At 73.1% G+C, this 115,343-nt stretch carries 94 protein-coding genes (1 of these 94 only partly in view); 46 read left to right on the top strand and 48 right to left on the bottom strand.

Annotation, left to right across the window (positions count from 1 at the left end; genetic code table 11):
* A protein-coding gene (locus tag ABGB11_RS01180; RefSeq protein ID WP_347627815.1) for a glycosyltransferase family 39 protein crosses the window boundary here: on the top strand, positions 1-1,482 show its 3' portion. The gene continues 129 nt to the left of window position 1, outside the view; 1,482 of the gene's 1,611 nt are visible here — the last part of the coding sequence; its start codon lies beyond the left edge, outside the window; its stop codon occupies positions 1,480-1,482.
* A gap of 3 nt (positions 1,483-1,485) precedes the next feature.
* Here the strand turns inward: ABGB11_RS01180 and ABGB11_RS01175 are convergent, their stop codons facing one another.
* Both ABGB11_RS01175 and ABGB11_RS01170 read right to left on the bottom strand, forming a co-directional pair.
* The gene (locus tag ABGB11_RS01175) at positions 1,486-3,309 is read right to left on the bottom strand and encodes a hypothetical protein (RefSeq protein ID WP_347627813.1); all 1,824 of its coding nucleotides are present in this window, start codon (positions 3,307-3,309) and stop codon (positions 1,486-1,488) included.
* 124 nt (positions 3,310-3,433) lie between these two features.
* On the bottom strand, positions 3,434-4,774 hold the full coding sequence (locus ABGB11_RS01170; protein ID WP_347627811.1) for a glycosyltransferase family 2 protein: 1,341 nt from the start codon (positions 4,772-4,774) through the stop codon (positions 3,434-3,436).
* A 307-nt stretch (positions 4,775-5,081) separates the two neighbouring features.
* Between ABGB11_RS01170 and ABGB11_RS01165 the strand changes: the two genes are divergently transcribed.
* A complete protein-coding gene (locus ABGB11_RS01165; RefSeq protein WP_347627809.1) occupies positions 5,082-6,815 on the top strand; it encodes a hypothetical protein in 1,734 nt (577 codons plus the stop codon).
* Between the two features lie 6 nt (positions 6,816-6,821).
* Here ABGB11_RS01165 and ABGB11_RS01160 read toward each other — a convergent pair whose 3' ends face one another.
* Positions 6,822-7,124 (bottom strand): hypothetical protein, encoded by a 303-nt coding sequence (locus tag ABGB11_RS01160; RefSeq protein ID WP_347627807.1) that lies wholly within the window; start codon positions 7,122-7,124, stop codon positions 6,822-6,824.
* Between the two features lie 138 nt (positions 7,125-7,262).
* Positions 7,263-8,099: a 16S rRNA (cytidine(1402)-2'-O)-methyltransferase gene (gene rsmI / locus ABGB11_RS01155; protein ID WP_347627805.1), complete on the bottom strand. Its 837-nt coding sequence runs from the start codon at positions 8,097-8,099 to the stop codon at positions 7,263-7,265.
* 112 nt (positions 8,100-8,211) lie between these two features.
* Here rsmI and ABGB11_RS01150 point away from each other — a divergent pair, with 112 nt between their 5' ends.
* Complete coding sequence (locus tag ABGB11_RS01150) at positions 8,212-9,906, top strand: phospholipid carrier-dependent glycosyltransferase (RefSeq protein WP_347627803.1); 1,695 nt, start codon at positions 8,212-8,214, stop codon at positions 9,904-9,906.
* Between the two features lie 10 nt (positions 9,907-9,916).
* Here the strand turns inward: ABGB11_RS01150 and ABGB11_RS01145 are convergent, their stop codons facing one another.
* The gene (locus ABGB11_RS01145; RefSeq protein WP_347627801.1) at positions 9,917-11,119 is read right to left on the bottom strand and encodes an MFS transporter; all 1,203 of its coding nucleotides are present in this window, start codon (positions 11,117-11,119) and stop codon (positions 9,917-9,919) included.
* A 116-nt stretch (positions 11,120-11,235) separates the two neighbouring features.
* Between ABGB11_RS01145 and ABGB11_RS01140 the strand changes: the two genes are divergently transcribed.
* The 3 genes from ABGB11_RS01140 (at position 11,236) to bla (ending at position 14,375) form a co-directional block, all read left to right on the top strand.
* Positions 11,236-12,237 carry a LacI family DNA-binding transcriptional regulator gene (locus tag ABGB11_RS01140; RefSeq protein ID WP_347627799.1) on the top strand — a complete coding sequence of 334 codons (1,002 nt, stop codon included), beginning with the start codon at positions 11,236-11,238 and terminating at the stop codon, positions 12,235-12,237.
* A gap of 36 nt (positions 12,238-12,273) precedes the next feature.
* On the top strand, positions 12,274-13,308 hold the full coding sequence (locus ABGB11_RS01135; RefSeq protein WP_347627797.1) for a magnesium transporter CorA family protein: 1,035 nt from the start codon (positions 12,274-12,276) through the stop codon (positions 13,306-13,308).
* A 107-nt stretch (positions 13,309-13,415) separates the two neighbouring features.
* Positions 13,416-14,375 carry a class A beta-lactamase gene (gene bla, locus ABGB11_RS01130; protein WP_347627795.1) on the top strand — a complete coding sequence of 320 codons (960 nt, stop codon included), beginning with the start codon at positions 13,416-13,418 and terminating at the stop codon, positions 14,373-14,375.
* Between the two features lie 43 nt (positions 14,376-14,418).
* On the opposite strand, the gene ABGB11_RS01125 is transcribed toward bla, so the two are convergent.
* A complete protein-coding gene (locus ABGB11_RS01125; protein ID WP_347627793.1) occupies positions 14,419-16,068 on the bottom strand; it encodes a penicillin-binding transpeptidase domain-containing protein in 1,650 nt (549 codons plus the stop codon).
* A gap of 111 nt (positions 16,069-16,179) precedes the next feature.
* Between ABGB11_RS01125 and ABGB11_RS01120 the strand changes: the two genes are divergently transcribed.
* The 3 genes from ABGB11_RS01120 to ABGB11_RS01110 all read left to right on the top strand — a co-directional run bounded on the left by ABGB11_RS01120 (position 16,180) and on the right by ABGB11_RS01110 (position 20,915).
* Positions 16,180-17,142: a LysR family transcriptional regulator gene (locus ABGB11_RS01120; protein ID WP_347627791.1), complete on the top strand. Its 963-nt coding sequence runs from the start codon at positions 16,180-16,182 to the stop codon at positions 17,140-17,142.
* Positions 17,139-18,101, top strand: a complete 963-nt coding sequence (locus tag ABGB11_RS01115) for a serine hydrolase (protein ID WP_347627789.1) — start codon at positions 17,139-17,141, stop codon at positions 18,099-18,101. Before ABGB11_RS01120 ends, ABGB11_RS01115 begins: the two co-directional genes overlap by 4 nt.
* An 84-nt stretch (positions 18,102-18,185) precedes the next feature.
* A complete protein-coding gene (locus ABGB11_RS01110) occupies positions 18,186-20,915 on the top strand; it encodes an AAA family ATPase (RefSeq protein WP_347627787.1) in 2,730 nt (909 codons plus the stop codon).
* Between the two features lie 30 nt (positions 20,916-20,945).
* Here the strand turns inward: ABGB11_RS01110 and ABGB11_RS01105 are convergent, their stop codons facing one another.
* Entirely contained in the window at positions 20,946-22,235 is a 1,290-nt protein-coding gene (locus ABGB11_RS01105) for an amidase (protein ID WP_347627785.1), read from the bottom strand.
* Between the two features lie 506 nt (positions 22,236-22,741).
* Between ABGB11_RS01105 and ABGB11_RS01100 the strand changes: the two genes are divergently transcribed.
* From ABGB11_RS01100 to ABGB11_RS01090, 3 genes are read left to right on the top strand one after another with little or no spacing between them, the layout of a single operon-like run.
* Positions 22,742-25,102 (top strand): phosphoketolase family protein, encoded by a 2,361-nt coding sequence (locus ABGB11_RS01100; RefSeq protein ID WP_347627783.1) that lies wholly within the window; start codon positions 22,742-22,744, stop codon positions 25,100-25,102.
* Positions 25,102-26,199 (top strand): acetate/propionate family kinase, encoded by a 1,098-nt coding sequence (locus ABGB11_RS01095; protein ID WP_347628537.1) that lies wholly within the window; start codon positions 25,102-25,104, stop codon positions 26,197-26,199. The genes ABGB11_RS01100 and ABGB11_RS01095 overlap by 1 nt, the downstream gene beginning before the upstream one ends.
* A 47-nt stretch (positions 26,200-26,246) precedes the next feature.
* Positions 26,247-27,467 (top strand): GAF domain-containing SpoIIE family protein phosphatase, encoded by a 1,221-nt coding sequence (locus ABGB11_RS01090; protein WP_347627781.1) that lies wholly within the window; start codon positions 26,247-26,249, stop codon positions 27,465-27,467.
* A 15-nt stretch (positions 27,468-27,482) separates the two neighbouring features.
* Here the strand turns inward: ABGB11_RS01090 and ABGB11_RS01085 are convergent, their stop codons facing one another.
* Entirely contained in the window at positions 27,483-27,965 is a 483-nt protein-coding gene (locus tag ABGB11_RS01085; RefSeq protein ID WP_347627779.1) for an Lrp/AsnC family transcriptional regulator, read from the bottom strand.
* Between the two features lie 103 nt (positions 27,966-28,068).
* On the opposite strand from ABGB11_RS01085, the gene ABGB11_RS01080 reads away from it, so the two are divergent.
* The gene (locus ABGB11_RS01080; RefSeq protein WP_347627777.1) at positions 28,069-31,593 is read left to right on the top strand and encodes an indolepyruvate ferredoxin oxidoreductase family protein; all 3,525 of its coding nucleotides are present in this window, start codon (positions 28,069-28,071) and stop codon (positions 31,591-31,593) included.
* A gap of 3 nt (positions 31,594-31,596) precedes the next feature.
* On the opposite strand, the gene ABGB11_RS01075 is transcribed toward ABGB11_RS01080, so the two are convergent.
* Entirely contained in the window at positions 31,597-32,427 is an 831-nt protein-coding gene (locus tag ABGB11_RS01075; protein WP_347627775.1) for a DUF6338 family protein, read from the bottom strand.
* Between the two features lie 200 nt (positions 32,428-32,627).
* Between ABGB11_RS01075 and ABGB11_RS01070 the strand changes: the two genes are divergently transcribed.
* Both ABGB11_RS01070 and ABGB11_RS01065 read left to right on the top strand, forming a co-directional pair.
* The gene (locus ABGB11_RS01070) at positions 32,628-33,839 is read left to right on the top strand and encodes a hypothetical protein (RefSeq protein ID WP_347627773.1); all 1,212 of its coding nucleotides are present in this window, start codon (positions 32,628-32,630) and stop codon (positions 33,837-33,839) included.
* Positions 33,836-34,399 carry a hypothetical protein gene (locus ABGB11_RS01065; RefSeq protein ID WP_347627771.1) on the top strand — a complete coding sequence of 188 codons (564 nt, stop codon included), beginning with the start codon at positions 33,836-33,838 and terminating at the stop codon, positions 34,397-34,399. The genes ABGB11_RS01070 and ABGB11_RS01065 overlap by 4 nt, the downstream gene beginning before the upstream one ends.
* On the opposite strand, the gene ABGB11_RS01060 is transcribed toward ABGB11_RS01065, so the two are convergent.
* On the bottom strand, positions 34,396-35,208 hold the full coding sequence (locus tag ABGB11_RS01060) for a transporter substrate-binding domain-containing protein (RefSeq protein WP_347627769.1): 813 nt from the start codon (positions 35,206-35,208) through the stop codon (positions 34,396-34,398). The two genes, ABGB11_RS01065 and ABGB11_RS01060, sit on opposite strands and share 4 nt — an antisense overlap.
* Positions 35,209-35,289: 81 nt before the next feature.
* Here ABGB11_RS01060 and ABGB11_RS01055 point away from each other — a divergent pair, with 81 nt between their 5' ends.
* Positions 35,290-35,706, top strand: a complete 417-nt coding sequence (locus tag ABGB11_RS01055; RefSeq protein WP_347627767.1) for a MarR family transcriptional regulator — start codon at positions 35,290-35,292, stop codon at positions 35,704-35,706.
* Here the strand turns inward: ABGB11_RS01055 and ABGB11_RS01050 are convergent.
* A complete protein-coding gene (locus ABGB11_RS01050; protein ID WP_347627765.1) occupies positions 35,703-36,179 on the bottom strand; it encodes a hypothetical protein in 477 nt (158 codons plus the stop codon). The genes ABGB11_RS01055 and ABGB11_RS01050 overlap by 4 nt on opposite strands.
* 320 nt (positions 36,180-36,499) lie before the next feature.
* On the opposite strand from ABGB11_RS01050, the gene ABGB11_RS01045 reads away from it, so the two are divergent.
* Both ABGB11_RS01045 and ABGB11_RS01040 read left to right on the top strand, forming a co-directional pair.
* Positions 36,500-37,105 (top strand): DUF2975 domain-containing protein, encoded by a 606-nt coding sequence (locus ABGB11_RS01045; protein ID WP_347627763.1) that lies wholly within the window; start codon positions 36,500-36,502, stop codon positions 37,103-37,105.
* The gene (locus tag ABGB11_RS01040) at positions 37,105-37,329 is read left to right on the top strand and encodes a helix-turn-helix transcriptional regulator (RefSeq protein ID WP_347627761.1); all 225 of its coding nucleotides are present in this window, start codon (positions 37,105-37,107) and stop codon (positions 37,327-37,329) included. Before ABGB11_RS01045 ends, ABGB11_RS01040 begins: the two co-directional genes overlap by 1 nt.
* Positions 37,330-37,763: 434 nt before the next feature.
* Here the strand turns inward: ABGB11_RS01040 and ABGB11_RS01035 are convergent, their stop codons facing one another.
* Complete coding sequence (locus tag ABGB11_RS01035; protein WP_347627759.1) at positions 37,764-39,188, bottom strand: MFS transporter; 1,425 nt, start codon at positions 39,186-39,188, stop codon at positions 37,764-37,766.
* Positions 39,189-39,253: 65 nt separating this feature from the next.
* Between ABGB11_RS01035 and ABGB11_RS01030 the strand changes: the two genes are divergently transcribed.
* On the top strand, positions 39,254-39,766 hold the full coding sequence (locus ABGB11_RS01030) for a helix-turn-helix domain-containing protein (protein WP_347627757.1): 513 nt from the start codon (positions 39,254-39,256) through the stop codon (positions 39,764-39,766).
* Here the strand turns inward: ABGB11_RS01030 and ABGB11_RS01025 are convergent.
* The 14 genes from ABGB11_RS01025 to ABGB11_RS00960 all read right to left on the bottom strand — a co-directional run bounded on the left by ABGB11_RS01025 (position 39,763) and on the right by ABGB11_RS00960 (position 53,066).
* Positions 39,763-40,428, bottom strand: coding sequence for an ATP/GTP-binding protein (locus tag ABGB11_RS01025; RefSeq protein ID WP_347627755.1), 666 nt, complete (start codon positions 40,426-40,428; stop codon positions 39,763-39,765). The genes ABGB11_RS01030 and ABGB11_RS01025 overlap by 4 nt on opposite strands.
* Positions 40,409-40,849 (bottom strand): DUF742 domain-containing protein, encoded by a 441-nt coding sequence (locus ABGB11_RS01020; RefSeq protein WP_347627753.1) that lies wholly within the window; start codon positions 40,847-40,849, stop codon positions 40,409-40,411. Before ABGB11_RS01020 ends, ABGB11_RS01025 begins: the two co-directional genes overlap by 20 nt.
* 6 nt (positions 40,850-40,855) lie before the next feature.
* Positions 40,856-41,275: a roadblock/LC7 domain-containing protein gene (locus tag ABGB11_RS01015; protein ID WP_021593229.1), complete on the bottom strand. Its 420-nt coding sequence runs from the start codon at positions 41,273-41,275 to the stop codon at positions 40,856-40,858.
* The gene (locus ABGB11_RS01010; protein WP_347627751.1) at positions 41,272-43,923 is read right to left on the bottom strand and encodes a nitrate- and nitrite sensing domain-containing protein; all 2,652 of its coding nucleotides are present in this window, start codon (positions 43,921-43,923) and stop codon (positions 41,272-41,274) included. Before ABGB11_RS01010 ends, ABGB11_RS01015 begins: the two co-directional genes overlap by 4 nt.
* A gap of 40 nt (positions 43,924-43,963) precedes the next feature.
* A complete protein-coding gene (locus tag ABGB11_RS01005) occupies positions 43,964-44,329 on the bottom strand; it encodes a hypothetical protein (RefSeq protein ID WP_021593231.1) in 366 nt (121 codons plus the stop codon).
* Between the two features lie 44 nt (positions 44,330-44,373).
* Entirely contained in the window at positions 44,374-44,871 is a 498-nt protein-coding gene (locus ABGB11_RS01000; protein WP_347627748.1) for an ATP-binding protein, read from the bottom strand.
* 141 nt (positions 44,872-45,012) lie between these two features.
* Positions 45,013-45,594, bottom strand: coding sequence for a PadR family transcriptional regulator (locus ABGB11_RS00995; RefSeq protein ID WP_021593233.1), 582 nt, complete (start codon positions 45,592-45,594; stop codon positions 45,013-45,015).
* A 129-nt stretch (positions 45,595-45,723) separates the two neighbouring features.
* The gene (locus ABGB11_RS00990; protein WP_347627746.1) at positions 45,724-47,508 is read right to left on the bottom strand and encodes a fatty acyl-AMP ligase; all 1,785 of its coding nucleotides are present in this window, start codon (positions 47,506-47,508) and stop codon (positions 45,724-45,726) included.
* A 6-nt stretch (positions 47,509-47,514) separates the two neighbouring features.
* Positions 47,515-49,257: an acyl-CoA dehydrogenase gene (locus ABGB11_RS00985; protein WP_347627744.1), complete on the bottom strand. Its 1,743-nt coding sequence runs from the start codon at positions 49,255-49,257 to the stop codon at positions 47,515-47,517.
* A 90-nt stretch (positions 49,258-49,347) separates the two neighbouring features.
* Complete coding sequence (locus tag ABGB11_RS00980; protein WP_347627742.1) at positions 49,348-49,821, bottom strand: nuclear transport factor 2 family protein; 474 nt, start codon at positions 49,819-49,821, stop codon at positions 49,348-49,350.
* A 29-nt stretch (positions 49,822-49,850) separates the two neighbouring features.
* Positions 49,851-50,627, bottom strand: coding sequence for an SGNH/GDSL hydrolase family protein (locus ABGB11_RS00975; RefSeq protein ID WP_347627740.1), 777 nt, complete (start codon positions 50,625-50,627; stop codon positions 49,851-49,853).
* Between the two features lie 77 nt (positions 50,628-50,704).
* Positions 50,705-51,337, bottom strand: a complete 633-nt coding sequence (locus ABGB11_RS00970) for an SGNH/GDSL hydrolase family protein (RefSeq protein WP_347627738.1) — start codon at positions 51,335-51,337, stop codon at positions 50,705-50,707.
* Positions 51,337-51,594, bottom strand: coding sequence for an acyl carrier protein (locus tag ABGB11_RS00965; protein ID WP_347627737.1), 258 nt, complete (start codon positions 51,592-51,594; stop codon positions 51,337-51,339). The genes ABGB11_RS00970 and ABGB11_RS00965 overlap by 1 nt, the downstream gene beginning before the upstream one ends.
* Positions 51,595-52,061: 467 nt before the next feature.
* The gene (locus tag ABGB11_RS00960) at positions 52,062-53,066 is read right to left on the bottom strand and encodes a sulfotransferase (protein WP_347627735.1); all 1,005 of its coding nucleotides are present in this window, start codon (positions 53,064-53,066) and stop codon (positions 52,062-52,064) included.
* 474 nt (positions 53,067-53,540) lie between these two features.
* Here ABGB11_RS00960 and ABGB11_RS00955 point away from each other — a divergent pair, with 474 nt between their 5' ends.
* From ABGB11_RS00955 to ABGB11_RS00940, 4 genes are all read left to right on the top strand, one after another.
* Positions 53,541-54,200, top strand: coding sequence for a hypothetical protein (locus ABGB11_RS00955; RefSeq protein WP_347627733.1), 660 nt, complete (start codon positions 53,541-53,543; stop codon positions 54,198-54,200).
* 91 nt (positions 54,201-54,291) lie between these two features.
* Positions 54,292-56,310: a flotillin family protein gene (locus ABGB11_RS00950; protein WP_347627731.1), complete on the top strand. Its 2,019-nt coding sequence runs from the start codon at positions 54,292-54,294 to the stop codon at positions 56,308-56,310.
* A gap of 134 nt (positions 56,311-56,444) precedes the next feature.
* The gene (locus ABGB11_RS00945) at positions 56,445-61,343 is read left to right on the top strand and encodes a DNA repair ATPase (protein ID WP_347627729.1); all 4,899 of its coding nucleotides are present in this window, start codon (positions 56,445-56,447) and stop codon (positions 61,341-61,343) included.
* 149 nt (positions 61,344-61,492) lie between these two features.
* Positions 61,493-62,299, top strand: a complete 807-nt coding sequence (locus ABGB11_RS00940) for a hypothetical protein (RefSeq protein ID WP_347627727.1) — start codon at positions 61,493-61,495, stop codon at positions 62,297-62,299.
* Here the strand turns inward: ABGB11_RS00940 and ABGB11_RS00935 are convergent.
* Positions 62,289-63,209: an NADP-dependent oxidoreductase gene (locus ABGB11_RS00935; RefSeq protein WP_347627725.1), complete on the bottom strand. Its 921-nt coding sequence runs from the start codon at positions 63,207-63,209 to the stop codon at positions 62,289-62,291. The genes ABGB11_RS00940 and ABGB11_RS00935 overlap by 11 nt on opposite strands.
* 98 nt (positions 63,210-63,307) lie before the next feature.
* Between ABGB11_RS00935 and ABGB11_RS00930 the strand changes: the two genes are divergently transcribed.
* The 3 genes from ABGB11_RS00930 to ABGB11_RS00920 are packed head-to-tail and all read left to right on the top strand — an operon-like array spanning position 63,308 to position 64,238.
* Entirely contained in the window at positions 63,308-63,493 is a 186-nt protein-coding gene (locus tag ABGB11_RS00930; protein WP_347627723.1) for a VOC family protein, read from the top strand.
* Complete coding sequence (locus ABGB11_RS00925; RefSeq protein ID WP_347627721.1) at positions 63,490-63,801, top strand: metalloregulator ArsR/SmtB family transcription factor; 312 nt, start codon at positions 63,490-63,492, stop codon at positions 63,799-63,801. The genes ABGB11_RS00930 and ABGB11_RS00925 overlap by 4 nt, the downstream gene beginning before the upstream one ends.
* Positions 63,798-64,238 (top strand): SRPBCC domain-containing protein, encoded by a 441-nt coding sequence (locus tag ABGB11_RS00920; RefSeq protein WP_347627719.1) that lies wholly within the window; start codon positions 63,798-63,800, stop codon positions 64,236-64,238. The genes ABGB11_RS00925 and ABGB11_RS00920 overlap by 4 nt, the downstream gene beginning before the upstream one ends.
* Before the next feature lie 25 nt (positions 64,239-64,263).
* Here the strand turns inward: ABGB11_RS00920 and ABGB11_RS00915 are convergent, their stop codons facing one another.
* Positions 64,264-66,144, bottom strand: coding sequence for an ABC transporter ATP-binding protein (locus tag ABGB11_RS00915; RefSeq protein WP_347627717.1), 1,881 nt, complete (start codon positions 66,142-66,144; stop codon positions 64,264-64,266).
* A gap of 134 nt (positions 66,145-66,278) precedes the next feature.
* Between ABGB11_RS00915 and ABGB11_RS00910 the strand changes: the two genes are divergently transcribed.
* Positions 66,279-67,436 (top strand): aminotransferase class V-fold PLP-dependent enzyme, encoded by a 1,158-nt coding sequence (locus ABGB11_RS00910; protein WP_347627716.1) that lies wholly within the window; start codon positions 66,279-66,281, stop codon positions 67,434-67,436.
* Positions 67,437-67,441: 5 nt separating this feature from the next.
* On the opposite strand, the gene ABGB11_RS00905 is transcribed toward ABGB11_RS00910, so the two are convergent.
* Positions 67,442-67,861 carry a CBS domain-containing protein gene (locus ABGB11_RS00905; protein WP_347627714.1) on the bottom strand — a complete coding sequence of 140 codons (420 nt, stop codon included), beginning with the start codon at positions 67,859-67,861 and terminating at the stop codon, positions 67,442-67,444.
* Positions 67,862-69,493: 1,632 nt separating this feature from the next.
* Between ABGB11_RS00905 and ABGB11_RS00900 the strand changes: the two genes are divergently transcribed.
* On the top strand, positions 69,494-70,765 hold the full coding sequence (locus tag ABGB11_RS00900) for a D-alanyl-D-alanine carboxypeptidase (protein ID WP_347627712.1): 1,272 nt from the start codon (positions 69,494-69,496) through the stop codon (positions 70,763-70,765).
* 8 nt (positions 70,766-70,773) lie between these two features.
* Here the strand turns inward: ABGB11_RS00900 and ABGB11_RS00895 are convergent, their stop codons facing one another.
* The 7 genes from ABGB11_RS00895 to galE form a co-directional block, all read right to left on the bottom strand.
* Positions 70,774-72,210, bottom strand: coding sequence for an aspartate aminotransferase family protein (locus ABGB11_RS00895; protein ID WP_347627710.1), 1,437 nt, complete (start codon positions 72,208-72,210; stop codon positions 70,774-70,776).
* 36 nt (positions 72,211-72,246) lie between these two features.
* Positions 72,247-72,855, bottom strand: coding sequence for a TetR family transcriptional regulator (locus ABGB11_RS00890; protein ID WP_347627708.1), 609 nt, complete (start codon positions 72,853-72,855; stop codon positions 72,247-72,249).
* Positions 72,856-72,922: 67 nt separating this feature from the next.
* Entirely contained in the window at positions 72,923-73,552 is a 630-nt protein-coding gene (locus ABGB11_RS00885; protein WP_347627706.1) for a LysE family translocator, read from the bottom strand.
* A gap of 67 nt (positions 73,553-73,619) precedes the next feature.
* Entirely contained in the window at positions 73,620-74,228 is a 609-nt protein-coding gene (locus tag ABGB11_RS00880) for a TetR/AcrR family transcriptional regulator (protein WP_347627704.1), read from the bottom strand.
* A 263-nt stretch (positions 74,229-74,491) separates the two neighbouring features.
* The gene (locus ABGB11_RS00875; protein WP_347627702.1) at positions 74,492-75,454 is read right to left on the bottom strand and encodes a hypothetical protein; all 963 of its coding nucleotides are present in this window, start codon (positions 75,452-75,454) and stop codon (positions 74,492-74,494) included.
* A 151-nt stretch (positions 75,455-75,605) separates the two neighbouring features.
* Positions 75,606-76,322 (bottom strand): hypothetical protein, encoded by a 717-nt coding sequence (locus ABGB11_RS00870; protein WP_347627700.1) that lies wholly within the window; start codon positions 76,320-76,322, stop codon positions 75,606-75,608.
* A 691-nt stretch (positions 76,323-77,013) separates the two neighbouring features.
* Positions 77,014-78,018, bottom strand: a complete 1,005-nt coding sequence (gene galE, locus ABGB11_RS00865; protein WP_347627698.1) for a UDP-glucose 4-epimerase GalE — start codon at positions 78,016-78,018, stop codon at positions 77,014-77,016.
* 268 nt (positions 78,019-78,286) lie between these two features.
* On the opposite strand from galE, the gene ABGB11_RS00860 reads away from it, so the two are divergent.
* The 8 genes from ABGB11_RS00860 (at position 78,287) to ABGB11_RS00825 (ending at position 88,498) form a co-directional block, all read left to right on the top strand.
* A complete protein-coding gene (locus ABGB11_RS00860; RefSeq protein WP_347627696.1) occupies positions 78,287-78,949 on the top strand; it encodes a response regulator transcription factor in 663 nt (220 codons plus the stop codon).
* A gap of 108 nt (positions 78,950-79,057) precedes the next feature.
* Complete coding sequence (locus ABGB11_RS00855; protein WP_347627694.1) at positions 79,058-80,434, top strand: hypothetical protein; 1,377 nt, start codon at positions 79,058-79,060, stop codon at positions 80,432-80,434.
* A gap of 3 nt (positions 80,435-80,437) precedes the next feature.
* A complete protein-coding gene (locus tag ABGB11_RS00850) occupies positions 80,438-81,583 on the top strand; it encodes a DegT/DnrJ/EryC1/StrS aminotransferase family protein (protein WP_347627692.1) in 1,146 nt (381 codons plus the stop codon).
* Between the two features lie 2 nt (positions 81,584-81,585).
* Positions 81,586-82,761 (top strand): polysaccharide biosynthesis protein, encoded by a 1,176-nt coding sequence (locus ABGB11_RS00845; protein ID WP_347627690.1) that lies wholly within the window; start codon positions 81,586-81,588, stop codon positions 82,759-82,761.
* An 11-nt stretch (positions 82,762-82,772) separates the two neighbouring features.
* Entirely contained in the window at positions 82,773-83,993 is a 1,221-nt protein-coding gene (locus ABGB11_RS00840; protein ID WP_347627688.1) for a glycosyltransferase, read from the top strand.
* The gene (locus ABGB11_RS00835; RefSeq protein WP_347627686.1) at positions 83,990-86,809 is read left to right on the top strand and encodes an O-antigen ligase family protein; all 2,820 of its coding nucleotides are present in this window, start codon (positions 83,990-83,992) and stop codon (positions 86,807-86,809) included. The genes ABGB11_RS00840 and ABGB11_RS00835 overlap by 4 nt, the downstream gene beginning before the upstream one ends.
* Before the next feature lie 5 nt (positions 86,810-86,814).
* The gene (locus ABGB11_RS00830) at positions 86,815-87,549 is read left to right on the top strand and encodes a sugar transferase (protein ID WP_347627684.1); all 735 of its coding nucleotides are present in this window, start codon (positions 86,815-86,817) and stop codon (positions 87,547-87,549) included.
* Positions 87,550-87,574: 25 nt separating this feature from the next.
* Positions 87,575-88,498: a hypothetical protein gene (locus tag ABGB11_RS00825; RefSeq protein ID WP_347627682.1), complete on the top strand. Its 924-nt coding sequence runs from the start codon at positions 87,575-87,577 to the stop codon at positions 88,496-88,498.
* A gap of 10 nt (positions 88,499-88,508) precedes the next feature.
* On the opposite strand, the gene ABGB11_RS00820 is transcribed toward ABGB11_RS00825, so the two are convergent.
* Both ABGB11_RS00820 and ABGB11_RS00815 read right to left on the bottom strand, forming a co-directional pair.
* Positions 88,509-88,661, bottom strand: coding sequence for a hypothetical protein (locus ABGB11_RS00820; protein ID WP_347627680.1), 153 nt, complete (start codon positions 88,659-88,661; stop codon positions 88,509-88,511).
* 105 nt (positions 88,662-88,766) lie between these two features.
* Positions 88,767-89,915, bottom strand: a complete 1,149-nt coding sequence (locus ABGB11_RS00815) for a Rieske 2Fe-2S domain-containing protein (protein ID WP_347627678.1) — start codon at positions 89,913-89,915, stop codon at positions 88,767-88,769.
* Between the two features lie 672 nt (positions 89,916-90,587).
* Here ABGB11_RS00815 and ABGB11_RS00810 point away from each other — a divergent pair.
* The 6 genes from ABGB11_RS00810 (at position 90,588) to ABGB11_RS00785 (ending at position 95,814) form a co-directional block, all read left to right on the top strand.
* On the top strand, positions 90,588-91,379 hold the full coding sequence (locus ABGB11_RS00810) for an ATP-binding protein (protein ID WP_347627676.1): 792 nt from the start codon (positions 90,588-90,590) through the stop codon (positions 91,377-91,379).
* Positions 91,376-92,023: a response regulator transcription factor gene (locus tag ABGB11_RS00805; RefSeq protein ID WP_347627674.1), complete on the top strand. Its 648-nt coding sequence runs from the start codon at positions 91,376-91,378 to the stop codon at positions 92,021-92,023. Before ABGB11_RS00810 ends, ABGB11_RS00805 begins: the two co-directional genes overlap by 4 nt.
* Before the next feature lie 100 nt (positions 92,024-92,123).
* Complete coding sequence (locus tag ABGB11_RS00800) at positions 92,124-93,026, top strand: cytochrome P450 (RefSeq protein ID WP_347627672.1); 903 nt, start codon at positions 92,124-92,126, stop codon at positions 93,024-93,026.
* Positions 93,027-93,131: 105 nt separating this feature from the next.
* Positions 93,132-94,445, top strand: a complete 1,314-nt coding sequence (locus ABGB11_RS00795) for a sensor histidine kinase (protein WP_347627670.1) — start codon at positions 93,132-93,134, stop codon at positions 94,443-94,445.
* A complete protein-coding gene (locus ABGB11_RS00790) occupies positions 94,442-95,107 on the top strand; it encodes a response regulator transcription factor (protein ID WP_021597215.1) in 666 nt (221 codons plus the stop codon). Before ABGB11_RS00795 ends, ABGB11_RS00790 begins: the two co-directional genes overlap by 4 nt.
* Before the next feature lie 89 nt (positions 95,108-95,196).
* Positions 95,197-95,814, top strand: coding sequence for a response regulator (locus ABGB11_RS00785; protein WP_347627668.1), 618 nt, complete (start codon positions 95,197-95,199; stop codon positions 95,812-95,814).
* 61 nt (positions 95,815-95,875) lie between these two features.
* Here ABGB11_RS00785 and ABGB11_RS00780 read toward each other — a convergent pair whose 3' ends face one another.
* Genes ABGB11_RS00780 through ABGB11_RS00770 form a run of 3 tightly spaced genes read right to left on the bottom strand, consistent with a single transcriptional unit; the run spans position 95,876 to position 100,918 of the window.
* A complete protein-coding gene (locus ABGB11_RS00780; protein ID WP_347627666.1) occupies positions 95,876-97,369 on the bottom strand; it encodes a protein kinase in 1,494 nt (497 codons plus the stop codon).
* Between the two features lie 22 nt (positions 97,370-97,391).
* Positions 97,392-99,062 (bottom strand): serine/threonine-protein kinase, encoded by a 1,671-nt coding sequence (locus ABGB11_RS00775; protein WP_347627664.1) that lies wholly within the window; start codon positions 99,060-99,062, stop codon positions 97,392-97,394.
* A gap of 11 nt (positions 99,063-99,073) precedes the next feature.
* Positions 99,074-100,918 (bottom strand): protein kinase, encoded by a 1,845-nt coding sequence (locus ABGB11_RS00770; RefSeq protein ID WP_347627662.1) that lies wholly within the window; start codon positions 100,916-100,918, stop codon positions 99,074-99,076.
* A gap of 173 nt (positions 100,919-101,091) precedes the next feature.
* Between ABGB11_RS00770 and lysX the strand changes: the two genes are divergently transcribed.
* Positions 101,092-104,391 carry a bifunctional lysylphosphatidylglycerol synthetase/lysine--tRNA ligase LysX gene (lysX, locus tag ABGB11_RS00765; protein ID WP_347627660.1) on the top strand — a complete coding sequence of 1,100 codons (3,300 nt, stop codon included), beginning with the start codon at positions 101,092-101,094 and terminating at the stop codon, positions 104,389-104,391.
* Here the strand turns inward: lysX and ABGB11_RS00760 are convergent.
* Positions 104,388-104,909 carry a hypothetical protein gene (locus tag ABGB11_RS00760; protein ID WP_347627658.1) on the bottom strand — a complete coding sequence of 174 codons (522 nt, stop codon included), beginning with the start codon at positions 104,907-104,909 and terminating at the stop codon, positions 104,388-104,390. The two genes, lysX and ABGB11_RS00760, sit on opposite strands and share 4 nt — an antisense overlap.
* A 41-nt stretch (positions 104,910-104,950) precedes the next feature.
* Positions 104,951-105,331, bottom strand: coding sequence for a hypothetical protein (locus ABGB11_RS00755; RefSeq protein WP_347627656.1), 381 nt, complete (start codon positions 105,329-105,331; stop codon positions 104,951-104,953).
* Between the two features lie 116 nt (positions 105,332-105,447).
* On the opposite strand from ABGB11_RS00755, the gene ABGB11_RS00750 reads away from it, so the two are divergent.
* On the top strand, positions 105,448-106,905 hold the full coding sequence (locus ABGB11_RS00750) for an alpha/beta fold hydrolase (RefSeq protein WP_347627654.1): 1,458 nt from the start codon (positions 105,448-105,450) through the stop codon (positions 106,903-106,905).
* On the opposite strand, the gene ABGB11_RS00745 is transcribed toward ABGB11_RS00750, so the two are convergent.
* The 5 genes from ABGB11_RS00745 to ABGB11_RS00725 all read right to left on the bottom strand — a co-directional run bounded on the left by ABGB11_RS00745 (position 106,898) and on the right by ABGB11_RS00725 (position 113,058).
* Complete coding sequence (locus ABGB11_RS00745) at positions 106,898-107,071, bottom strand: hypothetical protein (RefSeq protein WP_347627652.1); 174 nt, start codon at positions 107,069-107,071, stop codon at positions 106,898-106,900. The genes ABGB11_RS00750 and ABGB11_RS00745 overlap by 8 nt on opposite strands.
* A 129-nt stretch (positions 107,072-107,200) precedes the next feature.
* Positions 107,201-111,295 carry a hypothetical protein gene (locus ABGB11_RS00740; RefSeq protein WP_347627650.1) on the bottom strand — a complete coding sequence of 1,365 codons (4,095 nt, stop codon included), beginning with the start codon at positions 111,293-111,295 and terminating at the stop codon, positions 107,201-107,203.
* An 89-nt stretch (positions 111,296-111,384) separates the two neighbouring features.
* A complete protein-coding gene (locus ABGB11_RS00735) occupies positions 111,385-111,588 on the bottom strand; it encodes a PspC domain-containing protein (RefSeq protein WP_347627648.1) in 204 nt (67 codons plus the stop codon).
* A gap of 145 nt (positions 111,589-111,733) precedes the next feature.
* Positions 111,734-112,411: an HAD family hydrolase gene (locus tag ABGB11_RS00730; RefSeq protein WP_347627646.1), complete on the bottom strand. Its 678-nt coding sequence runs from the start codon at positions 112,409-112,411 to the stop codon at positions 111,734-111,736.
* Positions 112,408-113,058 carry an MBL fold metallo-hydrolase gene (locus ABGB11_RS00725; protein ID WP_347627644.1) on the bottom strand — a complete coding sequence of 217 codons (651 nt, stop codon included), beginning with the start codon at positions 113,056-113,058 and terminating at the stop codon, positions 112,408-112,410. Before ABGB11_RS00725 ends, ABGB11_RS00730 begins: the two co-directional genes overlap by 4 nt.
* A gap of 118 nt (positions 113,059-113,176) precedes the next feature.
* Between ABGB11_RS00725 and ABGB11_RS00720 the strand changes: the two genes are divergently transcribed.
* Positions 113,177-114,244 carry a phosphotransferase family protein gene (locus ABGB11_RS00720; RefSeq protein WP_347627642.1) on the top strand — a complete coding sequence of 356 codons (1,068 nt, stop codon included), beginning with the start codon at positions 113,177-113,179 and terminating at the stop codon, positions 114,242-114,244.
* Complete coding sequence (locus ABGB11_RS00715; protein ID WP_347627640.1) at positions 114,241-115,341, top strand: hypothetical protein; 1,101 nt, start codon at positions 114,241-114,243, stop codon at positions 115,339-115,341. The genes ABGB11_RS00720 and ABGB11_RS00715 overlap by 4 nt, the downstream gene beginning before the upstream one ends.
* Positions 115,342-115,343 lie beyond the last annotated feature (2 nt).

Below are 115,343 nucleotides of genomic sequence, written 5' to 3'. Positions count from 1 at the left end.
CTGTCGCTGCTGGTCACGGCGGCGACGGTGCTCGCTCAGTGGACGGTCATGACGCCGCCCCTGTACTTCGACCCGTACTACGTGTGGCTCGCCGCCCGTGACTGGCCCGACATCCCGCTCACGCAGTGGCCGTTCGACGAGGTCCCCCACCAGGTCACCCGGATCGGGCTGGTGCTGCCCGCCCGGCTCGCCCAGGAGGTCCTCGGCGACGGCCAGGCCGCGTACTTCACCGTCGCCGCGCTCGGCGGCGTCGCGTTCTTCGTCGGGACGTACCTGGTCGTCCGCTCCCTGTTCGGCGACGTGGCGGGCGTCGCGTCCGCCGCGATCCTGCTCGTCCACCCGTTCTTCACGATGACCAACCCGTTCGGCCACGAGATCACCTGGTCGACCGGGGTGATGCTGCCGGACATGCCGGGCGCCGGGCTGTTCACGATCGGGATGGCCGGCCTCGTCGTCGCGAGCCGCAGGACCGGCCGGGCGCAGACCCGGATGCTGCTGGCCGCCGGGGTGCTCCTCGGCGCCTCGTTCCTCGTCCGGGAGTTCCTGGCGTTCCTGTTCCTCGCCATCCCCGCCTACCTGGCGCTGCTGCGGATCCCGTGGCGCCGCAACGTCACGGTCGGCGCTCCGATGCTCGCGATCCTCCTGCTGAACTTCCTCCACAACCAGATCGTCTGGGGCAGCCCGCTCGCCGGGCTCGTGTCGGCGGCCGAGCACGGCGGCCAGTCCCGCGACTACGTGACGCGCGCGCTCGCCGCCCGCTCCTTCCTGCGCGCGATGCACGACTGGAACCCGCTCGGCCTCGTCTTCACCGCCGCGCTGGCCCTCACGATCGTCGGCTGGGCCGTCACCCGCGACCGGCGGCTCGGGCTGTGCCTGGTGTGGTTCTTCACGCTCGCCGTCCCGCTGACGCTGTTCTCCGGCGTCCTCGACCCGAACAGCATCTCGCTGCGCGCGTGGCTCCAGCGGTACTGGTTCTCGGTCCTGCCCGCGCTGCTCGCCGGCGGGTCCGGCTCGCTCATCCTGATGTTCCGGATGCTGCCGCCCGGCCTCGTGTCCCGGCTGCGCCTGCGTACGGTCGCCGTGCCCGTCCTGGCGCTCGTGCTCGGCGGGACGTACGCGGTCGCCGCCGTCCGCGCCGTCCCCGACCTGCCGCGCGACAGGGCGTGGAACGAGCTGCGCGGCTACCTCGGCGACCACCGCGACATCACGCTGATCTGCGCCGACCGGCGGCTCGCGCAGACCCTCACCTTCTACACCCGCGACATGTGGGGGCGTCCCGTCTGGCGCGGCGAGATCCGCGACTTCCCGCACTACCTGGGGCAGGTCCCGCGCAACGCGACCGAGGGCCCGATGCTCTACACGCGCTGGCGCGGCATGGAGTCGCAGATCGGCGGCGGCTGGCGACCGTCCCCGGCCGAGGGCTGGACGCTGATGTGGCGATCGTCCGACGGGGTCTTGCAGCTCTGGAGGCCGCCCCTCTAAGGGCTAGCGGGTCCAGGCGACCCAGTCGCCCTCGACGGTGCGGCGGCTGTCGACGACCCTCCAGCCGGGCGGGGCGCCTTTCGGCCAGGACGCGGTGGCGGGCTTGTCCTTCGGCCACGCCAGGACGACCATGTCGACGTTCTGCGGCGGCGGGGTCCAGCGGGCGTCGAACACGCTGCCGTCGCTCCACCAGGCCCAGTAGTACTGCGACAGCCGGATCGTCCACCAGATGTTCCAGTCGACGGCGATGGAGCGCTGCTTCGTCAGGTCGACGCTGTCGCGGATGTCGGTGTGGGCGGTCTCGGCGCGCACGAGCGGCCGCGCGATCCGGTCGGTCGCGGTGGCGCACATGCCGACCGCGACCACGGCCAGCAGGCCGGCCAGCACCAGGGGCCCGTGGCGGCGCAGCCGGACGGCCGCCACCGACACGCCGAGCAGGACCAGGCCGGTCAGCGTGGCGTGCCAGAGCCTGAACGACGTCCAGTCCCAGGTCAGGAAGGCCGTCTCCGGGAAGTCGTACGCCGTGTAGGTGTACTGGGTGAGCAGGTCGCCCGCATACCACTGGACGACGCACGCCGCGACCACCGCGAGCAGGGCCGCCGCGCCCGCCGCCCACAGCGCCGTCCTGCGCGCGGCGGACATCAGGACGGCGACGCCGGCCATGAACAGCACCGGCGTGACGCAGGCGAGGTAGCGGCCGTACACGTAGTTGCCGATGCGGTACTCGACCGGCAGCGCCGCCGAGGTCGCGAACGCGATGCCGGCGACGAGCGCGAGGACGGCGAGCGCCAGCGCGCGCACCGGGCCGGGCCGGGCCGGGGCCGCGGCGGGCCGGACGGCGAGGAAGGCCACCGTGACGAGGCCGACGGCCGCGACGCCGCCGGTGGCGACGGCCTGGTACCAGACCTGGCCGGTGCCGAGCGACAGCATCCAGCCCCATCCGTCCAGGCTGGTGAGGCGCCGGACGACGTTGCCGCCGAGGTCGTTGTCGCCCTGCGGGTACATGTGCGGCAGCAGCGACCGGTTCAGCAGCATCCCGGCCGCCGTCGCGGCGGCGAGCGCGAGCGCGGCGCCGGACGAGGCGCGCCAGGACCGCCAGCGCAGGACCGGCGCGGCGCAGAGCAGGGCCGCGTGCACGACCAGCAGGATCGCGCCGCGGGTGTGGCAGGCGTAGGCGTACGCCACCAGCAGCGACGCGCCCGTCCCGGACAGCGCGAGCCGGAGCGACGCGCGGCGGCCCGCGGGCGGCGGGGCGTCCAGCCAGGAGTGGACGAGCAGCAGCCAGCCGACGAGGACGACCGGGAGGATCGCGTCCGTCAGGACGAACTCGGAGTAGAACAGCACGCACGGCAGCAGCGCGGTCACGTGCGCGAAGACGTACGACCAGCGCCGCCGCAGCCGGAACCGGCGCAGCAGCAGGTAGGCCAGCGGCAGCATCGCCGCGCTGACCAGCGCGTTGATGGCGAGCGCGGCGCGGTAGACGCCGATCGGGCCGGTCGCGAACCAGAACGCGGGCGTCAGCAGCAGCGGGTAGCCGCCCCGGTAGACGGTCCCGAACGACATGTCGGCGTCCGGGCCGCCGGTCATGACGCGGGCGGCGAACAGGTACCCGGACTCGTCCGGCGTCGCCACCGGCACCGTCTGCCCCGATCCGAGCCACAGCCGGATCGCGACCTGCGCGGCCCAGCCGAGCACGAACAGCCAGAACCAGCGGCGGCGGTCGGGCCGCGGCGGCGCGGTGCCGCGATCCGCCGGCGTGACCGGCGGCCGTGCGACGGCCGTGCCGCCGCCCCCGGTGGACGCGGCGTCCGGCGGGTGCGGGCTCATCGGCCCGCGGCGCGCCGGGCGCGGGCGGTCGGGTAACGGACATCCATCGACGGACAAGCCTGTCATAGTGCGTACGGGGCGCCGGGCCACGGCCTGGGAACGCTCGGCGACGGGGCGCGCCGGGTCAGCTCTCAGATGCGCGCTCGTCGCTCTCGGACGTCATGGCGGGGGCCTTGCCGTCCTCGCCGCCGCTGTCCGCCTTCCCGGTCTCCTCGGCCTTCTCCGCCTTCTCGGCCTTCTCGGCCTCGCCGCGGGCCACCTTGCGCACGGCGGCGTCCACGACGCCCGCGGCCTCCTCGGCCGCGTCGGTGAGCGGCGGGTGCTGGCGGCGGCGGATGCCGAGGATGCTGACGAACAGCGAGGCGAAGATGGCCTGGAAGCTCATCACGAGCGCGGTCGCGGCGGGGACGACGATGCGCAGGGAGTGCCGCGGGTCGAGCTCGCCGAAGCTGTTCACCCGCCAGTGCAGCAGCGACGCGACGAGGCCGGCGAGGCCGGCGACCGCGAGCAGGCCGCCGAGCAGCAGGCCGCGTTCCAGGCTCCACCAGTCGATGATCTTCTGGACCCGGCTGTCATGCGGCAGGAATCCCTCCTGCATCGCGTAGACCTTGGTGAGCAGCGCGAACAGCACCGCCTGGAAGCCGATCACCAGCGCGGCGGACGCGCCGACCAGCGTGTCGACGTCGAACGCGATCTCCCCGACGGTGACCGGGCCGGTGGACAGCGCGATCCCGGCGACCAGGCCGAGCGTCATGAAGACGAGGCCGGGGATGAGGAACAGCCAGCGCGGGCTGTAGAGCATGAGGAAGCGCAGGTGGCGCCAGCCGTCCCGCCAGGTGTTCAGGTGCGGGGCGCGGGTGCGGCCGTCCGGCGACAGGGTGGTCGGCACCTCGCGGATGTCGTAGCCCTGCAGGGTCGCCTTGACGACCATCTCGCTGGCGAACTCCATGCCGCCGGTCTGCAGGCCGAGCCGCAGGATGGCGTCCTTGTCGAAGGCGCGCAGCCCGCAGTGGAAGTCGCCGATCTTGCTGCCGAAGAACAGCCGCCCGACGAAGCTCAGCACCGGGTTGCCGAGGTAGCGGTGCAGCGGCGGCATGGCGCCGTCGGCGATACCGCCCTTGAACCGGTTGCCCATGACGAGGTCGGCGCCGTCGCGCAGCTCGTCCAGGAACGGGCCGAGGGTGGTGAAGTCGTAGGAGTCGTCGGCGTCGCCCATGGCGACGTACTTGCCGCGCGCGGCCCGGATGCCCCCCATCAGGGCGTTGCCGTAGCCCTTGTCGATCACCGGCACGACGCGTGCGCCCGCGTCCCTGGCCAGCTGCTGGCTGCCGTCGGTGCTGCCGTTGTCGGCGATGACCACCTCGCCGTCGATGCCCTTGTCCTCGAAGAAGCCGATGGTCTTGCGGACGCAGGTCTCGACCGTCTCGGCCTCGTTCAGACATGGCATCACTACGGAGAGTTCCACGCGATCTCCTTCGTTACCCCTGGTGACCGTCTGCGGTGTTGATTACTATCTCTGTTTTCCGCGGGGCGGCCCGTCGTCGTTCATGATGCCTGCCGAGGACGGGTAATGATGGCCGCTCTCGTCAAGAGCACCCGTATCGTGTTGCCCACTTGCAACCGAAAAACCCTCTCCGCCACGGTCGCGGGCGGCAGGCTAGGACGTCAAGCATACGGGCACAGCGGCCCGGAAGGGGTGGGCGGCTGTGACGCGTGCCGGAGAACGCAGTGCCACCGGACCGGGGGCCGGACACCGAAGGGGAGGTGCGGCAGTGGCGGGGGATACGCCGCGGGGCACCGCGCTCGACGATGCGGCACAGGGCGGCACGGCCCTGGCCACGGCGGGCGGAGCCGCCGCGAACGGGCCCGCTGCCGGGCCGACGATCGACACGCCCGGCGGGACGGCGACCGCGACGGATTCGGACACCGCCATTAAGGGCGGTCCGGAACCCGACTCTCCGACCGACCCGGAAACCGGGGACACGCCGGGCGGCGGGACCGCCGCCTCCGGCGGCCGGCGGCGCGCCCGCGGCCTCTGGACGCTCGCGCGCCGGCACCCGGCGTTCAGTGTGATCATTACCACAGCGGCACTGCTCCGGCTCGTGGCGATGCTCGGCTACCAGCCGGTGATGTTCTTCAACGACAGCTTCGACTACCTGAACGTCGCGATGGACCCGTACCCGCACCCGCTGCGGCCCGACGGGTACGCGTTCCTGCTCTTCCTGCTCAAGCCGTTCCACAGCTTCGCGCTCGTCGCCGCGCTGCAGCACCTCATGGGCCTCGGCATGGGCGTGATGATCTACGCGCTGCTGCGCCGCAGGTTCCGGCTGCCGGGCTGGGGCGCCGCGCTCGCGTCCGCGCCGGTCCTGCTGGACGCCTACCAGCTGCAGCTGGAGCACCTGGTGCTGTCGGACACGATGTTCACCTTCCTGGTGATGTGCGCGGTCACGCTGCTGCTGTGGGGCGACCGCCCCACCTGGAAGATCGCCGCGGCGGTCGGGCTGATCGTCGGGCTGGCGTGGCTGACCCGCTCGGTCGGGATGCCGGTGCTGCTCGGCGTGCTGGTGTACATGCTGATCCGGCGCAGCGGCTGGAAGCTGATGGCGGTGACGCTGGCGGCCTGCTCGCTGCCCGTGCTGGCCTACGCGGGCTGGTACAAGGCCGACAGCGACAAGTTCGCGATCACCGAGAGCAACGGGATCTTCCTGTACGCCCGGGTGTACAAGTTCGCCGACTGCCACCAGATGAAGGACCTGCCGGTCAGCGAGTACCCGCTGTGCACCGAGCCCGCGAACCGGCTGCCGAACTCGCAGGACGGCATCTGGAACCAGCGGTCCCCGTTCAACCGCTACACCGGCACGCGGTTCAGCCCGGAGAACAACAAGCTCGGCAACGACTTCGCGAAGCGGGCGATCATCTCGCAGCCCGTCGACTACCTGCAGGTGGTCGCGCACGACTTCTTCCGGGTGTTCCGGTGGGACCGGACGGTGTTCCCCGACGAGGCGACGTACTCCCAGTACGAGTTCCGCACGACGAGCAGGCCGCTGCCCGACTGGCACATGCCCCGCGGCGGGACGGCGTCCCAGGACGCGAAGGGCTACGAGCGCGGGGACGCGCGCACCCAGGTCGTGGAGCCGTTCGCCGGCGTCGCCCGCGGCTACCAGGACGTCTTCTACCTGCGCGGCACGATGATCGGCGCCATCCTGCTCGTCGGCCTGGCCGGGCTGGTCCCGCTGTGGCGCCGGTTCGGCGGGGCGGCGCTGCTGCCCTGGACGCTCGCGACCGGGCTGCTGCTGGCCCCGGCCGCGACCGCCGAGTTCGACTACCGGTACGTGCTGCCCGCCGTCCCGCTGGCGGCGCTGGCCGCGGGCATGGCGTTCACGCCCGAGGTCCGCGGCACGGTCGCCGGCTGGACGCGCCGCCTCCGCCGCCGTGGCGCCTCGACCCCGCAGGACGCGCAGGACGCGCAGACCACACAGGACGTGCAGACCGCACCGGCGTCCTAGGCGCTCCTACCAGGCGTGCATCCGGCGGAGGTGGAACACCATCGCCACATCGCTGCTGCTGCGGGCCTTCGGCACCTCGCCCTGCCTGCCGCGCACCGCGGACAGCGCCTTGATGTTCTCGCTCCCGCACTTGGGGCAGCACCGGCCCGTCCACGGCGTGGTGCAGGGCTGGCCGTCCCGCACGTAGATGACCGCCTCGTTGCCGTGCCCGTCACCGGAGTGCCGGACCTCGAACTCCTCGTTCCAGGTCGTCGCGCAGCTCAGGCACTCCAAGCTCCAGGCCTCGTGGCTCGTCCATGCATCCAGCACGGCATTCACCCCCTCGGCGGCCGCCTCACACGGTCCTGCCTCCATGGTGACCCCGTCGGCCCTGTTCCGCCACGCCCTCGGTCACCCGATGTGCTGTATGCCCTGAAAACACGCGGATGGACCGTTCCGATGTCGTGACTATTTCCTCGCCTGGACGACCGCGTCATAGACCGTTCGCTTCGGGATGCCGTTCTCCCGGGCGACCTCCGCGATCGCCTGCTTGCGGGGCGTTCCGGCCTCCTCGCGGGCGGCGACCGCCGCCGCCAGGTCGGCCGGGTCCGACAGCCCCGGCCGCTCCGGCGCGCCGCCGACGACCAGCGTGATCTCGCCGAGCACGCCGTCCCGCGCCCATTCGGCGAGGTCGCCGAACGTCCCCCGCCGGACCTCCTCGTAGGTCTTGGTCAGCTCGCGGCACACCGCCGCGGGGCGGTCGGCGCCGAACGCCTCCGCCATCGCGGCGAGGGTGGCCGGCAGCCGGCGCGGCGACTCGAAGAAGACCATCGTGCGGGGCTCGTCCGCCAGCGCGGCCAGGCGCCGGGCCCGCTCGCCCGGCTTGCGGGGCGGGAACCCCTCGAAGCAGAACCGGTCCGTCGGCAGGCCCGACACCGCCAGCGCGGTCGTGACGGCGGACGGCCCGGGCAGGACGGTGACCGGAACGCCCGCGGCGACCGCCGCGATGACGAGCCGGTACCCGGGGTCGGACACGCCCGGCATGCCCGCGTCGGTGATGACCAGGACGTCCCGTCCGGCCAGCAGGTCCTCCACCAGCCCGGCGGCCCGCGCACGCTCGTTCAGGTCGTTGTACGACACCACCCGGGCCGCGATGTCCACCCCGAGGTCGCCCGCGAGCCGCCGCAGCCGCCGCGTGTCCTCGGCCGCGATCACCGGCGCGTCCGCCAGCGCGGCCCGCAACCGCGCGGAGGCGTCCTCCGCCCGGCCGATGGGCGCCGCCGCCAGCAAGAGAGTCCCAGTCACACGGGTATCTTCCCAGCGGAGCGATCCCCGGGAACCCGGGCCTGCCCGGGATGCCGCCGCGGTCAGCACTTCGGCGCGCATCCCGGCGGCCGGGCGCCCGTACGATGGCGTGATGGCGACGACGGATCTGGCCTCGGCTCCCGCTTTCGCGTCGCGGCGGCGACCGCCCTCGCTCCGGGAGTGGCTCGCCCCCGCGATACCGGGGAGCCCGCTGCTGTCCTGGCTGGGCCCGCTGCTGGTCACGGCGATCGCCGGGTACCTGCGGTTCGACCGGCTGGGGTCGCCGAAGGCGGTCGTCTTCGACGAGACGTACTACGCCAAGGACGCGCTCGCCCTGCTGAAGTACGGCTGGGAGCACAACACCGTCGAGAACGCCGACAAGATGCTCATCGCCGACCCGGACGCGCACATCTGGGGAAGCGGGCCCGCGTTCGTCGCGCACCCGCCGTTCGGCAAGTGGATGATCGCGATCGGCGAGTGGATGTTCGGCGCGACGCCGTTCGGCTGGCGGTTCATGCCGGCGCTGATCGGGACGCTGTCGGTGCTGATCCTGTGCCGGGTCGCGCGCCGGATGACGGGGTCGACGCTGCTCGGCTGCGCGGCCGGGCTGCTGCTGGCGCTGGACGGCCTCGCCTTCGTGACGAGCCGGGCCGCGCTGCTGGACGTTTTCGTCATGTTCTGGGTGCTCGCCGGGTTCGCCTGCCTGGTGAACGACCGCGACCGGTCCCGCCGCGACCTCGCCGAGAAGATCGAGCGCGGGGACACCTCGGTGTACGGGCCGTTCCTCGCGCACGGCTGGCGCTGGGGCGCCGGGGTCTGCCTCGGCCTCGCCTGCGCGACCAAGTGGACGGGGATCTTCTACGTCGCCGCGTTCGGCCTGATGGTCGTGCTGTGGGACTACGGCGCCCGCCGGGCGGCCGGGGTGCGGGCGCCGTTCTCCGGGACGATGCTGCTGGAGGCCGTCCCGGCGTTCGTCCAGCTCGTCGTGGTGGGCCTGGTGACGTACCTGGCGACCTGGTGGGGATGGATCTTCAAGCCGGGCGGCTGGGGGCGCGGGAAGGCGTCCGACCACCTGCTGCTGCGCCCGTTCGAGGCCCTGCCGGACCTGTGGCGCTACCACTCGGAGATGCTCGGCTTCCACACCGGGCTGGACGCCAAGCACCCGTACCAGTCGTGGCCGTGGGACTGGCCGGTCCTGCGCCGTCCGGTCGCGTTCTTCTACACCGAGCCGAAGGGCGCGTGCGGCGGCGCGACCCGCTGCTCCCGCGAGATCCTCGGGATCGGGACGCCCGCGCTGTGGTGGGGCGCGCTGGTCGCGCTGGTCATCGTGGTGTTCATCTGGCTCATCCTGCGGGACTGGCGGGCCGGGGCGATCGTGCTCGGGTTCCTCGCGGGCTGGCTGTCCTGGTTCCCGTCGGCGTTCGCCGAGCGGACGATGTTCCTGTTCTACGCGACGCCGCTGATCCCGTTCATGGTGCTGGCGGTCGTCCTGGTGCTGGGGTACATGATCGGACCGGCCCCGGCGGGAATGGCGGGCGCGCACGCGACGCGTCCCGGCGAGAGCGGGTACGACGAGAGTTACGCCACCGCCGCCGACCTGCCCGAACGGGACGATGCGGGCGTGGGCCGCACGACGATGGCGCAGATACAGGGCGCCGGTCTGCGGCGGCTGGTCGGCGCCGCCGCCGCGGGCGCGTTCATGCTGGTGGTCCTGGCGAACTTCGCGTACTTCCACCCGATCCTGTCGGCGCAGACGCTCCCGTACGACGACTGGCACGAGCGGATCTGGTTCCAGTCCTGGGTCTAGGCGTCCCGGTCTAGGCGGTGGCGTTCGCGGTGACGGCCGCGGCCTTGACCGGACGCAGCGTCCGGCCGCCGAGCATGCACAGGAGCAGGGCGAGGACGCCGCCCGCGCCCGCGCCCACGAAGGCGCCGGGGACGCCCGCGAGGTCCTGCCCGATGCCGGAGACGAAGGAGCCCAGGGAGCTTCCCGCACCGACCGCCGCGGCGACCCATGCGAACGCCTCGGTGACGGTGCCGCTCGGCGCGAGCCGGTCGACGAGGCTGAAGCTGCACGCCAGGACGGGTGCGAGGAAGACGCCGGAGAGGAACGCCAGCGCCGACATGACGGGCAGGCCCGGCGCGAGGACGAGCGGTATGTAGCCGGCGGCGAGCGCGGCCAGCAGCCACGGCAGCCGGTGGTGCGGCTCGCCCGCCCACGAACGGGCGCCATAGACGATCCCGCCGGCGAGCGCGCCGCCCGCCATGCAAGCCAGTAGCAGCCCGGACGCGAGGTCGCGGCCCTGCTCCTCGGCGTAGGCGACGACGGCGACGGCGTAGACGCCGAGCGCGATGCCGGCGCAGGCGAGGGACAGCAGCAGGACGCGCAGCCCCGGGGAGCGCAGCGGGCCGGCCCAGTCGGAGGCGCGCGGCGCGCCCCGCCACCGGCGGGACGGCCCGGACAGCGCGACGACGAGCGTCCCGGCGATGCCGAGCGCGCCGGTGATCAGCAGTGCGGTCTCGGTGTTCACCACGGCGGCGGCGACGACGAGCAGCGGCCCGACGGTGAAGATGACCTCCTGGGCGGCGGCGTCCAGCGCGTAGGCGGCGTCGACCTCCGCGGGGCCGTCGAGGACGTCCGGCCAGAGGGCGCGCAGCCCGGCCTCCAGCGGCGGGGTGGCGAACCCCGCGGCGACCACGGCCGCGACCGACACCGGGAGCGGGTCGGCGCCCACGGCGGCGAGGAGGGCGAACCCGGCGGCGGCGGCGCAGGCGGACGACACCAGGACGCGCGGCTGCCCCACGTGGTCCATGACGCGGCCGAGGACGGGCTGCCCGGCGGCCGTCGCGAGCCCGAAGACGGCGGCGAGCGTCCCGGCGAGGGGGTAGCCGCCGTCGTCGGCCCGGATGTGCAGGACGACGGCGAGCATGCCCATGCCGTTCGGCAGCCGGCCGAGCAGGGTGCCGCCGAGCAGCCGGCCCGCGTAGGGCCGGCGGAGGAAGACGACGTAGCCGCGCATGTGTCCAGCCCCCGAGAATCCCCGTCATACGTATAACCCGTCCGGTCATACGTACCATTTCTCCCCCCTTCGGCTCTAGTCTGTTTTTGTCCTGATATCTGAGCAGGGAGGTGCGGGTGCCGGCCATCAGCCGTCCCACCAGCAAGGACGTGGCTCAGGAGGCCGGGGTCTCGCAGTCCACGGTCTCGCTCGTGCTGGGCGGCAAGTGGAGCGGCCGCGTCTCCCCCGCCACGGCCCGCAGCGTGCGCAGCGCCGCCGAGCGGCTCGGCTACCGGCCGAACCAGGCGGCCCGGAACCTGCGCCTGGGCACGACCCGGACGGTCCTGCTGATGGTCCCCACCCTGACCGCGCCGTTCTTCGGGCCCGTCTACACGGGCGCCGCGCGGGTCGCGGCCCGGCACGGCTTCGGGGTGGTGGTCTCCACCTGGCCGGACGGCGCGGCGGGGCCCGCCGACAGCCCGTTCGCGGCGCCGGACGAGGCGATCGACGGCATCCTCGCGTCCTCGATGGCCCCGGAGGCCCTCGCCGGGTTCCCCGGGACGCCCGCCGTGATGCTCGACAGCGGGCCCCTCGGCGACGTCCCCACCGTCGACTTCGGCGTCGCCGACGGGATGCGCGCGATCGCCGAGCACCTCGCCGGGCTCGGCCACCGCCGGATCGGGCACCTGGCCGCGGCCGTCGACCAGTGGACGTTCCACGCCCGCGCCGAGGCCCTCACCGCCGCCTTCGCGGACCTGCCCGGCGGTACGGTGACCCGCGCGGCCTGCGCGATCGACGTCGCCGCGGCGAAGGACGCCGCCGTCCGGCTGCTGGCGACCCCCGACCCGCCCACCGCGCTGGTGTGCGACGACGACCTGGTCGCGGCGGGCGCGTACAAGGCGGCGCGGGCGCTCGGCCTGGACGTGCCGTCCGAGCTGTCGGTCACCGGGTTCGACGACGTCCTGCTGGCGACGGCCCTGGAGCCCGAGCTGACGACCGTCCGGCTCCCGGCCGAGGAACTGGGCGCGGCGGGCATGACGGCGCTGCTGGAACTGCTCGCCGGACGCACTCCCGCCCCCCGCGTCCTGCCCGGCGACCTGGTCGTGCGGGGCTCGACGGCCTCCCCCCGCTACGACTGACCGGGCTTTCCCCAAAAAGCCGGGTATAAGGGGCGCATGGCATCCCATCCGTCCGAGACGGACATCGAGGGACGTCCGGAGAACCGGATCGGCGCCGCGCCCCCGAGGACCCGGGCCTGGCGCGGCGGCAAGATCGAGGCGGAGGGCTTTCCCGTCGCGGAGGTCAGCGACCACCTGGCCCGCCCGGACGCCGTCGTGTGGCTCGACCTGTGCGGCCCGGGGCACGACGACCTGCGCGTCATCAGCGACGAGCTGGGGCTCGACCCGGTCGCCGTCGAGGACGCGGTGTCCCGGCACGAGCGCGCGAAGCTCGACCGCTACGACGGCTACGGGTTCCTCAACGTGTACGTGCCGACGGTGCGCGGCGGCCGGCTGACCATGCACGAGGTGTCGGCGTTCGTCAGCGAGCGCGCGCTCGTCACGGTCCGGCAGGACACCGGGTTCGACGTGGACGAGCTGATCCGGCGCTGGGACGCGAGCCCGGACGCCGAAGGCGCCGACCGGACCGCCGCGTTCCTGCTCTACGGGGTGCTCGACATGGTCGTCGACCTGCAGATGGAGGCCGTGCAGGCGCTCGACGACGAGACCGACGAGGTCGAGGAGCTGGTCTTCGACGACGCGTTCCCGGTCAAGGAGATCCAGCGGCGCAGCTTCCTGCTGCGCAAGAACCTGGCCGCGCTGCGCCGGGTCGCGCTGCCGATGCGGGAGATCCTCAACACCCTGCTCCGCCGCGACCTGCGGCTCGTCCCGCCGCCGCTCGTGCCGTACTTCCAGGACGTCTACGACCACACGCTGCGCGTCGCGGAGTGGACGGACGGCCTGCGCGACCTCGTCGCCGACCTGCTCGACACCCGGCTGGCGCTCCAGGGCAACCGCATGAACGAGGTGATGAAGAAGGTCACCAGCTGGGCGGCGATCATCGCCGTGCCGACCGCGGTCACCGGGTTCTACGGGCAGAACATCCCGTATCCGGGGTTCTCGCAGCACTCCGGGTTCATCGTGAGCACGTCCATCATCGTCGTGTGCAGCGTCGGCCTCTACGTGATCTTCAAGCTCCGCGACTGGCTCTAGCCGCGGCGGCGTCCCAGTTCAGAGGCCAGGGATATCCGTCCGCATATCGATCATCTCCCGATATCCATATTGGACATGGCGTCGGCGGCTCTGGTCTCCTCTCCCGCATGACGAAACACGCCCCCCATATCCGGCGGCTCGGCACCGCCGCCCTCGCCCTGTCCACGCTGGCCGGAGTGGCCGGCTGCGGCGCCGGGTCCGGCACGTCCACCCGGAGCGCGGCGCCGCGGAGCAACACCTCGCAGGTGGCGGCGGCCCCCGACCCGGCGCAGGCCAAGGTCACCGAGCGGATCAGGCGGCTGGAGGCGATGCGGCACACGCGCATCGGCGCGTTCGCGATCGACAGCGGCACCGGGCGCACCGTCGGGCACCGGGCGGACGAGATCTTCCCGTTCGCCTCCACGTTCAAGGCGATGGCCTGCGGCGCGGTCCTGCGGAAGGCGCGCCAGAGCGCACCCGGCCTGCTCGACAAGGTCGTCCACTACACGAAGGACGACCTCGTCGAGTACTCCCCCGTCACCGAGAAGCACGTGGACACGGGCATGACGGTCGCCGACCTCTGCCACGCCGCCATCACCCAGAGCGACAACACCGCGGGGAACCTCGTGCTGAGGGAGATCGGCGGGCCCTCCGGCCTCACCGCGTTCCTGCGCACGCTCGGCGACCGCGTCAGCCGCAGCGACCGCTGGGAGACCGCGCTGAACGACTGGAGGCCGGGAGACAAGCGCGACACCACCGCGCCGCGCCCGTGGGCGAACGACCTGCGGGCGCTCACCGCCGGCGACGCGCTCGTCCCCGCCGACCGCCGCCGCCTCATCGGCTGGATGAAGGCCACGGTCACCGGGGACAAGCGGATCCGCGCCGGGCTGCCGAAGGGCTGGACGGTCGGCGACAAGACCGGCACCGCCGGCGTCTACGGCAACGCGAACGACATCGCGATCGCCTACCCGAAGACCGGCGCCCCGCTCGTCATCGTGATCACGACCACGCGGCCCGGCGCCGACGACGCGGCCGACGACGAATCGGTCGCCCGCACGGCCCGCATCCTCGCCGACGCGCTTCGCTGATCGCGTGGCCTCCCGACGCTGGGACGCCGGGAGGCCACGCGTGTCACAGCGCGCGGAGGAATGCGGCGGCGATGGGGGCGGCGGCCTCGGCGCCGGTGCCGCCGCCCTCGACGATGACGGCGAACGCGACGTCCTTGCGATAACCGATGAACCAGGCGTGCGTCGGCGGGTTCTCCCCCTCGCCGTACTCGGCGGTGCCGGTCTTGCCCGCCGTCCCGGACGGGAACCCGACCCCGGCCGCGGTCCCCTCGCTGACCACCGCCGGCATGAGCGCGTGCAGCGCGCTCTTCACGGCCGGCTCCAGCCTCTTCGGCTGCTCCGGCTTGCGGCCCCCGGCGTCGGCGGCCTGCGCGGCGAGCGAGGCGTCCACCAGGCGGGGCGAGCGCCAGGTGCCGTCCGCCGCGGCGGCGGCGACGCCCGCCATGTTCAGCGGGCTGGTCAGCACCCGGCCCTGGCCGAAGGACGCCGCCGCGAGCGCGGTGTCGTCCTTGGCGTCCGGAAACGCGGCGCGGACGGCGGGCAGGCCCGCGATGATCGGCGCGTTGAAGCCGAACTGGGACGCGACCTGGGCGAGCCGCTTCTCCCCCAGCTTGTCCACGGCGAGGCGCGCGAACGTCGTGTTGCAGGAATGCGCGAACGCCTCGCGGAGCGGGACCGTCCCGAAGTCCTCATGTTCGTAGTTGTGGAACGAGCGGCCGCCGATCGTCGTGGTGGCCGGGCAGCCGACCTTCGTGCCCGCGCCCATGCCGCCCGCGACGAGCGCCGCCGCCGTGACGACCTTGAACGTGGAGCCGGGCGGGTAGTGCCCCATCAGCGCGCGGTTGTAGCCGCCGGGCTTGTTGGCCACGGCGAGGATCTCCCCGGTGGACGGGCGCAGGGCCACCATGGACGCCGGCTTCTTCACGTCCGTGAGGGCCTTGCCCGCTGCGGCCTGCACCTTCGGGTCGATGGTCGTCTTCAGCGGCTTGCCCTCGGTGCCGCCGAACCGCTGCAGCGTCTTCACCGCCCTGCCCTGCGCGTCCACGATCTGGACGGCGAGGGCGGGCGTGCCGGCGAGGCGGCGCTCGTACTGCTTCTGCAGGCCGTCCGCGCCGGCCGGGTCGCCCGCGCGGTACGGGGCGCCGAGCTTCTGCGCCAGCTCGGCGGACGCGGGCCCGACCGGCCCGGCGATCTGCTGCGCGGACCCCGACGGCGACGCGCTCAGGTCGCTGCCGTCGGCGGCGAGGACGGCGGCGCGGTCCGGCCAGGCGCGGGCCGCGCGGAGCCGCTGCCCCTCCCGCAGGTCCGGGTGCATGATCTCCGGCGACCACCGGACGAGCCAGTCGCCGTCGCGCTCGACGAGCGGAAGCGCCCCCTGGAACCGCCACGTCCGGTCGCCGGCCAGTGTCAGCTCGGCGCTGTAGGCCCCGCCCGCCCTGCCGTCCTTCGTCCGGCCGACCGAGGCGACCGTGTAGCGCTGCCGGGTGACGCCGAGGTCGTCGCGCATGCGGGCGAGCCGCTGCTCGAAGTCGGCGGGCGGGCGGTCGGTCAGGGCCTTCATCGCGGCGGCGTCGCCGCCGCTCCAGGCCGCGAGGAACCGCCGCGCGGCGTCCTCCGGGTCGTCCCCGCGGCGCAGGAACCACACCGTCCCCGCCCCCACGATCACCACCGCCACCGCGATCGCGGCGGCGGCGAGCACACGGGATCGGCGCATCATCGGACTCCTTCCCCCTTCGATGGAGCCACAAGGACACCAGCCGTCGCCCGGAAAGTCCAAGATTGATATCGATTCAGACAGATATCCGAATTGCTATGATCGCTGGTCGTGAACCTGGTGGGGCATCTGCGATGCTTCGTCGTGGTCGCCGAAGAGCTGCACTTCGGCCGCGCGGCGGAGCGGCTCGGCATGGCCCAGCCGCCGCTGAGCCAGCGTATCCAGCGGCTGGAGAGGGAGCTCGGGGTGCGGCTGTTCGACCGGTCCAGCCGCCGGGTGCGGCTCACCGCGCCGGGCGGCCTGCTGCTGGAGGAGGCCCGTGACATCCTCGTCCGCGTGGACCGCGTCTACTCCGTCGCCGAGCGCGCCCGGCTCGGCGAGCTCGGCACCGTGCGCGCGGGCCTGCCGAGCGACCTCGCCGGCCCGATCGTCGCCGCGCTGATCGCCGCGTTCCGGGAGCGCCGCCCCGACCTGCGGCTCGACCTGCGCGAGACGGGAACGACGGAGCAGGTCCGGGCGCTGGCCGAGGGCGCGCTGGACGCCGGGGTGGTCCGGCACCCGTGCGACGCCCACGACCTGGAGCTCGGCCCGATGCTGGCGCAGCCCCTCGGCGTGCTGGTCCCGGCCGGGGGCGGCCTCGCCGCCGCCCCCGAGGTGCGCCTGGCCGACCTCGGCGGCCGGGCGCTCGTCGTGCCGCCGCGCGAGGAGGCTCCCGGCGCCCATGACGAGGTGCTCGCGGGGTGCCGCCGGCACGGCTACGCGCCCGCGTCCGTCCACGAGGCGCGGCATCCGGGGTTCGCGCTGGGGCTCGTCCTCGCCGGGACGGCGGTGGCGCTCGTCCCGCGCAGCGAGGACACGGCCGGGGTGGCGTGGCGGCCCCTCGCCGGCGAGCCGCTGGCGTGGCGGACGTCGTGCGTCTGGCGGCGGGCCCGCGATCCCGAGCACGCCCGCGCGATCGCCGACTTCACCGCCGTCGCGACCGCGGTGCTGCGCGACGAGGCCGGTATGACACCGCTGGACGGCGCGCCGGCGCGCCGAGTGGTGCCGCGTCCGTCGTCGGGGTTCCTCGCATGAGCGAAGCGAACCAGGGGGTGTGGGGGGCCGGCCCCCCACCGGCGGCCGGCATGAGGAAGATGGGCCGGGACGTGGCCGTGGACGTGGTGGGGCGGATCGAGGCGGAGTTCCGTGCCGCCGGGGTGACCGGGTTCCTGCACGTCGTGGACATGGACACCGGGCGGGAGGTCTCGGTCGGCGCCGACGAGCCGGTCGTGCTCGCGTCGGTGTTCAAGGTGCCGCTGCTCGTGGCGTTCCACCGGCAGGCCGCGCGGGGGCTCCTGGATCCGGCCGAGCAGGTCGTGCTGCGCCCGGACGACCGGACCGCCGGGCCGACCGGGGTGTCGGCGCTCCTGGACGAGGTGCGCATGTCGCTGCGCGACCTCACCTGCCTGATGATCACCGTCAGCGACAACGCCGCCGCCGACGTCATCATGGACCGGGTCGGCCGGGAGGCCGTCAACGCGACGGTCACCGAGCTCGGCCTGCGCGGGACCGTCATCGAGGTCGACGGCCGCGAGCTGCACGAGACGCTGCTCGCCGACGCCGGCGCGGGCAGCGTCGCGGAGGTGTGGGCGAGGCTCGACGATCCGGGCGTGCGGGGGCGGCTGCGCGCCCTCGACCCGCTGCGCACGAGCCGCAGCACCCCCCGCGACATGACGCGGATGCTGTCGATGGTCTGGCGGGACGAGGCCGCGCCTCCCGACGGCTGCGCGGCGATGCGGCGCCTGTTCGGCCTCCAGGTGTGGCCGCACCGCCTGTCGTCCGGGTTCCCCTACGACGACGTGGTGGTCAGCGGCAAGACCGGCACGCTGCCGACGCTCCGCAACGAGGTGGGCGCCGTCGAGTACCCCGACGGGGCGCGCTACGCGGTGGCGGTGTTCACCAGGTCGCTGCTCCCGATCGCCGTCCTCCCGGAGGCCGACGCCGTCATCGGCACCACGGCCCGCATCGCGGTGGAGTCGCTGCGCCGCCTGTGAACGCGGCGGGAGTGCGGACGACACAGCATGCGATCTGAAAACATAAGCTGTACCTCTCTTTTGGGCGTTCTTGGGGAGAGTTCGTTGCGGCTGCCGGAGCATCTGGATCTACTGCTCACCGACGAGCCGGTGCTCGACGTCTACTCGTACGGTCCGTGGCGCGTGCCGGACGGGCTGTTCGACGAGATCGCGACCCGGATCGACGGTCTGGCGGCCGACCCGCGGGCGGTGGAGCTGACCACCGACGAGCACAAGCTGCTGACGCTGCCGGCGTCGCTCGTCACCGCGGAGATCTTCGGGATGCTGGCGTTCCTGCCGGGCGGCGGCGCGATCAAGGCGGGCTCGTGGTCGCAGCTGCCCGAGCGGCTGCTGCACCGGCACCTGGTGAACCCGGGGCCGCTCAGCACCCGGATGACCCGCTGGGACGCGCCCGGCGGGCGGTGGCGCCCGCCGGTGGACTGGCTGATCGAGGCGCCCGACCGGGAGCTGGCGATCGAGCTGGCCCGCGACTGCCTGTCGGTGCTGGAGGGCATCGAGCCGCTGGAGGAGCGCCGCAAGGCGCTACTGCGGCTGTACGACGACCCGCCGGCGTGCGACGTGAACCTGCCCAAGATGGAGCTGCGCGAGCACTGGCACACGCACGCGGGCGACGACATCGTCACCGCGGTGCCCGAGCTGCTCGGGCCCGTCGGGTACCTGGAGTGGGTGTGCGCGGGCCTGCTCGCGTCGTACGAGCGGCTGTCGGAGGCGGCGCCGCGCGACGAGAGCATCGAGGTCCACCTGATCCAGCTGCTCCTGCAGGGGAGCATGGAGGAGGTCCCGGCGGAGCTGGCGGTCGCGCTGGGCGAGGACCGGTACCGCGAGCTCCAGCAGCGGTTCCCCGTGGAGCGCCGCGGGTTCAAGGCGGGCGCGTGGCAGGAGCGGACGCGGGCGTGGCTCGTCCGGGCGCTGGTCGCGGGAGCCGCCGACGCGTGCCGCGGCTGGCTGGACATGGCGATGCGGTTCATCGCGGTCGTCCAGGGCCTGCCGGGCGACCCGTGGTTCCCGAAGTCGGAGTGGATCCCGGTCGGCCAGTTCCAGACGGACCTGCGCCGCCTGTACGCGCCGCGCCGCCGCGTCGTCAACCCGCTCACCGAGACGCTGCGGAGCCTGCCCGCGGAGGCGGACGGCGCGGCCGCGGGCGCGGCGGGCGGGCGTCCGGAGATGGCCACGTCGCTGGTCGGGCAGCCGGAGGTGTCGGCGGCGCTGGACGAGCTGACCCGCGGCAGCGAGCCCGTCCGGCTGCTGCTCTGCGGGCCCGACGGCACCGGCAAGCGGGACGCCGCGCAGGAGCTGGGCAAGGCGCTGGCGCTCGGCCGCGACCCGCACTGGATCACCGAGAACCTGTTCGCCGGGCAGCGGCTGTCGGACGCCGTCGCCCGGCTGCACGCCGACGCCCGCGACTGCGCCGGCGAGCGGCTGCTCATCATCGAGGGCCTGGACGGGATCGTCACCGACCCCGGCAACGGCGAGGCGCTGGCCGCCGAGCTGCACCGGCTGCTCGCCGTCCACCCGGACCTGAACCTGGTCGCGCTGTGCGACGCGGGCGGCGAGGACCGGATCCGCGATATCAACCCCGTGCTGCCGCAGCGGTTCCGGATCGCGCGGACCCGGCCGTTCACCGCGGCCGGCCACGCCGAGCTGTTCCGCCGCGCGCTGGAGGCCCGCGGGGCGCGCGGGACCCGGCCGGCCGTGGAGGCGGCGGGCGCGCTCCTGGCGGCGACGCCGCCGGTGCAGACGCTGCGCAACGCCCGGCTGGCGCCGCACCTGGCCGACCTCACGGTCGCGGCGGCCCGCGCCCGGACCGCGCCCGGCGAGGAGCTGGTCGTCCGCAAGCAGGACATCCCCGACACGCTGGACACCGCGCAGGCGCCCGGGAACCCGCTGGCGGAGCTGCGCGACCTCACCGGGCTCGACACCGTCAAGCACGAGATCGCGCTGCTGGTCGCCGGGACGCACGCGGCGCGGCTGCGCAGCGAGAACGGGCTCCAGATCACCCCGCCGACGCGGCACATGGTGTTCACCGGCAACCCGGGGACCGGCAAGACGATGGTGGCCCGGCTGCTCGGCCGCATCTACAAGCGGCTCGGCGTGCTGTCGTCCGGGCATCTGGTGGAGGCGTCCCGCGCCCACCTGGTCGGCGAGTACATCGGACAGACCGCGCCCCGGACGCGCCGGCTGGTCGAGCGCGCGATCGGCGGCGTGCTGTTCATCGACGAGGCGTACACGCTGACGCAGTCGCCGCTGAAGGGCGACTACGGGCACGAGGCGATCGCCGAGCTGGTCAAGCTGATGGAGGACCACCGCGACGACCTGGTCGTGATCGTCGCCGGCTACCAGCAGGAGATGGCCGAGTTCCTCTCCGCCAACCCGGGCCTGGACTCGCGCTTCCCCAAGCAGATCCACTTCCCGGACTACACCGACGACGAGCTGATCACCGTGTTCGGGCAGCTCGCCGCCGCCGACGGGTTCGAGCTGGCGCCCGGCACCGCCGACGTGCTGCGGACGATGCTGCGCCGCGCGCCCCGCGGCCCGTCGTTCGGCAACGGCCGCCTGATGCGCAACATGCTGGACGTCGCCGTCGCGAACCAGGCCGACCGGGTCGCGTCCGCCGCCGTGTCGTTCAGGAAGGACGGGCCGGCGGGGAAGGGTGCGGCCGGCAAGGACGGGGAGCCGGTCAGGACGCCCAGCAGGAAGGAGCTGGTCACCCTGACGGCCGACGACCTGCCGCCGCTCCTCGACCACCCCGAGGAGTTCTTCGGCCTCTACCTCTGACCGAAGGCTTCACCTGGGGGGCGTCGTCCCTCACCGGGGATCGAGCCGCTCGGCGGCGTCGAAGAGCAGGCTCTCGGCGCCGCGCCGGGCGACGAGCTGCGCCCCGACGGGCAGGCCGCCCACGGTCCCGGCGGGGACGGTCAGCGCGGGCAGGCCGAGCACGTTCCACGCGGACGTGAGGCTGACCATCAGCGGGGTGAGGGGGCCGAGCCCGACCTCGGTGGCGCCGATCTTCGGGGCGGTGATCGGCATGGTGGGCATGGCCAGCAGGTCGTAGCGGTCGAGCAGCGCGTCGACCTCCCGCGCGTACCGGTCCCGCTCGCGCAGCGCCCGGACGAGCCGCCAGCCGGGCATCCGGGCGGCCTCCTCCAGGCGCCCGAGCGTCTCCGGCCGGTACAGTCCGGGCGCCTCGGCCATCCGTTCGGCGTGCACGTCGGCCGCCTCGCCGAACTCGATCGGGAGGAACACCTGCCGGATCCCGGCGAAGTCGACCCGCTCGGCGGGCGCGTCCGGGAACAGCGCCCGGACGGTCCGCTCCACCTCGGGGTCGCAGGCGGGCGGATCGATCCAGGCGATCCGCCCGCGCGGCGCGGCCGCGTCCACGGGCGCGGGGTCGGCCTCCGCGGGACCGGTCAGGGCGCGGTAGGCGGTGCGGCAGTCGGCGGCGGTGCCGGCGAGGACGCCCACGTGGTCCAGCGAGCGCGACAGCGGGAACACCCCGTCGGCGGGGAGCGCGCCGTACGCGGGCTTGAACCCGGCGATCCCGCAGAACGCCGACGGGATGCGCACCGACCCGCCGGTGTCGGTGCCCAGCGCGAGCGGGACCACGCCGGTGGCGACGGCGACCGCGCTGCCGCTGCTGGACCCGCCCGACATCCGCTCCCGGTCGTGCGGGTTGCGCACCGGGCCGTTCACCGACACGTCGCCGGTGCCGCCGAATGCGAACTCCTGCGTACTGGTCTTCCCGACGATGACGGCGCCCGCGTCGCGGAGCATCGTCACGCATGCGGCGTCGGCATCGGCGACATGGTCGGCGTAGTGCGCCGAGCCCATCCCGGTGGGCAGGCCCGCGACGTCGATGATGTCCTTCACGGCGACGGGGACGCCGTGCAGCGGGCCCCGGTCGATGCCGGACGCCCGCTCCTCGTCCGCCCACGCGGCGGCCGCGCCGGCGCCCTCCGGGTCCAGGGTCACGAAGGCGTTCAGGCCGGGGTCGACGGACTCCAGGGCGCGTGCGGCCAGTTCCCGCGCCGACACCCGTCCCGAACGCAGGTCGCGGCCGATGCCGGCCAGCGTCCGTCCGGAGAAGAACCCGCCCATTCCGCCTCCTTGCCTGTCACCTGTACCGATCTGCGTAGCATGGCAGACCGGACGCGCCCGGGGCCGCCGGATGCCGGGGCCTTCCGCCGGTCGCTCCGCGTCGCCCACTCGTCGCCCTGCGTCGACCTTTCGTCGCAGCCCGCGCGCCGTTCGCCGACCGCCGGCCCTGAGCGGTGAACCTACGCGCCGGTACGAGGCAGGCTTCAACGCACCGAGGGGAGACGCCGGCGCCGGTTCGCTGGGGGGCGGGGCGGAGGTCCGCCGATCAGCGGCGCGATCACCGCCCCTGTAACCGGCCGGCGTCCGCATCCAGGGTGGGGGAACGAGGCCACGGCCGGGCGCCGTGGCCTCGTTCGTGTGCGGGGGTGTGCGCGGTGTCCGGGCGCGCGGGACGTTCGGCCCTGGCCCGGCGCGCGTACCGATGATGGGCTCGCCGTGACGGTTCAGGACGCCGGTTCGGGGGACGTGATTCCCCCAGGGCGGTACGAGCACCGGAGGGACGCGCCATGGCCGAGTCCGTCGCCATGACCGACGACGACGTGAGGGAGATCGACGCATACTGGAGAGCCGCCAACTACCTGTCCGTGGGGCAGATCTACCTGCTCGACAACCCGCTGCTGCGCGAGCCGCTCGCCCGGGACCACATCAAGCCGCGGCTGCTCGGGCACTGGGGCACCTCGCCGGGCCTCAACTTCTGCTACGCGCATCTGAACCGCGCGATCCGCGCCCGCGACCTGGACATGATCTACATCATGGGCCCGGGGCACGGCGGACCCGCGGCGGTCGCGAACGCGTGGCTGGAGGGCACCTACAGCGAGGTGTACCCGGACGTCTCGCAGGACGCCGCGGGGATGCGCCGGCTGTTCCGGCAGTTCTCCTTCCCCGGCGGCGTGCCGAGCCACGTGGCGCCGGAGACCCCCGGCTCCATCCACGAGGGCGGTGAGCTGGGGTACTCGCTCGCCCACGCGTACGGGGCGGCGTTCGACAACCCCGGCCTGGTCGTCGCCTGCATCGTCGGGGACGGCGAGGCCGAGACCGGGCCGCTCGCGGCGAGCTGGCACTCCACCAAGTTCCTCGACCCGGTGAAGGACGGGGCCGTCCTGCCGATCCTGCACCTGAACGGCTACAAGATCGCGAACCCGACGGTGCTGGCGCGGATCCCCGAGGAGGAGCTGGTGCAGCTGCTCGACGGGTACGGGTACCGGCCGTTCCTCGTGAGCGGGGACGAGCCGGCGTCCATGCACCGCAAGATGGCCGCCGCGCTCGGCCAGGCGCTCGACGAGATCGCCGACATCCAGCACGGCGCCCGCGCGGGCCGGGTCTCCGCCCGGCGCCGCTGGCCCATGATCGTCCTGCGGTCCCCCAAGGGCTGGACGGGCCCGAAGGAGGTCGACGGCCGCCCGGTCGAGAACACGTGGCGCTCCCACCAGGTGCCGCTCGGCGGCGTCCGCGACGACCCCGGGCATCTCGCGCATCTGGAGGAGTGGCTGCGCTCCTACCGCCCGGACGAGCTGTTCGACGAGGACGGCCGCCCGGTGGCCGCGCTGCGGGCCCTCGCGCCCGAGGGCGAGCGGCGGATGAGCGCCAACCCGCACGCCAACGGCGGGCTGCTGCTGAAGCCGCTGGCGCTGCCCGACTTCCGCGACTACGCCGTCCCGGTCGACAAGCCCGGCACCACGACCTCCGAAGCCACCCGGACGTTCGGGACGTTCCTGCGCGACGTCGTCCGGGCCAACCCGTCCAACTTCCGGATCATGGGCGCGGACGAGACCGCGTCCAACCGGCTCGGCGACGTGTTCGAGGCGACCGACCGCGTCTTCCAGGGCGAGCGGCTCCCGACCGACGAGCACCAGGGGCCGTCCGGCCAGGTCATGGAGGTGCTGAGCGAGCACCTGTGCCAGGGATGGCTGGAGGGCTACCTCCTCACCGGCCGGCACGGGCTGTTCACCAGCTACGAGGCGTTCGTGCACATCGTCGACGCGATGTTCAACCAGCACGCGAAGTGGCTCAAGGTCACCCGCGCCCTGCCGTGGCGGCGGCCGATCGCCTCGCTGAACTACCTGCTGTCGTCGCACGTGTGGCGGCAGGACCACAACGGCTTCACCCACCAGGACCCCGGCTTCCTCGACGTCGTGATGAACAAGAAGCCGGAGATCGTCCGGGTGTACCTGCCGCCGGACGCCAACACGCTGCTGTCGGTCGGCGACCACTGCCTGCGGTCCCGGGACTACGTCAACGTGGTCGTGGCCGGGAAGCAGCCCGCGCTGAACTGGCTGCCGATGGACGCCGCCGTCGCGCACTGCACCCGCGGCATCGGCATCTGGGAGTGGGCCTCGACCGAGGGCGGCGCCGACCCGGACGTGGTGCTGGCCTGCGCGGGCGACATCCCGACTCTGGAGACCCTCGCCGCCGCGGACCTGCTCCGGCGGCTGTTCCCCGACCTGCGCGTCCGGGTCGTGAACGTGGTGGACCTGATGCGGCTGCTGCCGCCCAGCGAGCACCCGCACGGCATGCCCGACAGCGAGTACGACGCCCTGTTCACCACGGACAAGCCGGTGATCTTCGCGTTCCACGGCTACCCCTACCTCGTCCACCGCCTCACCTACCGCCGCGCCGGGCACCCCAACCTGCACGTCCGCGGCTACAAGGAGGAGGGGACGACGACCACGCCGTTCGACATGGTCATGCTGAACGACCTCGACCGCTACCACCTGGTCATGGACGTCATCGACCGGGTCCCGTCGCTCGGCGGGCGCGTCGCCCACATCCGGCAGCGGATGGCCGACCAGCGCCTGTTCATGCGGGCCTACACCCGCGAGCACGGCGAGGACGCGCCGGAGGTCGGCGACTGGACGTGGCCGTACTGATGCGGGTCCTGACGGTCAACCCGGGGTCGAGCAGCCTCAAGGTGAGCCTGCTCGACCCCGACGGCACGGTCCTCGCGGACGACGCGGGCGCGGAGCACGAGCTGGCCGGGCTGGTCGGCGGGCTGCCGAAGCCGGACGCGATCGGCGTCCGGTTCGTCCACGGCGGGACCGACTACACCGAGGCGGTGCGCGTCGACGCGACGGTCACCGCGCGGCTCCGCGACCTCGCCGACCTCGCCCCGCTGCACCAGCCGGCGTCCCTGGAGGCGCTGTCGGCGGTCACCGAGGCGCTTCCGGGCGTCCCGGTCGTGGCCTGCTTCGACACCGCGTTCCACGCCACGCTGCCGGACGAGGCCTCGACGTACGCGCTCCCGCGGGAGTGGCGGGAGCGGTTCGGCCTGCGCCGCTACGGATTCCACGGGCTGTCGTTCTCCTACGCCGTCCGCCGGGCGGGCGAGCTGCTCGGCACCGACCCGGCCGGGCTCCGGATGGTGGTGTGCCACCTCGGCGCGGGCGCTTCGCTGTGCGCGGTCGCCGGCGGCCGGTCGGTGGACACCACGATGGGCTTCACGCCGCTGGAAGGCCTGGTCATGGCGTCGCGGGCGGGCAGCATCGACCCCGGCGTCCCGCTGTGGCTGATCAAGCACGGGATCCCCGCCGAGGAGGTGAACCGGGCGCTGGAGCGCGACTCCGGGCTGCGCGGCCTGACCGGCACCGGGGACATGCGCCGCATCCGCGAGCTGGCCGCCGGCCACGACGTCACCGCCCTCGCCGCCCTGGACGTCTACCACCACCGGCTCCGGGCCTGCGCCGCCGCGATGACCGCCTCGCTCGGCGGGCTGGACGCGCTCGTGTTCACCGGCGGCGTCGGGGAGCACGACCCGTCCGTCCGGATGCGCCTCGCCGAGGACCTCGGCTACCTGGGCACCGCCGTCGACCCGGACCGCAACGCCGCCGCGGACGGGGACGCCGACATCACCCACGCGGGCGCCGCCGTCCGGACCCTGGTCGTCACCGCCCGCGAGGACCTGGAGATCGCCGCGGCCGTCCGGCGCCGCCTGCGCCGGGGTGCGACAGATGGGACATTACCGCCTTGACCATGCGATTGTGGTGAAACACTAGTTAGCCACAATAAAGTGTGACAGTGGATACCCCCTCAGGCGCTGTGGAGGGCACTGCGGCCAGGAAGCTGGAGAGCATCAAGGCGCTCATTGGCGAGACGTTCGCCCACGTGGACGTCGACACGTTCCTGGACACGCTCCTCGAACGGATCCAGGACGTCCTGGACGTGGACACCGCGACCGTCCTCCTCCTCGACAGGCCGGGACGCGATCTCGTCGCGGCGGCCGCGCGGGGCCTTGAGGAAGAGGTCACCCAGGCCGCCCACGTCCCGGTGGGCCGGGGGTTCGCCGGACGCGTCGCGGCCGAGCGGCGGCCCATCTACATCGCCGATGTGCCGACCGCCGACGTGTTCAACCCGCTCCTGGTCCAGAAGGGCCTCCACTCACTGTTCGGCGTACCGCTCATCCGCAGCGGCACCCTGGTGGGCGTCATGCACGTCGGAACGCTCGCCCCGCGCCGCTTCACCGCGGAGGAGGAGGAACTCCTACAGCTCGCAGCGTCCCAGGCGGCAATGGCGGTGCAGTCGATGTTGACCCAGGCCGAGCACACGGGAGCGCAGGAACTGCAGCGCAGCCTGATCCCGTCCGAACTCCCCGACGTCCCCGGCTTCGAGCTCGCCGCCCGCTACCGTCCCGGCAAGGCGATCGTGGGCGGGGACTGGTACGACATGTTCCCGCTCCCCTCGGGCGAGATCGGCATCGTCATGGGGGACGTGGCGGGACACGGGCTGCCGGCGGCCGTCATCATGGGCCGGATGCGCAGCGCCCTGCGGGCCTACGCGCTGGAATCGGACGACCCGGGAGAGGTCCTGCACAGGCTCAACCGGAAGATGCTGCACTTCGAGCCCGAGGCGACGGCCACCGTCGCGTACGCGCTGTGCGATCCCCGCACGGGGCGGGTCCGGGTGTCCTCGGCGGGCCACCCTCCCCCGGTCTTCGCCGCGCCGGGCGCCCCGGCCCGCGCCGTCGACGTGGCCTTCGACGTCCTGATCGGCCTGGACGAGGTGGCCCCCCGACGCACCACGACCGTCGACCTCCCCCCGGGCTCCCTGCTGGGCTTCTACACCGACGGGCTGATCGAGCGGCGGGACAACTCGATCCTCACCGGCATCCAGAAGCTCTGCGGGGCCACCTACGCCGGCCCGCCCGAGCAGGTCGCCGCCGCGGTGATGTCGGCGCTCATCGGCCGGGACCCGGCCAGCGACGACGTCGCCCTGCTGCTGATGCGCCGATCCGCGGTCTGAGGCCCGGGGCCGCCGTCAGCGGGCCCGGGCCCGGTTCTCCTCGTCCTCCAGAAGGGGGCCGATGCGGAACGGGACCTGGTGCGTCAGGACGATCGAGGTGGTGCTGCGGCGGACGCCGGGGCACGCCAGGATCGAGTCGATCACCTCGTGCAGCTGCTTGCCGTTCGGGGCGACCGCGCGGACCAGGAGATCCCCCTGGCCGGTGATGCCGAGCACCTCCAGAACGCGCGGGATCGCGGAGAGCGCGACGGCCGCCTCGCGGAGCCGGCCCTGCGCGACCTCCAGCGTGACGAAGGCGGTCAGCTCGAAGCCGATGGCGCCGAGGTCGACCTCCCGGCCGCGGTGCCCGATCACCCCCTCGCGTTCGAGCCGCTCGACGCGGGCGTGCGCGGTGTTGCGGGCGATGCCGAGCTTGGCGGCCAGCTCGGTGACGCCGATCCGCGGCTGCTCGACGAGGCGGCGCAGGATCTGGAGATCGAGAAGCGTGGTACGGGTCACAATGCTCAGCTCCGGCGGGTGACTCGATCCTGACTTGAGCAATCCGCTCAATTATCGTCCCACCATCTTGCACACCGCTCAGCGGGACGTGCTCAATGCCACCATGAGCACCACCGTTTCTTCCTCGCCGTTCCGCGACCGCCTCGAACTGGAGCGCGGGCGGATCGCGATCGGCGGCGTGCACGCCCTCGTCCGGCTGCTGCTGGACCAGCGGCGCGCGGACGCCCGCCGCGGCTGGACCACCGCCGGGTTCGTGTCCGGCTACCGCGGGTCCCCCCTGGGCGGCCTCGACCAGCGGCTGATGCGCGACGCGAAGCTTCTCGAAGGCAACGACATCCGGTTCGTGCCCGGGGTGAACGAGGAGCTCGCGGCGACCGCGGTGTACGGGTCGCAGCTCGTGGAGCACCTGCCGGGGCCGCGTTACCAGGGCGTCTTCGGCCTCTGGTACGGCAAGGCGCCGGGCGTCGACCGGTCGCTGGACGCCTTCAAGCACGCGAACTGGCTGGGGACGTCCGAGCGCGGCGGGGTGCTCGCGGTGGTGGGCGACGACCCGTCCGCGAAGTCGTCCACGCTCCCGTCGGCGACGGAGGGCGCGCTCGCCGAGGCGTTCATGCCCGTGCTGGTCCCGGCGTCGGTGGGCGACCTGCTCCGGCTGGGGCGGCACGGGTTCGAGATGTCCCGGTTCAGCGGTGCCTGGACGGGCTTCAAGGTCGTCACCGACGTCGCCGACTCGTACGAGACGGTGGACGCCGAACCGGTGCCCGACCCAGTGCTCCCGGACTTCGCCTGGCGGGGACGGCCGTGGCGGCCGACGCGCAAGCCGGGCGTCGACCTCAAGGACACGACGTCCCTCGAACCCGAGGTCCTGGAGGGCCGGCTGCGGGCGGCCGCGGCCTACGCCGCCGCGAACGGCCTCGACCGGATCGAGGGCGCCACCGGTGACGCGGCCATCGGACTCGTCGCCGCCGGGCGCACCTACCTCGAACTGCGCGAGGCCCTCGACCGGCTCGGCCTGGACGACGAGGCGCTCGCCCGGCGCGGCGTCCGGCTGCTGCGGCTCGCCATGATCTACCCGCTGGACGCCGGACGGCTCAGGGAGTTCGCGCGCGGCCTCCGCGAGATCGTCGTGGTGGAGGAGAAGCGGCCGTTCATCGAGACGCAGATCCGCGACCTGCTGTACGACCTGGCGGACCGCCCCGCCGTCCACGGCAAGAAGGGGCCTGTCTTGGGTGGGGGGACGACCCCCCACACCCCCCGGGACGGGCGGGACGGCACCGACCTCCTCCCACCAGACGGGGCGCTGGAGGCCGACCGGATCACCCGGGCCCTCGCCCGCTTCCTCGCCGACCGCGTCGGCGAGGAGCACGTCGACCTGCGCGACCCGGTCCTGGCGCCGCGCAAGCCCAGGATCGAGCTGCTGGGCGCGACCCGCACCCCCTACTTCTGCTCCGGCTGCCCGCACAACCGCTCGACCGTCGTCCCGGACGGGTCGGTCGCGGCGAGCGGCATCGGCTGCCACGTGATGACCGTCTTCCAGGACCGCAGCATCGGCACGACCCAGATGGGCGGCGAGGGCGCCATGTGGGTCGGCGCGGCGCCGTTCAGCGACACCCCGCACATGTTCCAGAACCTCGGCGACGGGACGTTCTTCCACTCGGGGAGCCTCGCCGTCCGGCAGGCCGTCGCGGCCGGCACCAGCATCACGTTCAAGATCCTTTACAACGCGGCGGTCGCGATGACCGGCGGGCAGGACGCCGACGGCGGCTCCGACCCGGCCGCGGTCACCCGGATGCTGCACGCCGAGGGCGTCGCGAAGATCGTCGTGGTGGCGGACGACCCGTCCCGCTACCCGCGCGGGACGGACTGGGCGCCCGGCGTGAAGGTCCGGCACCGCGACGACCTCGACGCCGTCCAGCGGGAGCTGCGCGAGATCCCCGGCGTCACCGTGCTGCTGTACGACCAGGCGTGCGCGGCCGAGACGCGGCGCAAGCGCAAGCGCGGCCAGGCCCCCGACCCGAAGACCCGCGTGCTGATCAACGAGGCGGTCTGCGAGGGCTGCGGCGACTGCGGCACCAAGTCCAACTGCCTGAGCGTCGAGCCGGTCGAGACCGAGTTCGGGCGCAAGACGCAGATCAACCAGACGTCCTGCAACAAGGACTACTCGTGCCTGGACGGCGACTGCCCCTCGTTCGTCACCGTCGTCCCGGGCGAGAAGAAGGCCCGCCCGACGCTGCCGCGGATCGGCGAGCCGGACGAGCCCGCGTCCCGTCCCGAGTCGGCGGACGTCCTGCTCGTCGGCATCGGCGGCACCGGCGTCGTCACCGTCAACCAGGTCCTCGCGACCGCCGCCCTCATCGACGGCCGCCACGCCCGCGCGCTCGACCAGACCGGGCTCAGCCAGAAGGCCGGCGCGGTCGTGTCGCACCTGCGGATCGGGGACGCCGGACGGGACCGGCCCGGCATGGTCGGGGCGGGTGGCGCCGACGCCTACCTGGTGTTCGACTCGCTCGCTGGAACGTCGGAGCCGAACCTGCGCCGCTGCGCCCCGGACCGCACCGCCGCGGTCGTGTCGACCAGCGAGGTCCCGACCGGGCGGATGATCGTCGACACGTCGGCGTCGCTGCCGCCGAGCGCGTCCCTCGTCCGGCGGATCGCGGACCGCACCCGCGCGGACCGGCTGGTCGCCCTCGACGCGCTCGCGCTCGCCGAACGCTGGTTCGGCGGCACGGCCACGGCCAACTTCGTCGTGGTCGGCGCCGCCTACCAGTCGGGGCTGCTGCCGCTGTCGGCGAAGGCGATCGAGGAGGCCCTGGCGCTGAACGGCGTGCAGGTCGAGGCGAACGTCCAGGCGTTCCGGGCGGGGCGCCGCCTCGTCCTCGACCCGGGCTGGGCGGCCCCGCCCGCGGCGGCGCCGGCGACGTCCCCGAGGCCGCTGGACGCGACCGCGCCGGCCGCGCTGGCCCTGGTCGAGGCGTCGGACGTGCAGGGCGAGCTGGCCCGCGTCCTGCGGCTCCGCGTCCCCGACCTCGCCGCGTACCAGAACCTCGCGCTCGCCAAGCGGTACCTGGACGCCGTGCTGCGCGTCGCCAGGGCGGAGGAGCGGGCGGGCGCCGACGGGCGGCTCGCGGTCGCCGTCGCGCGCAACCTGTACAAGCTGATGGCCTACAAGGACGAGTACGAGGTCGCGCGCCTGCACCTCGACCCGGAACTCGCCCGCCGCGCCGAGGAGCAGTTCGGGGCCGGCTCCACCGTCGCGTACATGCTGCACCCGCCGCTGCTGCGGGCGATGGGCATGGACCGGAAGATCGCGCTCGGCCGGTCGGCCCGCCCGGCGTTCCGCGCGCTGCGCGCGATGCGGCGGCTGCGCGGCACCCCGCTCGACCCGTTCGGCGCCACCGCGCAGCGCCGCGCCGAACGCCGGCTCGTCACCGGGTACGTCGCGGTCGTGAACGAGCTGGTCGCCGGGCTGGACACCGGCCGCCACGACCTCGCCGTCGAGATCGCCGGACTGCCGGACATGGTCCGCGGGTACGAGGACGTCAAGGCCGCGAACATCGCCCGCTACGAGGAGCGGCTGCGCGAGCTGCTCGCCGCCTGGCGCGCCGAGCGGTCGCCGAGCCGGGTGTGACGGTCAGGTGATCGCGCCGGTCACCGCGCCGACCAGCGCGATCACCACCATCTGCAGTGCGAGGAGCTTGGCGAGCGGGCGCGGCGCGAGCCGATGCTCGTAGCACTGCTCGACGAGCATCCGCAGCTGGTCGCGCAGCCGCATCCGCGGCGCGGAGTGCCGGGACGGGACGCCCCGGAACACCGTCGGCGGCGGCTGCTCCTCGACCGGGCGCACGAGGACGCTCGTCACGGCACGGGTCGGCACGACCATCCGCTCCCAGTGCAGCGCGTCCAGCGGCAGCGGCTTGCCGTGCCCGTCCAGCTGGAAGATCGGCCCGCACAGGGTGATGAAGGGCACCTCCGGACCGCGCCCCGCCGACTCCTCCCCGAGCAGCCCCCGAAAGGTCGCGCCGCTGTTCAACGTGATTTCCAGTTCGACCTCGCGTTCGGAATAGTCGGTGCGCAATCGCGTGTCCGGGCGCACGGCCGGTGGAAATGGCCCCGGGCGATTCTCCAGCCGCGCCAATACCGCCGCGGCGAGAGAGGACAGCGTCAGGGAAAACGCGAGGTAACAGCAGACCGTCCAGATCGCCTCCGGCGGGGCGATCTCCGGACGGCCGCGCCCGCCGAGGAGATCGCCGAGACCGAGCAGCGAGCCCTGACCAAGCGCTTCCAGCACGGTCAGGGTCACGGTCGTGATCAGCGTCCCGGCGATGAGGACCCGCGGGCACCGCGGGGGCGCGGTCGCCAGGCCGGGTCGTTCCCGGCGCCCGCGCATCAGGTCGAAATGCATGCCCGGAACGGCCGCAAGGGCCAGCAATGCGACGGGCACGACAATGGAAGCCTCGGTCATGGTCACCCCAGTCCGCCATCGGGGATCATGAGTTTCAGATCCTTTCAGTTGGACCATGGAATCTCAACATCAAGACGGCTGACGAATAATCCAATTAGGCCCCGTCGAACCGGCCGCACCGGCGGCGCGTATCTCCTGACATGCCGGGACCACGCCCGGCGCCGGACAGCGACGAGGGTGACGGTCGAGTGGAATCGGGCTTGCGGCTGACGGATCGCTACCGCCTCGTGGAGCGTCTCGACGACGGCGGCACGATGGAGGTCTGGCGCGCCTGGGACGAGCTGCTCGGCCGTCCCGTCGCGGTGAAGCTGCTGGCCCCCGACCGCGCCGACCTGCGCCGCGCGTTCCAGGAGGGCGTCAACCGCGCCGCCGGGCTGTCCCACGCCGTCCTGGAGACGGTCTACGACAGCGACCGGACGCGCGACGCCTCCGGGCGGCTGGCGTCCTTCGTCGTGACCGAGTACCTCGGCGGCGCCGAGACGCTGGCCGACCGGCTCGGGCGCGGTCCGCTCACCGCGTCCGAGGCGGCCGACGTCTGCGGGCAGATCGCCGGGGCGCTGGAGGCCGCGCACGCCGCCGGGGTCCCGCACGGCGACCTGAAGCCGGGCAAGGTCATGCTCACGTGCGACGAGGTCAAGGTCGTCGACATGGGCTTCGGCGGGATCGTGCGCACCGCGCGCGATCCCGCCGAAGCCGGGACGGAACTCGCGATCGCCGCCGACGCGAAGGCGGCCGACGTGCGGGCGCTCGGCACCGTCCTCGCCTCCTGCCTCTCACCGGGGGCGCCCGGGGAGCTGTCCGCGCTCGCCGCCCGCTGCCTGGGCGCGGACCCCCCGTCCGCCGGCGAGATCGCCGACCTGCTCGGCGCCGACGACGGCCCGCCGAACGCCGCCTTCACCGCGCCGGGCGCGGCCCCGCGGGCCGGGCAGCGCACCAGGACCATGCGGCCGCCGCCCGCGCCGCGTGGCCGCCCCCGCAGGACGGGCGTCCGCCTCGCCGCGGTGGCCCTGGTGGTCGCGATCCCCGCGACGGCCGCCGCCGCGATCCTCGTGTCGGCACCGCGCAGCCCGATCACCGTCCCGCCGGCCCGGACGGGCACCGCGCCGCCGCCGTCCACACCGCCACGGACCAGACCCCCCGCCACGGACGCGGGCGTGACGAGCGCCCTCGGACGGCTCCGCCCGATCGTCTCCCGCGGCTACGCCTCCGGCGAGATCCGCTCCGATGTCGCGATCGACCTGAACAACGTCATCACCAACCTGGAGAACGACCTCACCTCGGACCGGCAGGTGGACGTGAACCAGCGGATCGCCTCGCTCCAGGACAAGATCGTGACCCGCCGGCGGGAGCGCGGCCTCTCGCCCGACCTCGCGGACGAGCTCAACCGCGTCCTCGCCACCATCCAGGCATGACGGACGAGGAGGTGCCCACGGGGTGGCGGCGCGAGGAGCTCGACCGCACGCCGCACACGTCCCGCCTCCCCTGGCTCGCGATCGGCGCCGTCGCCACCGCCACGATCGTCGCCGCGACCATCCTCGTCCTCGGCATCGGCGACACGCTCTCCAGCCGGGACCGCTCGGCCGGGCGGCTCCTCCCGCTCCAGGCGGCCTCCCCGACCGCCACGGCGTCGCCGTCCGAGACACCGGAACCCGAGCCGCCCCCGCCGGCACCGGAGCCGACGACCGGCGAACCCGAACCGCCCGAACCGAAGGATCCGCCCGGCACGAGCGTGCACGAAGCCCTGCTGAGGCTCCGCCACTCCGTGCACGAGGGCATCGCCGCCGGGGACGTCCGCGACGACGTCGGGCTCGACCTCACCAACGTGATCAACGGGATGCTCCACCGGGGCCGGCAGGGCCGCCGGGACGTCGCCTTCCTCCAGCACAAGATCGCCACCCGGACCCGCGAGGGCGGTATCTCGGGCGGCCGCGCGCGGGAGCTGCACGTCATCCTCGACCACGCCGAGATCTAGACGCACCCCTCGAACTGCGGCACCTCGATGATCGACAGGTCGAGGCCGGTGCCCCCGAACCAGCGGTCCATCAGCGTCGCCGCCGTCCCGTCCTGGTACATGCGGGTGATCGCCCGGTTGAGCGCCTCGCACCCGTCGGTATCGCCCTTGCGCAGCCCGATCCCGGTGTTCTGCTCACTGATCCGCGCGTTGACGAGCCGGTAGCCCCGCCCCTCCTGCTTGATGAGCCCGGCCAGGATCACGTCGTTCGTCGTGATCGCGTCCACCGACCGGCCCTTGATCATCTCCATGCACTCGTCGTAGCTCCGCGCCGGGACGGTCGTGGCCGTCATGCCGTGCACGGCGAGGAGCCGCTGGATCGGGTCGGCGCCCTCGACCGCGCAGAACCGGCGGCCCTTCAGGTCGCGCACGCCCTTGACGCCGCGCTCGTCCGTCCGCACGAGCACGTCCTGGTACGACATGTAGTAGGGGCCCGCGAACGCGATCCGCGTCTTGCGCTCCGGGGTGACCGACAGCGTCGCGAAGACCAGGTCGGTGCGGCCCGATGTCAGGGACGGGATCCGCTCCGACGCCAGCACCTGCACGAAGCGCACCTTCTTGCCGAGCCGGCCGGCCACGTACCGGGCGACGTCGATGTCGAACCCCTCGAACCGCCCGCCCGGGCGCCGGAGCCCGAGCCCCGGCAGGTCCGGCCGCACCCCCACGACGAGGGTCGACTTGTCCAGCAGCGACTCGCTCCCACCCTGGCCGCACGCGGTGAGGGCCCCCAAGACCAGCACGACCGCCGCCAGAACCCGTCCTGCACCCACAGCCGCACCTCCACGATCCGCCAACCCTATCGGGACACGACACGTCCGCCGGATACCATCGAGCACCGAGAACGGAGGGGTGTGCAGGAACTCAGCCAGGAGGACTTCGCCGCGCTGCTGGCGTTCCGCACCGGCCTGCGCCGCTACCTGCGCTGGAGCGAGGAGGCGGCGCGCACGGCCGGCCTGACCCCCGCCCAGCATCAGCTGCTCCTGGCCGTCCGGGGCCACGGAAGGGACCGTCCGCCCACCGTCGGCGAGCTGGCCGCCCACCTCCTGCTCCGCCACCACAGCACGGTCGAGCTGATCAACCGCGCCGAAGCCGCGGGCCTCGTCCGGCGTGAGCGCGACCCCGACGACAACCGGGTCATGCGGGTGCGGCTGACGCCCGCGGCGGACCGCACGCTGGCCGAGCTGACACGGGTCCACCTGGCCGAACTGCGCGACCTGGCGCCCATCCTGGACCGCCTGAGCGCCGAGCTGAAGACGCTGGAAGGCTAAGGCCCAGCGGGCCCGAACTCCACACAGCAGCGGCCCGGACCGGGGGCGAGCACGGCCTCGATGGCGGACGCGCCGAGCCCGTCCACCATGCCCGCCAGGAACGCGTGGTTGACCCCGCACACCAGATCGGGATCGTCCCCGGCCAGCGGGTGGAACGGGCAGTTGCGCAGCCACAGCCGGGCCGGCCCCTCCCGCTCGGGCTCGAACCCGTGCCGCTCCAGAACCTCCGCCGCGCACGTCAGAGCACGCTCCACACCGAGCCGCCCGCCCCTGACGGGACGGCTCTCCGCCTCACCGAGCGCGCGCCCGCGCTCCCCCGCGGCCCGCACCGCCGCGTCCCTGCCGCTCTCCCCCTCGACCTGCCCGCGGACGGCGTCCATCAGGATGCTCGCCAGGAACCCGTGCTCCCGCTGCGGGATGCTGACCCGCACGTCGAGCCCGGACGGCTCGTACACCTTGGGCGCCTGCCCCACCCGCCGGACGCCCGGACTTCCGTAGCGGGGGGGGCAACCGCGCCTTCCGCACCGCCCTGGTCCACATGTCCCTGAACCTCACCGTGACCTTCGCCTACGTGGCCGGCTTCGGCTGGCGCATGGGCGACACCACCACCGCGGTGAGAGCACCGCACCCGAGCGCTCCTTCCCGATCCCGGTCGTCCTGGGCCACGGCCTCTTCGCGGTCGTCACCCTGGCCCTGGTGGTCATCACCGTCCTCCAGGCCTGAGAGCACGCCGACTTGACGACACCATATCGTTTATCGTTATTATCGAGAAACGATAACCGAAGGAGTCGTCATGCCCCCCAGATCCGCCTGGACCCGAATCGACAGCCACGCCCTGGAACTCACGATCGGCCTGGCCCTCCTGCTGGTCGGCCTGTTCCAGATACTCTTCCCCGTCCTCGGAGTGACCGGCCCGTTCCCCCCGATCGACACCCGGAACGTCCAGATCGACAAGCCGGCGGAGGTGCCGGCCCTACGCTCCGGCGGCACGACCCTCCAGGGCACCCACGACGCCGAACTGGCGTTCGCCGACCCCGCCTTCTGGGACCGCGTCCTGCTGGCCACCCCCCACGTCGTCCACGCGGCGCTGATCATCGTGATCCTGTCCCTCCTCATGCGGATGGCCGTGACGTTCCGGACCGGTGACGTCTTCGTCCCGGCGAACAGCCGGCGCCTCTACGCGATCGCCGTCACCCTCCTCGTGACCGCCACCGCCGTCCCCGCCCTCGACATGATCACCACCGATGCCCTGATCAGCGGCACCCCCCTCACCGATACGGTCAATTCCACCTACACCCTGCAAACCTCAACGGTCATCCTGTCCATCCTCGTCGCCGCCCTAGCGGGCGCGTTCGCCCACGGCACCCGCCTGCGCGCCGACACCGAGGGCCTGGTCTGATGCCCCCGGAAGACCCCCACCACATCTCCGTCCACCTGGACACGCTCCTCGCCGACCGCGGCATGACCCTCACAGAGCTGGCCGAACGCGTGGGCGTGACACCGGTCAACCTGTCCATCCTCAAGAACGGCCGGGCCAAGGCGATCCGCTTCACCACCCTGAGCGCCCTCTGCCGAGAACTCGACTGCCAACCAGGCGACCTACTAACCCACGAAAAGCCCTAGGACAGCCACCAGCGCACAGACGGCGACCGTCGGGCGCTGGGCGAGCAACCGTCGGCCGCGCAGACAGCAACCACAAGCCACCAACAGCCACAAGACCAGCAACCGAACCACCGGGCGCGCGGACAGCAACCGTCGGACGCGACAACCTCAGCCGGTACAGCAACCCCCCAACAACCCAAACAGTCGCGATTGCGTCCGAAGGCAGGTTCGAGCGAAGCAAGAACCTGATCGCGCAGCGAGCCGCTAGGCGAGCCGGAGCGATGCAGCAATCGCACGTGGTTTTCGGGGTTCGGGCCCCCACGGCCCCGAACCCCGAAAACCACAAACAAATACAGCAGGCACCTCTCCGGATGAGGTGCCTGCTGTGCGGGTTCCGGACGAACCGAACCTCGCGGTCCGGGTCAAGGCTTCGCCCGTCTCCCGTGTCTTCGGGGTTATGAGGCGCCGGCGATCACTTCCGTTTCTGGCTCGGGGACGGGGCGGGTCGGCTGGAGGCGGCGGGGGGTCATGCCAAGGGCGGCGATCGCGGCGATCACCATGAACCCCCCGACCATCAGCCAGGAGTTGACGTAGGCGGTGTGGGCGTCGGCGTAGCCGTGCGGGGTGCCGAGGACGGCGACGGCGAGGCTGACGCCGAGGACGGTGCCGATCTGCCGGCTCATGTTGACCACGGCGCTGCCGGTGGCGTAGCGGTGGGAGGGCAGGTCGGCGGCGGAGGCGGACAGGATGGTGGGGAGGGCGAGTCCGACGCCCGTCCCGCCGATGAGCCAGCCCGGCAGCATCTGCGTCGCGTAGGCGGGCGCCGGGCCGAGGCTCATCGCGATCATGACGACGCCGAACGCGCAGAGCATGCACCCGGCGGCGGTGATCAGACCGACGGGGATGCGCGCGGCGACGAGGCGTCCGGCGATGAGCGCCATGATGGGGACCATCAGCGGGCCGGGCGCGACGGCGAGCCCGGTCTTGATGGGCGAGTAGTGCCAGACCTGCTGCATCCAGAGGACGCCGAGGAGCAGGTTGGCGGCGAACGCCACGGTGAAGAGCAGGATCGCGGCGTTGGACCAGAAGAAGGTGCGGACCGCGAGGAGCGCGGGTTCGATGACGGGCGCGGGGTGCCGCAGGGACCGCAGCCAGAACCAGGTGAGGCCGAGCAGCGCGGCGCCGATGACGAGGGTGGTCTGCTCGCCGGGCCAGTCGTTGATCTTCACGACGCCGAGGGCGAGCAGCGCGACGGCGAGGGTGAGGACGGCGGTGCCGGGCAGGTCGGGGACGCGGGCGGTGACGCCTTCGCGCGAGTCGGGGACGAGCCGGACGGCGAGCACGACGGCGGCGATGCCGATGGGGATGTTGACCTCGAAGACCCAGCGCCAGGAGATGTCGACGAGGACGCCGCCGATCGCGGGGCCGGCCGCGGCGGCGAGCGCGGAGGCGGCGGACCAGATGCGGACGGCGCCGCCGCGGCGGGCGGCGGGGAAGGCCGACAGCAGGAGCCCGAGGCTGGTGGGGATGAGGGCGGCGGCGCCGGCGGCCTGCAGGACGCGGAAGGCGACCAGGGACCACAGGTCGGGGGCGGCGGCGCAGGCCTGGGAGGCGAGGGTGAAGACGATGAGGCCGAGGACGAGGCCCTTCTTGCGGCCGTAGCGGTCGGCGAGCCGCCCGAGCGGGACGAGCAGCGCGGCGAAGACGATGGCGTAGCCGTTGAGGACCCAGGACAGGTCGGCCATGGACTGCCCGGCGAAGTCGCGGCCGATGTCGTCGAAGGCCACGTTGACGATGAACAGGTCGAGGCCCGCCATGAAGGAGGCGACGGAGAGCACCGCGAGCACCGGCCCCGTGCGTACCTGACTTTGTTCCACCATAGTCAGGGAGGCTAGCGAGCCACCTGACTTTGGTCAAGCGAAGTCAGCAGGTTTATAGTGGGCGGGTGACAATCGCACTTGAGGGGCACTTCGCCGACCGTGACGCCTGGTCGATGCAGAACTGCCCGGTCGCGAGGACCCTGGCCGCGCTCGGTCCGCCGTCGGCGGTCCTGGTGCTCAGCGAGGCCTTCTTCGGGACCAACCGTTTCGGTGATTTCGTGCGCAACCTGGGCATGACCGAATCGGCCGTCACCGCCCGGCTGCGCCACCTCGTGGACTTCGGCCTGCTCAGCAAGGAGCCCTACCAGGAGCCCGGGCAGCGCACGCGCTACGAGTACCACCTGACGAAGATGGGCCTGGACCTCGCGCCGACCCTCGTCAGCCTCATGGAGTGGGGCGAGACCTACCTGCCCGGCGACGAGGGGCGCCAGGTCATGCTGACCCACAGCGACTGCGGCGAGCGCGTGACAGCGCAGGTCAGATGTACCGACGGCCACGACGTCGGGGTCGACGAGATCGTCATGGGCCCGCCGGAAGAGTCCGACGGCGGAGCGGAGGACCGGGGAGCCGCGGACTAGGAGGCGTGCCGGGTGCCGCCGGCGAGCCGCAGCGCGTGCTCGACCAGCGACACCAGCACCTGCTTCGCCGACACCGTGTGCCGCGCGTCGCACAGCAGGACGGGGACGTGCGGGTCGATGTCGAGCGCCGTCCGGATCTCGGCCGGCTCGTAGCGCTCCGCGTCGTCGAAGCAGTTGACGGCGACGATGAACGGGGTGCCCTTGCGCTCGAAGTAGTCGATCGAGGCGAAGCTCGCCATCAGCCGCCGCGTGTCGGCGAGCACGACCGCGCCGAGCGCGCCGCGCGACAGCTCGTTCCACATGAACCAGAACCGCTCCTGGCCGGGCGTCCCGAACAGGTAGATCGCGACGCCGTCGCGCAGCGTGATGCGGCCGAAGTCCATCGCCACCGTCGTGGTCGTCTTGGCGGCCACGCCGTCGAGGTCGTCCACGCCGACGCTCGCGTCGGTCAGCGCCTCCTCGGTGCGCAGCGGCCGGATCTCGCTGACCGCGCCGACCAGCGTCGTCTTCCCGACGCCGAACCCGCCGGCGACGAGGATCTTCAGCGCGACCCGCGGGCCGTCCGCCCGCTCGTCGGCCTCGTCCTGGACGGGGTCGTGGCCGGCGGCGGGGGTGCGGCCCCCCGCGCCGGCTTCGTCGAGACTAGAGCGCACGGAGCTCATCGAGAACCCTCCTGAGCAGGTTCGGGTCGTTGTGCGGCTGGACGTAGACCGGTGTCGTGGGCGACGTCGGCGAGGGGGGCGCGGACCACCGCTGGACGTCCACGAGCCCCGAGTCGATCAGGTCGCCGGCCAGCACCCGGATCACGCCGAGCGGCAGGTTCAGGTCCGAGGCGAGGTCGGCGAGCGCGTGCGGACGCCGGCACAGCGCCAGCAGCCGGCGCTGCTGGCGCGACAGCCGGCCCGGCTCGGGCGGCTCCCGGCCGGTCGCGACGAGGATCGCCACGATGTCCAGGTGCTCGCCGCTCGCGCGGGTGCGGCCGCGCGTCACCGCGTACGGCCGGACGATCGGCCCGGCGGCGGCATCGAGCCATCGCTCTCTGCCGGGACCCCGAGGAGCACCGGGAACGTCGCTGGGGTCCATGCCGGGTCACCTGTGTCCGGGGCCGGGCGCGCCCTGTCTCAGTCCGGTGGACAACTGCCTGCCGACCCGCTTGACCAGCATCGTCATCTCGTAGGCGACGAGGCCCGCGTTCGCGCCGACCTCGCTGAGCAGGGCCAGGCAGCTGTTGGCGCCGGCGGGGACGACGAAGAACAGGCCCTTGTCCATCTCGATCATCGTCTGCCGGATCTCGCCGGAGTCCAGCTGCGGGCGCGCCCCCACCGCGAGGCTGTGGAATCCGGCGGCGAGGGCCGCGAGGTACTCGGAGTCCTCCCGCCCGACGCCCCGCGACATGCCCATCACCAGCCCGTCCCGGGACAGGACGACGACCTTGCGGACCTGCGGGACCCGGTCGACCAGATCGTCGAGGAGAAAGTTCAGCTCGGCCGCGACTCCCTGCTGGGTCATGATCTTCCCTCCATGCCGTTCGCGGGACCCTCGGCGGGCCCTTCGTCCTCGTCCCGGCCGCGCAGCCAGCCCGCCTGCAAGGACGCGAACAGGTCACGGGAGGCCTCCGCCGACCGCTCCTCCCACGCGGCGACCGCGTCGTCGGGAAAGGTGGTGGCGGCGGGCTCCTCCTGATAGGTGTCCGAATCGCGCAGCTGCGGCGCCAGGTTGCCGCCGCGCACCCGGCGCGGCAGCGGGGTCCGCCCGCCGCCGGACGCCTGCGCCTGCCCGAACGGGGCGGTCTGGCCGAACGACACCGCGCCCTCCCCGAAGGAGGCCGGCGTCTCGTACTGGCCGCTCGACCCGGCGTAGGGGTCGTGGCCGTAGGCGGGGATGTGCGGCCCGCCGGCCTGGAACGGGCGCGTGGCGTCGAACGCCGGGGGCGACCCGTGCGACGGTGGGGTCCCGTACGACGTCGGGGTCTGGGCACCGTCGTCGAACCCCACCGTCGCGTCATACTCCGGCTGCTCCTCGAAGGACGCCGGCGCTTCGGGCGGCGCGGACGTGTCGTACACCGGGGCGTTGAGCATCGCCGTGGACGACGACGGCGCCTGCTCGGGCCAGGCCTTCAGCGACCCGTTCGGCGGCGTCGCCCCGTTCTGCTGGGCGGCCCCCGCCCGCGCGACCGGGACGTCCCCCCGCGGGGCGCCCGCGGCCACGTTCTCGTCCTCGGGCTGGTCGACGTCCACGATCAGCCGGCGCGGGATCAGCACGACAGCGCTGACGCCGCCGTACAGGGACGGCTGGAGGGCGACCTTGATGCCGTGCCGCCCGGCGAGCCGGGAGACGACGAACAGGCCGAGCCGGTCGGTGACGGCCAGGTCGAACTCCGGCGGCCGCTGCAGCCGCAGGTTCAGCGCGTCCAGCTCGGACTGGTCGAGCCCGATGCCGCGGTCGATGATGTCGACGGCGAACCCGTTCGCGCCCATCTCGCCGCGGACGAGCACCTCGGTCGGGGCGGGCGAGAACACCGTCGCGTTCTCGATCAGCTCGGCGAGCAGGTGGATGATGTCGGCGACGGCCTCGCCGATCACCGCGGCCTGCCCGGACACCACGACGACCTCGACCCGGGTGTAGTCCTCGACCTCGGCGACCGCGGCGCGCAGCACGTCCTCGACGTGCACCGGGCGGCTCCACCCGCGGCCCGGGGACGTCCCGGACAGGATGACCAGGCCCTCGGCGTGGCGGCGCATGCGGGTGGTGAGGTGGTCGAGGCGGAACAGGTCCTCCAGGACCTTCGGGTCGGACGCGTCGCGCTCCATCTCGTCCAGCATCCGCAGCTGCCGGTGCAGCAGCGACTGGCTGCGCCACGCGACGTTGAGGAACACGCGGCTGATGCCCTGCCGCAGGTAGGACTCGCGGACGGCGGTCTCGATCGCGGTGTGCTGCACCTTGGTGAACGCGTCGCCGACGCTCGCGACCTCGCGGCTCTTGCCGATGACGAGCGGCGGCGCCTCGGCGTCCACGTCCACCTCCTCGCCGCGTCTCAGCCGGGCGACGACGCCGGGCAGCCGGTCCTCGGCGAGGTTCAGCGCGGCGCGCTGGAGCCCGCGCAGCTCCCGCGACAGGCTGCGCGCGGCCAGCAGCGACAGGATGATGGACGCGATCACCGCGAGCAGCCCGAACCCGCCGGCGAGGACCAGCCGCATGATGATCCGCTCACCGATCGGCTTGGCCATCTCGTTGAGCGCGAGGCTCGCCTCGGTGACCTTCTGCGCCCACGCCTGCGACAGCAGCTGGGTGGTGGCCTGCCAGTCGGCCGCCTCGGGCGGCAGCCGGTCGCCGCGCGCGTTCACGATCGCGGTCTCGGCCGCCCGGTACCGCTTGAACCCGTCGGACGCGGCGAGCTGCTGGAGCGGCCCCCGGATCTTGTCGTTGAGGTCGGCGAGCCCGGCGTCGAACTCGCGCCGGCCCTCCGCCGCCCACTGGACGAACGCGGTGTGCTCGGCCTGGGTGAGCCGCCCGTTGCGCGCCATCGCGGCGACGACGAGGGAGTCCTGCCGCAGCATGTAGGCGCGGGCGTTGCCGAGGCTGATCAGGGCGCGGCCCTGGGTGAGGATCGCGACGTCGTTGACCGTCACCAGGCCGTTGAAGACCTTGATCACCTGGTCGAGCATCGTGCTGTAGGAGTTGATGACCTCCAGCGGCTGGACCTGCCCCGAGTCGACCCGGGCGCGCAGCTGCGGCAGCCGGTCCAGCGCCTTGATCGCCTCGGCGAGCCGCTGCTTGGTCTCCGGCTCGGCCGCGTCCCGCGCCTCGGGCGACAGCGCGGTCCCGCGGAACGCCTTCTCGACGGCGCTCACCCGGGCGCGCTGCCCGCCGAGCTTCTGCCGGTCGGCGGGGTCGCGGGTGCTGAGCGCGACGACGCTGAGGGAACGTTCCGCCTGGAGCTGGTTCACCAGGTAGATGCCGGGAAGGCCCATCTTCTCGTACGTCGTCGAGAAGTCGTACTTGTCGAAGGCGTCGCCGAGCGTGATGTTCGCGGCGAACGCCCACAGGGTGATGAGGGACACCAGCGGGACCAGCAGCAGCGCCGTGATCCGCAGCCGGATCGGGCGCCGCCGCCGGACGCGGCCGGACGCGTCGTCGCGGGGTGTCTTGGAGGTCATCGGATTCACTACCTCATGCCGGGGCCGGGGGGTGCGGGGGTCAGGGGCGAGCCTCGTCCAGGGCCGCGCGGGCGACCAGGCCGCGCAGCCGGCCCGAGATCATCTCGACGGCCTGCGCGTGCCCGCGCACGGCCCGCTCCCGCGTGGTGTACTGCCCGATGTCCGCGTGCATCGCGTGGTCGGACACGATCGTCTGCCAGAGCAGCGGCCTTCCGTTCGCCGCGAGTCCGAGGTCGATCACGGTGAACCAGGTCGAGACGACCACGACGACGGCGCCGACGCGGATGACGTCCTGGGCGACCAGGCGTCCGCGCACGTCGAGCAGGAGCCGCTGGGCCTCCTCCGCCGTGGCGCGCAGTCCGTCCGACCGGTAGTACTCGGGGGACCTGTGGAGATCACTGGGCATGGCACATCCCATCGCCGTACCGGGAATGCGAGGGAAAAGGGTGCTCAGTGACCGGGGTGGTCGTCCCGCGGCCAGGCCAGCACCTCGCACCAGACCGACTTGCCGGACGGCGTGTGGTCGGTGCCGTGCCGGTCGGCCATGACCGCGACGAGGAACCAGCCGCGGCCCGTCTCCTCCATGAGGTCGACCTGCCGGGTCCGGGGGACGGCGGCGCTCTGGTCGTGCACCTCGACGCGGAGCCGGGCGCCCGCGCGCAGCAGCCGCAGGCAGAGCGCGGCGCCGGGGATCGGCGCGTGCCGGACCGCGTTCGTGACGAGCTCCGACACGAGGACCTCGGCGTCGTCGGCGACGTGCCCGATGCCGGACGCGGTGGTGACGGACCGGCTGAAGCGGCGCGCCCGGGGGACCGACTCCCGTTCGGCGGGCAGCGTCAGCTCGCCCAGCAGGAGCGGGACGGGGTCCTCCATCGTCCCGAGGTCGTGCGGCGGTGTGGTGGTGGCCAGGGTGCTAGGGAGTTCGATGGTGTGGTGTTCGCCCGACATGATGAACGCCTCCTTGACTAAGGCGTGTCGCCCGGGTGCGGCCCGGCCGGGATGCGAGGCCGCGGTGGGCGTGGGGGGATGGTGCAGGTGCCGCCGCCGTTCGGGCGGACGGCGGCACGGTGTTCGAGGGGCACGGCCCGGTCATGACGGACCGCCCTCCTCGGCTTGGGCGTCCGCCCGCGCGCGAAGCAGCCGGGCGGTACTGGTGAACCACTCGTAGTTCTCCTGCTCGAACCGGCGTCCGCGCAGGCAGGTGAGGTAGGGGCCGAGTGGGGACCCGGTGCGCAGGAACGTCTCCTCGTCCAGGTCGCCGCGCAGGTGCTTCAGGGTGCGCTCGAAGACCTCGATCTTGGCGGCGGAGGCCACCGCCCGGTCCTCCAGCTGCGCGATGACGGAGTCCGCGGAGATGTGATCCACGGCCTGCACCATGACGAGCAGGTTCTCGCGGATGATGCCTGGCTTGGCAGGAGTGGTGGCGAACCGTTCGAGCTCGGCGACGCCGGCCTCGGTGACGGTGTACACGCGCTTGTTGGGACGGTCGTGCTGGATGATCTGCCGCCCGCTGATCAGACCTTCCGTCTCCAACCTCGACAGCTCCGAGTAGAGCTGCTGCGGTACGGCATGCCAGAAGTTGGAGACCGACAAATCGAAGATCTTGGCCAGCTGGTAGCCGCTGTACTCGCCGTCGAGCAGCGCCGCCAGCACCGCGTGACGTAGCGCCATCGGCCTTCTCTCCCCGCCTTGACTCAGGGTGATGCCCGACGTTACCAGACAACGACATGATTAGTCATCATTTTGACTAGGATCGGTTGGTTCGGATTTTGACGATCTTCGGACCGCCCGGCCGGGCGGTCACGCGCGTGCCCGGCGGAGCTCGTCCACGCCCGGTTCGAGATCGCCGGCGAGCGCGGTGATCTCCCCCTTGAGGAAGGCCGCGCGGGTCAGGCGGCGCTGCATCTTGCCGCTCGTGGTGTGCCGGACGGTGCCCCGCGCGGCCAGCACGACGCTGACCGCGGGCAGCTCGAACGTCCGGGCGACGCGGGTGCGGATGAGCGAGGCCAGCTCGTCCAGCGGCGTCCCGGCGGCGGACCGGGTGCTGATCTCCTGGACGATCACGACCTGCTCGCGGCTGCCGTCCACGGACCCGCCGACATCGGCGTCGATGGCCCCGTCGATCGCGAACGCCGCCCCGACGAGCGCGGCCGGATGGGCCGCCCGCGCCGTCTCCTCGATGTCGTGCGCGTGGATGTTGCGCCCGTTGACGATGATCAGGTCCTTGATCCGCCCGGTCACGTACAGCTCGCCGTCGGAGACGAAGCCGAGATCGCCGGTCCGCAGGAACGGGCCCTCGCCGGCGGCCGTGCGCGCCTCGAAGGTCGCCATGCTCTGCTCCGGGCTCCCCCAGTAGCCGTGGGCGACGCTTCCGCCCCGGACCCAGATCTCGCCCACGCGGCCCTCCGGCCGCTCAGCGCACGTCTCCGGGTCGACGACACGGACGTCCAGGCTCACCGGGCGGCCGCTGCTGACGAGCCGCCTGGCGCCCTCCGGCCCGTCGCGGGGCACGGCCTCGTCCCGGGTGAGGGCCTCGGCGTCGAAGTCGCGGACCACCGGTCCGCCGCCCAGCGGCGCGGCGGTGACGAGCAGTGTCGTCTCCGCCATCCCGTAGCAGGGCATCCACATGCCGCGCCGGAACCCGATCGGGGCGAACCGCTCGGCCATCGCCTCCAGCGTCGCCGCCCGGACCGGCTCCGCGCCGTTCTTGGCCACCCGCAGCGACGACAGGTCCAGGCCCTCCAACTGCCGGTCGGTGACCCGGCGCAGGGCCAGCTCGTACCCGAAGTTCGGCGCGACGGTGATCGTCCCCCGGTAGCGGGTGATCAGCTCCAGCCACAGCACGGGGCGCTTGATGAACGCGATCGGCGAGGTGAACACGTACCGGCAGCCGAGGTAGAGCGGCTGGAGGAACTGACCGACCAGCCCCATGTCGTGGTAGTGCGGCACCCAGCCGACGCCGACCGTGTCCGTCGTCCCCTCGATCCGGCGCTTGATCTCCTCACCGTTGCTCAGCAGGTTCCCGTGGGTGACCATCACGCCCTTCGGCTCGCTGGTCGACCCCGAGGTGTACTGCAGGAAGGCGACCGTGTCGGAGTCGAAGCCCCGCGGCGTCCAGGCGCCCGGATCGGACTCCTTGCCCGCCTGGGTGTCCAGGCAGTGGACACGCCCCTTCAGCCCCGCGGCCGACAGCCACGCGTCGAGGGTGCCCTTGTGGGCGGTGTCGGTGAGGATCAGCGTGATGTCGGCGTCCTCGATGATCCGGCGGGTGCGCCCGAACCGGCCGGCGTCCAGGTCCGGCAGCGGCGCCGGGACGGCGATGACCCGCGCGTAGAGGCACCCCAGGAACGCCGTCAGGAACTCAAGGCCCTCCGGATACAGCAGCAGGACGGCCCGGTCGCGCAGCCCCCGCGCCTCCAGGCGCCAGCCGAGGACCCGGGCCTTGCGGTCCAGCTCGGCGAAGCCGAGCACGTTCTCCTTGTACGTGCGGCCCGGTTCCTCGCTGATGAAGGTGAACGACCGGTCGTCGCCGTGCACCCGGATGTTCTCCCGGGCCAGCGACACGAAGTCCTGGTAGGGCGGCATGAGGCCTCACTCGTCCTCGGCCAGCGACAGCAGCGAGAACCAGCCCCGCTCGCCGGCGTGGAACATCGCGGCCTCCAGCGAAGGGAGGAAGTCCTCCGAAAGGGAGGTGTCGGGCTGCGCGCGCTGGAGCAGCCGCTGCAGGCACAGCACGAGCCACTCCCCCTCGGCGAACGGGCCGCCGAACGCCTGCCGGTTGTGCAGCCACGTCAGCATGCACGAGACCATCGCGTGCAGCTCGCAGTACCGCTTGGCCCGCGCCAGCGCCGCCACCGACGAGGCGTCGCCCTCGCTCGCGCGGATGCCCTGGTCCACCTTGGCGCGCAGGCCGCCGATCCCCGACAGCAGGTCCTTCAGCTCCGCCGCGACGCCGGGCGCCGCGTGCGCGTCGGCCTCCGACAGCACCTCCTCGGCGATCTGCTCGAACCGCTGGCCGACCTCGTCGCGCCCCTCGTTGGTGAGCTGGAGCATCCGGCCGTCCGGCTCCCACGCCGGCGGGGTCCGCGTCCAGCAGAACAGGTCGGCGAGCAGTTCGTCCTCGCGGCCCGTCTCCTGCGGCGGCTCGATCAGGTACGGCAGCTGCCCGGCGACGTTGGCCAGGTTGACGTGCGTGGTTCCCTCGAAGATGCTCGCGATCGCGTGGTCGCGCTGCAGCTTCTGGAACACCCCGTGCGCCACGCCCTCGCGCAGGTACCCGCGCGCCGCGAGGACGGTCCCGATGCTGGCCACGACCTCCTCCCCCATGACGGGGACGAAGTACTTCACGATCGACGACCACAGGCTGAGCCGCCCCGGCGCCACCGTCAGGCAGCGCGCCACCGGGATCGCCACGCACTCGGCGATCAGCAGGTCCAGATGCGCCTTGACCAGATGGTCGCGGATGACGGGGATCTTGTAGATGTCCGAGCCGTAGAGGGTGCGCTGCCGCGCGTAGTCCATGCCGATGCGCACGACCGCGTCCATCGTCCCGACCGAGAGCGCCGCGATCGCCGTCCTGGTGATCTGCAGGGTCTTCAGCGTCTGCACGAGCCCGGACCCGCGCCGCCCGATCACCCGCTCGGCCGGCAGCCGCGCCCCGGAGAACGCGACCCCGCTGAGGTCGTGGCCGCGCAGCCCCACCGTCCGCACCGGCGGCAGCGTCGACCAGGAGGCCGGGTCGATCTCCCGCTTGTCGACCAGGATGAGCGAGAAGTCGCGCGGACCCGTCTTGGCATAGGTGGTGACGAAACGGCCGCGCGTGGCGTTGCCCACCGGCCACTTCACCCCGGTCAGCACCAGCTCGCCGTCCCGGATCTCCGCCTCCGACTCCGACGCCATCACGTCGCTGCCGTGGTCGGCCTCCGAGACGCCGAAACAGGCCAGGTCACCGCACAGCACACCGTCCGCGACCGTCCTGCGCTGCCAGGTGTCGCCCCACAGCCACACCGGGTTCACGGCCAGCAGCCCCGACCCGTACATCACCGCCACGGTCACGCTGCGGCGCGAGATGCCCCGGGTGACGAAGAACAGCTCCTCAAGCGTCGTCAGCCGCCCGCCGAGCGGCGCGGGCACCAGGTACTTCGGGAAACCCCAGGCCCGGACGGCGTCGACCGCGCCCGGCGGGATCTCGTCGCGCTCCTCCGCCTCCACGATCGCCTTGTAGGAGAACGGCCCGGCCTCGTCGTCCATGGGGTCGCCGAGGAAGCCGTCCAGGTCGGCGGCGATCCGGTGCGCCGGCGACAGCATCTCAAGGGACAGTTTCTGACGGGGCACGGCCCGATGGGACACCGTCCCGGGCGGTGCGGGGTGTACGGGGACCTTACTGTCCATCTTTCCTTCGACTCCCTTTGTCTGGGTCGCTCCCTAAAACTGCGCGGTACCGGACGGGCCCCCCGTTCCTCCAGCACCCCCCGCGCCGCCGGCGTCCGCCACGCCGCCGGCGTCCTGCACGTCTTCCATGCGTCTCCCGACCGCCCGCGCGAGCGTCATCGCCGCCGGAAGCGGGCGGACCATGACGGTCAGGCCGGTCACGAGGCCGGTGTCGCCGTAACTCAGCAGATCGAGCCCCTGCACGGACTTGCCCATCACCCGGGCGCTGAAGATCAGCGCCTGCGCGGGCGGGCCGGTGCCGTTCGCCGGCCGCACCAGCTCGTCGGTGTAGCGGAAGTCCTCGAAGACCTCCAGCAGCACCCCGAGCAGCGCGGCGACGGCGTCGCGGCCGAGATAGGGCTTCACCATCACCGGGCTGTGGAACTCGATGCCGGGATCGAGCGCACCGGTGATCGCGGCGAGATCCTTGGCCTCCACCGCCGATCGGAACGTTCCGGGGACCGTCATCCGGGCTGCTCCCTTCGCTTGCCAGCCGGTCAGTTCACCGTCCGGGGCGGGACGGCGCCGGCGGGGGGCGTGTGCTGTGCGGGGAGGCCGGGCTCGGGAGCGGGCACGGCGGCGCGGGCGAGGTCCTGCGCCCACGCCCGGTACCCGGCGGCCGACGGGTGGAAGCCGTCGGACGCGAAGAGCCGCCGGTCGCGCGCCATCGCCTCGTCCATGGGGACGTGGACCGCGCCGCCCACGGCGGCCGCCTCGCTGGTGATCACGTCCATCGCCCGCGCCCGCGCGCCGAGGACGGACCGCAGCGGCCGCGGGAGGGCGGGGAACCGGTGCACGGGCGGCATGCCCGCGACGAGCAGCCGCGCGCCCGGGTACCGGTCGCGCAGCACGGCGATGAGCTCGGTCACGTCCGCCGTCCAGCGGCGGAGCGGCCGCCGCCGGATCAGGTCGTTGATGCCCGTGGTGACGACCACGAGGTCCGCCGCGCAGCCGTCGGGCGCGGGCACCAGCCCGGTCGTGATCCGGCGGGCGGTGGCGCCGTTCTCGCCGGACAGCGACCACGCCACGCCACGCCGCAGCCGGTCGCGCAGCGCCTCCGCCAGGAAGCCGGGGAGCGCCTCCGCGTGCCGCGACGCGCCGACGCCCACGGCGGTCGACTCGCCCAGCACGACGACCCGGTAGTCCGGGCCCGTGCCGGGATGCGGGCCGGCGGCGAAGCCGCGCTCGTCGCCCGCCGCCGGATCGAGCCGCGGCGTCCGGCGCACCGTCCGCCATGCCTGGACGGCCAGGACGGGAGCGAGCGGAATCAGCATCGCCGAACGGGAGACGCGGACAGCGGCGAAAGGTCTTTTCATCTGTTTCCCAGACTGCAGGTTGGGGCCCCCGAGACTTAGATCACCCGCTCGCTGAGCAGGCTTTTTGCGAGGTGCGCGATCACCTCCGCGACATAGGCGTGACCTCTCGGATTGAGGTGGATTCCGTCCGGACTCCACATCACCGGGTCGGCGACCCGGGCCACGGTCTCCCGTTCCGGAAAGGTCATACCGAAGTCGCGTGCGACGCGCGCCAGCTCCATATTGAAGTCATGAATGCGCTGCACGGTCCGTTTCTTACGGAACTGCGAGATCGGCGATATGTCGAGCAGCGGGGGACGCGGCACCGGGATCGCCAGCATCACCGCGCCGCGGTCGCGGGCCCAGCCGTACAGCTCGTCCAGCCGGCGGGCCGCGTCCGCGGGCTCGAAGCCGCGCAGCGCGTCGTTCATCCCGCAGCCGAGCACGACCAGGCGCGGCCGCAGCTCCCGGACGAGGGGCAGCTGGTCGCGCACCACGTCGTCGATCTTCGCGCCCGGATCGGAGACGTTGAGCATCTCCTCGCGGGAAATCCCCAGGTGGAGAGCCAGCCGCCCGGCCCAGCCGAGCCATCCGCCGGCCGGGTGCGGGTCGTCCTGGCCCTCGGCCACGCTGTCGCCGAGCACCACCATGGCGGGCCCGGCGGCGCCGTCCGCGGGCCGGCCGCCCATCACGCGACGAGGTCGAGCAGGTAGTCGGTGAGGTCGGTCACCGTCTCCCGCCGCCTGGCCTCGGCCACGTCGACCTCGACCTGCAGATGGTCCTCGATGTCGCTGATGATGCTGATCGCGTAGACCGAGTCGACGCCGTAGCGGGCCAGTTCGACCCCGGGATCGATGTTTTCCGCAGGCCGGTCCAGGTAGAAGGCGATCCTGTCAAGAAGCCACGATTGCAGCTCGTCGTGGGAAATTGTTTCCGATCGGGTCACCGCACTCCTCCTTATGTTTAAGAGGATCATCGAATCAATCGCGATAGTCATCGGAAGACGAGCAACACGCAACATACAGCCAAATGGGGGGCGTGTCTCGACCCGGATGTGAACGATCGGACACGGGCATGTCTCCGAGCCGTAAACCCAGTCAGCAGGCCGGTAAAAACGGCGACAAGTTACCGATTGGTAGCCTGTTCCGATATGGGGCCCACCCGGAACGCCCGCCGGCATCTCGGTTCCCGCCCGTCCCACCGATCCGTCCTCCCCCGCGGGACTCGCGATGGCACGCTACCTGCGTCGTTTCCCAGCAGGCTCCCCCTCGCGGCCCGTCCCCCCTGGCGACAACTGGGCACGTTCCAAGAGAATTTCGGACAACCTTCCAGACCTGCCCACCGCAGGGCAGTCAGGGATGACTTTCCCGGAAGACAGATTCACCTGTCCCTGGCGGACGTGGCCTCAGCCGGTCACTCCGGGACCGCGGGACCCCTCAGCCGCGACTCCACCGGGTTCGGCTCGCGGGCCTGCGCGAGCCGCTCCAGGACGGCGTGCGCGTGCCGCGACCGCCAGCGGTGCGCCGCGAGCCGGTGGAACCTGGCGAGCTGTGCCGCGGGGGGACGCGCTCCCCCGGTCAGTTCGTAGCCGTTCTGGACGAGCCGCGAGGCGAGGACGTGCTCGACCAGATCGGCCTCCCAGTCCTCCAGCCGCTCGCGCCAGGCCCCGACCTGGCGGGTGTTGACGGCCTCGTGCGTGTGCAGATGCCATTTCCGCGAGGAGGGCACCGTCCGCCGGGCGTGCCGGTACGCCTTGGTCATCTCGGGGTCGTACTCCTCGCCGAGGAAGGCGCACAGTTTGACCAGCTCGTCCTCGGATTCCGCGACGAGGTCCTCGTAGCGGAACTCGTAGAAGATGTCCGGGCCGAGCCGGTCCCGCAGGTGGCGGCCCGTGTCGACCGCCTCCCGCCAGGTCAGGGCGGCGGCGTGGATGTCGCCGTCGAACCAGGGCATCCGCGTCAGGGAGCTGACCGCGTCCCGGCCGTCCCGGATGAGGTGGACGAACTGGGCGTCCGGGAACATCCGCTGGAGGATCGACACCCGGCGGAAGTAGCTCGGCCGCTTGTCCCCCCAGCGCGGCTTGCCGTGCTTGCGCGCGTACGAGCGGAAGACGGCCGCGATCGCGGAGCCGAGCGTCGGCGGCGCGTTCACGATCTCCTCGACCGCGTCATCGGCGTCCAGATCCAGGACCCTGAACTTGGTGTTCCTGCCATGCACGATCCACTCGGCGAGCGCGCGCCGGTTCCGCTCCAGCTCCAGGTCGCCGAAGTCGTGCCGCACCTCGTACGCGGTATGGACGAACCTCGTCTCGGACGGGAACGCGATGCGCCGGTGCGAGTGCAGCATCTGTTGCAGCAGCGTCGTCCCCGACCGCGGGCATCCGAGGACGAAGATGGGGCGGCAGGACTCCGTCGTCATGTCGCGGCACCGTACCCGCGGTCCCTGAGACGAACCTCCAGCAAACCTCAACGAACGCTGAAGGCCGCCCCGGCGGCCCCGGCCGGGAAGGCCGCCCGCCACCTTGCGTGAACGGCCAGGTCAGCGGGTCCGTGCCGATGATCGAACGGTAAAAGACTTCCCTGTAACCGAGAAGTAAGCTAAAGTAACGATCGGTGTGCCGGGAAGTCTGGTCGGCGAGACAGGAGATGTCTGCGACCAGGAGGGCTGATGATCCCCCGGCACTTTTTGCTTGCGCACGCTGGGCCGCGCAATGCCGCGCCGTGCCGGCGCAGGCCCCATCACCTGCGACCCGTGACCTGGGCGCACGCTTTCCCAGATAGCTGAGCACGTCTCTCTTTCTTCGATCGACGAAGCCTTTCGGCGCCGGTCGGCCGCGTTCCGCCGCCCCGGCGCGCGATCCATGACGTCTCGACCCGGAAAGCGTGCACTCCCATGGGCGAATTCATCGATGCGGCGTTCGGTTTCCCGACGGCGCTGTTCAGCTTCTCACTCCTCGTCGTGGCCGCCTACTGGACGCTCGTCCTGCTCGGCGGCCTCGACCTCGACTTCCTCGGCGCCGGTGCCGATGCCGAAACGGGGGCCGGCGCCGGCGCCGAGGACGGGACGGCCGGCGGGCCGCTCGCGCTGCTCGGGCTCGGCGGCGTCCCGGCCACCGTCGGGCTGTCGCTGCTGATCGGGCTCGCGTGGTTCGTCAGCCTCGCGGGATCGGCGCTGTTCGAGCGCGCCGCGGCGCGGACCCTCGTCCTGGCCGTCGCGCTCGCCGCGGCCTGGACCGGGACGCGGCTCGCCGTCCTCCCGCTGCGCGGCGTCTTCCGGGACCGGGCCGCGGCGTCGCTGCGCGACTTCGTCGGGCTGCCGTGCGTGATCCGCACCGGCCGCGTCGGCCCGGACTTCGGTCAGGCCGAGGTCACCGCCGCCGACGGCTCGTCCGCCATCGTCCAGGTGCGGCAGCCCGCCGCGGACGTGCCGGTGGCCGGCGCCGCGGAGGGCCTCGGGCTCACCGTCGGCAGCACCGCGCTGATCTTCGACTTCGATCCGGAGGGCCGCTTCTTCTGGGTCATGCCGCACGACACGGCGGCCGACCTCCGCTGAGCCCCCGCGACGAACCCCCGCGACAGACCCCGCTCCACAGCCCCCGCGATACAGACCCCCGCGACCTCACCCCCGGCAGACAGGGATATCGATGGACACCATCACGATAGGAGCCGGCGTGCTCCTCGCTCTCGCGCTGCTCCTCACCCTCGGCCTCGTGCTGATGGTGACCCGGTTGTTCCGCAAGGTCGACCAGGGCCGCGCGCTCATCATCTCCAAGCTCAAGAAGGTCGACGTCACCTTCACCGGTGCGATCGTCCTGCCCGTCCTGCACCGCGCCGAGCTGATGGACATCTCGGTCAAGACCATAGAGATCGAACGGACCGGGCGGGACGGCCTGATCTGCAAGGACAACATCCGCGCCGACATCCGCATCACGTTCTTCGTCCGGGTCAACAAGACCGTCGAGGACGTCGTGAAGGTCGCGCAGGCCATCGGGACGGAGCGGGCCAGCAGCCAGGAGACGCTGCAGGAGCTGTTCGCGGCGAAGTTCTCCGAGGCGCTGAAGACCGTCGGCAAGCACCTCGACTTCGCCGACCTCTACACGCGCCGCAACGAGTTCCGCGACCACATCATCCGCGTGATCGGCACGGACCTCAACGGCTACAGCCTTGAGGACGCCGCGATCGACTACCTGGAGCAGACCCCCCTGCTCTCCCTGGACAAGTCCAACATCCTGGACGCCCAGGGCATCCGGAAGATCACCGAGCTGACCGCGATCGAGCACGTCCGCACCAACGAGCACGCCCGCAACGAGGAGAAGGAGATCACCCGCCAGAACGTCGAGGCGCGCGAGGCGATCCTGGAGCTCGAACGCCGGCAGGCGGACGCCGAGCTGCGGCAGGAGCGCGAGGTCGAGACCGTCCGCGCCCGCGAGACGGCGGAGATCGAGCGGGTCAAGGCCGAGGAGCGGCTGCGGGCGCAGCTCGCGCACATCCGCACCGACGAGCAGCTCGGCGTCCAGCACGAGAACAAGGACCGCGAGGTCTCGGTCGCCGCGAAGAACAAGGAGCGCGTCCTCGCGATCGAGAGCGAGCGGATCGAGAAGGACCGCGTCCTGGAGGTCATCGCCCGCGAGCGCGAGACCGGGCTGACCCGCATCGCGGCCGACAAGGAGGTCGAGGCGGAGAAGCGCGAGATCGCGAACGTCGTCCGGGAGCGGATCGCCGTGGAGCGGACCGTCGCCGAGCAGGAGGAGGGCATCAAGCGGCTGCGCGCGGTCGAGGAGGCCGAGCGGGCCCGCCAGTCGGTGATCATCCACGCGGAGGCCGAGGCGCAGGAGAACCTGGTCAAGGACATCAAGGCCGCCGAGGCGGCCGAGGCCGCCGCCGAGCACCGCGCCCGCGAGGAGCTGACGATGGCCAAGGCGCGCCAGGACGCCGCCGAGATGGACGCGCAGGCGAAGATCCGGCTGGCCGAGGGGCTGCGCGCGGAGGCCGCCGCGGCGGGCCTCGCCGAGGTCCAGGTCCGCGAGCGCGACGCCGACGCGATCGAGAAGGTCGGCCGCGCCGAGGCCGCCGTCGCCCAGCAGAAGGCGCTGGTCGAGGCCGCGCGCATCCGCGACAACCTGCGGGCCGAGGCGGAGGGCCTGTCGGAGAAGGCCGGCGCGATGGCCGCGCTGGACGAGGCGTCCCGCGAGCACGAGGAGTACCGGCTCCGGCTGGAGGCGGAGAAGGACGTCCGGCTGGCCGGCATCGAGGTGCAGCAAAAGGTCGCGGAGGCGCAGGCCGGCGTCCTCGCCGCCGGGCTGGAGCAGGCCGACATCAACATCGTCGGCGGCGACTCGGTGTTCTTCGACAAGCTCGTCGGCTCGATCGCGCTGGGCAAGAGCGTCGACGGCTTCGTGCAGAACTCCGACGTCGCGCAGGCGGTGGCGGGTCCCTGGCTGGACGGCTCGTCGAGCCTGCCCGGCGACCTGTCCCGCCTGCTGGGCTCGGTCGGCACCGGCGGCGTGCGCGACCTGACCCTGTCGGCGCTGCTGCTGCGCCTGATCAAGTCGGGCGGTCCGGACAGCACCGGCTTCCAGGACCTGCTGGACACCGCGCGGCGGCTCGGCATCGCCGAGGCGCCGCTGAGCGAAATCAACGGAACCACACTGACCGCCAACTGATCACAGTACTGCGGCGAGCCGCCGGTCCGGGGGCCGCCGGCCCGACGGCTCGCCGCCCGCGGACCCCGCCATGCCCGTGACGGCGGCGCCCGCGGGACGGGGCTGCCGCGGCGGAGACAGGATCGGCAACCGACATGGACGGGAGCGACGGGGTGACCGAGGGCGTCGAGGTGGCCGCCGGAACCGGGGCGAGACTGGACCACGGAACCTACGAGGTGCTGCGCGCCCGGCTCGCCGAGCACGCGGCGGAGCTGGGACGGCGGGCGGACGCGCTGAACGCGCGGCGGCTGGAGGTGTTCGGCGGCACCGAGCTGCGGCTGGCGGGCACCGAGCGGATCAGGACGGCGCACGACTGCGTGCCGAGGGACCTGGTCGCGCTCGGCGACGTCCTGCTGTTCGGCGGCAACGCCCTCCTCGGGCCGAAGCCGGAGACGGCGGTGGAGGACGTCTTCTCCCTGCACCGCCTCACCCGGGGCGAGGACGGCGTCGCGCTCGTCCCGGCCGGGCCGGAGGCGGTGCCGGGCCTCCTGGACGATCCGGACTTCCTGCGCGACTTCGCCGGCATGTACCGGTACTACCGGCAGGCGCGGCTGCTCCAGCTGCGGCTGGTGGAGGGCCGGCTGCTCGCGGTGTTCCAGACCGGCCCGCGTTTGTCGGACCTGCGGGTCCTGCGATGGCGGACGACCCCGGACGGCGCCGTCGTCTACGAGGACGCCCAGGGAGAGCGCGACCACGCGTTCCCGCCGGCGCACGACGTCGACTGGGCCGAGGCCACGCGCGACGACCACGTCCCGGGCCGGCACCCGCACATCTCGATCGAGGGCGAGGTGTTCGTCGGCACGACCGGCGGTGCGCTGACCGTCAAGGTCGTGGACGACACCGGCACCGGCGACGGGGTGTACTCCGAGCCGGTGGAGGAGCCGCTGCAGTCCCTCGCGGACGCCGACGTCCTGCACGCGCGGGTCGGGGCGCTGATCCTGCTGCGGATCCGCCCGTACAACGAGACGGCGTGGCGGCACCTCGTCTTCAACGTCCGCACCAAGGAGGTCGTGCGGCTCGACGGGATCGAGCAGGCGTGCCGGAGGCTGCCGGACGACCACGGCATCGTCTTCCCCGGCGGCTACCTCCTGGAGACCGGCACGGTGAAGACGTTCGACACCGACGTCGCGGGCCTGGAGTACGAGCGCGTCATCCGCTCCCCCAACGGCGAGGACGTGCTCTACGTCTTCCACGCGCGGGAGGACGGCCGGTCGCTGCTGCTGCCGTACAACGTGATCCGCAAGCGGGTGACGACGCCGATCACCTGCCACGGGTACGCGCTGGCCGGGGACGGGACGCTCGTCGCGATCCGGGCGCTGTCGGACGAGCCGGCCCGCGTCCACCCGCTCCAGCTCTGGGCCACCCCGTACGTCTCGGACGCGCACGCCGCCGCGCAGCCCGTCGGCACCGGGCCGCTGGAGCGCGTCGGGAACGCCGACCTCGTCCGGGGCATCGCCGAATGCCTGACGATCGTCCGGATGGTGGACGAGATGTCGCCGTCCGCCCCGGTGTTCGAGGCGCTGATCTCGGCGTGCACGCGGGTGCGGGACCTCCACCACTGGCTCGCCGGCGGCGACCTCGGCGACGTCGCCGCGCCGCTGGCGGACGTCCGCGCGGCCGCCGGGCAGGTGCTGGAGGAGTACGAGAAGGTCCGCGCGCTCACCGAGCAGGCCGCGGCCGCGGTCTTCGAGGCGGCCGGCGACATCGCCGCGCTGGTCCGCGCGGCGCGGGCCGAGGCGCCGTCGGCCGCCGAGGGCTGGATCTCCCGGCTCGCCGAGTTCCGCCGTTTCCAGGGCCGCCTGGAGACGCTGCGCGACCTCCGCTACGCCGACCTCGCGCGGATCGACGAACTGACCGAGACCGTCCAGGAGGGGCTCCGCACCGCGGGCCAGGGAGCCGTCGAGTTCCTCCAGGGAGAGGACGCGTTCACCGCCTACCACGCCGAGGTGGACCGGATCACCGAGGCGGCGCACGCCGTCGAGACCGCCGCCGACGCCGCTCCCCTCGCCGACCTCCTCGACGCGCAGAACGCGGGGCTGGAGGTCGTCACCGAGGTCGTCGGGGACCTCGACGTCACCGACGCGACCGCCCGGACCGCGATCCTGGAGCACGTCGGCGAGGTGCTCGCCGCCCTCAACCGGGCCCGCGCCGTCCTCGGCGCCCGGCGCCGCGAGCTGCTCGCCCGGGAGGGACGCGCGGAGTTCGCCGCGGAGCTCGGCCTGCTCGACCAGTCCATCGCCGGCGCGCTCGCCGCCGCCGGCACGCCCGAGGCGTGCGACGAGCGGCTCGGCCGCCTCCTCCTGCGCCTGGAGACGCTGCAGGCCAGGTTCGCCGAGCCGGAGGAGTTCCTCGCCGAGCTGGAGACGAAGCGCACCGAGATCTACGAGGCGTTCTCGTCCCGGAAGCAGACGCTGCTGGACGAGCGCGCGCGCCGCACCGACCGGCTCGCCGCGTCGGCCGAGCGCATCCTGTCCGGGGTGCGCCGCCGGGCCGGCACGCTCGGGTCCCCCGACGAGGTCGGCGCCTACTTCGCGACCGACGCCATGGTGGTGCGGCTGCGCGCGATCGCCGCCGAGCTGCGCGGCCTCGGCGACGACGTCCGGGCCGAGGAGCTGGAAGGGCGCGTCAAGGCGGCCCGGCAGGAGGCCGGCCGCGCGCTGCGCGACCGCCTCGACCTGTACGGCGACGGCGGCGGGACGATCCTGCTGGGCCGGCACCGCTTCGCGGTCAACACGCGCCCGATCGAGCTGACCCTCGTCCCGCACGGCGACGGCATGGCGTTCGCGGTCACCGGCACCGGGTACCGCGCGCCCGTCCGCGACGAGGGCTTCGCCGCGACCCGCCACCTGTGGAGCCAGTCGCTCGTCTCGGAGACCGAGGACACCTACCGGGCCGAGTACCTCGCCACGTCGATCCTCGCGTCCTCGTCCCCCGGGGAGCTGGACCGGGCCGCGGCCGACGGGCGGCTGCTCGCCGTCGTCCGGGACGCGGCCGCCGACCGCTACGACGAGGGCTACGAGCGCGGCGTCCACGACCACGACGCGGCGCGCATCCTGGAGGCGCTGCTGCGCCTGCGCACCGAGGCCGGCCTGCTGCGCTACCCCGGCGGGGCCCGCGCCTCGGCCCGGCTGTTCTGGAGCCACGGCCCCGACGAGGCGGAGCGCGCCGCCTGGACGGCCCGCGCCCGCTCCCTCGTCCGCGCCCGCGACGTCTTCGGGGACGCCGGCGCCCTCACCGACCTCGCCGCGGAGCTGGCCTCGTCCGTCACCGGGTTCGCCGAGCACCACGGCCTGCCCGCACCCGGGCCCCTGGCCGCCGAGTACCTGATCGAGGAACTGGCCTGCGCGCCTGACGGCTTCGTGACGAGCCAGGGGGCCCGCACCCTTCTGAAGGGCCTGGCCGAGGCGGTCGGCGAGGCCCACCAGCACGGCGCCCTGGACGACGACCTCCGCGCGGCCGGGAGCCTCGCCGCCCGGTACCAGCTCGCGGAGGCGTGGCTCACCTCGTTCCTGGCGACGTCCTCCGGCGGCGACCCCGCGGACGTCCCGGAGGCCGTGGCGGCGCTGCTCTGCGCGTCCGTCGGCTACGACTCCCCCGCCGCCCTGACCGCCACCGTCGACGGCCTGCTCGGCGACCACCCCCGCATCGCCGGCCAGAGCCTGCCCCTCAGGCTGGACGAGGTGCTCTCCCGGACGCACCGTTTCCGCACCGCGCGGGTCCCGGAATTCCGCGCCTACCAGAAGCGCCGGAACGACCTCATCGCGACCGAGGAGAAAAGGCTCGCCCTGGCCGACCTCAAACCGCGGGCGATGAGCGCGTTCGTCCGAAACCGCCTCATCGACGAGGTCTACCTGCCGCTGATCGGCGACAATCTGGCCAAGCAGCTCGGCACCACCGGGGACACCAAGCGCACCGACCGGATGGGGCTGCTCCTGCTCATCTCCCCGCCGGGCTACGGCAAGACGACCCTCATGGAATACGTCGCCGACCGCCTCGGCCTGGCGCTGGTGAAAGTGGACGGGCCCGCGCTCGGAAACGGCGTCACGTCCCTCGACCCGGCCCAGGCCCCCAACGCCGCCGCGGCCCGCGAGGTCGAGAAAATCAACTTCGCTCTGGAGATGGGCGACAACGTCCTGCTCTATCTGGACGACATCCAGCACACCTCACCCGAACTCCTGCAGAAGTTCATCCCCCTCTGCGACGCCCAGCGCCGCGTCGAAGGGGCGGAAGGGACCCATGACCTGCGCGGCAAGCGCTTCGCGGTCTGCATGGCCGGAAACCCCTACACCGAGTCCGGCGGCCGCTTCCGCATTCCCGACATGCTCGCCAACCGCGCCGACGTGTGGAACCTGGGCGACGTCCTCTCCGGCAAGGAGGACCTGTTCGCGCTGAGCTATATAGAGAACGCGCTCACGTCGAATCCCGTGCTGGCGCCCCTCACCACCCACGACCCCGCCGATGTGGAACTGCTGGTGCGGCTCGCGTCGGGCGACAACACCGTCCGCCCGGACCGCCTCTCCCACCCGTACTCCCAGGCCGAACTGGAAGAGATCCTCGCCGTTCTCGGAAAGCTCCGGCACGTCCAGCAGGTGGTCCTTACCGTCAACCGCGCCTACATGGCCTCCGCCGCGCAGGACAACGCGTCCCGTACCGAGCCTCCATTCCGGCTCCAGGGCTCCTACCGGGACATGAACAAGCTCGCCGAGCGCATTCTCCCGGTGATGAACGAGGCGGAACTGGAATCGGCCATCGACGACCACTACCGGGCCGAATCGCAGACCCTCACGTCCGATGCCGAGGCCAACCTGCTCAAGCTCGCCGAGCTCCGCAGCCGGCTCACCCCGTCCCAGGAAGCCCGCTGGACGGAGATCAAGGCCGCCTTCCGGCGCTCGCAGACGCTGGCCGCCCACGAGGACGACCCGTCGGTGGGCGCCCTCCTCCACCTGGCCGACAAGCTCGCCGCCATCGAGACGGCCCTGCGCACCGGCCGGTGAGGTCCGGCGAACCGGCCGGGGGCGCACCCCCGGCCGGACATCGCTGAACGGAGCTGACCGGTGGCCGGGGGTGGTCATCCGCGGCCCGGGCCCCTACCTTGGACGACCACGATCACCTCGGACATCGCGGACGAACGGGAAGGTGCGGCATGCCGGAGCCCTCGGTTGCCCCAGACACGACCGGCGGCGAGGCAGGCCACGGCGGGCGCGACCGGCTGCGGCGGGCCGGGCTGCTCGCGATCGGCTTCGCGTTCTCCTACGGTCTGGTGCTCACGCTCCTCAGCGACGTCTTCTTCTGGTTCGCGATCCCCGGGCTCCTCGGCCTCGTCACCGTCGTGATCCTCACGCTCCACCTGTACCTGCACCGGCCGTTCGGGCGCGCCGTCCCGTACGCGACGGACGGCACCGACCGCCGGGGGCCGGTGAAGCACCACTACGCCGTCCTGACCCGGCGCTACCTGCTGATCGCCGTGGTCGGCGCGGCGCTGCTGACCGCCCCGCTCGTGCTGAAGACCTCGGTCGCCTATCCGCTCATCGGCGTGGGGATCGTGACGCTCGGGCAGGGCACGCGGTTCTGGCTCGACCAGATCCTGTGGATGAGGAAGTGCGCCCGCGTGCTGAAGGTGTACGACTTCGAGTTCCGCTCCCCCGTCCAGAAGTCCAACCTCCGGAGCCGGGGACGGCGCTCGCTGACCCTGGGGACGGACGGGGCGCCGCGGATGGCGGCGCGGGAGCCGCTGTTCTCGGACCGGTGGCCGAGGGACATCGCCGACGGGGTGTGGTTCGCGGGGGACGAGCCGTTCGGCGGGGCCATCCTCGTCCCGGACACGGGCGAGCTGATGTGCATGCAGCCGGAGAACTGGTCCGTCCACGAGAAGGCGCGGCAGCAGGCGAGCGCCGAACGCCGGGAGAAGGCGGCGCGGGCCGGGCTGGCCCGCCAGACGATCACGGCGTGATGACGAGCTTCCCGCGGGTGTGGCCGGAGCGGCTCGCGTCGAAGGCGGCGGCGGTCCCTTCCAGCGGGAACGTGCCCGCCACCTCCACGCCGAGGGCGCCCCGGTCGGCCAGGGCGGCGAGCTGGGCGAGCTTCGCACCGCTCGGGCGGACCCAGATCCAGTGACCGCCGTGCTCCTCGACGGTGTCGTCGGCGACCGAGACGTGCCGTCCGCCCGGCGCCAGGACCGCGAGCGTCACCTCCAGCTGGCCGCCCGCGAAGTCGGCGACCGCGGACACGCCGCCGGGCGCGAGCTCCCGGACCCGCTCGGCCAGGCCGCCCCCGTAGGCGACCGGCTCGGCGCCGAGTTCCCGCAGGTAGTCATGGTTCTTCTCGGACGCGGTGCCGATGACCCGGGCGCCGCGGTCGTGCCCGATCTGCACGGCGAGGCCCCCGACGCCCCCGGACGCCGCGTGGACGAGCAGGATCTCGCCCGGGCCGGCCCCGAGCCGGTCGAGGGCGCGCTGCGCGGTCAGCCCGGCCAGCGGCAGGCCCCCGGCCCGGTGCCAGTCGAGCGAGGCGGGCTTGCGCGCCACGTGGTCGGCCGCGACGGCGACGTACTGCGCGAACGTCCCGGCGCCGACCACGTCCTTGCGCGCGTAGGACATCACCTCGTCGCCCGGGGCGAACTCCGGCACGTCGGGGCCGAGGGCCCGCACCACCCCGGCGACGTCCCAGCCGGGGATGACCGGGAAGACCGTGTCCAGCATCCCGTCGAGGCCGCCCGCCATGACCTTCCAGTCGACCGGGTTGACCCCGGCCGCGCGGACCTCGATCAGCACCTGGCCGGGGCCGACCTTGGGGTCGGGGACGTCCCCGATCTTCAGCCGGGAGTTGTCGGAGGCGAACGAGTCATAGGTGACGGCACGCATGCCCCAGAGCGTGCCACCCGGCGCGATCCCTAAACTCGGACATGTAGGAGAATGCCTACGTTTGACATGTAGGAGAATTCCTACCTATTCTCGTCGCCATGAACATCACGCACGTGCGGTCGCTGCCCGTCCCCGTCTCCGACCAGGACGCGGCCAAGGCCTTCTACGCGGGCACGCTCGGCTTCCAGGTGGTCGCCGACCAGGCCGCGGGCCCGACCCGCTGGTTGCAGCTCGCTCCCGAGGGCGCCGGCGACGGCAACGGCATCGTGCTGGCCGCCTGGTGACCGGGGACGTCTTCGCCGCGCTGTCCAGCCCCGTCCGGCGGGAGCTGGCGTCGCTGCTGCTGTCCGGCCCCCGCCCCGTGAACGATCTCGCCGCGCATTTCACGATGAGCCGCCCGAGCGTGTCCGAGCATCTCCGGGTGCTGCGGGACGCGGGCCTGGTCAGCGAGCGGCGGCAGGGCCGCCAGCGCATCTACAGCCTGGAGCCCGCGCCCCTGCGCGAGCTGTCGGAGTGGCTCACCCCGTACGAGCGGTTCTGGCGGGAGAAGCTCGCCGGCCTGCGCGACCTGCTGGACGAGGAGGACCTGTGACACCCACCGGCGAACGCGCCTCCATCGAGGTGGACGAGTACCTGCCCCACCCGCCCGGGAAGGTCTGGCGCGCCCTCAGCGAGCCCGACCTGCTCGCGCGCTGGCTGATGCCGAACGACTTCGAGCCCGTCGTCGGGCACCGCTTCACCTTCGCCGCCAAGCCCATCCCCAGCGTCGGCTTCGACGGGAGGATCACCTGCGAGGTCCTCGCCGTCGAGGAGCACCGGCTGCTCCGCATCAGCTGGCACGGCGGCGGCCTGGACACCACGGTCACCTGGCGGCTGGCCCCGGAGGGCCGCGGCACCCGCCTGTTCATCGAGCACGCCGGATTCGACCTGGACGACCCGGTCAACGCCTACGCCTTCCGGGGCATGGGCAGCGGCTGGCGCTCCGACGTGCTCCGCTCCCTCCACACGACCCTGTCCGCCCTTTCCTGACGGTCCTCCCCTGACCGCGCCCGGATCAGGCGACGGTCTCCAGCGGGGGCTCGGAGGCGAACTGGGTCCGGTAGAGGTCGGCGTAGCGGCCTTCCGCGGCCAGCAGCTCGTCGTGCGTTCCCCGTTCGATGATGCGGCCGTCCTCGACGACGAGGATGAGGTCGGCGGCGCGGACGGTGGAGAGCCGGTGGGCGATGACCACCGCGGTGCGGCCGTCCAGCGCCTCGGCCAGGGCCTCCTGGACGGCCGCCTCGGACGTGGAGTCGAGGTGGGCGGTGGCCTCGTCCAGGATCACCACGCGCTGCCGGGCCAGCAGGAGGCGGGCGATGGTGAGGCGCTGGCGCTCGCCGCCGGAGAGGCGGTAGCCGCGCTCGCCGACGATGGTGTCGAGGCCGTCCGGCAGGCCCTCGATGAGGGTGTCGAGGCGGGCGCGGCGCAGCACGTCCCAGAGCTCCTCGTCGGTCGCCCCGGGGCGCGCCAGCAGGAGGTTCTCGCGGATCGACTCGTGGAACAGGTGGCCGTCCTGCGTGACCATGCCGAGCGTGTCGCGGATGGACTGGAAGGACAGCTCGCGGACGTCCACGCCGCCCAGCCGGACGGTGCCGGAGTCGACGTCGTAGAGGCGCGGCAGCATCTGCGCGATCGTCGACTTGCCCGCGCCGGACGAGCCGACCAGCGCGACCGTCTGGCCGGGCTCGGCGCGGAACGACACGTCGTGCAGGACGTCCACGCCGCCGCGGGTGTCGAGGGTCGCGACCTCTTCGAGCGAGGCGAGGGAGACCTTGTCGGCGGACGGGTAGGCGAACCGGACGTTCTCGAACTCGACGGCGACCGGGCCGTCCGGGACGTCGCGCGGGTCGGGGCGCTCGGCGACGAGCGGCTTCAGGTCGAGGACCTCGAAGACCCGCTCGAAGCTGACGAGCGCGCTCATCACCTCGACGCGGGAGCTGGCGAGGGCGGTCAGCGGCGCGTAGAGGCGGGTGAGCAGCAGGGCGAGGGCGACGACGGCGCCGGCGTCGAGGTGGCCGCGCAGGGACAGGTAGCCGCCGAGGCCGTAGACGAGCGCGAGGGCCAGCGCCGACACCATGGTGAGCGCGGTGATGAAGACGTGCTGCACCATCGCGGTGCGGACCCCGATGTCGCGGACGCGGCGGGCGCGGGCGGCGAACTCGGCGGACTCCCTCGACGGGCGCCCGAACAGCTTCACCAGCGTCGCCCCCGGTGCGGAGAAGCGCTCGGTCATCTGCGTGCTCATCGCGGCGTCGTGCGCGGCGGCCTCCCGTTCGAGCCGCGCCAGGCGGGTGCCCATCCGGCGGGCCGGGAGCACGAAGACGGGCAGCAGGATCAATGCCAGCAGGGTGATCTGCCAGGAGATCCGGACCATCACCGCGAAGGTGAGCAGCACCGTCACCAGGTTGCTGACGACGCCCGACAGGGTGTCGCTGAACGCACGCTGGGCACCGATCACGTCGTTGTTGAGGCGGCTGACCAGGGCACCGGTGCGGGTCCGGGTGAAGAACGCGACCGGCATCCGCTGGACGTGGTCGAACACGGCGGTGCGCAGGTCGAGGATCAGCCCCTCGCCGATACGCGCGGACAGCCACCGGTTGGCCAGCCCGAGCCCGCCCTCGGCGAGCGCCAGGACCGCGATCAGCACGGCGAGGCTCACCACGGTGGACGTCGCGGCGCGGTCGACGATCGCGTTGACGACCCATCCGGCGAGGACCGGGGTCGCGACCGCGATGACCGCCATGACCACGCTGAGGAAGAGGAACGCGGCGAGCTGCCGCCGGTGCGGGCGGGCGAAGCGGCCGATGCGCCGCAGCGTCGCCTTGGAGAACGGCCGGCCGTCCTGCGCGTTCATGGCGTGATGCAGCGACATCCACGCCGTGACTTCCATGTCCATGGAGACCCCTGATCATCGTTAGCCTGGAAGACGAGCATGCGACCTCAAGATTGGTTGAGGTCAAGTCGCGCCGTCGTGGTGCCGCCGGGAGACAGTCTCTTCCGGGGGTACGACATTTCAGCGAAAGGTCGCTTGTGGACATCGACGAGATCAGGACCGACACCCCCGGCTGCGCGAAGGTGGCCCACCTCAACAACGCCGGGGCCGCGCTGCCGCCGCGTCCCGTGATCGACGCCGTCGCCGGGCATTTCGCCCAGGAGTCGACGATCGGCGCCTACGAGGCCGCGGAGCAGAACCAGGCCGCCATCGACCGGTTCTACGGAGCGCTCGCCCGGCTCCTGGGCGCTCGACCGGACGAGATCGCCTACGTGGAGAACGCCACGCGCGCCTGGGACCTGGCGTTCTATTCGATCCCCTTCGCCGACGGCGACCGCATCCTGACCACGACGAGCGAGTACTCCAGCAACGCGATCGCCTACCAGCAGGTGGCGGCGGCCACGGGCGCCCGGGTGGAGGTCGTCCCAGACGAGGCCGACGGCACGCTCTCCCTCGACGCGCTGGAGGCGGAACTGGCCAAGGGCAACGTCCGGCTGGTGTCGCTCAACCACGTCCCGACGCACAACGGGCTCATCAACCCGGCGGTCGAGGTCGGGCGGCTGTGCCGCGAGCACGGCGTCCTCTACCTCCTGGACGCCTGCCAGTCGGTCGGCCAGCTCACCGTGGACGTCACCGAGATCGGCTGCGACATGCTGTCGGCGACGGGACGCAAGTTCCTGCGCGGCCCGCGCGGAACGGGTTTCCTCTGGGTCCGGCGCGACATCCTGCAGACCCTGGTGCCGCCGTTCCTCGACCTGCAGGCCGCCACGTGGAAGGCGCCGGACGGGTACGAGATGCGCGACGACGCGCAGCGCTTCGAAACATGGGAACGCTACGTCGCCGGGCAGATCGGGCTGGGAGTCGCCGCCGACTACGCGGCGGACCTGGGGATGCCCCGGATCCAGGAGCGCGTCCTGAACCTCGCCGCCCGGCTACGTGAGCACCTGGCCGCGCGTCCCGGTGTCACCGTCCTCGACAAGGGGGCACGGCCGTCCGGCATCGTCACGTTCACCGTCGACGGCCACGACCCCGCCGCCATCAAGGCCGCGGCCAAGGAACGCGGCGTCAATGTCAACGTCGCCAACCCGAACACGCACGGATACGACCCGCACGCCGCACCGGCGGCCGTGCGAGCGTCCGTGCACTACTACAACACCGAGGGCGAACTGGAGCAGCTCCTGTCCGCCCTGCCGTAGAAGGTTCAGGCGTTGGGGCGTGCCGCGCTGATGTCGGCGAGCGCCGAACCCGAGTCCTTCTCCATCGCCAGGTCGCCGATGGAGACGATGCCGACGGGACGGCCGTCCGCGATGACGGGGAGCCGCCGGACCGCGCGCTCGCGCATGATCTGCGCGGCCCGCTCCAGCGAGTCGTCGGGCCCGACGGTGGCGGTCACGCTGCTGGCGATGCCCCCGATCTTCACCGTCGCCGGGTCGCCGCCCGCCGCGAGGCCGCGGATCACCAGGTCCCGGTCCGTGACGACGCCCTTGAGGTGGTCGCCGTCGGCCACCAGGACGGCCCCGATGTCCTCGTCGCGCATCGCCCGCGCCACCGTCACGAGGTCGAGTTCCGGGCTGACCGAGGTGGGCGAGCCGGTCATGATGTCGCGGACCTTCGTGGCCATGGTTCACTCCTTGCGCCTCGCTGGTGGGGTATCGCGGGCCCTACCCGGCACGCCCTGGATCACTCATCACGGCCGGAACGGTGCGAACAGCCGCTCCGCCCCGGCCTCGTCCCAGGCCAGGCGGGTCGGATCCTCGCGCACCGGGCCTTCCCGTGCGGGGGACGTTGTCAGGGTTGTATCTCCGCAACCCCCCGTTCGGGTTCACGCGGGACACGAGCCCCACCGACACGGAATGCCGCGAACCTTCCCGATAAACTTCGCGTCCCCATATTCATAGGGGATCGCCGGGGGAGGGCCGTTCCGCCGCCCGTCGAGACATGAGCAGAGGAGGGTCTGGACGTGGACGACGACGCCGAGCGGGGCACGGAAACGTCCCGGTCCGGGACCGCCGAATTCCGCCTCCCCAAGAAGAAGGACCTGACCCGCCCGGACATCCCCGTCCGCAAGCCGAAGGACGACCAGGAGGAGCCCCCGCCCCCGAGCACCTGGTACGTCCAGTTCCCGGCCCCCGAACCAGAGGCCGAGGAAACCGAGGACACGGCCCAGGAGGACGAGTCCCCACAGGCCGAAGAGCCCACCGAACCCGCCGAGGATTCGGGCAGCGCCGCCCCGCCGAAGCAGGACACGCCGCCGCAGGACGAGCGCACGGCAGGCAAGGACTCCGAAGAGCGCACCGAAGGCGCCGCCCCGCCTGAGAAAGACGCGCCGAGGCAAACCGGTCGTCCCCAGCAGGACGAGCAGGCCACCCGCGAAAACCCCATCCCGCAGGCCACACCCGAGACGGCGTCCGGTAGCACTGCCCCGCCGAAGCAAGACGCACCGCCGGAAGCCAGAGACGCCGCGAGCGAGAGCGCCGCAGAGGATGCAGACGCGCCGCGGCAAGCCGACCGCACGCAGCAGGACAAACCCGCGCCGCGCTCGGCCCCACCGACTCGCTCTGGTAGCGCCGCCCCGCCGAGGCAGGACGCGCCGTCGCAGGACAAGGGCGCCGCACCGCCCGCAGGGCCTGAAGACGCGCCCCCGAAGCAAGACGCGCAACCACGAGACGGCCGCAGCGTGGGCAAGGACCGGGCGGCCTCCGCTGAGCGCACCGAGAGCGGCGCTCCACCTCAGCAAGAAGCCCCGCGACAAGGCGCCCGCGCCCCGCAGCACGCGCCACCTCAAGACGAGCGCACCCGACGCGAGACCACGGCGCACAGTGCATCAGCGCCTACCGCCGCCCCGAAGACACGGCCCGGCAGCGCCACTCCGCCGGAACACGACGCGTCACCACGAGACAGCCGCAGCGCGGGCAAGGACCAGACAGACTCCGCAAAGCGCATCGAAAGCAGCGCCCCACCTCAGCAGGAAGCGCCATCCAAGGACGGGCGCGCCGCACGCGAGAGCGCCTCGCCGCACGTTGGGCATCCGACGACACCGCCCATGCAAGGCCCGCCACGGCAGCACGGGCCCGGCGTCCAGGGTGCAGCGGCACCTCCCGGCGTCCCACATGCGGCATCGGCCCCACCGATGCAGGACGCGCCACCTAGGCAGGACCCGCCGGCTAGGCAGGACGCGCCTGCGAGTGCGGGGGCGGGGCCGTGGGAGGCGGCTCTGCCGGAGGCGTCGGCGGCGACGACTCGGGTTGAGCGGTTGCCTGCGCCGTCTACCTGGCAGGCGCCGCCGCAGCCGTCCGTGCCGTGGGACGGGGCGGCCCCGGCGCCGGTCGAGGAGAAGAAGCGTCGGCGGTGGGTCGTCGTCGTCGCGGCGGCGCTGGTGCTCGTGGTGGGGCTCGTCGCCGGGCAGCTTCTGCGGCCGCCGCCGGAGCCGACGGTGCGGTTGAGCCTCGCGTCCAGCCACACGTTCCCGGGGCAGGCGCCGGTGTTGCCGTGGCCCACCGCGGGGCAGTCGGCCATCTACGTGGACGGGCTCGGGACGATGGGGTCCTCGGGCGGTGCGGTGCCGACGCCCACGGCGAGCGTCGCCAAGGTGATGACGGCGTACGTGTACCTGCGCGACCATCCGCTGAAGTCCGGGGAGGCCGGGCCGGTGCTGACGGTGTCGCCGCAGGCGGCGGCGCAGATCCCGGCGCGCAAGAGGCGCGGGGAGTCGCTGCTCGGGGTGACCGCCAACCAGCGGCTGACGCAGCGCAAGGCGCTGGAGGCGCTGCTCATCATCTCGGCCAACGACGTGGCGCACGAGCTGGCGCGGTGGGACTCCGGCGACGAGCGGGCGTTCGTCGCGAAGATGAACGAGGCGGCGAAGCAGCTGGGGATGACCGGCACGCGCTACACCGATCCGAGCGGCTACGACTCCGGGACGGTCAGCACGGCCGCGGACCAGGTGAAGCTGCTGAGGGCGGCGATGAGCCTGCCGTCCTTCGGGGAGATCGTGAACAACCGGATGTACGTGCCGGACGGCGGCGGGGCCCCGCGGCAGGGCGGCAACTTCATCCTCGGGCGCAACGGCGTCGTCGGCGGGAAGACCGGGTACACCGACGCGGCCGGCGGGAACTACGTGTTCGCGGCCCGCAAGAGCGTCGGGGGCGTGCCGACGCTGATCGTCGGCGCGGTGATGGGGCAGCGCTCCCCCAGCGCGGCGGACGCCGTCAACACGGCGGAGGGGATCCTCGTCGCGGCCGAGCGCGCCCTCGTCGCGCAGCCGCTCGCGCGCCGGGGCGACGTCGTCGGGCGGATCGACGACGGACTCGGCGGGAGCACCGCGCTGCGCGCGACGGCGCCGCTGACCGTCGTCGGCTGGCCCGGCCTCACCGTGCCCGTGGGGTACGACGGCGACCCGCCGGCCGACGCCGAGCCGGGCGACGGGGCCGGCGCCATGGACGCCGGCCCGGCGCGGGTGCCGCTGGAGGCGGGCGAGCCGCGGAACGGGCCGTCCCTCGTCAAGCGGCTGTCCCGCCTCGCCTGACCGGCCGGTCAGGCGTACAGGGCCGACAGGAAGCGGATCAGCAGGGCCTCCCGGGTGGCGGGCGGCAGCGCGTCCAGGATGGTGTTGACCACGGCCATCTCCGGGTCGCCGCCGCCGTCCAGGTCGACGCCCGCGGACGCGAGCAGGGCGGCGAAGCCGGCGTCGTCGAGGCCGTCGAGGTCGAGTTCGGCGAGCGCGTCCACGAGGTCGGACGGGACGTCGGGCGGGCCGGCGGCGCGGGCGCCGCGCACCGCGTCGGCCAGCACCGCCAGCAGGGCGTCGACGTCGCTGACGCCGGTGAGGGTGAAATGCAGGTTCGGCGGGCTGCCCTGGTAGGAGAGCTGCGGCTGGAAGTACCACCCGCGGGCGCGGGCCTCGTCGGCGATCACGAAGACGTCCAGCGCGGGGTCGGACGACGCGACGGCGACGAGCGGCGCGACGGGGTCGCCGAGCACCCGCAGCCCGGGGATCTCCGCGATGCCCGCGATCAGCCGTTCCGCGGCCTTCATCGCGCTCTCGGCGAGGTCGCGGTACCCGTGCGCCCCGACCGCGGTGAGCGTCGCCCACGCGGCTCCGAGCGGCCCGGCGCTCTTGCTGCTCTGGACGCCGGCGTTGATGACCGTGTAGCCGGGCCAGCGCGCGGACGCGAAGTAGGCGTGCCGCCGGAGCGACTCGTCCGCGAACAGCACCACCGAGGCCCCCTTGGGCGAGTAGCCGTACTTGTGCAGGTCGCAGGAGAGGGACGTCACCCCGGCCACGGACAGGTCGAACGGCGGGACGTCGCGTCCGGCGTCCCGCAGCCAGGGCAGGACCCACCCGCCGACGCACGCGTCGACGTGGCACGGCACGCCCGCGGCGGCGGCGAGCGCGGCGATCTCCGGGACCGGGTCCATGACGCCGTGCGGGTAGGACGGCGCCGAGGCGACGACCAGCACCGTGCGGGAGGTCAGCGCGGCGGCCGTCGCGGCGGGGTCGGCGCGGAAGGCGCCGTCGACCGGGACGTGCACGACCTCCATGCCGAGGTAGTGCGCGGCCTTGTGGAAGGCGGGGTGCGCCGTCGCGGGCAGGACGATCTGTGGCCGCCCCTCCACCGGGCGGGAGTCCCGCGCAGCCTTCACCGCCAGCATGATCGACTCGGTGCCGCCGCTGGTGAAGATGCCGGAGCCGCCGCCGAGCTTGTCCGCGGCGAACCCGACGATCCGGCGTTCGAGCGCGACGATGCTCGGGAACGCCGTGGGGTCGAGGCAGTTGACCTCCAGCATCTCCTGGTAGGCGGTGGCGGCGAGGTCGTGCACGGCGTCGCGCCCGGTGTCGTACACGTACGCGGTGACCTGGCCGCCGCGCACGGGCAGGTCGGCGTCCCGCAGCCGGGCGAGCTCGGCGAGCAGGTCGGGGGCGGGGCGGCCGGTCTCGGGCAGGGCGCCGTGGGGCGGGTCAGCGGGCATGGAGTGCGCTTTCTCGGTGGGGGGCGGCGGGTGAGGTCATCCGGCGTTGCCGGAGGGCAGGCCGATCGCGGCGGCGACGGTGCGGCGCATCTGGGCGCGGAACCTGGCCACCGCGGCCGGATCGTCCAGGCCGAGGCGGTTCCCGTCGGCGTCGAGGAGGCCGCCGCAGCCGAAGCCGTGGGTGCACCAGACGATGGTCCAGACGACGAAGTCGACGTCCACGTCATCGGCGACGATCTTGCGGGCCAGGCCGGTGACGATCTCCACCAGCGGCAGGACGTACTGCTCCTCCAGGTGCGCGATGTCGGCGGCGTCCGAAAGCCAGCGGTGCATCCACAGCGCGGGGACCTCCGGGCGCTCGATGCAGAAGTCGATGTACCCGTCGACGAGGGCCAGCAGGCCTTCCCGGTCCATGGTGATCTCGGCGACCGCCCGGTCGAGCGCGGCCCGTTCCGCCACGTGGGCGCGTTCCATCACGGCGAGGTAGAGGTCGCGCTTCCCGCCGACGTGGTAGGCGATGGTGGCGACGTTCAGCCCGGCGGCCTCGGCGATCATGCGGGTGGACGTCCCGTCGTAGCCGAGCGCGGCGAACAGCCGCGTGGCCACCTCCAGGATCCGTTCGCGCCCGGTGTCGCTGCTGGTCATCACCCCAAACTAGGCGTTGGCCAAGAATTCGGTCAATCGATTGATTGATCGCCCGGCGTGCGGTCCCCTAGGCGCGGCGCGTGCTCGGACCCGCGAGGACGGCGGCGGCACCGAGGCCGAGGTAGACGAGGCCGGTCGCGTAGCGCTGCCGGCGCCGGAAGGCGGGACGGGCCCGCAGCCACGCGCCGATCGAGCCGGCGGCCACCGCGTAGCCGAGGTCCACGACCAGCCCGATCAGCGCGGTCGCGGCGCCCATCGCCGCGATCTGCAGCGGCACCGCCCCCGCGTCCGGGTCGGCGAACTGCGGCAGGAACGCCAGGAAGAACAGCACGACCTTCGGGTTGAGGACGTTGACGAGCGCGCCGTCGAGGTAGACGCGGAGCAGCGGCCGCGGTTCGAGGTCGAGTTCGGCGTCCTCGCGGCCGCCGCGCAGCGTCCGGTACGCGAGAAAGACGAGGTAGGCGGCGCCCGCGTAGCGCAGGATCCCGAACGCGGTCGCGGACGCGGCGACGACGGCGGACAGCCCGGCCGCGGCGGCGCCGATGTGGACGAGCGTGCCGGTCTCGACGCCGAGCGCGGACGCGATCCCGGCGCGGCGCCCCTCGCCGATGCTGCGCGTGGTGATGTACAGGTGGTTCGGGCCCGGGACCGCGACCAGCGTCAGTGCGGCCAGCAGGAACAGCACGGGGTTCGTCACACGAGCACGCTAGGACCGCGGTGGACCATGCGACAGGACCAATCGCAGCCCGGGAACGTGGACCAGATCAGCTCGGCGTGGCGGCGAACGCGCCGCCCAGCACGAGCCGCCCGGCCGTGCGGACCATGGTCGCGACCTCCTCGACCGGCTGGCGGAGCGAGGCCAGGCTGATCAGCGCGGAGAGCAGGACGTGCCCGAGGACGATCTCGACGTCGTCGCGCTCGGGGACCGGGTCGCCGATCGCCGTGGAGAGCCGGTCGCGCAGGAACAGGAACAGGACGGTCCGGGCGTCGTCCACGCTGGAGTCGTCGGAGGTCACCGCCTGGATGATCGCGGACGTCAGGGTCGGCTCCGCCGCCGCGACGTGCACGATCCGCTCGAGCAGCGCGGTGAGGCGCTCCAGCGGGGTGTCACCGACCGCGAGCGCGTCGATGTCGTCGGTGACCCGGTGCGCCCACGCCGCCGCGACCTCGGTGAGCAGGTGGTCCTTGGTGGCGAAGTACCGGTAGACGGTCGCCCGCGCGACACCGGCGCGGTCCGCCACGTCGTGCATGGTGACGGCCGGGTAGCCGCCCTCCAGCGCGAGCTCCCGCGCCGAGTCGATCAGCCGCTCGCGCCGCGCCTGCTGGTCCTTGCTGAGCGTCCGCGTGACGGTGAACCGCGCATCGCCGTTCAAAACGCCTCCTAGCCGTGGCCACCCCCATTCTTTCCTACCTTCATTACAAACGCGTGCATCTCGGACGTCGGCCCCCGGCTGGGCGCACTCCGGCGCAGGTCAGGGCATGACCCTCGAACAGGCGTCATGCCCCGCCGATGTCCATCAGCGAGGCATGACATGGGCGCGAGCGCCCTTCTCCTACGTGTGGAGGTACCGCGGAGGCGGGCCCGCGAGGGCGGTTGCGGCCCTGGCGCGGGCCCCCCTCTCGACCACGGCCGGTCCTAGCCCTGGACGGCGGCCTGGCCCTGGTTCACGGCCTCGGTCAGCGCCTCGCCCTTGTGCTGGACCTGCGCCTCGTTCTGGGCCTGCTCCTGAGCGGCGGGCTGCTGCTGAGCGATGGGCTGCTGCTGCGCAGCGCCCTGCTGCTGAGCGGCCTCCTGCTGCTGAGCCGCAGGCTGCTGCTGAGCCTCCTGCTGCTGCTGAGCCTCCTGCTGCTGCTGCTGAGCAGCCTCCTGCTGCTGCTGAGCCGCAGGCTGCTCCTGAGCCTCCTGCTGCTGCTGAGCGGCACCCTGCTGGGCGGCGCCCTCCTGAGCCTCGGCCTCCTCCATGGCCTCGGCCTGCTCCGGAGCGGCCGGCTGCTGCTGGGCGGCAGCCTGCTCCTGAGCGGCGGGCTGCTGCTGAGCGATGGGCTGCTGCTGCGCAGCGCCCTGCTCCTGAGCCGCCGGCTGCTGCTGAGCGATCGGCTGCTGCTGGGCGGCGCCCTGCTGCTGAGCCTCCTGCTGCGCAGCGCCCTCCTGAGCGGCGCCCTCCTGAGCGGCGCCCTCCTGAGCGGCGCCCTCCTGAGCGGCGCCCTCCTGAGCCTCGGCACCCTCGGCGCCCGCGGCCTCGGCGCCCTCCGCGCCCGCGGCCTCGGCACCCTCGGCGCCCGCGGCCTCGGAGCCCTCGACGTCCTGCTCGGGGCCCTCGACCTCGACCGTCGCGGGGCCGACCTTCTTGGCGTGGATCTTCTGCTTGATGTCGCCGGTCGTGACCGGCTTGTTCCCCATCACCGCGGCGGCGTCGCGCGACTTGTTGATCTCGGCGTAGCTGAGGTCGCCGGGACCGCTCTCGGAGATGTAGCGGGGATTGATGTAGATGTTGATGTCCGACGGCGCCGCGGCCTCGGCCGAGGCCGCGGGAACGGCCAGGAGGCTGCCACCGATGGCCAGCCCGGCCACGGTCGCCGCACGAGCGATGCGTTTCATTCCATTTCCCCCTTTGTGACGCTGGTTCGCGCAGTGCGAACTCCGGTGATCATAACAACTCCGTGACCAAACTTAAATCGGGGTGGCCTCGATTTTCAAATGGCCGCAAAGCGCGAAAATCAGGCTTACCGCCACTTGTGCAGATCAGAAGTCAAGTCACATTTTCGGGTGCACCGCACCGCCGCGATCCGCCGACTCGGGCGAATGCGCCTGGCTCGCCGGAAATGGCCGTTAAGCGCGGGCGCCGGCCGCCGCCCGCGCCGTCGGGCGGCGACCCGGCCGGGTCCTCGTCGTCCGGCGCGGCGGGAGGGCGCGCTCCGCGCGGCCCCTTCCGCGACGCCCGCGCCGCCGCTCCGCCGGGACGCCCGCAGCGCGCCCCGCGCCCTCCCCTGGCGACCCGGAGGACGCGGAGGACGCGGCACGCCTGCGACCTCCCGAACCGGCCCGCGCGCCCTCTCCGCATCCGGGTGTCACGTGGGCGGACGTCGACGGAGCGCCTGAACGCGCCCCTGCCCAGCACCGCCACGTAGCCGAGGAGGTCGACCGAGGGCACGGGCGGGGCCCGGGGGTTCCACACCCCCGGGACGGTGCCGAGGAGCCCTCGCCACACGTCGAAGATGCCGCCCCAGGGCGCTCTGACGGTGTAGGTGCCGGCGAGCTTGAACTCGGTGCCGAGGCTCCAGGACCTCCGGGTCGCCGGCGCCTTGGCCTTCCCGTGGACGCCTCCCCCGGTCAGCGACACCGACTTCGAGCGGAAACGCGTCCGGAAATTGCCCGTCTTTGCGTCCACGTAGCCCTGCAGCATGCCGTCGCGGTCGAGCGTGAGGCCGAAGTCGGGCGGCCGGACGAATCGGATCCTGCTGCTCATCGAGGCCCGCGCTTCTAATGCCGGGCCGACTTCCGGCCGTCCCGCGGCCGAGCCCACGGAAAAGGATCCGCCGACCCCGGCTCCGCTCTCGAACGTGAATGCCAGGCCATCTCTGGTGAACGAACTCGTCACCCCGCCGCCAATTCCGCGGTAAAGGCTGAACTTGAGGACGATGCCGTCACCATGCCCGGGCAGTGAAATGGCCTGCCGTTGAACAAGGGCCGCATTGCCGGCGGGATGCCCTTCCTGCGGCCCCTGCCGCCGGGGAGGCGGAACGGCCGCCGGCGCAGCCGCCTCCCCTTGCGGCGCCATCGACGCGCAGGACCGGGCGATGTGGCAGACGCACCCGCGAACGGGGCCGGTCCGGCCCGCCGGGAGGATCGACATCGCCGACGCGGTCAGGATCACCGCGGACACCGTGCCGATGCGGATACGCCTGTCGCTCCATGCTCGCTTCATGATCGTCAGACCACACCCCGGATTCACTCGCACAGAACAGCGATGCTACAACGATGCGTAGCTAAATGAATACATAGAGTAACTCTGGACGTCTTGACGCGACTTGGCGGCGTCCGCCGGGGATGTGCCGACGAACGCCGCCAGAGCGGCACCGGGGCGGGGTGCGTCCGTCCCGGCCGGAGACATGGCTACGGCCCGTCCGGGCCTCTGCCGGACGGGCCGTGGTCGAGGGTCAGGACGCCGCCAGCCGGCGGCGCCGGTCGGCCCACTGGAGCGAGTGCCGGATGGCGTCCTCGATGGTGTACTCGGGCTTCCAGCCGAGCAGGTCCCACGCCTTCGCCGGGTTCACGAACGCGCCGACGACGTCGCCGGGCCGGGCCGGGGCGTCCTCGGCCTGGAAGGAGTCACCGACGACCTCGCGGAAAGCGGCCACGAGCTCGCGGACGGTCGTCCCGTCCCCGGTGCCGAGGTTGATCACCTCGTAGCGCGGGTGGTCCCCGACCGGCGGAATGATCGAGTCGAACCGGGTGGCCGCCTCGTGGAAGGCGCGGGCGATGTCCCAGACGTGGATGTAGTCGCGGATCGCGGTGCCGTCGCGGGTCTCCCAGTCCACCCCGGTGATCTTGAAGGGAATGCCGAGGTCGTAGCACTCGATCATCTTGCCGAGGGCGTGCGTGGGCTTGCTGCTCTGCAGGCCCGTGCGCAGCCGGGGGTCGGCCCCGATCGGGTTGAGGTAGCGCAGCGAGATGACGCGCAGCCCGTAGGCCTTGCAGAAGTCCTGGAGCAGCAGCTCCGCCATCATCTTCGAGCGGGTGTAGGGGTTCTGCGGATCGAGTTCGGAGGTCTCGGTGACCGACAGGTCGGGCTCGGGCCGGTACATCCCGGCGGTGGACGCGAAGATCATCCGGTCGCAGCCGTTGCGGACGAGGTGGCCGGCGAGGTCGAGGGTCCTGGACAGGTTGACGCGGTAGTAGCGCAGCGGGTCCGCCATGGAGTCGGGCACCACGATCAGCGCCGCGCAGTGCACGGTCGCGATGATGTCGGGGTGGTCGCGGAAGATCCGGTCGACCAGGCCGCCGTCCCCGATGTCGCCCTGGTAGAAGATCTTGCCGGCGGTGAACTCCTGCCGGCCGGTGATGAGGCTGTCGAGCACCACGGGGGTGACCCCGCGCTCGGCGAAGGCGGAGGCGATCGTGCTGCCGATGAAGCCGGCTCCCCCTGTGATCAGCACTTTCATGTGGCATCCCCTGCAGGCCAGTGCGTCCCCTTGAAGTTCCAGCCACAGGATCAGCAGCCGGCCCCGGGCGGTCAACGCCCGGTACTCCAGGTGACCGGGTCCGGACGCGTGTGAACCGGCGGGCGCCGCCCGGCGTCCGCGCACGGTTCTGTCCGGGGCCGTCACCAGCGGAGATCACGCGGTGTGCGGGCGCGGGCAATCGGACGGCCGAAACGAAGTACAGCGTTTGCAGGATCCGCCGGGCCGCCGCAGCGGTCATGGTCGGGAGATGCAACCGATCCGCGTCCTCATCGTGGACGATCACGCGCTCTTCGCCGAGGCCCTCGCGGCGCGGCTCGGGCGCGAGCCCGATCTGGTGATCCTTCCGATCGCCGCCGACGTGCGGCGCGCCCTCGCGCTGACCGCCACCGAGCGCCCGCGGGTGCTCGTCCTCGACATGACGCTCGGCGCGGAGAGCGGCCTGGAGGTCCTGGACCGGGTCCGCGAGCGGCATCCGGACGTGCGGGTCGTCGTGCTGACCGCGATGAGCGACCTCGACGCAATGGTGCGGGCGGTCCGCCGCGGCGCCGTGGGCTGGCTGGAGAAGACCGAGAGCGCCGACCACGTCGCCCGGGTGATCCGGTCGGCGGCGCGGCAGGGCGGCTGGATCCCGCCCGAGCTGCTCGGCGAGGTGCTGCGCAGGCTGGCGCTGGACGGCGGCGAGCAGGCCGGCGCCGGGCTGCTCGCCGAGCTGACGCCGCGCGAGCGCGAGGTCCTGCAGTGCATGGTGGACGGGCTCGGCCGCGCGGAGATCGCCGAGCGGCTCGGCCTGTCGGCCAACACCGTCCGCACCCACACCCAGAACCTGCTGGCGAAGCTCGACATGCACTCCGCCCTGGAGGCGATCACCCTCGCCATGCGGGCCGGCATGCGCCCCTCGTCGGACGGCTGACCGGGCGTCCGCCCTGGTGCAAACGGCGTAGGGCGGGGTCGTCTTTTGGGCGATTGCTCCGCCAACGGGTCTTCCTACGCTCGCCGTGACGAAGCCGGAGGGAAGATCGTGGAGATCGACGAAGTCGCCGCCCGGGTGGTGCGCAGCTACTGGGCCCTGCTGCTGGCCATGACGGTTCTTCCGCTGCTGCTGGTGGGTGTCGTGATGAGCGGCCAGGAGCCGCCGTACGTCGCGCAGTCGCGGCTGCAGGCGAGCAGCAGGGCGACCGACGCGGCGCCCGGAGACGCGGGCGTGTCCATCGTGGTCAGCCAGGTGAAGGCGTTCGCGACCAGCGAGAACCTGCTGCGCGAGGTGCTCGGGCAGCAGAAGGTGAACCGGCCGCCGGTCAAGGTCGCCAAGGCGATCGAGGTGACCGGGCTCGGGACGTCCACGGTCGTGCAGCTGTCGGTGAAGGACGCCGACCCGGGCGTGGCGCGGCGGCTCACCGACGCGATCGGCGCAGCGGTCGTCAAGGAGATCAACGAGTCCAACCAGGGCACGATCAAGCAGCAGATGGACGACATCGACAAGCGCGTCCGGGCTCTGGAGAAGAAGCTCGGCCCGCTGTCGCGGCGGGCCGGCGCGCAGCCGAACCCCGACATCGGCGCCGCGAACGAGCGGGAGCGGGTGCAGGCGGAGCTCACCGACCTGCGGTCGAACCGGTCGGACCTGCAGACGCAGCTGTCGCAGTCGGGGACCGCGTCGGTGGTGCAGCCGGCGGTGCTGGCGCCGCGGACGAACCCGGTCGTGATGATGGCGGCGATCGCGGGGCTGGTCGGGCTGATCGGCGGGATCCTCATCGCGGTCGTGACGGAGATGGTCCGGCCCACGATCCCGGGGCAGCGGCGGGTCGCGCGGCGGCTTGGGGTGCCGCTGCTCGGCTGGGCCGACAAGGGGCCGGCGCGGCTCGCCGACCTCGGCCGCCGGATCCGGCTGGCCGCCAAGAAGGAGGGCGTCGGGCGGGTCACGCTGGTCGGCGCGCCGGGGCCGCTGCCGGCCGAGCTGGTGTCATCGATCGCCGCGGCCGTGTACGGGGACGAGACGAAGGTCGTCAAGGCGCGGCCCGGACGCGCCAGGCCCGGCGACGGCGGCGAGGGCGAGGGCGCCGCCGGCGAGCGCCCGGACGGGCCGTCCCTCAACAGCGGCGGGCCCGGCGGCGGCGCGAAGAGCACGTCCGTCGTCCGCGCCGGCGGCACCGCCGTCATGGCGAAGAAGTCGGCCGAGGTGTCCCCCTCCGAGGTCACCCAGCCGGTCCCGCTCCGCCAGCTCTGCCATGTGCACGCGTTCGAGGACATCGATCCGGGCTCGGACGAGGAGGTCGGCGTGGTGGTCGTGGTCGGGCCGGTGACGCGGGTGTCGGGGCTGGAGACCGTCCGCGACCTCGTCACCGCGTCCGGCTGGCCGCTGCTCGGCGTCGTCGCCACGTCCCGGAAGATCAAGGGGTAGCAGATGAGTTCGTCCGTTCCGTTCACGATCCCGTCGGTGTCCGGCGAGGTGTCCGACGCCGTCGTCAAGGTGCTCGACTCGGGCTGGATCACGACGGGCCCGCAGACGGCCGCGTTCGAGCAGGAGTTCGCCGACCACCTCGGCGCCGCGCACGTCATCGCGGTCGCCTCGTGCACGACCGCGCTGGAGCTGTGCCTGCGCGCGCTGGACCTGCCGCCGGGCTCGGCGGTGCTGACGCCGAGCCTCACGTTCTGCGGCGCGATCAACGCGATCCTGCACGCGGGCCTGCGGCCGGTGCTGGTCGACATCGACGAGGACACGCTCGTCCCCAGCCCGGACACGGTCGCGGCGGCGGCGGGGCGCTGCGCGCCCGCCGCGATGATCGTGCAGAACCAGGGCGGCTACCCGGTGGACGTCCCGGCGCTGGCCGAGGCGGCGGGCCTCGACCGGACGCGGGTCGTGGAGGACGCGGCGCACGGCCCCGGCGCCGGGCGGGACGGAAGGCCCGTCGGGTCGGAGTCGTTCGCGGCCTGCTTCTCCTTCTACGCGACGAAGAACATGCCGATCGGCGAGGGCGGCGCGGTGGCGTCGTCCGACCAGGAGTTCGCCGACCGGGTCCGCGCGATGCGGATGCACGGGATGAGCAAGGACTCCTGGAAGCGGTACCTGCCCGGCGGGAGCTGGCGGTACGACGTGAAGACGGTCGGGCTGAAGGCCAACATGACCGACGTCCAGGCGGCGATCGGGCGGGCGCAGCTCGCCGCGCTCCCGGGGTGGCAGGAGCAGCGGGCCGAGATCGTCGCGGCGTACGACGAGGCGCTGCGCGGGCTGCCCGGCCTCGTCCTGCCGCAGCGGAACCTCGACGGCGTCCAGCACGCCTGGCACCTCTACCAGGTGCGGGTGAAGGACCGGGACGCGGTCAGCGCGCAGCTGGAGGCGGCGGGCGTCGCGACGTCCGTCCACTTCATCCCGGCGAACCAGATGACGGCCTACCTGGAGATCATGGGCGCGGAGGAGTGCGCGCAGGTGCCGGTGACCGACCGGGTCGGCGAGGAGCTGCTGTCGCTGCCGCTCTACCCGGGCCTGTCGGCCGACGGCCGGGACCGCGTCGTGTCCGCACTCACCGAGGCCCTGCGGACCCGGAGCTGATCGTGCGAAGGTTCCTGCCGCGCCGCCGCACCGGGACCGCGCCCCCCGCCGCGGTCCCGGCCAGCCCGCTGGCCCTGCTGATGGGCCGGGACGAGGTCGTCATGGCGGGGCATCGCGGGCGGCGGCTCGTGCGGGGCCGGCGGGTGCTGGTCACCGGGGCGTGCGGGACGGTCGGCCGGGCGCTGTGCCACCAGGTGGAGCGGCTCGAACCGGCCGCGCTGCACCTGGTCGACCGGGACGGCGCCGGGCTGGCGCGGCTCCGGCGAGGGCTGCCCGGCACCACGACGGCGCGGGCCGACGTCCGGGACGAGCGCCGGGTGGACCGGATCCTCCGGGACGCCCGGCCCGACCTGGTCTTCCACATGGCCGGGCGGAACGCGCTGGCCGACGTCGAGCGGGACCCGTGCCGGGGCGTCGCGGTCAACGTCCTCGGCACCCGGCACCTCATCGACGGCGCGGTGCGGCACGGCGTGGAACGGCTCGTGCTCGTCTCGTCCGACAAGGCGGCCGACCCGACGTCGGTGTTCGGCGCGACGATGCGGCTCGGCGAGCTGCTGCTGCGGACGGCGACGGGCGGCCCGACCTGCTTCGCCGCCGTCCGCGTCGGCAACGTGCTCGGCACGGCGGGCCCGCTGCTGGACCTGCTCGCGCACCGCATCGCCTCCGGCGAGGTCGTCACGATCACCCACCCGGAGGTCGCCCGCCACTTCATGACGGTCGAGGAGGCCGCCGGGCTGCTGATCGAGGCGGCGGCGATGGCGGAGGAGGCGGAGACGTTCGTCCTCGACATGGGCCGGCCCGTCCCGGTGATCGACCTCGTGCACCGGTACGCCGAGCAGCTCCGGCTGCCTGAGGTGACGATCCGGTTCAGCGGCCTCGGCCCCGGCGAGAAGCTCGCGGAGAAGGTGTTCGCCGACTCCGAGCGCCGGATCCGCACCGCCCACCCGAAGATCTGGGCGACCCGCCCGGCCGCGCCGCCCGCCGGGCTGCCGCAGCTGCTGGACGAGCTGGAGGCCGCGGCCGGCGCCGGCGACGACGGCGCCGTGCGGCTGCTGCTGCGCCGGCTGCTGCCCGAGTACCACCCGGCCCGGCGCCCGGAACCGTCCGGCGACCTCCCGCCGCCCGGCCCGTCCTGCCTCTGCGACGCGGGATGCAGCCCCGATCCACCCGGCCTGTGAGGTGTGTGCACGTGAGTACGACCAGGAAGCTCAGAGTCGCCACGGTGATCACCCGGTTCAACGGGGGCGCCGGCCAGGTCGCGCTGAACGGCGCGCTGGCCCTCCCGGACGGCGACTACGAGCGCGCGATCGTCACCGGCGGCGTCGGCATGGACAGCACGGCCTCGTCCACCGGCAACGGCGTCCTCTTCGGGGACGAGGCCGTGGCCAACGCCGCCGCCGGTGACCTCACCCCGCAGGCGTACGCGGCCGGGATGGAGATCGTCCAGGTGGGGCCGCTGGTGCCGCAGATCTCGCCGCGCGACGACCTGGCCGCGCTGCGGACGCTGACCCGCGTGCTGGCCGAGGGCCGCTACGACGTCGTCCACACCCACAGCGCGAAGGGCGGCGTGATCGGGCGGGTCGCGGCGGCCCGCGCCGGCGTGCCCCGCATCGTCCACACCTGGCACGGGTTCCCGTTCAACGAGTTCCAGTCGTGGGCGCGGCGACGCGTGTACATAGGCCTCGAACGGATCGCGGCCAAGCGCACCGACGCGTTCCTCGCGATCGGCTCGGAGACCGTGACGACGGCGCTGCGGCTCGGGCTGACGACGCCGGAGCGGGTCCGGCTGTCGTGGCCCGCCGTGGACGTGGACGCCTACGCGACCGCGCCCGGCTCCCGCGCCCAGGCCCGCCGCCGCCTCGACCTGCCCCTCGGTGTGAAGGTCGTCGGCTCGATCGGCCGCCTGACGTTCCAGAAGGGCCCGGAGATCTTCGCGAAGGCGATCGCCCGGCTGCCCGACGACGTGTTCGGGCTGTGGGCCGGCGGCGGTCCCATGGCGGACGAGTTGGAGAAGCTCACCGCCAGGCTCGGCATCGGCGAGCGGATGCGCTGGCTCGGGCACCGCGGCGACATCGCCGACGTGCTGCCCGCGTTCGACGTGATGGCGATGGCCAGCCGCTGGGAGGGGCTGCCCTGCGTGCTGGTCGAGGCGATCGGCGCGGGGATCCCGCTGGTCGCGACGGCCGTCCCGTCCAACCAGGACCTGGTGCTCGCCGGCGAGACCGGCATGCTCGTCCCGCCCGAGGACCCGGACGGGCTCGCCGCGGCCGTGTCGGCGCTGCTGGACGACCCGGCCGCCGCCGCGCGGATGGCCGGGCGCGCCCGCGCCCGGGTCGGCGAGTGGTTCTCGCCCGGGCATCTCGGGACCGTCCTCGACGAGACCTACCGCGGGAGCTCCAGGCGCCCATGACCGCGACCATCGAGGCCCCCGCGCGGGGCGGCGCCGAGCGGGCGGCGGCACCGCTCAGGCGCGGCACGCGGCTGACGACCGTCGTGCTGGTGGCGGGGATCGCCTCGCTGCCGATGCTGATGCCGTTCGGGCTGCCGCCGGGCCCCGGCAACACCGGGCTGCCCGACCTCGCACTCATCGGCGTCACCGCGGTGGCGATGCTGTGGGCGGGCACGCGGCGGCTGCCCGTCCGGTGGCCGTTCCTCATCCCCACGCTGCTGACGATCATCGCGGGCGGCATCGCGGCCATCGTCAACGACGCCGGCGCGCTGACCCTGGTCAAGGACCTGTTCGTGCTGCTGTGGGCGGTGAGCATCGCCAACCTCGGCCGCGACCCGTCCCTGCTGCGGGTCGCGCTGCGCGCCTTCGTCGGCATCGGGACGTGCTACGCCCTCGTCATGATCACCGGCTTCGTGCTGGGCCTGGACGCGCTGTCCGGCAAGCAGGTGGACGGCGAGCGGGCGATGTTCACGTTCGGCGACGCCAACTACGCGTCCAACTGGTTCATCTGCGTCTTCTTCATCGCCCGCGCGACCCGCTACCCGGGGACGGCGTGGCGGCGGTGGGCCGTCTGCGGGATCCTGATCACCGCCGAGCTCCTCACCGGCTCCAACGGCGGGCTGCTCGCGCTCCTCATCGCGGTCCTGCTCGGCCACCTGTTCCGGCTGGTCCGCGAGGGCAAGGCGCACCACGCGATCGCCGTCGGCGCGTTCGCCGTGTTCGTCGGCGGGGCGGGCGTCACGGTCGTCACGCAGGTGAACATCCAGCCGCTGCTGGACCAGGCCAGCCAGACGTCCCCCATCCTGCGCGACTCCATCGGCCGGACGACCGGCGAGAGCACGAACTCGCGCAGCACGGTCCTCGCCACCACGATCCAGATGATCGAGGAGCAGACGCACCCGTGGGGCATCGGTCCCGGCCAGACCGAGAAGCAGATGCTGGTGCGGCAGGAGACCTATGTACGGGAGGCGCACAACGACTACGTCGCCTCCGTCCTCGAACGCGGCTTCCTCGGGGGCCTCGCGCTCATCGTCCTGGTGTTCGTCCTGCTGCTGAAGTGCGTGCGGATCGCCCGGCGGAACGCGCTGACCGGCGAGTACGCGCGGCTCGTGCCGCGGCCCGAACTGTTCGGCGCGCTCATCGCCGTCTTCCTCATCTCGGGGCTCTTCTACGAGACCCTCCACTACCGCCACGGGTGGGCCGTCTTCGGCCTCATTGCGGCGTTGGACCTGTCCCGATCCGCCCAGAGGAGCAGTCTCCTGGAACCCCTGCCGCGGGCGGCACGCCGGGCGACCTCCGGAAGCCCGGTTCGTGACCCCGGGCCGGAGGTGCTTCCCGAGAGCGATGAGGCCGTGCCCCTTGCCAAGACGCCTTCCCCGACCCCGACGGAACCGGCTCGCGTGGAGGGCCGGGATGAGGCGGCGGTCGCCGCACCGCCCGCCGAGGACGAGCCTCCGTCCGGTCGCGACCCCCAGGGCGGGGCGATCAGGCGGCGCCTGCTGGCGCTCGTGGCGGGCAACATGGCGGGACGGATCGGGGCGCTCGCCTCGCTCGGCCTCGCGACGATCATGGTCGCGCGGATCGGCGGGCCGAAGCTCGTCGGGGCGTTCACGCTCGTCCGGATCCTGCCGGGGCTGCTGTGCCAGCTGTCCAGCGCCGGGCTGCCCGGCGCCGCGCCGTTCTTCCTCGCCCGCCGCGACTACGACCAGAGCCGGGTGCGGCCCACGCTCGCGTGGCTGACCGTGATCGGCGCGACGATCTCCGGGATCGCCTGGCTGGCCCTCAGCCCGCTCATCTACCTGGTGTTCTTCAAGTCGTTCGGGATCTGGGTCGCGATCGCCGCCGCCGCGCCGTCGTTCACGCAGGGGTTCGTCTCGGTCGGCAAGGGGCTGCTCCAGGGCACCGACGACCAGCCCGGCGCGAGCCTCGCCATCGCCGTCGAGGAGTTCGTGTTCCTGCCGATCTACCTGGTGATCCTGACCGGCTGGTACGGCCCCGGCGCGCTGATCACGGGGCTGGTGCTCGCCGACATCGCCGCGGCCGCGTGGATCGTCCGGCGCCTCGCGCGGCGCGGGTTCTTCGCCGGGTGGGGACGCCCCGACCGGCGGCTCGGCCGGTCCATCGCCGGATACGGGTTCCGCGGCTACCTCGGCCAGCTCATCGACCTGCTCCAGCTCCGGTTCGACATGGCGCTGCTCGGCGCGCTCGCCGGCCCGAAGGTCCTCGGCGTCTACACGGTCGCGAGCAAGTTCGCCGAGCTGGTGCAGCTGCCGGGGCTCGCGGTGAACTACGTCCTGTATCCCGACTTCGCGAAGGAGGACCGGGAGACCGCGACGAAACGGACCTCCCGCCTCATCCTGCCGGCGCTCGCCGTGTCCGCGCTGGCCGCGCTGCCCCTCGCCCTCATCGCCGGGACCGCGCTGCCCTGGGTCTTCGGGGACGTGTTCGACGACGCCGTCGTGCCCACCTACATCAGGCTCGCGGGCGTCGTCACGTTCGGCGTCACCGGGCTCGTCATGGCCTACCTCTACGGGGTCGGGCGCCCCGGCGCCGCCTCCACCGGGCAGGGCATCGGCCTGGTCGTCGTGGTCGTCCTCGGCGCGGTCCTGATCCCCACGCACGGCGCGATCGGCGCCGCGATCGCCACGTCCCTGTCGTTCGTCGCCACCACCGCCGCGCTCCTCGTCTGGTTCCAGCACGTCAAGAACGCCGGGGGCGGGACCACCGCGTCCCCGGCACCCGCGACCCACGGCCCCGCCTCCGTAGACAAGGGGTGACCGACATGTCCGAGCTCGTGAGCCGTCCCGTCGACCCGTCCGACGGCGTCCCCCCGTCCGCGGCGCGCCGCGTCCTGGACATCGCCGGCGCGGTCACCGGGCTGCTGCTGCTCAGCGTCCCGCTGCTGCTGCTCTACCTGCTGGTGCGGCTGTCCAGCCCCGGGCCCGGGGTGTTCCGGCAGACCCGCGTCGGGCAGGGCGGGCGGCCGTTCGTCATGTACAAGTTCCGGACGATGCGGCAGGGCGTCGGCGGCCTCACCGTGACCGCCAACTGCGACCCGCGGCTGACGAAGGTCGGCAAGCTGATGCGCCAGTGGTCGCTGGACGAGCTGCCGCAGCTGGTGAACGTGCTGCGCGGCCAGATGACGCTCGTCGGACCGCGCCCGGAGACCTACGACCTCGCCGTCCACTACGACGCGGACAGCCGGTGGATCTTCGACCACCGGCCGGGGCTGACCGGCCTGTCCGAGGTGCGGTTCCGCGACTTCGACGTGCTCGGCCCCGGCGAGGAGGTCGACCTCGTCAACTACATCGAGCGAATCGTCCCGGCGCGGATCGCCGTCGACGCCGTCTACCTGCGCGACCCGTCGATGGGCGCCACGATCGGTGCGCTCTGGGACACGGTGAAGCACATCCTGCGCATCCCGGTCCCGCCCCTCCCGGTGCAGGTCACCGGGGGCGTCAAGGACGCCAAGGACGCGGCCCGGCGCACCGCGGAGGAGCCCGGTTCCGCCGCCTGACCACCACCATCGGGGAGTTGACGTCATGGACATCCGGGACGTCCGGTTCAGGATCGCGGCCGTCGTGGTCACGGTCGTCCTGGCGGCCGGCATCCTGTTCTACCTGCAGCACCGGGCGGACCGCTACCGGCCGTACCGCGGGCCGCTCGCCTCACCGGGCACGCCGGCCGCCGAACCCGGCAGGACCCGCCGGATCGCGCTGAACACCGAGCCGTCCGACTACCCGCGGCTCCGGGCGCTCGGCTACGACCTGGTGGACGTCAAGGCGGACCCGGCGCTCGTCGCCGGCGTCCCCGACGGGATGCAGGCGCTGCTGTGGGTCGGCAACTTCACCTGCGGCGGCTTCGAGCTCGACTGGGACGCCTTCACGCAGGCCGTGCACCGGTACGGGCAGGACCCGAAGGTCTTCGGGTGGTACCTGTCGGACGAGCCGAACCCCGGCGACTGCCCGAGGATCGCGCAGGAGATCCGCCGCCGCGCCGCGTACGTCGAACGGCACGCGCCCCGGCAGATCTCCTTCATCTCGCTGACGGACTGGCCGATGAAGCCGCTCGCACCGAAACGCACCGGCGTCGACCTCGTCGGCCTCGACCCCTACCCGTGCAAGGGCTCCGCGAAGACCCGCGAGCACTGCGACATCGGCGCGATCGACCGGATGGTCCGGATGGCGGACGCCGCGGGCATCCCCCGCGGCCGGATCGCGCCCGTCCTGCAGACGTTCGGGCAGAGCTGCTCCAAGGGCGACCGGAAGTACTGGATGCCCACGCAGGCCCAGTTCCGCAAGATCCTCGCGCGCTGGGACCGGCTCACGCCCCGCCCGCCGCTGGAGATCTCCTACTCCTGGGGCCGCCAGGACGAATGGGCCTGCCCCTCTCTGGCGGACGCCTCGGGCGGCGACCACCCCGACCTGCAGAGCCTCATGAAGGCGCGCAATTCGTCCCGGCGGTAGCGCCCCCGGATCACGGGCCGGGCTGGTCGGCCACGGCGGGGCGCCGTTCGGAGTCGGAGGGGACGGGGAACTCCAGCGATCCGAGTCGCAGGGCCAAGATCTCCATCACACCGACGGCCAGAATCAATCCGACGGCCCACAGGCCGACCTTCTTGCGGCTCAACCCGCGCACCCCTTCAAGCCCTGTACGAACAGGTATGAAACTTAACACAGAGCGATCAGAAACCCCGAGCCGGACACGCTGTACATGTCCGGCTCGGGGCCCGTGTCAGGAGACCTTGCGGCTCGTCAGGTTCGCGGCTCGGGCGTTGAGGCAGTCGCCGGTCGCGAGGTCGAAGGCGAAGTTGTGGGCCAGGCAGTGGATCTGGCCGTCGCGGACGACGGCGCCGACCGCCAGGTCCTCGCCGGCGTGCGGGCAGTAGCGGGGGATGTCGTAGCGGGCGCCGTCGCTCTCGACGGTGATGCGCTCGCTCTCGTCCCGGCCGGTCTCGTACGCCTCGACGGCCTGCAGCGCGGGCGCGTTGGCGTGCTTGAGCAGGCCGACGAGATAGTCGTTGTAGACGTCCGGGTCGCGATAGAGGCTGACCCGGAAGGAGATGAGCAGGTCCTCCCACGCCATCCGGCCGGACAGCACGCCGTCCAGCCAGCGGCCCGCGGTGGTGATCCGGTAGTGCGGCCGGACGTCCGGGGACGCCTGCGCCACCGTGACGCCGCCCGGCGCGAAGTCGACGTCCCAGACCCCGCCGTTCGGGCCGGTGATCTCGAACCGGACGATCATCGAGATCTGTTCGAGGAAGTAGTCGCTCAACCCGCCGAGGTAGGCGAAGTGGGCGGTGAACCGGTCGAACAGGTCGGGGCCCGGGTCCGGATGGTCCGCCACGACCTCGGCGAGGGCGGCGGCCCGGTCGGCGGTGTACCGCCTGAGGTAGGCCTCCCGGCCGGCGTCGGCGAACGAGAACTCCGCGGACACCGGGTCCCGGGTGATCTCGCCGGTGTCCAGGTCGACGGCGTCACCGGGCTTGAAGGAGTCCCAGCGCTGCCGCGGCAGATGTTCGCGCAGCCACGCCGTGGCGGCCTCCGGGTCGCAGAACGCGCCGTCCGCCTGGTCGAGCACCCAGTTGAGGTGCTCCACCTCCTCACCCAGGAAGCACGGCGGCCCGGCGAACGGGACCGCCAGCTCCGGCTCGGTCTGCCGGACGAGGCGCTGCGCGGCGCGGAGCTTGGAGACGCGCTTGGCCATCGAGACCCTCGCCATCTCCTCGGGCGGGTACTCGTAGCAGATCGGGTGCCAGGACGCGCCGGACGCCTGCAGGGCCATCAGGTCCAGCCGGCCGCCCGCCAGATGCTTGGCCCGGCGGGCCTGCGCCGCGGTGAGGCGGGCGTCGTTGCAATGCAGGACGGCCCGACCGTCCGCCACGATCAGAAAGGCAGCGTCATGACACATGGGAGACAGTTCCGGAATAACCGTGATCCAGGACCCTCGATTGTCAAGAGGGAATTTCTCCCACGGCCGGATCTCGATTACCTGACGGTCGCCGGCGGCGACCGTCATCCGCTCCCGGAACGCGGGTCCGGGATAACACGGAATGAGGATCCGGGTTCGCGCGGGAAGGCGGTCGATGACCCAGGGATCGAAATGATCTAGATGCTCGTGCGAGACCGCGACCCAGTCGGCGTCGAGCACCGGGGCGAGATCCAGATGATCGTTTCTCGGATACTGGTGCCAGGCTCCGAGAAAGGCCCCCGTTGGAGCGAGCCAGGGGTCCGCGAGCAGGTGGAACGCGGTCGCGTCCACCGCCACCCCCGCATGTCCGAGAAATGTGACCGTCGGCATGTCCAGACTCTCTCTCCCGGACCCCGCCGGCACACCCGCAGGAATGCGCAAATCGGCTACGCCACCGGCATGAAATAAATGCTCGCGTGCTGTCCCTATTAGGGCTATGACGCCCCTCCAAAGAGCGAAGTTTACGCTCCTGGGGCGATGACCGCTTCTGGTCAGAGAGGGGTCTCTTGCGGCCAATTGACTGGACATCGGAGGGGCCTGCGGGTGACCGTCGACAGGGTGCTGGAATAGCGGACGGGGGTCCTCATGAACAACGGACGGGCTCGGTCCTCACCGGCGGACGCTCCCGCGGGCGCGGGGGCGCTCGCGGGCACCGGGGGGCACGGAGCCTTCGACGACCGCGACCGGGCGGGCACGTCCGGGCGCGGCGAGCAGGTGCTGTGGAGGCGGCGCCTGCGGCACGACATCCGGCACGAGCTCGGAACGATCATCATGCTGGCCTCGGCCGTCGTGGTCGCGGAGGACGTCGGCGAGACCAGCCGGGCCCGCATCGACCAGCTGCTCGGCGAGACCCGGTGGCTCGACCACCTGCTGCGCCGGCTCGACGAGGACGACGACGACCATCCGCTGCCCGGCCCGGAGCGGATCCGGGTGGACGACCTCACCGCCGAGGTCGTCACGGGCATGCGCCTCGCCACCGCGCACGAGGTCTGCTTCAGCGGCACCGAGGCGTGGGCCCACATGGACCCGGTGGCGCTGTGGCGCGCCGTCCGCAACGTCCTCGACAACGCCTGCCGCGTCGCGGCGGGGCGGGTGAACGTGGGCGTCGAGGCCGGGCAGGGCTGGGTCGTCATCCAGGTCGACGACGACGGCCCCGGCTTCGGCGCGGGGTGGGGGCGGGCCCGGCCGGGCCTGGCGTCGCTCGGGCTCGGCATCGTGCACGACCTGATCTCCGGCTACGGCGGCAGCCTGGAGATCCGCACCTGCGAGATGGGCGGGGCGCGGGTCCGGATGCTGCTGCCGGCGGCGCCGCCGCCGGACGAGGCCCCGGGTGCTCTCGCCGACGCCGGCGCCGACGACTGGCGGCCCCATCCATGAGAATGATCATCTGCGACGACCACGCGGTCTTCGCCGAGTCGCTGTCCCTGGTCCTGACGGACGCCGGGCACAGCGTCGTGGGAGTGACCTACTCCCCCGCCGAGGCGATGCCGCTGCTGCGGGCGAGGCAGCCCGACACCTGCCTGATCGACCTGCAGTTCCCGTCCGGCACCGCGCTCGACTGGATGCCGCGGCTGCGGGCGTCCTCACCGCGGACGAGCTTCGTCGTGCTGACCGGCTACCTGGAGCAGCCGGTGCTGGACGCGGGCGTCGCGGCGGGCGTGCGGGGGTTCGCGCACAAGGGGCAGCAGGCGGGCGACATCCTCGCCGTGCTGCGCCGGGTCGCGGACGGCGAGGTCGTCGTCGACCAGGTGGCGGCGCGCGGCGGCGGGCGCCAGCGCAGCCAGGCGCAGAAGGTCGCGCAGTTCCTCACGCCCCGGGAGCGCGAGGTGCTGACGCGGCTCACCCGCGGCGAGTCCACCCAGGCGCTCGCCAAGGCGATGGGGGTGACGCGCAGCACGGCGCGCAGCCACGTGCAGAGCGTCCTCAGCAAACTGGGCGTGCACTCGCAGCGCGAAGCGGTGATCGAGGCGGCCCGGCACGGTCTCGTCAGCGTGGAGACCGGGGAGTGGCTCGCGGGCTGAATCCACCGATTCGAGGGGACTTCTCCCAGCCGGCGGCCGAATCCGGTCTTCCAGGGTCCGGCTCCCAGGCGTTAGCGTCGGCTGGTAGAGGAGGTCTTCCATGCCTCAACGGCGAGGCGCGACGCCCATATCCGACGCCGGGTTCCTCGACCGCGCGGAGACCTACGCCCGCGGGGTCCCCTACGACCGGCTCGAACGGCTCCGGGCGAGGACGCCGGTGGTGTGGCTGGACGGGCGCGCGGCGGGACGGCCGGGCGCCTGGGCCGTGCTGCGCTACGGCGACGTCCGCCATGCCCTGATGCATCCGGAGCTGTTCGCCCCGCGGACGGACGAGGTGCTGCACGGCCCGCTGACCGGCGACGACGCGTACCCGTCCGGCCCGGTCCCGGGCGACGCGCACGACGCGGCGCTGATCGACATGGACCCGCCCGCGCAGGCGATGCTCGCCCGGATCCCGCCCCGGGAGCCGGTCGACTTCGTCGGCCAGGTCGCGCCCGACCTGCCCGAGACGCTGCGCAACACGCTCGCCGGAGGCCTGTTCGCGCTGCTGCGCCACCCCGCCGAGTACGTCCGGCTCCGGGAGGAGCAGGGCGACGACAAGCTCATCGACAGCGCCGTGGAGGAGATGCTGCGCTGGTGGACGCCCGTGCTGCACGTGTCGCGCACCGTGCGGCGCGCCACGGACGTCGGCGGCGTGCCGCTGCTGGCCGGCGAGCACGTCATGCTGTGGCTGGTCTCCGCGAACCACGACGACGAGGTGTACGCGGAGCCGGGGCGGTTCGTCCCCGACCGGTTCCTGCACGAGACCCGCCCCCACCTGTGCTTCGGGTACGGGTACCGCGCGTGCCTGGGCGCCAGGCTGACCCGCGTGCACCTGCGGGCCCTGCTCGTCGCGCTGCTCGAACGTCCCGGCCTGCCGCAGCTCGCGGGCGAGCCGGTGCTGCTGAGGTCGAGCACCCGGCACGGCTTCGCGCACCTGCCCCTCCGCTGGACGCCCTACTGATCCCGAAGTGCCGCGCTCACCTGCGCCGGGTACCTCGAGAGGAGTAGCGGGGCACACTCCCCTGGGGCGACGTGAGGCCGGAGGCCCATGACCTACCGTGCAGGCATGAGCACCTCACCGCCACCCGGCCAGGTCCGGCCGCACTGGCCGCGCCCGGCCGCATGGCCGGTATGGGTCGTTCCGCTGATCGTCGCCCTCGTCCAGCTCGTCGGATCGCTCGGCGCGCAGAGCGACCGCCCGTCGGACGGGACGTCCGGCCCGCCGTGGCAGCACGACGGCGGCGGCGACCCCGTGGGGCACACGGACCTGGATCCGCTCGGCATCGGGCTGCTGCTCGCCGGGCCGGCCCTGCTCCTGCTGCGCCGCCGGAACCCGGTGCTCACGGTGAGCGCCACCGCGGCGGTGACCGCCCTGTACTTCCTGCGCGCCTACACCTACGGGCCGGCGCCGCTCGCCCTGGTCGTCGCGATGATGGCCGCCGTCGTCGCCGGGCACCGGCTGGTCGTCTGGGCCGGGACGGGGGCCGGCCTCGCGGCGTTCTTCACCCTGACCGCGCTGATCGGCGTCCCGGCCGCCGAACGCGGGCAGGACGGCCTCTTCCCGGTGGAGGAGCCGACCCTCGGCGGGTCGAGCTTCGTCGTCGGCTGGGCGCTGGTCGTGCTCGTCACCGCCGAGCTGATCCGGATGCGCGGGCAGCGGGCCGCCGAGTCCGCCCGCACCCGGGCCGAGGAGGAGCGCCGCCAGGCCAGCGAGGAGCGGCTGCGGATGGCCCGCGAGCTGCACGACGTCCTCGCCCACAACATCTCGATGATCAACGTCCAGGCCGGCGTGGCGCTGCACCTGATGGACGAGAACCCCGAGCAGGCCCGCACCGCGCTCGCCGCGATCAAGGAGGCCAGCAAGGAGGCGCTCGGCGAGATGCGCGGGGTGATCGGCGCGCTGCGGGCGCAGGGCGAGACCGCGCCGCGCGCCCCCACCGCCGGGCTGGACCGGCTGGACGACCTGCTGGACCGCGCGCGGTCCGCCGGGCTGGAGGTGACCGCCGAGGTCACCGGGGAGAAGCCGGCGCTGCACGCCGGCACCGACCTCGCCGCGTTCCGGATCGTCCAGGAGTCGCTGACGAACGTGACCCGGCACGCGGGTCCCGGGCCGGTGACGGCGCGGGTCCGCATCGCCTACGGTGAGCACGAGATCGTGGTGGAGGTCGAGGACGACGGCCGCGGCGTCCCCCTGCTGGACGAGCGTCCGGGCGGCGCCGGGATCCGCGGCATGCGCGAGCGTGCCGCCGCGCTCGGCGGCGCGTTCGACGCCGGGCCGCGGCCCGGCGGCGGGTTCCGGGTCCGGGCGCGGCTCCCGCTGGACGGAGCCGACGGCGGCGCGGCCGGCGAGGCGGCCGCGCCCGGGAGGGGTGCGCAGTGATCAAGGTCATGCTGGCCGACGACCAGGTGCTCGTGCGGGCCGGGTTCCGGGCGCTGCTGGACGCGCAGGCCGACATCGAGGTCGTCGGCGAGGCGAGCGACGGCGAGGAGGCGGTCGCGCAGGCGCGCCGGCTGCGGCCCGACGTCATCCTGATGGACATCCGGATGCCGGGCCTGGACGGTCTGGAGGCGACCCGGCGGATCGCCTCCGACGAGCGCCTCGACGGCGTGAAGATAGTGATCCTCACCACGTTCGAGCTGGACGAGTACGTCTTCGAGGCGCTGCGCGGCGGCGCCAGCGGGTTCCTGGTCAAGGACACCGAGCCGGTCGAGCTGATCCACGCCGTCCGGGCGGTCGCGGACGGGGACGCGCTGCTGTCGCCGAGCGTGACCCGGCGGCTGATCGCCGAGTTCGCCGCGCGGGCCAAGGAGCCGGCGCCGTCCCCGCGGCTGAACGCGCTGACCGAGCGGGAGCGCGAGGTGATGGCGCTGGTCGGCGAGGGCCTGTCGAACGAGGAGATCGCGGCCCGCCTGGTGGTCAGCCCGGCGACCGCGAAGACGCACGTCAGTCGGACGATGGTGAAGCTCAACGCGCGGGACCGGGCGCAGCTCGTCGTGTTCGCCTACGAGTCGGGACTGGTCAAACCGGGCTGGCTGCCCTAGAACTTTTACTCTGCGGCGCTTCACTTTTGCCGAGCGCGGCGACGTGACAGGGTGGACGGCACACGCCGCCCCCGACCCTAGGGAGTCCGGTGCCCAGCGACACGAGGATCCTGGCCGTCGACGACCGCGAGGAGAACCTGACCGCCCTCGCGGCCGTGCTCGACGCGCTGCCAGTGGAGGTGGTGCCGGTGACCTCCGGCCGGGCGGCGCTGAAGGAGCTGCTCAACGACGACTTCGCGCTGATCCTGCTGGACGTCGTCATGCCGGAGATGGACGGGTTCGAGACGGCGGAGCACATCAAGTCCCGCCCCCGGACCCGGGACGTGCCGATCATCTTCCTCACCGCCGGCGGCGAGGCCGGCGAGCAGGCGTTCCGCGGGTACGCGGCCGGGGCCGTCGACTACCTGACCAAGCCGTTCGACCCGTGGCTGCTGCGCGCGAAGGTGTCGGTGTTCGTGGAGCTGCACCGCCGCAACCTGCAGCTCAAGCAGCAGGCGCGGCTGCTGCGGCAGACGCTGGAGGCCGGGGACGACGAGGGCGAGGGCGGCCTGACGGGCTGCGACCGCTTCCTGGCGGCCCTCGACGAGCGGCTGGCCCGGGTCGAGGAGGACGTCGCCCGGATGCGCTCCGGCGAGCCCGCCGACGGCCTGGACGCGCACGTCGCCGACCTCCGCACGGCCCTGGACTCGCTGGCCGCCGGAAGCTGACCCGCCCGCTCGGGCCCGCTCGGGCCCGCTCGGGCCCGCCTGTGCCCGCCGAGCGGAGTGCCTACGCGGTGAGGGCGGCGGGCGGTGCGCGGAGCGCCGCGCTCGCCGTCACGGGCGCCGCGCCGCCGGGCCGGTCGAGCGAGGCGGTCTGCAGCTTGTCGCGCAGGATGAACGCGCCGAGCAGCACCGCCGCCACGACGAGCACCACCGCGATCGTGACGATGAGCACCGTCTTCCGTCGCTCCCCGCTCCCGCCGGGGCGGTCGTGGACGGGCGGCGGCTGCTGCCAGTTCGCGTACTGCTGCGGCATCTCCCACGGCGGGGGCGTCTGCGGCGGCAGGCTCGGGTGCGGCCGCGGCCCGGAGTGCTGGACGGGCGGGGGCGGGTGCTGCCCGGCGGACGGCGGCGGCGCCCACTCCGTCTCCAGCAGCGTCCGCACCTCCTGGTTCTGTCCCGGCGGTGCGGGCGGCGTGTACCCGTCCTGCTTCTGCGGAGGGCCCTGCTCGCGGGGCCGCCCCTGGTCCTGGAACCGGCCGGGGTCGCGGCGGGTGACGGGGTCGAAGTCGCCGGGGTCGCGGCGGGTCACCGGGTCGAGGTCGCCGGAGTCGCCCGGGTCGCGGCGGGTGACCTGGTCGAGGTCGTCGGGGTCGAGGACGGTCTCGGACGCCTCGTCGGGCCGGAAGCGGGACGACGGCTCGTCCGCGACCGTCTCGCTCGGGGGCGGCACCGGCGGAGGGGCCGGGGGCATGGCGGCGACCCGGGTGAGCAGCGGCTGCGCCTGCGCCGCCGTCATCCGGTGCACCGGCTCGCGCACCAGCAGCCCGTCCAGGACCCGGGCGAGCGGCCCCGCGTTCCGCGCCGGCGGGACGGGCTCGGTCAGCGCGGCCTGCAGCGACGACATCGCGTCCGACCGCTCGTAGGGCGACCGGCCCTCCAGGGCCGCGTACAGCGTCGCGCCCAGGGACCACAGGTCGGAGGCGGGCACCGCGCGCTCGCCCTGCACCCGCTCCGGCGGGATGTAGGCGGGCGAGCCCATGACCAGGCCCGTCTGCGTGAGCGTCGAGTCGCCCTCCATCTGCGCGATGCCGAAGTCGGTGAGGACGACCCGCCCCGTCTCGGTGATCAGCACGTTGCTGGGCTTGACGTCGCGGTGCAGGATGCCCTTCTGGTGGGCGTGCTGGAGCGCGCCGAGCATCTGCAGCCCGATGTCGGCGACACGGCGGTGCTCCATCCGGCCCCGCTCGATGATGTCCTGCAGCGACGGGGCGAGGACCAGCTCCATCACGATCCAGGGCCGGTCCGACTCCTGCACCACGTCGTGGACGGTCACCACCCCGGAGTGGTTCAACCGCGCCGACGCCCGCGCCTCGCGGAACGTCCGCTCGTACAGGACGGCGCGCTCGTCGTCGTTCAGGCCCGGCGGGAACACGACCTCCTTGACCGCGACCTCGCGGTCCAGCATGACGTCGAAGGCGCGCCACACGGTGCCCATGCCGCCCCGGCCGACCACCGAGTCGAGGCGGTAGCGGTTACCGAGCAGACGTGCCTGTGCCATGGCTTGAGGGTCCCCCCACTGGTCATCCCACCCCGGAGGGACGGAACGTGTCGAGCACATTCTTCACGAGTGCCTCGTTCCCGTTCCACTGAGAGGCGGGAACCGCCACCACGACGGCGTACGGCCGGCCACCGGCGATGACCCCGCGGTCGCGGGCGCGCATGGTGCCCGACCCGAGGGTCCAGGTGAACTCGATGTCGGCCGCCGCCCGTCCGGCGACGGTCGTGCGGGTGATCTCCCCGATCCGCTGGAAGTTCTTCAGCTTGCCGTCCGCGATGGCCTCCCGCTCCCAGGTGACCCAGTGCGCGTGCGGGTCGCCGGACCACACCGTCTGGTCGACCTGCACGTACGCGCTGGACGCGGGGTCGGTCCAGACGACGCTGTTGCCCTGCACGGAGCGCCGCCAGCCGCGGGGGACGCCGATCGTGTAGCCGGGGCCGGTGGCCCGGACGAAGCCGGGCGGGAGCGGCGCCACGGTCCTGCTCGGCGTGGCCGGGGGCGTGGTCGCGGGCGGGGTCGGGGTGGTCTCCTTGGCGGGCGGCGACTGCGCCGTGCCCGTCCCCGGTCCGCCGGCGGAGGAGGAGTCCTCCGGCCAGAAGACGAACCCGGCGACGCCCAGGATCACCGCGGCCACGGCGGCGCCCGCGAGGACCGGCACGATCGAGGACCTCTTGCGCGGCGACGCCTGGGTGGGCGACCACTGCTGCCCCGTCCCGGGCGGGTACTGCGTCTGCCCCGCCCCGGGCGGGTACTGCGTCGTCATGTCCTGCGGCACCGGAACCGGCACCGGAACCGGCACCGGGACGGGGACCGGCGGCATCTCCGAGCCCGCGGGCCCGTCGACCGCGGTGACCTCGTTCGAGGCGATCTGCGCGTTCGCCATCTGCACGGCGTGGCCGGAGGCGACCGCCTGGAGGGCCTCCTCCGCCCGGTCACCGCTGAGCCGCCGGACCGGGTCGCGCTCCAGCAGGCCGGTGAGCACGGGCGCGAGCGGCCCCGCGTTCTTCGGCGGCGGGACGTCCTGCGTCATCACGGCCGCGAGGACGGCCATCGGGTCGGCGCGGTGGTGCGGCGCCCTGCCCTCCGTCGCGGCGTAGAGGGTGGCGCCGAGCGCCCACATGTCGGACGCGGGGATCGCCGGGTCGCCGTTCACCCGCTCCGGCGACATGTACGCGGGCGACCCGATGAGCAGCCCGGTCCCGGTCAGGGTCGCGTCGCCGGCCATCTGGGCGATGCCGAAGTCGGTGAGGACGGCCCGGTCGCCGTCCGCGACCAGCACGTTCGCGGGCTTGACGTCGCGGTGCAGGATGCCGATCGCGTGCGCCGCCCGCAGCGCGCCCGCGATCTGCCGGCCGATGGTCGCGACGCGGCCGGGCGGCAGCGGCCCGTCCTCTTCCACGATCTCCTGGAGAGAACGGGCCCGCACCAGCTCCATGACGATCCACGGCCGGTCGTCCTCGTCCACGACGTCGTGTACGGTCACGACGCCCGGATGGTTCAGCCGCGCCGAGGCCCGCGCCTCGCGCAGCGTCCGGCGGTGCCGGTTCTCCCGCTCGGCGTCGCCGAGCCCGTCCGGCAGCACGACTTCCTTGATCGCGACCTCGCGGTCGAGGGTCTCGTCGCGGGCCCGCCACACGGTGCCCATGCCGCCGCGTCCGACGACCGATGTGAGCCGGTACCGACCGGCGAGCACGCGCCCTTCCATCAGTCGTCCGCGGGCTTGAAGGTCCGGTATACGGGCTGGAGGTCGGAGAACACCTTGTTCCAGTCGTCGTCGGGGGCACAGAGCAGGATCGCGTAGCCGTGCCCGTTGGTCACGAATCCCCGGTTGAGAATGTGCTTCCGGCCGCCGTCGCCGTCGTAGGTGAACTCCCAGTCGGCGGACTTGTCGCCGTCCTTGGTGTCCGGCACGGGCGGCTCGTCGCCGGTGGGCGCGATCTCGATCTGCTTGTATCCGGGCCAGCCGGCGCCTCCGCGCTCCTGCCGCCGCCAGTCGTCGATCGCGCTCTCGCCCGGGCCGTCGGTCTGGCCGATCTGGAGGTAGGTCCTGCGACCGGGCGCGTAGAAGAAGTCGCCGCCGGTCTTGCGCTCGGGCCCGGTCCAGCCCTCCGGGACGTACACGGTGTAGCCGGTGCGGTCCGCGTGCTTCTTGAACCCGGCGGGCGGGCCGTCCTCCGGCGTCTTGGAGGGGGCGGGGGCGGACGACGACACCTTCCCGGCGTTCGTCGGGGTCGTCGCGCCCTCCTGGCGGGCCTTGCGGTCGTCGTCGCCGCCGTTGGCGAGCGCGATCCCCGCGACGACCAGGATCACGACGAGCACGACCGCGGCGACGATCAGCACGTTGCGGTTGGACGCGAGCGCGGGTCGCCCGACGGTCGGGTGGTGGGTCGTCGGCGGGAAGTGCGTGGCGGGCCCGGGATCGGACGGCGCCCGGCTCGACGCCGTGCCCACGCGGTCGGCGGGCTCGGTGGGCTGGCCGGACCGCCACGACCTGACGCGGTCGGGGTCGGGCGCGGTCTCCCCCGGGCTCGCGGTCTCCGGACGGGGCGGCGGGGCGGGCGGGAGGTCGAAGCTGGTCAGCTGGTCAGGCCGCGCGCCCTCGTCCACCGGGCGCGGCGCCTCCGCGGACGGCTCGGGCGGCGCCGAGCGGGGCTCCGCGAGTTCCTCGGCGGGGAACTCGACCGCCATCGTGCGCTGGGTGTCGATGCTCTCCTGCCGGACGATGTCGTCCAGCAGGGCGCCGGCCTCGATCGCGTCCATCCGCTGGTCGGGGTTCTTGCACAGCAGCCCCTCGATGACCGGGACGAGCCGGCCGCCCTTCTCCGGCGGGTCGGGCTCGTCGGAGATCACCGCGACCAGCGCCGCCATCGGCTCGGGCCGCTCGAACGGCGACTTGCCGTGCAGCATCGCGTACAGCGTGACGCCGAGCGACCACAGGTCGGACGCGGGGCCGGCGACGCGGCCGCGGGCCCGCTCGGGCGCGATGTAGGCGGGCGAGCCCATGACCAGGCCCGTCTGGGTGAGGGTGGCGTCGCCGGACGCGGTGGCGATGCCGAAGTCGGTGAGCACGGCGCGCTCGCCCATCCGCCCGGTGCCGGTGATGAGCACGTTGCTGGGCTTGACGTCGCGGTGCAGCACCCCGGCGTCGTGCGCGGCGTGCAGCGCGGCGAGCATCTGCCGGCCGATCTCCGCGGCGCGGAGCGGCTCCAGCGGGCCCTCCTGCTTGATCACCTGGTCCAGGGAGCGGGCTTTGATCAGCTCCATGATGATCCAGGGGCGGTCGTCCTCCTCGACGACGTCGTAGACGGTGACGACGCCGGGGTGGCCGAGCCGGGCCGCGGTGCGGGCCTCACGGAACGTGCGCTTGTGGTGCACGGCGCGTTCCTCATCGGTGAGACCATGCGGGAGGATGACCTCCTTCACCGCCACGTCACGACCGAGGACCTCATCGTGCGCCTGCCAGACCGTCCCCATGCCGCCTCGGCCGACCTGGGTCACCAGGCGGTAGCGGCGGGCGAGCAATCGCTCACCGGTGGGTTCATTTGGCATATCCGCGACCATATCGACTTTTGCTGACAATCTTGGACCGAGCTTGCAAGCCACATCCCCCCACCCGTACGACGTCCGGCACCCCGCCGAGGTTCGCCGCCGGACGGGCGCGCCCGGACGGAGGCCCGGCCGACGTGCCACCCGATAGCAGGACACCCGGTAGGAAGGGGACCATGACGGAGCAGGGCCCGCGAGGAGGCCTGCGGGGCGAGTGGCGCCGGCTGATCCAGGCCGCGCCGACGATCTTCTTCTGGTACACCCGTCTCTCCGGGATCCTGTCGCTGCTCGCGTGGGTCTCCTATGGTCTCATCCTCGAGATAGCGGAAGTCTGGGCACTGCGATGGATCGGCTACCTCGGCTGGTTCCCCAGCGTCCCGATCGGCCTGCTGTGGATTCTGCTGTCGATGGGCGTCCGGCGGCGCAAGAAGGCCGCCTGGCGGATCCTCGTGCTGATCTTCTGCCTGCCCACCGCGCTGGGCGTCACGGCCGTCCTCACCACGCTGGTCAACCCCGACAAGCCGACCCCCGTCGGGCTGATCGTCACCGCCGGGGTCTACCTCGCCGTCCTCGGCCTGCTGATCGCCGCCCGGGGCCAGTTCACGACGCTGCCCGACCGGGCCAACCGGCGCCTCGCCACCATCGTCTTCACCAGCCTGCTCGTCGTGACCTGCGGTATCGGCACGTTCCTGGTCACCCTCACCGACCGCAACACCAGCGGCGACTTCTGGACGCACCCGCTCTACGCGATCTCCCAGACCGTCCTCGGGCCGCGCGTCACCGGCAAGCCGATCAACGTGTCGGTGCCGTTCTACGTGGACGCGATCCTGTGGGTGCTCGGCACCGGGCTGCTGATCGCCACGTTCTGGGCGCTGTTCCGGCCGGGGCGGCGCGACCCCGTCCTCGACCCCGCCGAGGAGCTGTCGGCGCGCCGGCTGCTCGCCGAGTACGGCGACCAGGACTCCCTCGGCTACTTCGCGCTCCGCCGCGACAAGGACGTCATCGTCGCGCCGAACGGTAAGGCGGCCATCGCCTACCGGGTCGAAGGTTCGGTCTCCCTGGCCAGCGGCGACCCCCTCGGCGACCCCGAGTCGTGGGATCAGGCGATCGAGGCATGGCTGGGCGAATGCCGCGCCCACGCCTGGATCCCGGGCGCCGTCAGCGTCGGCGAGCGCGCCGCGCACATCTACCGGCGGCACGGCTTCGACGCGCTGGAGCTCGGCGACGAGGCGATCGTCGACCTCACCGACTTCAACCTGGACGGGCGGGAGATGCGCCAGGTCCGCCAGGCCGTCCGGCGGGTGGAGCGGGCCGGGTACAGCGTGCGGATCCGGCGGCACTCGCAGATCCCCGGCTGGGAGATGGCCAAGCTCATCCGCAGCGCCGACGCCTGGCGCGGCGAGGAGACCGAGCGCGGCTTCTCCATGGCCCTCGGCCGCCTCGGCGATCCGACCGACGGGCGCTGCGTCATGGTCGAGGCGTTCGACGCGCACGGGGAGCTGCGCGGCCTGCTCAGCTTCGTCCCGTGGGGGCGGGCCGGGCTGTCGCTGGACCTGATGCGCCGCGACCGGCTCGCCGAGAACGGCCTGAACGAGTACATGGTCGCCAAGCTCGCCGAGAAGGCCGCCGCCGTCGGCGCGCAGCAGCTGTCGCTGAACTTCGCGATGCTGCGCTCGGCGTTCGAGCGCGGCTCCCAGATCGGCGCCGGGCCCGTCGCCCGGCTCTACTACCGGTTCCTGTCGTTCGCGTCGAAGTTCTGGCAGCTCGAATCGCTGTACCTGTCGAACGCCAAGTACCTGCCCCACTGGCGTCCCCGCTTCATCTGCTACACGCAGGGCCGCGACCTCGTCCGGCTGGGCCTCGCCTACGCCCGCGCCGAGGGGTTCCTCCCGAGCTTCAACCGCCCGAAGCTGGACCGGGCCGCCGCGATGGTCCCGTCCAGCGACCTCGTGGACAGGATCAAGGAGATCGAGAAGGAGGCGGAAGCCGCGCGCGCCCCGCAGCGGCGCCTGTCGGAGCAGGAGCGGGTCAGGCACGCCAAGCTCGACGAGATCCGCGACGCCGGGATGGAGCCGTACGCGCTCGGCTGCGAGCGCACCGACTTCGCCGCCGGCGTCCGCGACCGCCACGCCGGCCTCGCGCCGGACACGCGCACCGGCGAGGCCGTGGCGATCGCGGGGCGGGTCGTGCTGGCCCGCGAGCACGGCCGGCTGATCTTCGTCACGCTGCGGGACGAGACCGCCGACCTCCAGGTCATGCTGACCGCGGACTCGCTCGGCGCGGAGTCGCTGCGGCGGTGGAAGGCGCTCATCGACCTCGGCGACCAGGTCGGCGTGCGCGGCGAGGTCGTCACGTCCCGGCGCGGCGAGCTGTCGGTCCTCGCGTCCTCGTGGACCCTCGCCGCCAAGTGCCTGCGGCCGCTGCCGAACAAGCGGTCCGGGCTGTCGGACCCGGAGGCGCGCGTCCGGCAGCGGTACGTCGACTTCATCGTCAACGACGAGTCCCGGCGGATGCTGCGGATGCGCGGCGACGCCGTCGCCGCCGTCCGGGACGGGCTGCGCGCCCGCGGCTACCTCGAAGTCGAGACGCCGATGCTCCAGCCCGTGCACGGCGGCGCCACCGCCCGCCCGTTCACCACCCGCATCAACGCCTACAACATGCAGCTCTACCTGCGGATCGCGCCCGAGCTGTACCTCAAGCGCCTGCTCGTCGGCGGCGTCGGCCGCGTCTTCGAGCTGAACCGCAACTTCCGCAACGAGGGCGTCTCGCACAAGCACAACCCCGAGTTCACGATGCTGGAGGCGTACGAGCCCTACGGCGACTACGACACGATGGCGGAGCTCACCCGCTCCCTGGTCATCGACGCGGCCCGCGCCGCCCTCGGCACCACCGTGGTCGTCCGGGACGGCGTCGAGTACGACCTCGCGGAGCCGTGGCAGGAGATCACCGTCTACGAGTCGGTGTCGAAGGCGCTCGGCGAGGAGGTCACCCCCGACACCACCCAGGCCCACGCCCTCGCGCTCGCGGAGCGGCTCGGGTTGAACGCCGACCCGCGGTGGGGCCAGGGGAAGATCGTCCAGGAGCTGTTCGAGGCGGCCGTCGAGGAGGATCTGCGGGCGCCGACGTTCGTCCGCGACTACCCGGCGGAGACGTCCCCGCTGACCCGCCCGCACCGCGCCGACCCGCGGCTGGCGGAGAAGTGGGACCTGATCGTCTTCGGCCTCGAACTCGGCACCGCCTACTCCGAGCTCATCGACCCGATCCTGCAGCGCGAGCGGCTGACCGAGCAGTCGCTGCAGGCCGCGGGCGGCGACCCGGAGGCGATGGACCTCGACGAGGACTTCCTGCGCGCCCTGGAGTACGCGATGCCCCCGGCCGGCGGGATGGGCATGGGAATCGACCGGCTGCTGATCACGCTGACCGGTCGCAGCATCCGGGAGACGATCCCGTTCCCGCTGGTGCGCCCCGGCTTCTAGGGGCCGCCCGGGTTCCTGGAGGCGGCCCGTTCCTCAAGGGCGCGCGGCACGGGCCGGTACCCCTGCCCGGCGAGCCATTCGCGCGCCGATCCGCGCCGGGCGTCCTCACCTTCCGGGAGGACGCCCGGCGGGATCGGCAGGCCGTTCCCCTCGTCGGCGGGGAGGACATCGCCCCGCTCGGGATCGAGCACCTGGAATCCGTCGTCCATCGCCGCCGCGACCGCCCCCAGATCGACCGGCAGCGAAGCGAGGCCGGTCGACGGGCGCGCCCCCAGTGCGGCACCGAGTTCGGCGGCCAGTTCGGCGTCGCCCGGCTGCCCGCGCCGGTCGAGTTCCGCCAGGCATGTCTCGGCGAGATCCCGCACCCGCCGGCCCTGGGCCAGCGCGGCCACGAGGACGTCCCCGGCGTATTGGAGAACCGGGGTCAGCGGACGCTCCCGGAGGACGCCGGCGTCCCCGAGCCCCCGGTGGGCGGCTCCCCGCAACCGCGCCAGCGCGTCCTCGTCCCATTCCGCCACGGAGACATTTGTACCGACATCCCCCGCCAAAGGCCCCGGTTTCATCGAGGCCGCTTGTCCTCCACATGGACGACGGTGAGCTCGCGCCCGTCCTGATCGCGCTTGGACCGGCCGAGAAGGCCCACGGCCAGATCATTCGCGCCGTCGCCGGTCTCTTCCGGAGCGACATAGGTGAGGATGTCGTTGTGGTGCCCGTAGACGGCCCATCCGGGCGCCGCGTCGAGGTCGATCGTCCCGAAGTCGCCGGCGGAGGAGCCCGCCGCCACGGGCCCGTACTCGCTCAGCAGTTCCACTGCCTGCGCGGCCAGGTCGTCTTCGGGCTCCATCAGAATGACGCAGGTCCCGTTCTCGAACAGCACCCACGACTTCTCGTCACCTTGAATGACGTCACGCCAAACCTGAACCAGCTCCTCGGTCACCATGCGCGCGATTCTGCCGGTGACCACCGACGAAACGCATCCGGATTTCGCGGCCCTCCCATTCCTGGCAGGGTGAGCCAGTGCGGAAACGGCGGGTTGCGGCGGTCACAGTGGCGGCGGTGTGCGCGGTCGCCGGAATTCTGGGGCTCGCGACGGCGGACAGGGGCATCGAGCGGCGGAGCGCCGTGGTCGACGGGGTCCCGGTGGAGACGGTCCGTCCCGCCCATGCCGAGGGGCGGCTGCCCGGGGTGGTCGTCGCCCACGGCATGGGCGCCGGCCGCCGGCTGATGCGGGGTTTCGCCGACACGCTGGCACGGCGCGGGTACGCGGTCGCGCTGGTCGACCTCGCCGGACACGGAGCCGCCACCCGGCCGCTGCCCGGGGGCGGGGAGGGACCGGCCGCCGGCGCGCGGCTCGACCGCGACCTGGACACCGCCGTCCGGCGCCTGCGGTCCATGCCGGGGGTCGACACCGCCCGGCTCGGTCTCGTCGGGCATTCGATGGGGGCCGCCGCGGTCATCCGGTACGCCACCGCGCGCCCGTCCGTCGGAGCGACGGTCGCGATCTCGCAGGGACGGATGGACGTGCCCGCGTCCGCTCCCCGCAACCTGCTGCTGATCGCGGGCGGCCTGGAGTTCGCCGCCTACCGGGACGGCGCCCTCGGCGCGCTGCGAGCCGCCTACCCGCGGGGGCGCGCCGGCGTCACCTACGGCGACCCCCGGGCCGGGACCGCGCGCCGGGCGGTCATCGCCGGCGGCGTCGAGCACGCCGGTGTGCTGTTCAGCCCGCGCACCCACCGGGAGACGGGCGCCTGGTTCGACGCGGCCTTCGCCCGCCGGGCGGCTCCGGGCACGGCGGCGCGCGCCGTCCAGCGGGCCGGGTCGGCGATGCTGCTCTACCTGGCGGCCGTGCTGAGCTTCGGCACGATCGCATCGGCGCTTCTCGGGACCGGCGACCATCCCGCGCGCCGCGTCTCTTTGACCGGCGCCCTGGTGGGCTCCGCCGTGGCGGTCATCGTGGCGGTGCCGGCGATGTCGCTGCTCGCGCTGCCGGTGGCGGTGACCGGTCCGCTCGCCGGGTTCTTCGGCGTGATCGGCCTGGTCACCCTGGCGTCCGCGCGAGGGATCGCGGTCGGACGGCCCGCGCCCCGCACGGTCGCGGCGGCCGCCGCCCTCAGCGCGCTGACCGCGGTGTCGGTCGCCGTACCGGCCCACCTCGGCTGGGCGCACGCGATACCGGTCGGCCCGCGCGCATGGGTGCTCGTCCTGGTCACCGTGTGCGCCGCGCTGTACTGCCTGGGCGTCGAGGCCCTGTGCACCGGTCAGGGCGGTCGCACCGCGATCGGGATCCACGCCTGGACGGCGGCGGGCGCCCTGGCGGGCCTCTGCGCCGGCGTGGCCGTGGGCGTGGTCTCGTCCTACGTGCTGCTGCCGGCACCGCTGATCGCCGCTCTGCTCGCCTGGCAGGGCGTCCAGGCGGCGGCGCTCCGCCGGCTCGCGGCGCCCGCCTGGGTGGCCGCGGCGGCCGGCGGGCCGCTGCTCGCCTGGCCGCTCGCGATCACCATGCCGATCAGCTGAGCCCGATCCGGAGGTCGTGCTCGTCGCCGGGCGCGGCGAAGCCCAGGAGCCGGGCGGCCTCCTCGTGAACCGGTTCCTCGTCCGGCAGAGGGGCGATGAGCCGGACGTCGAGCGCGGCGCGTCCGGGTCCACCAGCAGGGTGGCGTGGGTCTGCGAGCCCACGCACACGGCCTTGCGCTGCTCCTCCGTCAGGTAGCGCCTGATCAACCGAGCCGGGCGCGCTTCGGTGAGCCCGGAGCAAAGGAATTGCCGTTCCCATCTCACACCGAAGCCGCCCCAGCCGACACCACTGCTGCTAGCCGGCGCTCTCCCGGTAGGCCTCCACCGCGTACCGCAGCCGGGCGCCCACAAGGAGCGCCTCGTCCTCCGGGCACGCCATGAGGCGGGTCACCAGCTCGACGATCTGCTCGTCCGAGAGCTCCGGTTCGCGCTCGGCGATATGCCCGACGATCTCGACGAGTTCGGGGCGCTTGTACCCGGCGATCGACTGGCCCCGCCGGATCATCGCGTGCGCGGGCGACGAACCGCTCACCTCGGGCTGTTGCTGCTGCTGCGGCGGTGGAGGCGCCGCCGGCGGCTCCGGCCGCGGCCCCGGCTTGCCCCAGAGTGCGGGAATGTCCGGCCGCGGTGCGGGCGGCCGCGCCTCCGGCTCGGGCTCGCGCGCCGCAGGCGCCTTGGCCCCTTGCGGACCCGGCTCGGGAGCGTGCGGCTCCAGCCGCCCCGCGTCCAGCCGCCGAGGCGGCAGCGAGCCCCCACCGGACCGGGGAGCCGCCCCCCGCGAATCCCGCCGCATCGCGTCCAGCCGCCGAGGAGGCAACGGCTGCCCACGCGAGCCACTCCCAGGTTCCTCAGGCGGCGTGCCCGAGGGCGCCTGCCCCTCAGGCGGAGCACTCGCACCCCGCCCCGCCGCCGGCACGTCCGAGCGCCCCGGCCCCCGGGCCCCACGCCCCGCCACCGGCACATCACGAGGCGCGGCCGGGGGCTTGGCGCCCCGCCCGGCCACCGGTACATCCGACCGCTCCGGCGGACGAGCCCCCGCCCCCTCGGACGGCCTACCCCGCCGAGGCGCCGGCGGACGTTCGGCCTGCGGACCTGTGCCGGACGCCGACACCACAGGACGCTCCTGCGGAACACCCGGTCCTGGCGTCCCCGGCGCAGGCGCCGAGGGTGCGGAACGCTCCCGCGAAGCAGCCGGACCAGGCGTCTCCGCACGCTCGCGCGGGCCGCCGAGTCCAGGCGGCCTGCCCCGCCGGGGCATCGGCGGACCCTCGCCTGTACCGGGCGCGGTGGGGCGCTTCTCAGGGGCTCTTGGGGCGGGTTCGGTCGTGCCCTGGCCCGCTACCGGTACGTCTGGCGGGCGCGGGACCTTGTCCGGCTCGCGGGCGGGCGGGGGCGGTGGGGGCCGGGGGGCGCTCCGGGTCGGGGGACGCTCAGGTCTGGGGATGATCGGCAGGTCGCGCTGGGTGATGTCCGGGCGGTCGTACAGGCCGGGGGGTTGCGTTCGCAGGTCCTGCCGGGTCACGTCCGGCCGGGGCTCGGGGGCGGCGTTCTCGGGGGCGGGTGGGGTCGTCAGGGCGGTGAAGAGGGTGGTCGTGGGGGTGATCGCGGTGTGCAGGTGGGACGGGAGGCGGGTGGCGGGCGGCGGGCCCTCCGGGGGCGGCAGGTCGGGGCCGGGTGGGCCGACGAGGATGGTGCGGGGGGCGTGCCAGAGGACGTGCAGGGCCTCGGCGCCGGCCTCGTGCTCGCCGTCGACGATGACGACGTCGAACCCGTCGGGGGTGGGCGGCAGGACGTCCGGGACGCGCCACAGGGGGAGGATCCAGGCCGGGACGGCGTCGGGGGCCGACGAGGCTCGCGCGGCGGCGGCCGCCCAGGCGCGGGCGGCGGTGAGGTCGGCGCGGGCGGTGCGGAGGTCCTCCTCGGCGGAGGCCAGCTCCGCGTGGAGGCGGTCCGTGGCGGGGACGGCGGGCGCGGCGCGGCGGCGGGCCCAGGCCCAGGCGTCGTCCCAGCGGCGGGTGCGGGCGTGCCAGACCTCGTCGCCGTCGGTGGCGATCATGAGGTTGGCGAGGTCGGGGTGGACGGAGCGGACGCGGACGATCAGCTCGTCGCAGCGGATCTGGCGGGAGCGTTCGTGGCGGGCCTCGGCGAGGGCGCCGAGGGCGCGGCCGTAGGCGGCGGCGTCGCGGGCGTCGATGGCGGCGAGGGCGTCGCGCAGTTCGGGGGGGTCGTCGTCGGCGAGGGGGCCGATCGACTCGCGCAGGGCCTCCAGGTCGGCGGCGGCGCGGTTGACGCCGAGGCTCTCCAGGGCGTTGCGCAGGGCGGAGGCGTACTCGTGCCACTGGGCGGGATGCGTGAGCCGGACGCCGAAGCCGGAGCGATCGAGGAGGCGCCGGGTGGAGTCCACGGCCTGCATCGCGTCGCGGACGCGGGCGAGGCGGGCGTGGGCGCGGACGAAACGGGCGACGCGTTCGGCGGGCGGCAGGTCGGCCGGGAAGGAGATGCCGGCGGCCTCCCACACGTACTGCAGCTCCCGGCAGGTGATCCGCACCATGAGGTCGGTGTGGACGAGGTCCAGCAGCTCGGGGGTGGTCGGCGCGACGCCGTCCACCGTGACCGTGGTGAGCAGCGGTTCCGCCTGGCGCTGGACGGCCGGGCGCAGCGGGCCGCGCTTGAGGGTGCCGCCGCCGGCCAGGTGGGTGCGCAGATCCTGGGCGGACGCGGCGAGCCCCCGCAGGTCGGCGTCCTCGGGCAGCTCGACGGTGTGGCCGCTCAGCTCGGCCAGGGCGCGCTCGGCCCACTGGGCGCGGGAGGTCATCTCCGAGACCCGGGCCCAGATGAGGGGGCGCCGGTCGCCGAGGGCGTCGCCGAACGCGCGGGCGGCGAGGTCGGCGCCGTTCCAGCCGCCGGGGTGGCCTTCGAGGCCGAGGTCGCGGAACGCGGCGGCGACGACGGAGGCGTCCCCGTCGAGGCGGGCGAGGAACGTGCGGTCGGAGTCGCGGAGGCGCTGCGACAGCTCCGTCCTGGACCGTTCGGCGCGCTCGACGGCCGCCACCTCGGCGTCGACCAGCGTCTGGACGTAGGCGGCGCTCGGCAGCGCGCCCGGGTCGACGTCCCGCTGGGTGGTGCGGGCCTTGCGCGCGGCGGTCTCCTCCGCGAGGAGGACGACGAGGTCGGCGGCCTCGGAGCGGGAGATCGGCGGCGCCGCGGGCAGGTCGGGCCGGACGGGCATCCAGGACAGCTCGGGGTCGTCGTCGCCGGGGTCTGGCGCCGGCTCGTCCAGGTCGCCGCTGCGGAGCCGCTCGGTGGTCTCGGCGACGCGGCGGGCGGCGGCCTCCTCGCGCCCGGCGGCCAGCGCGAGGTCGGGGGACGCGCCGCGGGCCCGGAGCGCCTCCGCCGTCCGCGCCGCCATCGCCGGGTCGGTGGCGGTGAGGGCGGCGAGGCCGGGCGGGAGCGCGGCGCGCAGGTCGGCGGACGCGGTCGGGCCGGAGGTGGCGACGAGCACCCGGTGGCCGCGGGCGAGCAGCCCCGCGAGCAGGTCGGGGACGGTCTCCGGCGCACGCTCGGGGACGTGCATGATCTGCGGTTTCCTGCCCGGCGACACGAACCGGGCGAGCCCGTCGGGGACGCCGCGCGGCAGCAGGGTCAGCAGCCGGGCATGGTGGTCGGCGACGGCCTCGCGGGCCGGCGGGCGGACGACGAGCGCGGGCGCGAGCCGGAGCCGCGGGACGGGCGAGGCGGTGTCGGCGCCGGGCGCCCAGTCCTCGCGGAAGTCGGCGGGGGTGGTGAGCGAGACCTGGCACCATTTGCGCAGGACGTCGCCGGTCGAGGCGTTCAGCCCGAAGCCCTGCCCGGCCTGCACGGCCTCCGCCACCCAGGCGGCGGGCCTGAACCCGGGGTGGCCGGACAGCAGTTCCCGGTCGCGGAGGGTGGTGTGGCCGTCGAGGACGACGTCGACGCGCTCGGTCCGCTCGTCCAGGACGATCCGGACGGGCGTGCTCAGCAGGTGGTCGTGGACGGCGGGGCGCCACGACAGCAGCCCGGCCGCGAGCACCACCTCCTCGCCGGCCAGGTCGCGCAGGATGCGGTACCAGGTGCGCAGGGCGAGCCAGCCGTCGAACTCCTCCAGCACGACGGGCGGGGTCAGCGGGATGACCGGGACGCTGAACAGGACCTCGCCCGGTCCGGCGTCCCGTTCCACGTAGACGTCGCCGGGCAGGTCGGCCAGCCAGTGGACGTGGTCGTGGTCGGCGAGATCGCGGGACGGGCGCCGCCGGGCACGCGCCAGGTCGCGCAGGTAGCCGAGCAGGCGCGCCGCGTGCTCGGCCTCGCGCGCGGCGGCTTCGTCCACGGCCCGGCCGGGCCGGCCGGGACCCGGGGCCTCGTCAGGCACCGCGGCTCCTCCCCTTCCCACGGGAATGGTGGTGCCCCGATCTAACACCCCCCGGGCGAGCCCGGCCAAGCGCAATCGTTGATCTTGGGTTAGTGGGCGCGGGCCATGGTGCGGTCCTCGTTCGGCATCATCACCCAGAGGACCAGGTAGACGACGAACTGCGGGCCCGGAAGCAGGCACGACAGCAGGAACAACAGCCGGACGGTCCACGAGGTCATGCCGAACCTGCGTGCTAGCCCGGCGCAGACACCCGCGATGACCCGGTCGTTGCGCGGACGATAAAGGCTGTTCATGGGTTCTTCTCTCCCCGATTCGTCGAGCATCGAACGTCGCCGCGTTTTCTCGCGGCCACGTTCTTCACGCTACGAGCCGGGGACCCGGGCCCACATCAGCCCTCCGGCTTGTTCGGCGCCCTACTCGCGGATTAGGGGACGTCCCCTAGGGGGCGTTGTGGTCGGCGACGAGCTTCGGCAGACCGGCCAGGTCGTCCAGGACGAACAGGCATTCGCGCAGCGCGCCGTCGTCCTGCTGGATGTGCCCCCAGGGGCCGCGCCGCAGGAACGCCGCCCGCATCCCGAACTCCAGCGCCGGGCGGACGTCGTTGTCGATGCGGTCGCCCACGTAGAGGACGCGGTCGGGCAGCACGTCGGCGAGCTGGGCGCACCGCTCGAAGAACTCCTGGGACGGCTTGGAGACGCCCCACACGTCGGAGATGCCGACCACGTCGGCCTCCAGCCCGAGCGCCGCCATCTGCTCGGCGGCCTCGACCGGCTGGTTGCCCGCGATCCCGACGTACAGGCCCTGGTCGCGCAGCCCCGCGAGGCAGGCCCGCGCGTCCGGGTACAGGTCGTCCGGCCCGAACCCGTTCGGGACGCCCGACGCGGCGCGGCGGCGCTGCTCCTCCGCGAGGTCGAACCCGGGGCGGAAGTACTCGAAGAGGTCCATGTGGGTGCCGCCGGTCGCCAGCAGCGCGCCGAGCTTGGCGAGGAAGGTGTGCCGGGGGACGCCGAGCCAGTCGGCCCAGCGGCCGTAGATCTCGCCCTCGTTGATCAGCGTCTCACCGATGTCGAAGAAGACGGCCTGGACGGGTCCCGGGGTGCGGGGGGCTCGGCTCACGCGGCGGCCAGGTCGACGGAGGTGCCCGGGGCGAGGCGGCGGAACTCCCTGCCGAGTTCCTCCCCCGCACCGGTGAGGACCCGTTCCATGACCATGAGGCCGATGTCGTTGAGGAGGCCGTCGTGGATGGCGAAGGCGCGTTCCGGGCGGACCTCGCGCGTGTAGGTGTAGAGGTCGAGCGCCCGCATCCAGGGCGCGTTGCCCGGCAGGCACAGCGTGCGGACGGGCTCGGACGGAACGGTAAGCGCGTCCCCCGGGTGGAAGACCTCGCCGTCCACGAGGAAGCCGACGTTGGGGACGGGCGGCAGGTCCGGGTGCATGAGCTCGTGGTCCTCGCCGTACACGTGGACGTCGAAGCCGGCGACGGTGACGGCGTCCTCGTGGCCGACCTGGTGGACGCGCCCGCCGAGGTCGGCGAGGTTCTCGGCGACGGCGCGGGACGTCCACACCTCCAGGCCGGGGCGCCGCGCCATCGCGGCGCGCAGCGCGTCGGCGTCGAAGTGGTCGAAGTGCTCGTGGGTGATCAGGACGGCGTCCGCGGCGTCCAGGGCGGTGGCCGCCTCGCTGAAGGAGCCGGGGTCGATGACGATCGACCGGTCGTCCTCGGTGATCTGCACGCAGGCGTGTCCGAGCTTGGTGAGACGCATGCGGCGATTTTTTCACGCCGGGCGGCGCCGCCCATTGACCGCCCCCGCGAGCGTTGATAGAACACGTTCTAGTTCGGGGGCGCGATCGGGCCCGGGGGCCCGGCGAGGAGGCGGTCCGATGCCCGTTCCCGACCAGCGCGATCCCGAGGTCACCCGGCGGCGCCTCACCGGCTGGCTGGACCGGCACCTTCCCGGCGTCCGGATACCGCCCATCGAGACGCCCCAGACCAGCGGCTTCTCCAACGAGACCCTCATCTTCGACGCCGAGTGGACCGGCGACGACGGCGCCGTGCGCAGGGAGCCGTTCGTCGCCCGCGTCGCCCCCATCAGCTACCAGGTCTTCCCCGAGCCGCGGTTCGAGGAGCAGTACCGGCTGATGCGGGTCCTGGACGAGCGCACCGGCATCCCGGTCCCGCCGATCCGCTGGTACGAGCCGTCCCCGGACGTCCTCGGCGCCGCGTTCTTCGTCATGGGACGCGTGGACGGCCGCGTCCCGACCGACATGCCGCCGTACCACACGGGCGGCTGGGTGACCGAGGTCCCGCCGGAGGAGCGGGCCGCGATGTGGTGGTCGACGCTGGAGATCCTCGCGGACCTGCACCGGCTGGACGTGCGGGAGCTCGGCCTCGGGTTCCTCGACCAGCCGCGGTGGGGCGCGCCCGGCCTCGACCAGCGGCTGAACTACTACGAGGACTACCTGTCCTGGGCGTACAAGGGCCCGCAGCAGACGGCGCTCGAGGCCCTGGCGTGGCTGAGGGCGAACCGCCCCGACGAGCCGGACGAGCCCGCCGTGCTGTGGGGCGACGCCCGCATCGGCAACGTGATCTTCCGGTCCGGGGCGCCGGCGGCCGTCCTGGACTGGGAGACCGCCGCGCTCGGCGCCCCCGAGGAGGACCTCGCCTGGTTCATGTTCCTGGACCGGCACCACTCCGAAGGGGTCGGCGCGGCCCGGCTGGACGGCTTCCCGTCCTACGCCGCGACCGTCGCCCGCTACGAGGAGCTGCTCGGACGCCCGATGCGGCACATGGCGTACTACGAGATCCTGTCCGGCTTCAAGTTCTCGGTGATCATGGCCCGGATCGGGCAGGCGATGATCGACTTCGGCTGGATCGACACGACCTCCGACTTCCCCCACAACAACAACTGCACGCAGCTGCTCGCCCGCATCCTGGAGGGGCACCGGTGACGCTCTCGCCGCTCGACGACTACCCGATCCACCAGGCGCCCGAGGTGATGCGCCATGTCACCACGTCGGACCGGAACTTCTACGACCGGTACTACTTCAACGCGCATCCCTGCTCCGACGAGCTGATGCTGATCATCGGGATCGGGCAGTACCCGAACCTCGGCGTCATGGACGCGTTCGCGGTCGTCCGGCACGGGCCGGCGCACAAGGTGGTCCGCGCGTCCCGCGAGCTGGGCGCCGACCGCATGGACACCCGGGTCGGACCGTTCCGGGTGGAGGTCATCGAGGGGCTGAAGAAGCTCAGGGTCGTCCTCGACGAGACCGAGCACGGCCTCTCGTTCGACCTGACCTGGGAAGGAACGATCCCCGCCACGCTGGAGCCCCCGCACTACCTCCGCTGGCAGGAACGCGTGATGTTCGACTCCCGGCGCCTCGCCCAGACCGGACGCTGGACGGGCACCATCACGGTCGACGGCGAGACCGTCGACGTCACCCCCGACCACTGGTGGGGCTCGCGGGACCGCTCCTGGGGCATCCGTCCCGTCGGCGAGCCGGAGCCGCCCGGCATCCAGGTGAAGAACGCGGGCACGTTCTACTGGCTGTACGCGCCCATGCAGTTCGAGGACCACTCGATCCTCTGCATCGTCCAGGAGGACGAGAAGGGCCGCCGCGTACTGGAAGAGGCCACGCGCGTCTGGCCCGACCATGAGGCCGAGTATCTGGGACGCCCCGAATACCGTCCCGAATACGCGGAGGGCACCCGCGACGTGGTCACCGCGACGCTGCGCTTCGCGCCCCCGGGCGGGACGCCGTTCGAGATCAGGGCGACGCCGATCCTGCCGGTCCACATGATGGTCGGCACCGGGTACGGGCTGGAGCCCGGCTGGAAGCACGGCATGTACCAGGGACCGGACCTGAAGGTCGAAGGAGTCGCCTACGACGTCCGCAAGCCGGACGACGCAGCCCGCATGTGGGGCATGGTCGACGCGGTCGGCCGGTACGAGTACCTGGACGGCTCGCAGCCCACCGGGACGGTCACCGGGTATGGACTCTACGAGTACTGGGCGCTCGGCCCGCATCCGTCGTTCCCGGAGTGAGT

Origin of the sequence: Actinomadura sp. B10D3 (assembly GCF_039871695.1) — a bacterium.
GTDB lineage: Bacteria > Actinomycetota > Actinomycetes > Streptosporangiales > Streptosporangiaceae > Spirillospora > Spirillospora madurae.
Note: the sequence above shows the minus strand (reverse complement) of the source record. Positions and strands in the feature narration are given on the sequence as shown.

What these genes read in the sequence shown, in the direction of transcription:
- ABGB11_RS01175 (WP_347627813.1), bottom strand. Translation starts at nt 3,309, where the DNA reads ATGAGCCCGCACCCGCCGGACGCCGCGTCCACCGGGGGCGGCGGCACG.
- ABGB11_RS01150 (WP_347627803.1), top strand. Translation starts at nt 8,212, where the DNA reads ATGGCGACGACGGATCTGGCCTCGGCTCCCGCTTTCGCGTCGCGGCGG.
- ABGB11_RS01145 (WP_347627801.1), bottom strand. Translation starts at nt 11,119, where the DNA reads ATGCGCGGCTACGTCGTCTTCCTCCGCCGGCCCTACGCGGGCCGGCTG.
- ABGB11_RS01135 (WP_347627797.1), top strand. Translation starts at nt 12,274, where the DNA reads ATGGCATCCCATCCGTCCGAGACGGACATCGAGGGACGTCCGGAGAAC.
- bla (WP_347627795.1), top strand. Translation starts at nt 13,416, where the DNA reads ATGACGAAACACGCCCCCCATATCCGGCGGCTCGGCACCGCCGCCCTC.
- ABGB11_RS01125 (WP_347627793.1), bottom strand. Translation starts at nt 16,068, where the DNA reads ATGCGCCGATCCCGTGTGCTCGCCGCCGCCGCGATCGCGGTGGCGGTG.
- ABGB11_RS01115 (WP_347627789.1), top strand. Translation starts at nt 17,139, where the DNA reads ATGAGCGAAGCGAACCAGGGGGTGTGGGGGGCCGGCCCCCCACCGGCG.
- ABGB11_RS01105 (WP_347627785.1), bottom strand. Translation starts at nt 22,235, where the DNA reads ATGGGCGGGTTCTTCTCCGGACGGACGCTGGCCGGCATCGGCCGCGAC.
- ABGB11_RS01100 (WP_347627783.1), top strand. Translation starts at nt 22,742, where the DNA reads ATGGCCGAGTCCGTCGCCATGACCGACGACGACGTGAGGGAGATCGAC.
- ABGB11_RS01095 (WP_347628537.1), top strand. Translation starts at nt 25,102, where the DNA reads ATGCGGGTCCTGACGGTCAACCCGGGGTCGAGCAGCCTCAAGGTGAGC.
- ABGB11_RS01080 (WP_347627777.1), top strand. Translation starts at nt 28,069, where the DNA reads ATGAGCACCACCGTTTCTTCCTCGCCGTTCCGCGACCGCCTCGAACTG.
- ABGB11_RS01075 (WP_347627775.1), bottom strand. Translation starts at nt 32,427, where the DNA reads ATGACCGAGGCTTCCATTGTCGTGCCCGTCGCATTGCTGGCCCTTGCG.
- ABGB11_RS01065 (WP_347627771.1), top strand. Translation starts at nt 33,836, where the DNA reads ATGACGGACGAGGAGGTGCCCACGGGGTGGCGGCGCGAGGAGCTCGAC.
- ABGB11_RS01045 (WP_347627763.1), top strand. Translation starts at nt 36,500, where the DNA reads ATGCCCCCCAGATCCGCCTGGACCCGAATCGACAGCCACGCCCTGGAA.
- ABGB11_RS01040 (WP_347627761.1), top strand. Translation starts at nt 37,105, where the DNA reads ATGCCCCCGGAAGACCCCCACCACATCTCCGTCCACCTGGACACGCTC.
- ABGB11_RS01035 (WP_347627759.1), bottom strand. Translation starts at nt 39,188, where the DNA reads ATGGTGGAACAAAGTCAGGTACGCACGGGGCCGGTGCTCGCGGTGCTC.
- ABGB11_RS01025 (WP_347627755.1), bottom strand. Translation starts at nt 40,428, where the DNA reads ATGAGCTCCGTGCGCTCTAGTCTCGACGAAGCCGGCGCGGGGGGCCGC.
- ABGB11_RS01020 (WP_347627753.1), bottom strand. Translation starts at nt 40,849, where the DNA reads ATGGACCCCAGCGACGTTCCCGGTGCTCCTCGGGGTCCCGGCAGAGAG.
- ABGB11_RS01015 (WP_021593229.1), bottom strand. Translation starts at nt 41,275, where the DNA reads ATGACCCAGCAGGGAGTCGCGGCCGAGCTGAACTTTCTCCTCGACGAT.
- ABGB11_RS01010 (WP_347627751.1), bottom strand. Translation starts at nt 43,923, where the DNA reads ATGACCTCCAAGACACCCCGCGACGACGCGTCCGGCCGCGTCCGGCGG.
- ABGB11_RS01005 (WP_021593231.1), bottom strand. Translation starts at nt 44,329, where the DNA reads ATGCCCAGTGATCTCCACAGGTCCCCCGAGTACTACCGGTCGGACGGA.
- ABGB11_RS01000 (WP_347627748.1), bottom strand. Translation starts at nt 44,871, where the DNA reads ATGTCGGGCGAACACCACACCATCGAACTCCCTAGCACCCTGGCCACC.
- ABGB11_RS00995 (WP_021593233.1), bottom strand. Translation starts at nt 45,594, where the DNA reads ATGGCGCTACGTCACGCGGTGCTGGCGGCGCTGCTCGACGGCGAGTAC.
- ABGB11_RS00990 (WP_347627746.1), bottom strand. Translation starts at nt 47,508, where the DNA reads ATGCCGCCCTACCAGGACTTCGTGTCGCTGGCCCGGGAGAACATCCGG.
- ABGB11_RS00980 (WP_347627742.1), bottom strand. Translation starts at nt 49,821, where the DNA reads ATGACGGTCCCCGGAACGTTCCGATCGGCGGTGGAGGCCAAGGATCTC.
- ABGB11_RS00975 (WP_347627740.1), bottom strand. Translation starts at nt 50,627, where the DNA reads ATGCTGATTCCGCTCGCTCCCGTCCTGGCCGTCCAGGCATGGCGGACG.
- ABGB11_RS00970 (WP_347627738.1), bottom strand. Translation starts at nt 51,337, where the DNA reads ATGGGCGGCCGGCCCGCGGACGGCGCCGCCGGGCCCGCCATGGTGGTG.
- ABGB11_RS00960 (WP_347627735.1), bottom strand. Translation starts at nt 53,066, where the DNA reads ATGACGACGGAGTCCTGCCGCCCCATCTTCGTCCTCGGATGCCCGCGG.
- ABGB11_RS00955 (WP_347627733.1), top strand. Translation starts at nt 53,541, where the DNA reads ATGGGCGAATTCATCGATGCGGCGTTCGGTTTCCCGACGGCGCTGTTC.
- ABGB11_RS00950 (WP_347627731.1), top strand. Translation starts at nt 54,292, where the DNA reads ATGGACACCATCACGATAGGAGCCGGCGTGCTCCTCGCTCTCGCGCTG.
- ABGB11_RS00945 (WP_347627729.1), top strand. Translation starts at nt 56,445, where the DNA reads ATGGACGGGAGCGACGGGGTGACCGAGGGCGTCGAGGTGGCCGCCGGA.
- ABGB11_RS00940 (WP_347627727.1), top strand. Translation starts at nt 61,493, where the DNA reads ATGCCGGAGCCCTCGGTTGCCCCAGACACGACCGGCGGCGAGGCAGGC.
- ABGB11_RS00935 (WP_347627725.1), bottom strand. Translation starts at nt 63,209, where the DNA reads ATGCGTGCCGTCACCTATGACTCGTTCGCCTCCGACAACTCCCGGCTG.
- ABGB11_RS00930 (WP_347627723.1), top strand. Translation starts at nt 63,308, where the DNA reads ATGAACATCACGCACGTGCGGTCGCTGCCCGTCCCCGTCTCCGACCAG.
- ABGB11_RS00915 (WP_347627717.1), bottom strand. Translation starts at nt 66,144, where the DNA reads ATGGACATGGAAGTCACGGCGTGGATGTCGCTGCATCACGCCATGAAC.
- ABGB11_RS00905 (WP_347627714.1), bottom strand. Translation starts at nt 67,861, where the DNA reads ATGGCCACGAAGGTCCGCGACATCATGACCGGCTCGCCCACCTCGGTC.
- ABGB11_RS00895 (WP_347627710.1), bottom strand. Translation starts at nt 72,210, where the DNA reads ATGCCCGCTGACCCGCCCCACGGCGCCCTGCCCGAGACCGGCCGCCCC.
- ABGB11_RS00890 (WP_347627708.1), bottom strand. Translation starts at nt 72,855, where the DNA reads ATGACCAGCAGCGACACCGGGCGCGAACGGATCCTGGAGGTGGCCACG.
- ABGB11_RS00875 (WP_347627702.1), bottom strand. Translation starts at nt 75,454, where the DNA reads ATGAAACGCATCGCTCGTGCGGCGACCGTGGCCGGGCTGGCCATCGGT.
- ABGB11_RS00870 (WP_347627700.1), bottom strand. Translation starts at nt 76,322, where the DNA reads ATGAGCAGCAGGATCCGATTCGTCCGGCCGCCCGACTTCGGCCTCACG.
- galE (WP_347627698.1), bottom strand. Translation starts at nt 78,018, where the DNA reads ATGAAAGTGCTGATCACAGGGGGAGCCGGCTTCATCGGCAGCACGATC.
- ABGB11_RS00860 (WP_347627696.1), top strand. Translation starts at nt 78,287, where the DNA reads ATGCAACCGATCCGCGTCCTCATCGTGGACGATCACGCGCTCTTCGCC.
- ABGB11_RS00850 (WP_347627692.1), top strand. Translation starts at nt 80,438, where the DNA reads ATGAGTTCGTCCGTTCCGTTCACGATCCCGTCGGTGTCCGGCGAGGTG.
- ABGB11_RS00835 (WP_347627686.1), top strand. Translation starts at nt 83,990, where the DNA reads ATGACCGCGACCATCGAGGCCCCCGCGCGGGGCGGCGCCGAGCGGGCG.
- ABGB11_RS00830 (WP_347627684.1), top strand. Translation starts at nt 86,815, where the DNA reads ATGTCCGAGCTCGTGAGCCGTCCCGTCGACCCGTCCGACGGCGTCCCC.
- ABGB11_RS00825 (WP_347627682.1), top strand. Translation starts at nt 87,575, where the DNA reads ATGGACATCCGGGACGTCCGGTTCAGGATCGCGGCCGTCGTGGTCACG.
- ABGB11_RS00810 (WP_347627676.1), top strand. Translation starts at nt 90,588, where the DNA reads ATGAACAACGGACGGGCTCGGTCCTCACCGGCGGACGCTCCCGCGGGC.
- ABGB11_RS00805 (WP_347627674.1), top strand. Translation starts at nt 91,376, where the DNA reads ATGAGAATGATCATCTGCGACGACCACGCGGTCTTCGCCGAGTCGCTG.
- ABGB11_RS00800 (WP_347627672.1), top strand. Translation starts at nt 92,124, where the DNA reads ATGCCTCAACGGCGAGGCGCGACGCCCATATCCGACGCCGGGTTCCTC.
- ABGB11_RS00795 (WP_347627670.1), top strand. Translation starts at nt 93,132, where the DNA reads ATGAGCACCTCACCGCCACCCGGCCAGGTCCGGCCGCACTGGCCGCGC.
- ABGB11_RS00780 (WP_347627666.1), bottom strand. Translation starts at nt 97,369, where the DNA reads ATGGCACAGGCACGTCTGCTCGGTAACCGCTACCGCCTCGACTCGGTG.
- ABGB11_RS00770 (WP_347627662.1), bottom strand. Translation starts at nt 100,918, where the DNA reads ATGCCAAATGAACCCACCGGTGAGCGATTGCTCGCCCGCCGCTACCGC.
- lysX (WP_347627660.1), top strand. Translation starts at nt 101,092, where the DNA reads ATGACGGAGCAGGGCCCGCGAGGAGGCCTGCGGGGCGAGTGGCGCCGG.
- ABGB11_RS00755 (WP_347627656.1), bottom strand. Translation starts at nt 105,331, where the DNA reads ATGGTGACCGAGGAGCTGGTTCAGGTTTGGCGTGACGTCATTCAAGGT.
- ABGB11_RS00735 (WP_347627648.1), bottom strand. Translation starts at nt 111,588, where the DNA reads ATGAACAGCCTTTATCGTCCGCGCAACGACCGGGTCATCGCGGGTGTC.
- ABGB11_RS00725 (WP_347627644.1), bottom strand. Translation starts at nt 113,058, where the DNA reads ATGCGTCTCACCAAGCTCGGACACGCCTGCGTGCAGATCACCGAGGAC.
- ABGB11_RS00720 (WP_347627642.1), top strand. Translation starts at nt 113,177, where the DNA reads ATGCCCGTTCCCGACCAGCGCGATCCCGAGGTCACCCGGCGGCGCCTC.